Below are 101,767 nucleotides of genomic sequence, written 5' to 3'. Positions count from 1 at the left end.
GTCCTAAATTCTCAAACATCTCATAATAGCCTTAGAAAAGTGCATCCAACCGTTAGTATTCTTATTCCCTGCTACAACGCGGAGCAGTGGATCGCTCAGGCTATTAGTAGTGCCTTAGCCCAAACTTTTCCTAACAAGGAAGTCATTGTCGTAGATGACGGTTCAACGGACGCTAGTCTATCTATCATTAAGGGCTTCGGCGGAACTATCCGTTGGGAGTCAGGTCCAAATAAAGGCGGAAACGCCGCCCGAAACCGGCTACTAGCGCTAAGTACAGGAAGATGGCTACAGTACTTAGATGCAGATGACTACTTACTTCCACAAAAAATAGAAGAACATATAGGTGTGGTAAGAAGAGAGCCCGAGGCCGATGTTATATACAGTCCTAGTGTCATAGAATACCGTGACGGTACTGACTCATCCCACGAGATTCGGAAAATTCCTACACCCAAAGATCCCTTCGTTCTTTTGGCTCTTTGGCATCTCCCTCAAACGGGCAGTCCGCTATGGCGCAAGCGGGCGATTGTTGATGTAGGCTGTTGGAAGGACGACCAGCCCTGCTGTCAAGAGCACGAGCTCTATCTACGATTGTTGAAAGCTAATAAACGGTTTGTCTATTGTTCTCACGCCAGTTCAATTTATAGGCAGTGGAGCGAGGAGACGGTCTGTAAGCGAGATATGCCTGAAGTTTTTCGACAGCGTTTGGCAGTCGAAGATAGCTTAGAAGCGTATCTAAAAAAAACTGATCAACTCACCCCTGTGCGACAGCAGGCAATCAATCAAGCTCGCTTTGAATGCGCTCGTTTGATATGGTTATTCGATCCAGTATGGGCTAAACGCTTAATCAGTCGAATACACTGCTCACAGCGGAAGTTTGTGCCAACAGGTGCATCAGCGCCAGCGCTTTATAGGTTTGCCTATCACCTGGCAGGATTCTCTCGAGCCGAAAATATAGCCTACGTCAAACGAAGTCTCATGGGACGCTGAGTCGACTTACGAAGAAGCACGCTCGTTGAACCATCTAGAGCCTAAACCTACACATGTCGAACAGCTCATACGTGGATCTGAGGTTACTGCCATTGTTTGTTCCTACAACAGAGCTTCAGTAGAAGGTGAGCAAGATGACTAATCCTTTCTTCTCAGTAATTATTCCTGTACACAACAGAGAAATTCTTATCACAAGGACTCTAGATTCTGTTCTTTCTCAAGAGTATAAAGACTACGAAATAATAGTTATTGATGATGGTTCCATCGACCGCACCAGTCAAGTTGTAGAGGGCTATGATAGTAGAATTAAATTGATTCGTCAGCAAAATAAAGGCCCTGGGCAAGCCAGAAATCTTGGTATTAAACAAGCAAGGGGAAAATATGTAGCATTCTTAGATAGTGATGACTTCTGGTTTCCCTGGACTCTATCGGTATATAAGCGAGTGATTGAAAAAACGCAAGCTTCTTTCTTGTCTGGAAGTGTTTGTAATTTCTATCACGAGCAGGAATTAAAGGAAATCCGGCAGACCGACGTGAGATTTCGGTTTTTCTCTGATTACTTGGCGGCTAGCAGATTATCCATATGGATACTGCCTAGCGCTACCGCAATTCAGACGCAATTGTTGAGAAAAAGTGGTGGATTTACTAATAAAAGTATCAATGGTGAAGATTCAGACTTGTGGCTGAAGCTAGGAGTAGTAGAAGGCTTTGTAAGTATCGACATGCCCGTTATTTCTGCCTACCGCCGCCATGCAAATTCCGCTACCGCAAGTCGTGACAAAACCTTTCAAGGTAGCTATCATCTTGTAGCACAGGAGAATAGCGGTCAGTACCCAGGCGAAGCAAGTCGAAAGATAGAACGTTTAGAAATTCTGACTCGGCATGTTCGCCCTGTCAGTCTAGCCTGCCTTCGACAAGGTGATGTGTGTAATGCCCTGCGACTTTATATTTCAACGTTTGTTTGGAATAGTCAACTCATGAGATTTAAGTACTTGCTTGTTTTTCCTATACTCGTAGCTCTATCATGGCTGCGAAAGTCGAGATTAAAGCTATACAAAATTTTGTGTAGTTCTATCCAGCTTTAGTTCTCTTTAGCTTTGAGCATATATTGTTTTTATTAAATGCATAGCTGTCCTATTACCGTCATAATTCCTACATATAATAGGAATCAGCAACTATTATCAGCTTTGAAAAAAATCCTTGGTTGTAGTCCTTATCCTGATGAAGTCATTGTCCACGTTGATGCTAATGACAGCAGTACTCGAAGGACTTTGAGCCATAGTCTGTTTGCTCAGCGAGTTAAGGTAATTCAAAGCAAGGTTCAGGTTGGTCCAGGCGGTGGAAGAACTCGCGCGATCGCGCAAGCGAAGCACGAGATCGTTGCCAGCTTCGATGACGATTCCTATCCAATAGATGCAGACTACTTTGCCCGACTTCTTCAGCTTTTTGAACAATTTCCAGAGGCAGCAGTCATAGGATCTGCCGTCTATCATATTGGAGAGACTATCGAATCGGATAGCCTTACAGCTTGTTGGTCAAATTCATTTATCGGCTGTGGCTGTGCTTACCGCAAGAGTGCCTTTCAACAGACAGATGGATACTTACCGCTACCCTTAGCCTATGGAATGGAAGAAGTTGATCTTGTCCTACAGCTGTCTGAATTGAACTGGAAAGTATTGCATAGCTCTTGGCTGCGAGTGTTTCACAATACCCAATTAGCTCACCACACTAGACCTGATGTTACTGCTGCAAGTATCGCTAACCTTGGCCTACTTGCTTATCTACGGTATCCAGTATCCTTCTGTTGGCTAGGTGTTGCTCAATGTCTAAATCGTATCTTTTGGCTTATCAGGCATGGCCGATTCAATGGAATCGTTCGGGGCATAGGTCTTACACCTTACCTCATTCACCGCTATCGTAAAGCTCGCAAGCCGATCTCCAGTCAACGCCTAACTTCGTATTTACAGATGCACAAATCTCAGCAAGCTGACGTTGATATATGTCCAGAGACTTCGGACTTCCTAACTGCGTCATGACTCGTTGGATAGTCTCGCAATTAGGCGCTAGAGAGCACTATGCTATTCCTCGGGTGCTCAGTCACTCAAGACAGCTCGAATGTTTGATTACCGATGTATGGGTTTCGCCTAGCTCTGTACTTCGCAAACTACCAGATAAAGCAGCGAGACTATTAAAAGATCGCTACCACCCCGACTTATCAACCGCTACTGTCAAATCTTTCACATCCTCGTCAATCCAATTTGAGCTAGTTCACAAGCTGAGAAAGACAACGCCCTGGAAGCGGATGATGGCTCGAAACCGATGGTTTCAACGGCAGGCTATAACCTATCTCAGCTCATTGAAACTTGATGGTAGTCACCCCCCCACGCTGTTTACCTACAGCTACAGCGCTCTAGAGCTGCTACGCTATGCAAAAAAAAGAGGTTGGCCTACCGTTCTAGGCCAGATAGACCCAGGTCTTTTTGAAGAGAAGATTGTCGCAGAAGAGCATAGTAAGTACTCAGAACTAGCGCCTAACCGTCAACCTGTCCCTTCCTCCTACTGGTCCCTATGGCAACAGGAGTGCGAGCTTGCCGATACAATTATCGTCAATTCTACTTGGTCACAGCATCTATTAGAGAAAGCAGGCGTTGACCCGGAGAAAATTCGCATCGTTCCCCTCGTCTATACACCGCCGCTGACAGCTCAAAGCTTCAAACGACAGTATCCTTCAACCTTCTCGAAGGAGCGGCCTCTGCGAGTCTTATTTTTGGGCCGAGCAACCCTACGTAAAGGAATTGCTAGGCTCATAGAAGCTATCAAACGATTACAGGGTAAGCCGATTGAGTTTTGGATTGTTGGCATCCAAGAGATCGTAATTCCTCAGGCCCTATTGAACCACCCTCAAGTAAAGTGGATAGGACAAGTGCCTCGCAGTCAAGTAGAAACCTACTATCGCCAAGCCGATGTATTTCTATTTCCAACGCTCTCTGATGGCTATGGCTTGACTCAGTTAGAAGCTCAAGCCTGGAAATTACCCATTATTGCTTCGCGCTGCTGTGGAGAAGTCGTTCAAGATAACGTTAACGGATTGGCGCTAGCTGAGGTAAGCGGTGATGCGATTGCCGCCGCGCTTGATAGTTGCTTTAAAGATCCTCAAAAACTATTGTCTTTTTCTGAGCACTCCAAGCCAGTAAATAGCTTCTGCATAGAGCATCTAAGAAGAGACCTATTATCTATTTAAGCAATGACCCGCTCTCTTGAAAAATTTATTATCTTTCTCCACATTCAAAAGACGGGTGGCATCACAATACAGCGTATTTTGAGACGAGAACTAGGCCCCTCGCTCTCAACTAGAGTGCTTCGTGCTGTCAGTGCTGAGCGCCAGTCTCTGTCTCTAGAAAAAGCTGCAAGCGCAAAAAGATTTGAGGATGGGTTTTTTGTAGGCCATTGTTGTTTTGGAATACAACGTTATCTGCCGCAGCCTTTTACATACATTACGATGCTCCGTGAGCCCGTATCACGAGTTATCTCTCTCTACTACTATTCTATAGACAATCCAACAGCATACTATCACCGGCATGCAGTTAATAAATCTCTAGAAGAATTTGCCCTAAATACTCAGCTAATGGAATTGGACAACGGGCAGGTCAGGTTCATAGCAGGAGATGAGAAGAGTTTGTTCATTAATCGCACGCCCATAGGCGAATGCAATACGGATCTTTTAGAAACTGCTAAGGAGAATATAGACCAGCACTTTTCATTCGTAGGGTTGACAGAACAATTCGACCAATCAATGCTGCTCTTATATCGAATGATGGGTTGGAGTCAGAGTTCGTATCTTCGGCGAAATAGTGCTAAAGAAGCTAGTAGACCGACCGTTTCTAAAAGAACCCGTCAGTTGATTGCCGAAAAGAATAATTTAGATGTAGAGCTTTACAAGCATGTCCACAACCGATTTCATCAACTTTTATCTAGATACGGCTTAGATGATGAGAAGTTATTAAAAAGATTCCAAATCAAAAATCAAATGTATCGAGCGCTGTGGGGTATTCCCTATGAGAAATATGATGCTTTCAAGGCTCTTTTTAAGAGCTAGCTCTAACGACTTCAAATAAGACTCTTCAAATATACTACTGATTATCAGATTGCTATTAACGCCTTCTTACTCAAAGTCAATCTATTCTGTCACTGCGATAGAACCAAAAGCAGAAAGAGACTATTGCCATCGTTTTCATAGGCTAAAAGTCTTAAAGAGCTGAAAATATGAAAGTCTTATTTCTAGCCTATTACTTTCCTAAACCTAATAATCCGCTGATGGGCACTTGGGCTCTGACTCAAGCACAGGCATTGGTTCGTCAAGGTATCAGTCTTCAGGTAGCTTCTTTCACTTCCTGGGTACCTAGTGCGATCGCAAACACCCCCGGTGCCAAAGCCTATGCAAATTGCCCTTCTTTATATACCTGGCCCGGAGACGTCGTGGCGCACTATCCTCGGTGGCTTTACTATCCAGTCGCACCAGTCAAGCAAAAAGCCTACCGCCATCCTGCTTTTTTCCTACAGCTAGCTTGGCAGTCAGCCAAACGTCAGCTGATGCAGCTAATCGAACAGTATCAACCTGACGTATTTTTCTGTCACCACGGTCTACCTAACGGCTGGCTGTTAACCCAGCTACCCGCAGCATATCAACGTCCTCTAATTGTTCAAGAGCACGACTTTGGCGAAATTGCGGACTGCCGTCAGTATCCTAAACGTCAGCACGCACTACAACAAACCGCAAAATCGGCTTTTGCTTGGCTCTCTGTTTCTAATCGTATGGCTCAAGATATGCGATCGCTGTTTCCCAATGCCAACGTCCTCGTGCATCACAACGGCGTTAATCTACCGCCGCCACACCTGACACACCAGCCCCGTCCTCCAGAACTCATAGGCAAAAAAATAGTCTTAGTCTGTGCTATTTTCGCTCAGCGTAAGGGAATCCCTTTATTAATAGAGTCTTTTCGTAGAATCAGCTCTCAGCATCCCGACGCAACGCTCAGAATTGTTGGCCACGGCCCTGATGAAGAAAAAATTCGCCAGACCATTGAAGCCTTAGAAATTTCTGATCAGGTACAGCTCGTAGGTCGAAAGTCTCATGCCGAAGTCTTACAGGAAATGGCTTGGGCAGACTGCTTTGCCCTAACGGGCTGGGACGAACCCTTTGCAACTGTCTATTTAGAAGCTATGGCAGCAGGCAAACCGATCATCTGTTGTAAAGATGGTGGCATCACAGACATGATGAAACACGAAGTGCAGGGTTTGACCGTACCGCCTAGAGATGTTTCCTCAACCGCGCAGGCTCTAGATCGTATGCTCAACAATGATGAACAACGTCAGCAGTGGGGACAAAACGCACAGGCGCTGATACGTAGTTCACTTACCTGGGATGCAAAAGCAGGTGAATTGATAGCGCTCTTTGAAGATAGCTACCGAAATCAAATAAAAGTTTCCGCTCAATCTCACAAATCAATATTCAAAGCAGCATGACACTATCTCACGACAGCGAAGGTATTATTTATCCACCTCTGCCTATATCCTTGCCTATAGAAGAATTCTTACGTCCACCTTCGCCTTCTCTAGCAGGCACCGTCTGTCTTGTTGCCGGTATACTCATTGCCTATATTTTTTACCCAACTCAGGTAACTTCTGATGGCATCGCACGGGTAGTCGCTATTACTGTCGGGATTGCGTTAGCTGCGAGCTTTTATCTAGATAGCACGTCAGGACTACGCAACCTATTGCGTACCGATGCTCTTTGTCTATTAGCTCTGTACGGATTGACCTTAGCGGAGTTCTTATTACCTCAGCCAGGCTTCAACACTATGGCAACTTATACCCAAGTTGGGAAAGCCATTGAGATTGTCCTGGTCGGTATGTTTTGTCTAGCGCTAGGTCGTCATTTCATCTCGCCACAGCCGATGCGCGCTCGTTGGCTAACCCTAAAAGATATCTCGAGCAAATCTCTTTTTAGAATTTTTGTAGCTTCAGCATTTATCGCTTACTTCTACATGCTGCTTAGCGTTCAATTTAATATCTTTACTATGCTGCAGGCGATGGTTGCCCCTCGCTTTTCACAACCTTGGAGTAGGAACGCCTTAGGGGGTTGGAGTAGCCTACTTACAGAACTCAACCTTCTGAGCTATGTCATTCCGCCTTTGGCAGGGATTATTTGGAATCGACGTCGCTCCTTTTCAAAGTTTCAGCTTTTATTTGTAAGTCTAGTTTTTTGTCTGACAATCTTCCATGCGTTTTCTAGTGGTACTCGCAATATTTTTATTGTTCATATAGCAACCTTTTCTGTGGCATACCTGCTGACGCTACCTAAGAACACTTTATGGAATACAGTATTACCGATCTGCGTTTTAGCTTTTGTTGCGGTCTTCGGCTGTTATCACATGCTAGAGTTCCGTCAGATGGGGCTAAAGCGCTACATCGCTAATGAAGTTTATGCGAGCGGTGCAACGAGAGATACTTTTGCTGTCGACTATAACCTAGCTTCAATTGGTCAGCTAGCAGATGCAATCCCTTCTGAACACGAATTTCTAGGACCAGAAGTTATTAGATGGGCACTGATCAAACCGATTCCTCGTGCTTTCTGGCCAGGAAAGCCTGAAGGAATTAGTGTCAGTATCGAAGAGATTGCAGGGGCTAAGGGTTGGACAGTTGCAGCTACCTATCTAGGTGAGTGCTACATGATGGCAGGTATGGCGGGCGTCGCTGCTGTCTCTTTGTTCCTCGGTGCGCTAGCCGCTTGGTGGAACCGGATGGCAGTGCGATCGCAATCAGACTATGGTCTATTGGTCTATGCTTTGGGATTTTTTGCTGCCGGTATCACTATGAGAAGCCTATTCTGGCTGACGACCACTATCTTGCCAGTGATAGCGCTTGTTGTTCTTAGAAAGATGATGCCTTCTAGATAGAAAGATGTATTTATGCACGTAGCGATTATCTTCAGCCACATTGGTAACTATCACTTGGCCAGGCTCAGCGCTGCTAGTGACATCTGTCAAACTCGTGGCTGGCAGCTTACGGCAGTTCAGTCAATCGAACAAACCAAAGAGCATCCTTGGGGAACTCTACCGGCGGTAGAAGGATTTACGCTAAGAACTTTGATTCCGGCCTCTAGCGCTGTTGGCAGACTCTCGGCGGATGTTCATCCAGAGTCGCCGGAGGCAGTTGCTGCACTAGCGCCTTGCTTAGATGCGATCGGTCCCGATGTCTTAGTGATTCCGGGCTGGGGATTTCCAATTTCGCAGGCCGCTTTACGGTGGGCCCAGCAGCATAGCGTACCGACTGTCTTGATGAGTGAAAGCAAGCAAGACGATGAAACACGAACATGGTGGAAAGAGCAGCTCAAGTCCTGGCTGTATGTTCGTAAGTACTCGTCGGCTTTGGTGGGTGGACCTGCCCATAGAGATTACCTAGTTCAACTAGGGTTTGAACGCGATCGCATATTCTATGGCTACGATGTTGTCGACAATGATTACTTTGTAAAACAAGCTGCGATCGCTAGCCAAAATGCAGCGTCTATTCGACAGCAATATCCCAACATTCCAGAGAAACCTTATTTTTTGGCAGTCACTCGGCTAATCCCCCGTAAAAATATGCTGCGAGTCCTCGAAGCCTTTGCGAGCTACTGCAGCCTGGTGGGAATAGAAAATTCCTGGCATCTAGTGATCTGTGGCAGCGGCATAGAAACAGATGCAATTTATCAGCTAATCGCCCGGAAGGGCCTAAAAGATCTAGTCCATTTGCCCGGCTTTTTGACCTACGAACAGATAGCCTACTGGTACGGGCTAGCAGGCGCTTTTGTCCATCCCGCACTCGTAGAACAGTGGGGCTTAGTAGTCAATGAGGCTTGTGCGGCTGGGCTGCCTATTCTCTGTAGCAACACCGTGGGCGCTTGCTCCAGCTTAGTGAAAGATGGCGAAAATGGATTTACTTTCAATCCGCAGCGGACTTCTGAGATTGTCCAATCTCTGTTGAAGATTCATTCGATGAGTGAGCGCGATCGCGCCAACATGGGCAGAGCTAGTCAGGCTATTGTCGCCTACCACAGCCCCCGTCAGTTTGGTGAGGGACTGCTCAATGCTATCAATGTGGCTTTATAGCGTTTTCCACTTTGCTCCACACACTCTCTAACAGTGAAACCTTCGTCATAAGAGAGAAAAGTGGTCAGCCAGCGGTGCGGATGCATCCTAGTCATATCTGCGAGTCACTAAACTCAGCTAACTATAGGAATACAACAACGATGAAAGTGCTGATAGCGATTCCTTATCTAGCCGCTGTGTATGGCGGACCTTCTAAAGTCGCGCAGGATCTTGCACAAAGCTTAGGCCAAAAAGGAATTAGCGTCGACCTTGTCACGACAAACGCCAACGGCGCTGACAAGCTGACGGTGCCTCTCAATCAGTGGATAGAAAAGAAAGACTACAGAGTTAAATACTTTGATTGCTTTCACCGCTACGACTTCATTATGAGTGTTGCTCTCTGTCAGTGGCTCGCTCGATACGCAGCTGACTACGCTGTTGTTCACACTCACAATATGTTTGCGCCAACGATGGCGATCGCCCGCTGGATTTGCCAGCAGCAGAAAGTCCCCTATCTCACGACCCCTCACGGCATGCTAGAGCCTTGGGCGCTGTCATACAAAGCTTCCAAAAAAAGGCTCTATTATCGATACTTTGAATCGCCGATGCTAAGAACATCTAGCGCTATTCACGTGCTCAATCGGCAAGAAGCCAGTCACGTCAATACTTTAGGTTTCTCACAAACAGAGATTATCCACAACGGCATCTACCGCAGCGAATTTCAAACGCTTCCAAAGCCGGAGGTATTTTACCACCAGTTTCCCGAAACACAGGGCAAGCAGATTGTCCTTTTTTTAGGACGGATCGATCCCAAGAAAGGACTGGATCTACTCGCGCCTGCCTTCGCCAAAGCGCGCCATCAATTCCCTAATGCACACCTGGTTTTAGCAGGACCTGACAGCATAGGATTTCTGCCAACTGCTAGAAGCTTCTTTGAGCAAGTGGGCTGCTCGAACGCGGTTACCTTCACAGGTATGCTAACTGGCGATCTAAAATACTCAGCGCTTGCCGCTGCTAGCGTTTACGTTGCACCTTCTTATTCTGAAGGCTTTAGCATTTCTATTTTAGAAGGCATGGCCGCTGGACTTCCCTGCATTATTACGCACCAGTGCAACTTTCCTGAAGCAGCTACTATGGAAGCCGCTCATATTGTCGACAGCGACGCAGAAGCAATATATTCTGCTCTATCCCAGGTGCTGGGGAATTTATCTGAAGGCAGGGCCATGGGGCAACGTGCCCGGAATCTCGTACTTCAGCACTACACCTGGGGCTGCGCGGCTGAGAAACTAATCGGATTGTACAAAGCTATCGGCAATGTACCCACCCAGTTTGTGAACCTCAACAATGCGGCGTAGTCTAAATCTAGGTGTCACTTTGGATCGATCAGCACATCGATGCGGCAGTGGTCTATTCTATGCAGCAAGTGTTACCTAAAATCGGCTGTCTTTAAACCACACCCAAGCGACTCCCAAGCAGCTACAGAGTAGAAGGTTAGAGCGTTTGCCAGCGTATGGACTCGTCAAGACGCGATCGCCGTCTCTATCCACCGCAGTAAATCCGAGACGACCGTATCGGCATCCAAATCGTTGTGCGGCTCGTGATAGCTGCCTGGATAAAGCTTCAACGTTTTGTCGGGGCTGTTGACCTGCTGAAAGATTTCTTTGCTACCAGAAGGAGAAATGATTGGATCTGCTTCTCCGTGGGTTAGCAGCAGTGGCAGACTGAGCCGGTCGATGTGGTCTTTTACCCAGTCGAGGGTGCTGAGCGTTTCGCTACCCCAGCGGAGCGTGACAGATGAGTGAGTGAGCGGATCGTCAGCCGCCTGGTCGCTGACTGATGGATCGCGCGAGAGGCCACCCTGGCTCAGGTTCATGCTGAGGCTGAGCCGAGGCAGCAGGCCGGAGAGCAGCCGGGCTAGAATCATTCGGCGGCGGCTAGCGGTGCCTGTTGTTGGTTGAAACGGCGGGGCACTGACGATTAGTCCTTTGACATCTAATGCTGCGAACTCAGCAGAGTCGGCGCTGCGTAAGACATAGTCAAGTACAATTAAACCGCCTAGGCTGTGGCCCATCAGGAACAGGGGAGCGGTAGGCTCTTGCTGACGGATCAGCGATAGAAAAGCTTGAGTATTGTCACGGTAGTCTTGCCAACGGTTGATGTGACCGCGCTGACCTTCGGATTTGCCGTGGCCCTGGTTATCAAAACCAAAGACGGCGTATCCGGCATCGGTGAGACCTCTCACGATTCGGCAATAGCGCCCAGAATGCTCGCCTAAGCCATGCACAATTGCTAAGACACCCTTAATATCAGTAGGGGTTTGACTTTCAGGAAGAAGGGAGGCAGTGACACGCTTCTGAGCGTTAGAGGTGCTAAGAACACCTTCAGCAGCGTCTCGGCTAGAGTATTTGCGAACTGATGATGGATACCAGCTTTGATAGAAAAGCTGTAAACCATGTGCGCCCAGAAAGGTGCCTTGAGGATGGAGTTGGGTCGAGGTCATCGTGGCTGAGAAGACATAGGTAAATTTTTATCTGTAAACGTTCTACTCACGAATTTCTACTTACGAATTTTTACTTATAAGACTTCTACAGTGCCCTTTTGACCATCAATGCGAACATGCTGCCCAGTTCTGAGCTTTTGAGTAGCATCATGCACATTCATTACGGCAGGTATGCCATATTCTCTAGCAATAATGGCTCCGTGGGAGAGCTGACCGCCCACTTCTGCAATTAGCCCACCGATACGAGCGAGTAGTGGCGACCAGCCAGCGTCGGTATAAGGCACAACTAAGATAGTTTGGGCGTCAATGCTGGCGATATCGCCTGACAGGGTCTCCACCACATGAACAATGCCTTCAGCTTGCCCGACGCTAGCACCAATGCCTTTGAGCACGCTAGCCGATATTGGCACTTCATCACTACCTGAGACAGTACCTAGCTCAGGGCTTGGAGGCAGCACGCCAGCAGCTTGACCATAGATTAAGTAGGGAACCCGCTGCTCTTTCTGACTTGCCCACTGCATTTTTTCTATGTGAATTTTGAGCCTAAGGTCAGCGGCAGGCGCGGGGTTACTGAGCTGGCTGCGGACGTCTGACCAGGTAAGAAAGAAGATATCGCCTTGAGACTCTAGGTAATCTGTCGACAGCCAGCGGCTTTCGAGTTCGACGAAGCAGCTACGTAGGGTGGCTAGCAGGCGATCGTAGACTTCGGCGACGCGACCTTTTAAGTCTAGACGCGATTGAACCTGCTTGGTTTTCCAGCTAGAGTTGGCCTTAGATTTAGCCTTTACCGACTGAGGGTCTGGCGATCGCGCATCCAAGTTGGCATCTCGCCGATTGGCTTCGGGGTTGAGCAGGTACTGAGTAAGCAGTTCGCGCACCGGCTGAGGAGACTCGCGCCAGGTGGGAACGGCAATATCGGTCGCGACTTCGCTAAGGTAGCCGTAGCGCTCAAGGAAGCGATCGAGCTGATCGAAGACGTAGTGACCTTCTGGATGCTCAGCGAGCGCGGAGAATAAAGAGGCGCTGTTGTTAGGCGTTTGCAGATCTGAAGTGATTGGCGATTTGAGACCTAGTTCGGGGAGATGCGATCGCATCTGCATTGCCATCTGCTCAATCTCTTCTAGCGCTCGCACTTCAGGATTCTTACTGCCATCTAATGTTGCTAGATCAACCTTCAAGATAGCCTGCCTTAGCGCCACACTCAAAGGAGCCAAAATATTGTAGTAGGTGGCCTGCTTTAGCAGCGCTAGAATTTCTTCAATCCGGGCTACTACAGCAGAATCAGGCAGCTCACCCACTGGCTGGTCTTGCCAGCGCGCTAAAGCAGGAGCAAAGGCTTCTCTATCAGCTTTGGTAAACTGCCCAGGCAGACCGTTCTCTTGACCCAGTAGTCTGAGCAGTCCAGGAAGATTTTGTAAGGTCGTCATCAGCGGTGGACGTTGAAACTTAGCCCCACGGGTGAGGAATTCTAGGCTATCGGGCGGTAGGCCCATCCGGGTGAAAATATCGCCGAGTAGCGTCGCGTTGAAATAGGCCCGAGCATAGTGCAAGGTAGCAGTCTGAGAAAAATCAATACCTTTAGCGCGGCGCTTGAGCACAGTGGTGAACAGATCGCCCCAGACACCACAGGTGAGTGGCCGATTGATAGACCAGGTCAGCGGACGAATCGCACCTGGAATCACTTCGGCGGCAATCTTGCGTGTCCAAATCGGTATCAGCGTCGTTACCGGGCGACTTTGCAACACCCATAGCTGCTGGCCATCGAAGGTCCATTCAATATCTTGAGGAATGCCGTGAAAGCTATTTTCTAGATGCCTGGCTAAGTAGGCAACCTCCTGAATCAGGCGGTTAGGCACTTGACCGTAACCTTTTATGGGTAGAGTAGTTTCCTCAGGAAGCTGCCAGTCAGCATCTTCAGGTAGCTCATCGACGTTGACCTGATAGCGCTCAGGCGTAATTTGACCTGAGACTACTCGGCTAGCATCGCCCGGTAAGGCTTCAACAACGACGGTATCGCCAACGTGCGTCACCGGATCACGGCTAAAGGCAACACCAGAATAGGTACCGAAGATATGCGGCTGCACCAGAACATTCATATGGCCTTCTGGTAGGTTGCGATCTTGACGGTAGCGAACAGCAGAAGGAGCATTGTAAGCGTTGAGACAAACGGTGATGGCTCGCTCTAGCGCTTGAGGACTATTGATTTCGGTGACAGACACATATTGACCCGCCGCCGAGGCGTTGAGGCTATCTTCACCCGTGGCAGAAGATCGGGCGACGACAGTGACGCCTTGGGCCTTCGTAGTTTGGCGGCTGCCGACTGTGAGATTGGGCGCTGTGGCGCTAGCAGCGGAATTGGCGGTAGTGAGATTAGGGTTAGGGAAGACGGCTTTGATCAAAGCGGCAGGATCGTCGCCAGCAGGTAAGACATACCCAGGCGGAACAGGATAGCCGAGGGCATGCAGTTGGGAGAGCGTGGCGGCTTTGGGGCCAACCTTGCTGGCTTCTAGGGGTTGGCTGAGAGTTGGGAGGGCGCGATCGCCTTGAAAAAAACGAAACATTCGGCGAGATTCTCCAGCACTATTGGCAGCAATTAGATCTAAATCGTTGGGAATTTTGCTGTAAATCCAGGCGACTAAACCGGACAGGCAGGCCACAATCAGGATTCGCATGCCGTCGGTAGGATGGCGCAACGCTGTCAGCACAGGCATCAGCACTAGCACAAACAGTTTGCCTTGATCACGCATTCGTAGCAGCGTAAAGCCGATGAAACTAATCAAAAAGGTCAGTCCAGCCACCACCGGATCGTAAGCAAAAAATCCCCAGGCAACGTTAGTTGTCCCGGCCCCTTGGCTACCCCAATAGCGGCCCATCACAATAAACATCAGCGAGAGAATCGGCCAAACAGCGTCATCGCCGAAAAAATAGCGGGCTAATAGAATAGAGAAGATTCCCTTAAAAGCTTCGGCTAAGACAGCTAAAACGCCTACTAGGGTGCCGCCGTGATAGAAAGCGGCAGAAACGCTGACGTTGCCTGTGCCGAGCTGGCGGAGACTTTTGCCAGTGAAAACACGCACAATCCAGCCCGTTAGCGGCAGAGCGCCAAGCAAGGGAATGAGCGTAAAGATTAGAAGAGCGCCGAGAACTTGAGCCATTGGGGCAAAGAGAGAGGGCACGAACCACTGGCCTTGTCAGGGCCACAGACGATGGCCTGACAGACAACGGCACAGTAAAGCTGAAGTCAGAGGTTTTGTAATTTTAGGGTAGGGGCCTGTGTTTTTGGCAAAGGCGCTATATCTATTAAGAAATTAATCTACCGACAAAAAAACATCGGGTCAGCAGTATCTGACTGCTGCTGACCCGATGTCTTGGGGATGGATTGAACCTATCGAAGGTAGGCGCTGTTAGAGCCGACAGCTAAGATCAGAAGCCGACAGAAGGAGTTCCTTGGATACCCTGGCTCTGTTCAATTTCTAGCAGGCGAGCAACCCTATCATCGGTAGAGGGATGAGTAGAAAACAGGCTACGCATCATCTGCTGAGGAATGGCGTTGATAATTAGCAGCGGCTCGAAGGCTGGATTGGCATTCATTGGCAAGCGCTCAGCGCTGGCTTCTAGGCGTTTTAGAGCGGTGGCCAGCGCGCGCGGATTTCCAGTGAGCTGAGCAGCGCCAGCGTCGGCAGCATATTCACGGGTGCGAGAAATGCCCATTTGAATGACGGTAGCGGCCATCGGCGCAAGGAAAATTGTGGCTATCAGGGCGATTGGATTAGCGCCGTTGCCTTCGCGATCGCGACTTCCCCCGAAAAACATACTGTACTGAAGCATCTGAGCTAGAAATGCGATCGCCCCACCAATCGTTGCAGCCACCGCCTGAGTCAGCGTATCTCGATTGATAATGTGGGTTAGCTCATGGGCTAGCACGCCTTCTAGCTCTTCTGGAGACAGTGCTTTGACAATGCCTTGGGTGACAGCCACTGCTGCATGCTCTGGGTCGCGACCGGTAGCAAACGCATTCGCGGCCTCACCAGGAACCACGTACACGCCAGGCATTGGAATCTCAGCTTTGGCCGCCAAGCGTTCCACCATACTATAGATTTCAGGCATCTGTGCCCGAGTGACTGGCTGAGCATTGTAAGCTTTTAGCGCGATTTGATCAGAGTAGAACCACGAGCCAAAGTTAGTGACAGCAGCAATACCCAAACCCAGCAAGGCACCCGTGCCACCGTAGAGCGCGTAGCCAATGACGACGAGCAAGCCCGACAATAGACTCAATAGCGCAACCGTTTTAAGCTGACCTTTTTCCATTTGTTTTTCCCAACTTTTCTAACTTTCGTTTCCTCAACCTTGTCCCGGTTTCTAATCTTTCTCTCTCTTGCCGTTACTAGCACCATTGCCAACTGCTGGCCTTTTATAGATGCAAGCCCGTGAATGTTAGCTGCATGGCTTTCGGCATTAGGCTGACTTTTAGACAGTCTGAATATCTGGCATTGTAAGATATGCGCTATAGAGTAAGTCTTCTACCCTAGGGAAGGAAACCGAAATGACTGGCGGGGTAATTCGATGACTGTAGATAGAAAGCAAGCTATTGGACGACTCAACACAGTGCTTCGAGCCAGTTTTCTACAGGGAAGCTGGCAAAGAAGATCGTCTGTTGTATTGCTAGCGCTATTTGGTGTGAGTACGACGTTACCTGTCCTAGCCCAAACAAAGCCAATTACTTCTACAGTCTTATCAGACGCTTATTCAGACACCTATTCTGACAAGGCCCAAGGTTCTAACGATCAAAGCTTCTCCTATTCAGGGTTTGATCTCAGTATCGACCAGTTCATTGCTGCAGAAACTAGCCACTTTAGCCTAGAAGAAAAGCAAGCGCTACATGCTTTGATTCAGCTAGATCTCGAAGAAAGTACTCTTTCAACGCTCTCTAATCTCGCCGATGCTGAACTGAAAACACAGTTAAAAGCTCAATTCAAGAACAATCCTAAATTCAACAAGCTACCCGCTGAGATCGCTTCAGCTAAGTTCTCGCCTGCTGTTTTCGCCGCCGCTCGGCTAGCTGGATACATGCGTAGTATCGGCAAAGCCGTTCTGCTAGGCAACGTAGTCGGTGCTATCCGCGCTGCTGAGTTTGACTTTCCCGCAATGTTCTCTGCCCTTTCCACTGGCGATACTACAGAATTCGCTAGCTTACTGTCCGCCGCCCTACCTAGACAGACGACTTTCGTTTCAGCCGTTAGCACAGGCGCAACGTTTGCTTGCAACACCGCTACGCTCGATCTGACGCCTGGGGTGTGCGATCGCTTCTCTAGCTTCATGCGTAGCACCCTCGTTAGATATCAGCGCTCCGCGAGTTAGGCGACAGCTGATTTTGGAGTTGGGACTCTGAGCGCACATAGCGCCTTCAGAATCTGACCTAACTGTTCTGCCTGCGTAGGATCAAGAAGATGTAGCAGAGGGAACATCTGGTACATAGGGGACTTGTCTCCATACATCAAAACAAACTGGTAGTTAAGGCCGTTAGTCACTAGTCCCCAAACAGAGCCTTGATCAGACAGACTCTGATATGCGTAGGTTAGTAGCTGAGGCAGCCCAGACCGACAGGCGATTTCGCTGTTTTTTGCTTCTGCAACTACGATCCATAGTGGAACGCCCTCTGTTTTGGCAGCGTGATTGATCGCCAAGATGTCGTACCTGCCCTTGATAACCTTGTCATCATCTTCAACTGTAATCTGAGCGATATCTTCTTCTACTTTCAGCTCAACCGGATGGCTATAGAAACCCGCCAACCGGAGCAGTGGAAAGATGGTCAGCGCTTTAATAAGTCCCTCACTAACCTTGCCAGCTTTGAGATAGTGCCGAAAATCTTTTGCAATCTTGACAACATCTTTTCGTTCAGCAGTCGATAATTTATCAAGTGGTAGAACGTCCAGATATCGACCTAGGATTTCAACTTCCTGAAAGCCCAGGTGATTTTCAACTTCGGCCACGCTGAGACTGCTTGCGTTTAGCAAATTCATACTACAGATGTCTTCTATATATACGATATACGCTTACTCGTATCTATTCTAGCGATTGCACTGACGCGCTAAGCTAAAAGCGCCCATATTAAGTCTCTTGCTAGCTGCCCCTTGTAGGCTGCTTTGTCCGCTATGAATCCCAACAGACATGAGCTGCGTAAGCGTATCCGACGTAACTTGGTTTGGTTTGGTCTGCTGGCGTTTGTGTGGCTGATGTGTAGCGGCGGGGCGGCGGCGGAGAGTTTGACGGAGCGTCAGCGGGCTTTTCCAGACTGGACTAGCAAGCCGACTGTGCAGGTATCTGATGGCGATCTGGTCTATCCGAAGTGGATGGCTGGCACCTGGCGGATGAGTTCTACGCTGATTGCGATGGAAGCGCCGCTAGCGCCTGAGATTGTGACGCCAGGATTCGAGGGCAATCGGCAGTTTCTACACAAGGCGATTCCGGCCATCATTCGATTCGTGCCGAAGGCAGTTTCTAAGGGAAGCTTTCTAGGTCGCTCTCTGCCTGCTTTTCTAGATGATGCTGATGAAGAGGATATTGAGATCGTCTCTGATCGCGCTTTTAACGGGTTGAGCTTGGCCCGCGCTTACTTGGGCGATGACTGGGTAAAGGCAGTCAAGGTAGATCCAGACGATCCTAATCGGCAGGTCACTTTTCTAAAGGATGATCAGCAGCTCGTTTCTACCGTGACAGGGCGACAGGTCGAGACGCCAAATTTGGGAACCTTTGCCACCACAGAGATTTTTCAGCAGTTCTTTCGCAATCCTGGGCGGTTCTCTGCTGACAGCACGCCTACGGTGTACTTGAACGAAGTCGAAAACACCACGGTGTACCGCAAGCGCGGCGATGCGAATTTTCCAATTGTGGCCGATCAGATTACGGCGATTTATCTTTCACCGCAAGACCCTGATTACTTCAAGGCAAAAGGCCAGCCAGTAGCACTCTATCGCTATCAGCTTTCTTTTAGCCCAGTTCAGCCGAGTGCGGCTTTTGATGTGGATGATTAATGGCTAGATGACTAGCGGCGACGCGGGTCGTAGCTGGGTGGATAATCTGGTGGGTAGTCGCGTGGGTAATCACGTGGGTAATCGGAGGGATACTCTCTGGGGTAGTCTGGCGGATAGTCGTTTTGGCGACCGTAGTCGGGATAGTTGGGATCACGATAACCGGGGTCAGGATAGCCAGGATCGCGACGCGGATACCCTCGGTCGTAGCCACCCCTGTCAGGAGGCGGGTTATAGGGCTGATTGCCGTAGCGACGATCGTCGTAATAGGGCCGGTTACGTGGATCTTGGTTTGGATAGCGATCGCCTAAGACAGAATTTTCCACATACATCTTTAGCTGCTGGGCCATGCGCCGCAGCCCTTGTCTCTCGTCCTGGCGAATAAAGGGCAAAAAGACTTTGGACAGGATGCCAGAGAAAAGTTCGCGATGAATATAGTGGGTGCGACCCGGTACATTTTCACGCAGCTCAAAAATGTGCTCGCTCCGCAGCCCTGGAATCGTAGAGACCCAGCGCATCATATAGGGGGGGCGCACCATGGTAATCAGCGGCTGAAACTCGGTTTCCTCATCGCCTTCTAGCCGCTGCATCGCCAGGAAAATTTCGCCACCTCTAGCAATTCGTAATCCCGGATCGCAGTCGTACAAAAAGGTATTCCAGTAGCGCCACTGGTCCTTACGCAAGAGGGCTTCCCAAACGACACTTTGGGGCGCATTGATGTCGATTTCGGCGTAGAGGGAAGGCATGGAAGAGAAGTAGGAATTAGGAAGGATTAACGATGAATGGAGTTTCGACGAGTGATTTGGGTTGATTTTATACTTTTCGGTGCCTACTTGCTCGGTAGTGTAGGTAAGAGTCCCCCAGACAAGATACCCTTTTACTCATCATTCATATTCCTACTTCATCCTTTAACTTATGGTCAGTTTGACGCCAAATCCTAGCTATAGTTTGACGCTCCGTATTAAGCTGCCAAATCAAGTAGGGGCGCTGACCAGGGTAATCGAGGCGATCGCACAAGCAGGCGGCAGTCTAGGCAATATTGACATTGTAGAAAAAAGTCGCAAATACACGGTGCGCGATGTGTCAGCAGATGCCTCGGGGACGGCGGCGGCGGCTGAGATTGAGCAGGCGGTGCGATCACTCAGTGATATTGAGGTGCTAGACGCCTATGATCGCACCTTTGCTCTGCACAGAGGTGGCAAGCTAAGGGTTGAAGCCAAAGTTCCGCTGCGTGAGCAAGACGATCTGGCAATGGCCTATACCCCAGGAGTAGGGCGGGTGTGTGTAGAGATTGCCGACAACCCTGAAAGTGTCTACGACTACACCATCAAAGGAAATACGGTGGCGATTGTCAGTGATGGCAGCGCTGTGCTAGGGCTTGGTAACTTGGGCGCTGAAGGCTCAATGCCTGTGATGGAAGGTAAGGCGATGCTGTTCAAAGAATTCTCTGGTTTAGATGCCTTTCCAATTTGCCTAGATACGCAAGATACCGAGGAAATCATTGAAACTGTCAAGCGAATTGCGCCTGTGTTTGGAGCAGTGAATTTAGAAGATATTAGTGCGCCGCGCTGCTTTGAGATCGAGAGACGACTGCAGGCAGACTTAGACATTCCGATTTTTCATGACGATCAGCACGGGACGGCGATTGTGAGTTTGGCGGCGCTGATCAATGCGCTGAAGCTGGTGAAAAAGCAGATCGGTGAGATTCGCTTGGTGATTAATGGCGCGGGGGCAGCGGGGCTGTCGATGGGTCGGCTGTTCAGGCAAGCTGGTCTGAAAGATTTGATTATTTGTGATTCTAAGGGGATTATTGGAGGCGATCGCACCGATCTAACCGAGGCCAAAAAAGAATTCGCAGTTTCGCACTCCGGCGGCCTAGCCGACGCCATGCAGGGCGCAGACGTCTTTATGGGGGTCAGTGCGCCAGGCGTGGTTACTGTCGAGATGGTGAAGTCGATGGCGGCTGATCCGATCGTATTTGCGATGGCCAATCCAATTCCTGAAATTCAGCCAGAGCTAATCAAAGAGATTGTTGCAGTTGTGGCAACCGGACGCAGCGACTATCCGAATCAGATCAACAATGTACTGGCATTTCCGGGGGTAATTCGTGGGGCGGTAGACTGCCGGGCCAAGGAAATTACAACAGAGATGTTTTTGGCGGCGGCGGGTGCGATCGCCTCTCTAGTCCCCGATCAAGAGCTATCGCCGAACAACATCATGCCTTCTGTCTTCGATTCTAGAGTTGCACCCGCTGTTTCATCTGCTGTACAAAAAGTTGCTCAATCTGCTGGAATTGCGAGAAAGAAAACCGACTAGAAGAAAATGACAAAGCTTACCTACTCGCCGCCAATCTATCCCTTTCATATTGATGCGATGGGCCATGTCAACAACATTATCTACATTCAGTGGATGGAGATTGGCCGCGTGCTGCTCTTAGAAGCGATCGCAATGCCAATAGCAGAAACTGTAAAAGCAGGGTTTGGTCCCGCTCTGATAGAAACTCATATTAGCTACAAGCTGCCGCTGTATCTAGGTGACAAAGTTTCGGCCTCCATTTGGCTCTCACAACTACGCGGAGCCTCGGCGATATTAGAGTTTGAATTCTTTAATCAGGCCGGAGAATACGTGGCCCTTGGCTCACAGCGAGGCGTCTTTATTGACCTTGAAAGCAAACGGCCTAAACGGCTGAACAAAGCGCAAAAAGAGAGATTTTCTAAATACCTAATTGCAGATTAATAGCAGAACCTGTAACCGCAGGATGAGTCTTGCGGTTCACGCTTTGTCATAGACTATTCCGTAAGACAGTGATTAACAAAGGATAAACTCCCATGCTAAACGAACAGGCCAAAAAGACCATGCTGCGTAAGATTCCGCATGGGCTATATGTCTGCGGCACTAAAGACGGCAACGACGTGAACGGATTTACCGCCAGCTGGGTAATGCAGTCTTCATTCACACCGCCGATGGTCATTACCTGCATTAAGGCAGATTCTACCTCTCACGCGATGGTAAAAGCTAGCGGCGTCTTTTCTTTGAGTATCTTGGAAGCGGGACAAAAGGAAATCGCTCAAAACTTCTTCAAGCCTTTGCGCCGCACAGGCAACAAGTTCGAAGACATTGAGTTCTACGAAGGCGAGGAGACAGGCTGCCCGATCATTAAAGACTCGTTAGGCTATGTGGAATGCAAAGTAGTCGGCTCAGTAGAAGAGGGCGACCATACCGTGTTCGTAGGAGAAGTGATTGGCGCAGGTGAGCACCGTGAGGGCAAACCGCTGCTGCTAGAAGATACTGGCTGGAACTACGGCGGATAAAGTGAGAGCCAAGGCTTTATATACCTAAACTCTCTATACCTAACGACGTAGAATCTAGCACTATGGAGAATGGGCAGATCTCTATCATCGGGCAGTGAGTTAATACTTACAAGGTGACATAGTGGTAACACAGTAGACGAGGCGTGGCGGATGGTTCCTGACTTTACGATAGGTGTCGAAGAAGAGTATCAGATTGTCGATCCGAAAACGCGATCGCTCACTGCCCGATCAAAGTCTTTGATCAAGACAAATAAGGCTGCTGATGTAGAACAAGAGATCGTCCATGAGCTGTTTCGGTGTGAAGTAGAGATAGCCACCGACATCTGCCATACCTTAGATGATGTTCGTCAGGCGCTGGTACAGGCCAGAACAGCAGTGATTGAAGCGGCGAAAGAAAATGGGGCTGCGATCGCTGCTGCTGGCACGCATCCCTTTTCGCCTTGGGAAGATCAAGAAGTCACGCCTAAAGATCGCTACTACGCCCTGCAAGCAGATCTTCGACAAATCATTAGAGAGCTAATTATTTTGGGCTGCCATGTCCACGTTGGCGTAGAAGATAGAGAAATGGCTGTCCAGATCAGCAATCGATCTCGTAACTGGCTGCCCTTGCTACTGGCACTGACTGCCAACTCTCCCTTTTCTGAAGGCAAAGATACCGGCTATGACAGCTATCGGATGGCACTATGGTGTCGTCTACCGACCGCCGGGCCACCGCCATTATTTCAAGACTACGCCAACTATCAAAGCTTTATTCAGCAGCTAATAGACACCGGTATCACTGACGACCCGACCAAAGTCTACTGGGATATTCGCCTATCTGAGCGCTTCCCTACGGTTGAATTTCGCATGTCTGATGTCTGCGCCAGCATCGAAGAGGCCGTTATGCTAGCAGGGATAATTCGGGCGTTGGCCTATACCTGCTATCAGGACGCTATCAATGACCAGCCCGCCATACCCGTTCGAGCAGAAATGCTAAAAGCTGCTATGTGGCAAGCCGCTCGGTATGGACTCAACAGTGAGCTAATTGACTTTGCCACGATGAAACCTGTTCCGGCAAAGACGCTGGTGCAATCTTTTATGAGCTATATTCAGCCAGGGCTAGCTCATTTTGGAGATGAGGCAGTCGTTCAAAAAGAAGTAGACAAAATCTTGAGCGAAGGCAACAGCGCCCAGCGACAGCGAGCGATATACGAGAAGACAGATAGCTTAGAATCCGTTGTTGATGATATTGTCAGACGCAGCGCCCTGCAGACAAACGCGAAGCTGCAGCTCGAAGAGGTTTAATCAGTAAGGTGGCAGTACACCAGTAAGTTCAAAAAGGTGCTGCGCCCGCCTTAGCCTGCTATATCCTTTATCCTTCTAAGCTCCTTTCAAGGTTTGTCCTATCAAAATCATCCCATCAATATTACGTTGTCTATGACGTGAATAATGCCGTTAGTGGCCTCTATATCCGCAGCGACAACAGTGGCATTTTTGACTTCAAAAGCGGAGTTAACTCGAACAGGAATAGGAGAGCTTTCAAGCGATGGTAGACTCTCTTCTTTGGCAATATCCGACTGTGCCCAGCGTCCAGCAACTACATGGTACTTCAAGATTCTAGCTAGCTGGGGTGGATTGTCTACCAGCGTTTGTACAGTACCAGGCGGCAGTTTAGCAAACGCATCATCTGTCGGTGCAAAGACTGTGAGCGGCCCTTCTCCCGATAGCGCTTCGACTAGTCCGGCTGCTTGAACCGCTGCGACAAGGGTCGAGAAGCCTTCTGTGCTAACGGCGATTTCAACAATGTTGGGCATGGAAGAAAAGGATGAACGATGAACGATGAATGAGGGTGCTGGCTAGTTGATCGAGAATTGAAGTGTTTAGCGGTAGCTCTGTTGTTGAATATCGTCTAGTCTGGCTTCGGGGCGTTTAAATCTGTCTATTTGTTGCTCGAAGAAGGCGCGGTTGGCTTTTAGGTGTTCTGGGTTGGGATCATCTAAGGGGTAGAGCAATGCACATCTAAGCGCCTGAATTACAGCAGAAGTAACGTTGTACATCGATCTTTGAAAGGTGATGCCAAGCTGAATTAGCATGTCGTCTTCGCCGCGACTGTGCTGCTGATATTCTTCAACCAAATAGTCTGGCAAGAAATGCAGCATATCTTGCATGAGCAAAGTCGGCGGGATGCCAGCGCTACCTACTGGAAAAACGTCCGCGTACAAAATGCCGTAGTGAAAGTCTTTTTGATCGTCTGGAACTTGTCCGGCCTGGGCGTTGTAGGACTTGGTGCCTCTAAAAGGGGCCGTACGATAGAAGACCGCCTCTACATAGGGCAGGGCCGCTTCGTAGAGCCAGGTAAACCCTTGGGATTTGGGAATGATTTCATAGCATTCATCACCGATATAGACATGGTGGTAGATAGGTCGCCCGGCGATCGCAAAGATTCCATTTACCAGAAAGTCCATTGCCTCCGGTACGGTCGTCATCTTACCTTCGTCATATAGATCGCTCATCTCAAAGAAGACAGGTGCCATTACTTCCCAAAACAGGCCAAGATTAGCATAGTAAGACAGTCGCCTCACCTGCTCTAAAAACATTTCAGGGAACAGCTTGTAGAGCCCAAGCATCAGCGGATTACCTTTAAAGTAGGCGCGAATGGCCCTGTCGCTATTAGCGATATATTCGTCAGTATATAGATAGGCATTGAACGTCGGGTTGATATCTTCGTGCCAAAGCATCGCATCCATACAGGCTTCGGCAAACTCCATATTGACCCGGTCGTGCCAGAGATGATGCAAGAGCTTAGGCAGCTTGCGACCGCTCTCGCCTTTTGCCATAAATTCACGGAGCTCTGGATGGGCATCGCCTGGACCTCGCCAAATCCTTAGCGATGCCTGATCGCCAGCATAGGCGTTTTGTCGATCCAAATATTCCTTAGAGATAAAATACTTGAAAGCAGGGAGCGGGTTGAGGAAAACTTTCTCTGCGATATACAACAGATCTCGCCAGTAAAAGTCCATCGGCACCGCATAGGCTTTATAGATACCAATAATCTGCTTAAGATTGTCGGGTGTATCCGGCAGCATAGAGCCACCGGCTTCTAGTCGGTGAATGACTTCTGCAAATTGATGAGTAGAAGCTGGCAGCGTGGGAGCGGTAGCGATGGTGGTTGTCATGATGTAGGCAGAAAAAAGGAGAGAATATGAAAGGTCCTAAGATGAAATGAATTTACAAATGCGCTCCGTCGTTAACGCTGTCTCGGCTAGTCTCTAGCTGCAATGAGGCGGCAGTCTGAGTAATGGGTACAGCGGCAATTAGCCTAGCAGAGGTAGATTCGCTCCAAAGTACTAGCCAAGATGGCTGCAGGCCCAGGGTAAGTACAATAGCCGCTAGCACGAAAGCGGGAACCCGTTCACCGTTAGTGACTTTGTCGTAGTAGGCGGTTTCATTGTCTAGGCGACCAAAGCAAGTGCGATTAATCAAGATAACGAAGTAGACAGCGGTCAGACCAGTGCCGACGACGCAAAACAGCGTAGCAATCGGATAAACGCTATAGCTGCCTTGAAAGACTAGAAATTCAGTGATAAATCCAACGAGTCCAGGAATCCCGGCGCTAGCCATGCCGCTTAGGACTAGCAGAGCGCTGATCAGCGGCAGTCCTCTAAGCGGGTTTAGCAGACCGTTGAGTTGATCGAGCTGACGAGTCCCGACTTTGGTCTCTACCACCCCGACGAGGTGAAACAGCAGGGCCAAGATCAAACCGTGAGAAACCATCTGGGAGATTGCACCGACGACGCTGAGCTCAGTAAACGCCGCGCCGCCGAGCATGACATAGCCCATGTGACCGATCGAGCTGTAGGCAACCATACGCTTGATATCTTTTTGGGCGATCGCAGTCACCGCTCCATACAAAACGCTCGCTGCTGCCCACACCGCCAAGAAAGGCCCTAATGCAGACCAAGCCTCAGGAAAAAGCCCTAGGCCGAAGCGAAAAATGCCGTAGGTCCCTAGCTTTGCTAGAACGCCACCTAGCATGATCGCCACCGGAGGAGAGGCGGAAACGTAGGTATCAGGCAGCCACGTATGAAAAGGAATCAGCGGAATTTTGATGCCGAATCCAACGAGTAAAATGCCGAGTAGAACAATCTGTGTCGGTAGCGGAATTTCGCTTTGCAGCGCCTGCTCGTAGGAGAAATCCAGGGTGCCGCCTAACCAAACAGTGCCAACGAATCCAGCAAAGATGAAAGCCCCGGCTAGCGCTGTGTAGAGCAAGAACTTGGTTGCCGCATATTCTCTCTTTTCCCCGCCCCAGACTGAGATCAAGAAGTATAAAGGCACCAGCTCTATCTCGAACAGGAAGAAGAACAGCAGTAGATTTTGAGCCAGGAAAGCGCCAGCAACACCACCGCTGACAAACAGCATGAGTGAATAGAAGAAACGAGGTCTTTCTATCGTTGTGCTGCTGCTGCAAATAGCAATCCAAGTCAGCAAACTGTTTAGAGCAACCATCATCAACGACAGCCCATCTAAAGCCAGGTCGTAATCGAGACCTAATAGCGGCAGCCAAGCGATGAACTCTCGCATCTGAAAGCTAGCAGTGCCCAAGTCAAACCGGGTAAACAGAACGACTGTCCATAAAAGAGACGCGCCAGAGACGGCCAAAGCAGCATTCCGGGCATTCGTCGCGCTCAGCTTGATAGGGAGAAAGGCGAGCAGCAGAGCGCCTAAGATCGGTAGCCAGATAAGGAGGCTTAGCATTGGTTTCTCTAGATTTTTCTCTAAATTTAGACAGGATGATCAAAAAGCGTAGACTGAAAAGCGTAGAACTAGGAATGCTACAAGGCAAGATAGCCCCAGCTCAGATAGAGGCAGATGACCACGACAAAAGAGGCAATGGTGAGGGCGTAGAGCTGAAGCTTACCGGTATTGATATACTTCAAGGCCTCGCCGCTAAGAAGCGAGCTGAGTCCGACAAAGTTGACTAGACCATCAACCACATAGCGATCGAGCCAGTCTGTTAGCAAAGAGAGTTTATCTACCAAGGCGATCGCAGTGACCTGATAAACTTTCGGCGTATAAAAGTCGTAGGCCAGCAGTCGATTGGCCATAGCCGGTATCAGCTTGGTTGGATTTTCGATGCGCTCTAGCACGTAGAAAGCACTACTAGCAGCGATGCCTACCGCGCTAGAAAGAAACAATGTCCAGCCGAGCGTCCAGCTCAAGCTAGAGTCCACTGGATATAAGGAGAAATTTCTGACCATCAAAGGCACATGCAAGACAATGCCAGCCATCACAGCCGTCGGTAGAACAACCAGCCAGAGTGTTTCTGGAGCGCGAGCTGTAAACGCAGTGCGATCGCCCATAAACATCAGCCCAAACATCCGCACTAGCGCAAAACTAGCCGCCCCATTCGCCAGCAGCACAATCCCAATCAGTCCCCACTGTCCGCTTTGCAGCAGCCCTTCTAACATCGCCATCAATGGCCAGAATCCACCAAAAGGCGGCAGTCCGATCAGGCCAGCAATAGCGACAAGGAAGCAGAGCCCCGTTATTGGCCTGCGGCTCCACAAGCCCCCCATCTGAGTCAGGTCTTGAACAACCACGTTCAGCATGATAGAGCCGGTACTCATAATGAGCAGCGTAGAGGCGATCGCATGCGTCAGCACAAGTAGCAAAGCTGCCTGAGTCTGACCGGTACCCACCGCGATGAAAATTAGGCCCATATAGGTGCTAGTCAAATAAGAAAGCACTCGCTTAGCATCGATTTGAGCAGCGGCGATTAGCGCGCCGCCCACTGCCGAGATCGAGCCAATCGTGAGTGCCAATCCACTAGCCACTGGCGAAAGCGCAATCACCGGCTGAAGCTTTACCAGCACCCAAGCGCCGGTAGCGACTACAACCGAATTTCGCAGAATCGTAGTCGGCAGCGGCCCTTCCATGGCCTCATCTAGCCAAAGATGTAATGGGAACTGAGCGCATTTACTGATCGGCCCGGCCACCAGCGCGACGCCGATTAGCGATAGTGTCAGCGGTGACACGCTCTGCGTGCCCGAGAGCACCGCTTGGGACCAGTCGGCTAGTTCAGAGAAATTCCAAGTGCCCGTCAGTGGATAGAGCGCCAGTACGCCCATTAGCAAGATCAAATCCCCCACCCGCTTGGTCAAGAAGGCATCCCTAGCGCCAGTAACGACCAGAGACTGATTAAACCAGAACCCTACGATCAAGTAGGTGCCTAGCGTCAAAATTTCCAACAGAATATAGCTAAAGAACAGCGAATCGCACAGCACCAGTGCTGTCAACCCCGCTTCAAACAGAGCCAGTAAAGAATATATTCGCCCCCAGCCCCAGTCCATTTCCAGATAGCCCACGGTGTATATCTGAACCAGGAGATTTAAGACCGTGATCACAACACTGGCCCCTAGCGTCAGCGACGATAGCTCTAACGGCAGCGTTAGGTTCAAATCGGCCACCTGAAGCCAGGATAAGCTTAGAAACTGAGTAGGCTGCTGCCACACCGCCATAAAAGCGATACTGCTATGAACCAGCGCTATGACAGTAGTCAGCAGGTTTAAGTAGCCAGCGGGCCGGGGGCCACTGCGCCGAATAAAAGCGGGCGACCAAAAGATGGAAAGCAGCGCTCCGAACAATGGATAGCAGGGAATTAGCCAGCTAGTTTGAGCGAAAAAGTCAGCATTGAACATGGGTGTCAGCGATTAAAGCCACGTCTAATCCATATGGGTGCAATTACAAGAGTTTGCAAACACCTATAGACTGCAAGCTATGAACGAACGAAAAGTTTGCGGATTAACTCAATACATAGAATATATCATTAGCTATATCTATTCTGACAACAAAATCCATTTAATATTTCTAATGGTTGTTTAGGGTTGCTTATGAATGTAATCACGCTAGTCCCCTCAGCTATATCCTCCAACTGAAGGGACTTACACGTTATTGTAAGCTGCTAGGATCGCTCGCTAATCAAGTTGTTAAAAGTTAACAGCGAGTCGGTGGGGAGGCTGTCCCTGCATTGATCCGAGAGAAGCCGCTGAGGTTGAGAACGGAGTTGTCGTAGCGATCGCCTGTCGCCTGCTCACCTAGCTCCAAAGTCAGAGCTGGATCTAAATAGTTTCGGCCTAGCACATTCGTGCCTAGATCGTTGGTGAACGCCTGTCCGGTAACTAGATTGCCATTTACGCTGCCAGTGACACAGGCATTGAAGCCGCCGTCAAAATCGTTAAGATTGCCGATGATAGTGTTGCCAGATTTTTTGAAGGTGAATAATCTACCGCCGCTGCTAGCCAACTCTGCGTTGCTGATGTCATTGGGGACGTTGGTAGCTGAGGTGAGGCGGTAGTTACCGTCTGGTAGGCTTGCGATCGCGCTAAACGGCAGCTTGTCACTGGCGGACTGGCGGCCAGATGTACGGCTAGTAGCAACATTCGGGGCAGCCTGAGCGCCGCTATTGTTGATAGTGATATTGACCGCATGATTAGAAAGCGGCTGATTGATTGTAGTGATAGAAGAGTTTCTAATTGTCTGACAGGTCACTGCCTGACGAATGCCGCTACTAGTCTGCAATCGTCCGTCGTTAAAAGGTTGAGCGTTAAGCCTGTTAGGAACTAATGGATCGTTAGTCAGCGTTTGGGCGATTTGAATACTGTCGACCTGCTGAGTATTAAGCCTGTTAGGAACCAATGGATTGTTGGTTAGCGTTCGGGAGACTTGGACATTGCTGAACTGCCGAGCGTCGAGCCGATTAGGAATAAAGGGATTGTGAGTCAGCGTGCTGCTTGAGGAGAAGCGCCGTCTAAATGAGGAACGAGATGAGAATCGTCGAGATCTGTCAATATCGTTACCGCAAACAACGTCTGAGCCCAACCCTTGTAAGGACTGAAGCGATCGATCAAACTCGCGGTTAAACTCACGGTCGGTGCGAAAAGGGCCACTGCTAAAGGTGCCGAGATCTTGGCTGTAGCTAGGCAGTGCAGCGAAGATTAGGGCTGTAAAAGCCGGGATAGAAACAGCGGCAATCTTGCCGGGCTGCAATAGTGAATTCATCATGGGGGCTTGAGGCTGTGCCTAGTAGATTTTACGTATCTATTTACACCCCTATCGTTAATTGTACTGAGTTTTTCTCGAAGCGAAGGTTCAAAGATATAAACCGCTATATTCCTCGACAAAGCTGCTCAGGAAGTATTGCGATCGCGCTTTGGAGATTATGGACTAGAAGCTGCTAAGCTCTATCATTCGCTCAAAATCATTTACTTAAGATCTCTGCAATTGGTATCAACCGCACCAACCGAAAGCAGAGATTCGATTCGTCCGTGGCCGGAATGAACACAAAAGCAACCCTTATGGAACACAGCTATGGCACGCAGATTTGGTGAGCTAGCCTTTACCCCTGAGGTGCAGGCAGCGCAGGCAGCGCGGGGCTCTCGGCAGATATATGAAAAATACATTGCCCAAGGTGAGGCGGGCGATGTCGTCACTCCAGAGATTGCGAACTTTATCGCTCAGCTAGAGGGTTTCTACTTTGGAACGGTGAGTTCTAGTGGCTATCCATACATCCAGTTTCGAGGGGGCCCTCCAGGCTTCCTACAGGTGCTAGATGCTAAAACCTTAGGGTTCGCCGACTTTGGTGGCAACGTTCAATACATCACGGTAGGTAACCTTTCTACCCAAAAGCCAGCTCAGCAGAAAGCCTTTATGTTTTTGATGGACTATCGCCATCGCCGCCGCATCAAAGTCTGGGGGAGAGCTAGGTATGTCGAAGCAGAGGTTGCTCTGATTGAAAGATTGAAAATGCCGGACTATCCAGCCAAAGTTGAGCGGGCGATCCTGTTTGAAATTGATGCCTTCAGCGAAAACTGCCCTCAGCACATTCCCGTGCGATATTCTGAGGCAGAAGTGAAAGAAAAGATCGAGGCTAGCACCGCACCACTACGGGCTCGGATTGCAGAGCTAGAATCGCAACAGTAGGGACTTAGCAGGCTGTGTTCCTACCAGGAACGTTGCTTGCCACATCTACTCAGAAAGCTGCTGTCTTAGCATGGACAGTGCCGCCCAGCGATCATCTATCTTCGCAGGTGGGTTATTGGTAATCTCAATGCCTTTACATTCGGCTGTACAGATCTGCTTTTGAGGGATGGCAAGACACATCTGTTCGTACAACCATTCGTCCGGCTTGAAATAACCTTGCGGCGGTAGCGATTCCACTAAATCCTCAAGCTCTACTTCCTCTTGACTGGACTCTACTGGCGCGGGCTCTTCTAGCCACAGGATTTCTGAGGTATCAATCTGTATACGAGTGTTATAGCTTTGCAAGCAGCGATCGCACTCTAGCGTCATGATCGCATTGGCCGTAGCGCTTACTTCCAAAAAAGTGCCTCTGTGCCGTACGCTCAGCTCACCTTTGACAGGCGTTAGCGTTTCTAAATCAAGCAGATGCTCCGCTACATCAATTGAAATCGTCTTGTCCGGTGCATTTAGGATCTGCGGAATATGGATAGCTCTCATCGGTCCTAGTGATAGTTCCTAGTGATAGTCGTCGTAATTACCGAGGTGACCGCATGTTCCTGTGATGACTACGCCTCCTCGTCACTGTGATCACTATCCGCGTCTACTAGCTTCACGACCAAATGACGATCGGGCTCACGCCCACGGCTAAAGGTTTCTAACCCCGCCTGTTCGCCTAGCAACCCGTGTAGCTGTCGGCGCTCGGCGGCGGATAATCCTTTAAGTTCGTACTCGGACTGCCCTTGATTGAGCACCTGATCAGCCGCTTCGTCCGCCAAAGACTTCAGCTCAGCCTGCCGCTTTTTGCGATAGCCGTTGACTTCGATGGTGTACGAGCGCTGTTCTGCCTTGCCGACATCCATATTCAAAATGGTGTTAGCTAGGTACTGGGTCGAGTCAAGGTTGCGTCCGCGATCACCAATTAGGCTTTCAATTTCTGCTTCAGAGAGCGATTCGGTATCGATTGTCAGCCAATAGCTATCGTCCCCTAGCTCGGCAGTGTTCTGATGTCCGCTCACGCTGGTCTTTAGTCCCTGTAGCTCCAGCAGTTTCTCTAACCAGCTAATGCTTTTTTCCATGTTCTTTGTCCGTCCATCCGTCTAATTAGGAGAGCCTGCGACCAGTCTTGCTGGGCAAGTTGCTTAGCAGATTTTACAGCCTTAGTGCCAGAGTAAGCAGCCTTTGGCGTCGGTAGGGCAAAAACACGACGCGCTACACCTAGACTCATGTCTAACAAGCCTATCTTTCTAAGGGCTTAGCTCAGGGAAAGCACGCTTTTGAGTATGCATGCAAAAACGACGCAGCGCTCGGTTCGATGAGGCATTGCTTTAGCACCATTGTCTATCAATACATCAGAAGATAAAGCCTCAAGGAAAAGCGCTATAAACCAAACCAGCAAAAGCGTCTAAGAGGATTTTTTCTTAGCGACCTTCTTCTTCGCGCCAGTTTTAGTGGGACTAGTCTTAGCGTTCGTCTTACTTGCCTTAGCTCCCTTCTTGCTGTTCGCTTCGGCCTTAGCTGCTCGCTTAGCTGCTCCTGGCTCAAAGGCTAGCTGCTTACGATCGTCACCGCTGCTGCTAGCGGCTTTCTTTTCTTGGGCCTCTACTAGCTTCTGCAGATTTTCCGGCAGTGGCTCACGCGATAGGATAAACGACTGCGCGGTTTGAAAAACGTTGGCGATTACCATATACATCAGTACGCCGGCTGGCAGTGGGAAGAAGAGAAACATCCCGGAGAAGATGATTGGTGTGAACTTTGCGATCGCCTGCTGCTGATCGTTTTGTCCATCTGGCGCTGCCGCATTGCCTGAATTAGTCACCTGCTGAGATACGTACAAACTCAGACCAAAGAAGACGATCATTCCGAGAATATCCCAGTGAATCTCGCCGTTGTCGCCTTGAACGCCAATCCGTCCTAACTTCTCAATAAAGAGAAAGCCCTTATCGGCAGCGAGGCCAGGAACTTTGACCTGGATTGTGACCTCACCGGGTGCCAATGCTTTGACGGTACCGTCTGGCTGAACCGCAACTAAATCGTCACCTTTGGTTATTTCCCACTGCGGCGTAATATCTACGCCTTCCTCTTTGTACTCTTCTCTGAGTTCATCAAGAGACTTATTATCGACGGAGCGTAGTTCAATTTTTGTGGTGTCACCAACCGCTAGCTTTTCACCGGTCGGCACTACTGTACTGACCTTGAAGTGCTCACCGTCGGCAACAAAAATATTGCTGGGTTTATTCACCAAGGGCGCTTGCTCAACCTGCTCGATCGTTTCTTGGGGAACTAGCTTTAGGTTTACTGGCAGCGCTGTATCCGCAAACGGCGATCCCCGCAGAGTGGCAAACAACGCGAACAAGATCGGCATTTGCAACACGACTGGAAAACAGCCCGCCAGCGGATTGCCAAACTCAGAATAGATCTCTTTGATTTCTTCTTGCTGCTTAACGGGATCGTCTTTGTAGCGCTCTTTGACCTCTGCCATCCGCTTTTGCATGAGTGGGTTGGCAATCTTCATCTTCCGCATATTGCGAATAGAGCCCGCGTTGAGCGGATAGAGCGCAAACCGGATGACTAGGGTGAGGGCAACAATAGCCAATCCGTAGCTGGGCACAATTCCATAGAAAAAATCTAGGATTGGCAGCATTACATTATTTGAAAGAAAGCCGATACCGAAGTCCATGCGTGCGCTCTGTTGTTTGTGCTGTGGTGTTTGTACTCTGTTGATTTAAGACTTAAGACTATTGTGTCTAATTTATCTGAATGCTGGGGAGTTTGGGGACGAGATAGCCCGCGAATACAAAATTGATTGGAAAAGGAACCCCCCGAAAACGACGATTTCTTTCGGTTAACCGTACTGACTAGAGTTTGTCCTTCTGCTACGCAGTACCGACTGCACCGCTGGCGACTTTGGCCTTAGGCGAAATTTTATCCGTGACGAATTCATAGAGTTCTCTGAATTTGGGTACGGCTCGCATCTCAATGCGGCTACCGTCTTTAAGCGTAACCACCATGTCGCCCCATGCGCCGAGTCCTCTGGGCACTGTGACAACTTTCGCAATCTCCGAATAGATGATGTCGGTGCGATCACGCCCCATCCAGCCACCTGTAATCGAAATTCGTCGATCGGTGATGCGATAGCGTAGCCACAGCGCTCTAACGATGGCACCTACTGTCAACGGAATACAGATAACGGTAAAGGCCAATCCGATATTAAAGATTAGCTCGCCAATATGAGGACCGCCTTCGTAATACACGTCTTCTTTAATGGCCATAAGATACCTCTTTAATTCTAAACAGGAGCTTAACGGCGGGTTTCGCCGGGTTTCGCCCTTGTAACAATTTCTAACTTTTTTAGCAGATATTCTAATTCTCTCAAAAAGTCGTCAAAACTGCACTCTACTGCAGAGGGACGAACCACGATTGCCACCTGCCAAGCGGGATCGATCTCAGGCAGATACTGACGAATAATGGCGAAGAGCTGCCTTTTGATACGGTTACGAACCACTGCTCGCTTGCTAACCTTTCGACTAATAGAGACGCCAAATTGCGGCCCTAAGCCCTCTTTCGAGCTTGAGTCTAATCTCGAACCCCGGCACAACAAGAGCGTAGACGGTGATCCATCTACGCCCTTTATTGCTTTGCTCTTGATTGATTTTCCCTTTACTGCTTTTTTAGAGGGTTTTGCTTCTAGCACTTTTACCTTCAGCGCTCGCATGGCTAGGTTCGCCGTTGCAGTTCGCCGCCCTTTGCGATGCACTCGGCTAAAGTCACGAGGCAGTTTCAATCGATTTTGCTTGGGAAGGGACACGACACCCTAGACGGCTAGCTGCGCCCGGCCTTTCGACCGACGCGCTTTGATCACAGCTCTGCCATTTTTGGTCCGCATTCTGGCGCGAAAACCAGAGACTCGTTTGCGTTTGCGCGAAGTTCCGCCAAGGGTACGCTTTGTCATCGATTGTTTTCTCCTGCTACAGTCTCGCTAGGTCAGTTTTACTAATAACTAATACCAATGCTTTGCTAATACCAATGCTGCCGATGCCAATAAGACTAGAGATTGGATCCGGCATTATCATTAGAGTGACTAGCATTAAAGTCAAGAGGTATCAAGCTAGCCTGCCAGAAGCCACTAAAACGCGGCTGCCAACAGGCACAGACCCTCTATATTACCGTCTGCCTCTATCTTCTGCAACTAGAAGCTCCCATGTGCCTAGGTAGCGAGGCAGCACATCTCCGCGAGCTTCTGCCTGTAGGTTAAATCGGTGCATGCCGAAGCGGTCAGGATTACGCACCTTGGCATCAATTACAAAGCTGGTATCAGCCGGGATGTCTTCGTTCAAGAAGATCTCTAGACGGCTGGCTTCAGGAATCCAAACGACTTCGTCAACAGGAATCTCGCGATCGCCCGATCCTCTGCCTCGGCGCACCCGAATTTCATCGGTATTGAAAGAGCCGTTTCGCTCGGTAAACGCTTCAGGATAGGTAATGCTGAGCTTGGAAACAGCGCTATCAATACGGGTTCCAGGCACTCGCAAGTAGTAGCGCGCTCTGGTACTGCGCGGGCTATTATTTCGTAAGGTGTAGGGCAGGCGATATTCTGAATCGACGCCGCCCCATAGCGTGATGCCGGGGTTGGTTTGGGCCACGCTAGGCTGAACAGGTAGCATTGATAGAGTTGTTGCGATCGCCACGCCAGATAGCGCTAGTCCCGATAGCAACCGAGCTGTAGACATTGAAGCCAAAGAACGTTTGAAAGAACGCTTAGCAGACATTCGCAATAATTCCTCACACAAATAGATGGAGCGTGTATCACTCCATACTACGTCTAACACTGTATTGGACGTGCCCGTATCCTTCGGTGGACGGTTTATTAACTGAATCTTTGCCCAAGACCGCTCAGGCTCTGCGTTACAAGCGCTATTGCAAGAGCGCTTCAGCCTTCTAAAGAACAGATAAAGTGGCTGCTCGAATGTATAGACTCACAAAGCGCTTCAAAAACTTATACGAACAGACATCAATCTTTGTGAGCGATTCTAGCCATGCCGATTTCTCTTCTGCCAAAATTTAGTTTGCCAAAATTTAGAAGGAGATGCCATGACCCTGGCAATTGAAAGAGGCGTAGCCGAGGCAAGTTCCACTGAGCCAAAACCGTCTAAAAAGATTGGCGTTCCCAAAGAAATAGCGGCTGGTGAGCGGCGAGTAGCGGCTACACCTGCCACCGTAAAGAAATTGCAAAAGCTTGGGTTCGATGTGCTGGTTGAGCATTCAGCGGGCGAAGACGCGAACTTTGATGATGCGTCGTATCAGGCCGTTGGCTGCGAGATTGTGCCAACGGCCACCGACCTTTGGGAAAAGTCTGACATCGTTTTGAAAGTGCAGCCCCCGCAGGATCATCCCAATGGCCAGCACGAAGCAGACCTGCTAGGCGCTGGTAAGTCTTTGATTAGCTTTATCTGGCCGGCACAGAATCAGGCGCTAGTCGAGCGGCTATCGAATCAGCAAGCAACCGTGCTAGCGATGGATGCGATTCCTCGGATCAGCCGAGCGCAGAAGATGGACGCGCTGAGCTCAATGGCAAATATTGCCGGCTATCGGGCGGTGATCGAGGCGGCGAACCAGTTTGGGCGGTTCTTTACCGGACAAATTACGGCTGCGGGCAAGGTGCCACCCGCCAAAGTGCTGGTGATTGGCGCAGGGGTCGCAGGTCTTGCTGCCATTGGCGCAGCGAAGAGCCTGGGCGCGATCGTACGCGCTTTTGATACAAGGCCCGTGGTCAAAGAGCAGGTAGAAAGTCTAGGCGCTGAATTTCTAGAGCTAACGTTTGAAGAAGATGGCACGGGTCAAGGGGGCTATGCCAAAACGATGAGCCCTGAATTTATTGCGGCTGAGATGGAACTGTTTGCTCAGCAGGCAAAAGATGTAGACATCATCATCACGACCGCACTGATTCCGGGCAAAAAAGCACCTTTGCTGATTACGCAAGAAACAGCAGAGCTGATGAAGCCAGGATCTGTGATTGTGGACATGGCCGCCGAGCAAGGTGGCAACTGCGCTGTGACCAAGCCGGGTGAAGTGTATGCCCACCATGGCGTAACGGTTGTAGGCATTACTGATTTTCCCAGTCGGATGGCGAGTCAGGCCAGTCAGCTCTATGGTACGAACCTTTGCCACCTGCTGAGCGACATGGGTGGCTCTGATGATTACAAGGTTGATTTTGAAGATGAGGCGGTACGTGGGGCGTTAATTACCCACGCGGGTGAGGTGACCTGGCCTGCGCCTAGACCTGAGCAGCCGCCTCAGCCTGCTGCGGCAAAGGCAGCGCCGACTGAAGCGATCGCCCCGACAGCAGACCTATCCAAGGACGCAAAAAATTCTGCTAGCCCAGCGCTTCAGAGTTTGGTGAAGTGGGTAGGCATCGCCGCTGCAGCGTCTTTGTTCTTGACGATTGGACTAACGGCTCCCGCCTCTTTTCTTTCGCACTTTACAGTGTTCATTTTGGCGTGCTTTGTAGGCTGGCAGGTGATTTGGAATGTTAGCCCGTCTCTACACACGCCGTTGATGAGTGTGACTAATGCGATTAGCGGCATCATCATCATCGGTGGCCTGCTGCAGCTAGAAGGGCTGAGTGCGACGAGTGTGTTGGGTGCGATCGCTATCCTAGTTGGCACCATCAATATCTCAGGCGGCTTTCTAGTCACTCAGCGGATGCTCAAGATGTTCCGCAAGTAATTCTGGCTAGAAATTTGGGCCAGCAACTTTGGCTAACAAATCCGCAGACAATTCTGTTCTTTCGAGCAAAGCAAAAGAACTCAAAGGAAATAATCATGACGAATAATTTGGTAACGCTGGCCTATATCACGGCTATCGTTCTGTTCATTTTGAGCTTAGGAGGGCTTTCTAACCAGGAAACGGCTAAGCGCGGTAATCTATACGGCATTGTCGGCATGGTGCTGGCAATCAGCGCGACTGCCTTTAGCGCTGGGCTAACCAACTACGTTGCCCTAGTTGGCGTGCTGGTTCCGGGTGTGGTGATCGGTGCGCTCATGGCGTCTCGGGTAGAAATGACGGCTATGCCTGAACTGGTCGCCATGCTGCACAGCTTTGTCGGACTCGCGGCAGTGCTAGTTGGCGTTGGCAATTACCTACAGCCGGAGGCAGCTTTGGTTGGTGCAGAAGAGACCATTCACCTGCTTGAAATCTACATAGGTGTGTTTATCGGCGCGGTCACCTTTACCGGCTCGGTCGTTGCCTTTGGCAAGCTAAAAGCGATTATTAGCAGCAAGCCACTGACTCTACCGGGCCGCCATCTGTTGAATATCGGCTTGCTAGTCGGTACGGTGGCGCTTGGTGTTGTCTTTATGGGCGCAGCAGGTACAGCCGGACTGCCGGCTCTGCTAGGAATGTGTGGGCTCGCTGGGCTGCTAGGTATCCACCTAGTGGCGGCGATTGGCGGTGCGGATATGCCAGTCGTGATCTCGATGCTAAACAGCTATTCTGGCTGGGCAGCAGCGGCAGCAGGCTTTATGCTCTCAAACGATCTGCTGATCGTCACCGGGGCTCTAGTCGGTAGCAGCGGCGCGATTCTTAGCATCATTATGTGCCGAGCGATGAATCGTTCTTTCTTGAGCGTGATTCTAGGCGGCTTTGGCAACGCGCCAGCGGCAAAAGGTGGCAGCAGCGCTCCCGGCGGCGAAGCCACATCGACCACAGCTGCAGAAACCGTTGAGCTATTGACGCAGGCAAACAGCGTGATCATTACGCCGGGATACGGTATGGCAGTGGCTCAGGCTCAGCACGCGGTGGCGGATATTACGAAGATTCTGCGCGATCGCGGCACCCAAGTCAGATTTGGCATTCACCCAGTCGCTGGTCGCCTGCCAGGGCATATGAACGTGCTATTGGCAGAAGCCAACGTGCCCTACGACATTGTCTTAGAAATGGACGAAATCAACGAAGACTTTTCTGAAACAGATGTTGTTCTAGTGATCGGTGCTAACGATACGGTGAACCCAAGCGCTCTAGAAGATCCGACTAGCCCCATCGCAGGCATGCCCGTGCTAGAGGTGTGGCAGGCGCAGAATGTAGTGGTAATGAAGCGCAGCCTATCGGTTGGCTATGCAGGTGTGGATAATCCCCTGTTCTACAAAGAGAATACGCAGATGTTGTTTGGCGATGCCAAAGCGAATGTCTCCGCCATTCTAGCTGAGATGCAAAAGTCGAAAGTCCCGGCGATGGCTTCGGCTTGAGGTCACGCCCAGATTCTCCAACATCACTGAATCTTCAACACAACTGAACAAATCGGGATACTGAGCATGGAAATTGTTCGGTATCCTTTTTCTTATTGCAGTTTCCCATTGCGGTTTCCTATTAGAGCTAGGCGTACGCTCTCCGTCCATCTGATACGTCCATCTAATACGTCTGTCTTTAAAATTAAGACCGGATTATCATCTTGATACTTTTTAAAAGGCCAGAGTCTAGAAAGCCAGAGCGTTTCGGCAGAATAGAGCGTGGGTGGAGCCTCTACTTAAAACTGCTTGTGATTGGCGCTCTAATCCTAGCTGTCATTTTTCGGCTGGGGGATCTGTCAACCAAGCCCTACTGGGAAGACGAAGTTTATACTTCGGTTAGAGTTTCTGGCTATCATTTGGAAACTGTTCGACAACAGATTGATAGCCAAATTATTTCGATCGAAGCGCTCTCTCAATACCAAGACGTTGCTAAAGCAGACCGCTCTTGGGGTGATAGCCTTGCCGCTTTGTTAAATAGGCCAGAGCATGCGCCGCTTTACTTTGTACTCGCTAGAGCTTGGGCGCAGGTATTTGGCGGTTCGGTAGGGGCAATGCGAGCGTTTCCAGCGGTCACTAGTCTGTTTACTCTGCCGCTCTTTTACTGGCTTGCTCGGCTATTGTTCAATTCTGCGACGACAGCAAAGATCACGCTGTGTTTAGCGTGCGTTTCTCCCATATTGATTCGGTACGCTCAAGAAGCGCGACCCTACAGCCTTTGGATGGTCGGCATTTTAGCGTCTAGCGTGGCTCTACTTAGCGCTCTGCACAGCAACAGGCGCAGCGCCTGGGCGATCTATAGTTTGACAGTTGCGCTGACGTTTTGGACTCATCTGCTATCAGGCCCATTGTTCATCGCACATAGTCTCTACGTTCTAATTTTGCGTAGGTACGAAAAGATAGATCTCAAAGCGGTCAGTATTCACCGTACGAACGTAGAAGGGGATAGTCCCTCTGCTTCAACAGACCCAAGTTTTCAAAGACCCTCGGTAGATCGTTTACGTCTACTGAATTTCCGCAAGTTTCTATCATTTGGGCTGCTCGCGATCCTGCCCTGGCTAGGCCAGATGTTCTCCCAATTTGAGTCGGTTCAGGCTGTTACTGAGTGGCAGAGTAAGCCCCTGTCGCTAGGTGATCTGATGGGCGGCTGGTTAAACAATGTAAGTCGTCTTTCTTTTTTTTGGATGCCACCGGGTCAGTGGTTGATGTTCGTGGCTTTCTGGCTGCTTCTGTTCGCCTGGTGCCTTTTTTGTCTACTATCAAGCGCTCATCTACGACAGTGGCTATTACCCGTTCTGCTCTGTGTCATCCCTGGCGGTCTGTTAGTAGGTCTTGACCTTGTATTTGGTGGTATTAGATCGCTCGTTCCCCATTACTCTATGCCAACCTACCTAGGCGCGATCTTCGTTTTGAGCTTCGGTCTTAGCTTTGGTGTGTCCCGACTACAGCGCCCACCCATCGCAAAAGGACGCCGTTATTTCCAGGCTGGGCTGTTTCACATCGTCTTAGTTCTGATGATATTCGCTTCCTGGAACAACCTACGCTCTCCCGTCTGGTGGAAAGACAGCCAACTGTATTCTTTGAGCGTCGCTCAAGCTGTAACTCAGACGGCGACGCCGATCACCTTTGTTTCCGATTATCGTGTGGGCAATTTTATGTCGGTTGGACTGATGCTGAGGCCAACCGATCGCTTTTTGTGGTTTCGCGAAAAGGAACTTATAGACAAAGGAGTCGATGTAGACAGGATCTTAGGTAGTGCTGATAATATCTTTCTTTTTAGACCATCTGAGTATCTACTTGACCGAGTCGAAGATGGCGCAGAGCAGCGACAGCTAGCTGTTGAAGAAATGGAGATACAAGATATCTACAAGATAAGTAGACCAATGTCACAGTAAGGCGTTACTCTATCGGTTTTAGCCGACAAGAATGTCCTAAGCAACTCTTCGAAAGCTATAGGCAGTTTGTTTATATCTACCGATTAAACAGTACCTTTAGACTGAGGATATTAGCCAGGACTGCCACTTTGATACTTAATAGAAAACCGAATCGCTGGTGGGGTAGCTATCTACGGCTGCTTGTGGCTGGCGCTCTAGTTCTTGCCGTTACTTTTCGACTAGGTAATCTATCGACAAAGCCTTACTGGGAAGACGAAGTCTTTACTTCAATGCGCGTTTCTGGCTACACACTAGCCCTTGTTCGAGAACAGTTCGACCGTAGGATAGTTTCGGCTGAATCGCTTTTTCAGTATCAAGACGTTGTTCAATCGGGCCAGTCTTGGGGTGATAGCCTCAGCGCTTTATCGAGCAGACCAGAACATGCGCCGCTCTACTTCGTACTCGCTAGAGCCTGGGCCCAGGTCTTCGGCAGTTCGCCTGGGGCCATGCGAGCTTTTCCGGCGATAACGAGTTTGTTGACGCTGCCTCTTTTTTATGGGCTCGCACGCCTGCTGTTCAACGCGCCGGCTACAGCCAGTATTACGCTTTGCCTAGCGTGCGTTTCACCTATCTTGATCCGACAGGCGCAAGAAGCGCGGCCATACAGCCTTTGGATAGTGGGTATCTTGGCCTCTAGCACGATGCTGCTTAGGGCACTACGTAGTAATCGACGCAGTGCCTGGATGATTTATAGCTTGACGGTCGCCCTAACGTTTTGGACTCATCTGCTCTCAGGCATAGTGTTTGCCATCCATGGTCTTTACGTTCTGATCCTGCAGAGATATGCAGCTACTAGCCTCACAGAGGATAGCGCGTCGGTTGTAGGAAGGTTGGGCTACCAGACGCCGCTGGCCCCCTCGCGGATAGCGAATTTCGGGAGATTTTTACTGTTAGGAACTTTGCCGATACTCCCTTGGTTAGGTTGGATGTTCTACCGAATATCTTCAGTGAAGGCTGTGACCAGTTGGCAGAACACAGATAAACCATTGGATGACATGCTGTTTGGATGGACTAGAAATGTTAGCTACCTTGTGCTGGATTGGATACCGCGCGATCGCTGGCTAATATTTGCCATTTTGTGGCTGCTTTTGTTCACCTGGGCTGTCTTTCGTTTGCTATCGGCAAGTCAGCTACGGCAGTGGCTTTTACCGATTCTATTTTGTCTCGTTCCAAGCGTTTTATTGATCGTCCCTGATCTTCTGTTTGGTGGGATTAGATCGCTGATTCCACGGTATTCTATTCCGATATATCTGGGCTTGATTCTGATTTTGGGCTTCGCTTTTAGCTACTGTCGTCCTCAATCGCGGCGTTCTGCAACGGCCAGCCGGTACAGTTACTTTCAAAAAGGGCTATTTCATATCGTCTTAGTCTTAATGATTGCCGCTTCTTGGCATAACCTGCACGCTTCTGTTTGGTGGAGAGATAGCCGCCTGTTTCTTGTTCAAGTGCCCCAAGCTGTGACCCAATCAGCAGCGCCTGCCGTCCTCGTTTCAGACTATCGCCTGAGCAATGTTATGTCGATCGGGCGGTTGCTTAGGCCAACCGATAGTCTTTTTTGGTTGCCCAGAGGGAAGGGCGATATGGATGAAACTGATATAGACAAAATTATCAACAGTTCGGATCACGTTTTTCTCTATCAGCCTTCTGATAATCTGCTCAGTCAACTGGAAGCTAGCTTGGCAGAACGACAGATAGCTATTGAAAAAACAGAGACAGAAAACCTCTACCAACTTATCGATAAAACAGAGGCTGAGGAATTAAACAGACAGGCTGTTTTGAGCGGTCATCCTACTCGAAAATAAAAGCTTAGTTCTACGACTTGTGTCAAAAGGCCGCAGCTCTAGAGCAGCGCATTGACCTTATGTTTTTCGATTTCGCTCATCTAGAAATCTGAGCTGTTGCTGTAGCATGGCCATAGACGGCGTCTCTATGCCGATACTGCGAGCAACACGAACAGGATTGCCTAGAATAGCTGCGATTTCTAGCGGACGTTTTTCGTCGTAGTCTATTTTCATACTGGTGCGATAGGGAGCCATCGTTTCTGTATGAGTTAGCATCCTATCGATAATATCGCCAGGAAGAGTACGCTGGATGCCAGGAGAGATCATCTCTCCCCAGGCGTCTGCTGCAGTGACGACTTCTTGCATGAGGGTAGTAATCAGCGATCGCACACCCGTATCTGCCATCATTGCCGCAGTCGTGGCATTTAGGACCACTGACAGGCCATTGTAGGGCACGTTCCAAACCAGCTTTTGCCACCGCGCCATCGGCAGATCGTCTGTGGTCTCTATCTGCACGTTTGCCTTAGCGAAGTCGGCAGCAATCTTTTCTAATAGAGGCGTCGGCGCGTCCCTTTGGTTCTGCTGATTATGTACCCCTAAAAGAATTTTGCCATAGTCCAGATGTCGAAAATGACCTGGCGCTATCTGATTAGAGCAGATAAAACACAGCCCTCCAAAGAGAGCGGGCACCGGTATGCGATGCCGGTCAAGCTGCTGGGTAATTGCCGCTTCAACGCCAAATCCATTTTGCAAAGAAAGAATCACGCCGCCTTCGTTTAATGCCGGTAATAGCGTATGCAAGTTTTCATTTTGGGTTGTTTTCAAAGCCACGATGGCGACATCAACCGCAGGCATGTCCGCTGAGCTGTGATATGCATTGACATCAGGCAGTTCAAAATCGCCGTCGATTGACTCTACTCGCAGGCCGTGCGCTTTGACAGATGCATAGCTGCTACGCAATAGAAAGTGAACATCGCAGCCTGCCTGCTGGAGACGAGCGCCATAGTAGCCACCGATAGCACCAGTGCCAATAATTGCGTAGCGAAGAGACATAGAAGGGATTCAACTATCTGTCTGGTCGAAAGATTGAATCTGCATAAGAGCCCACCGAGCGCGAGCTTGTACAGCTAAGATATCGTCTTTTTGGTGGCGCTCTTGCAACCCTGTGACGACCGGGTCGGTTAGCTCGAAGGCTCCTGCTTGAATGAGTGCGATCGCCACACCTTGCAATCCTACAACAGCGCCGTATCGAACCACCCATTCAACATCTTCTACCACCTTTAGCAGCGTTTGTAGGGTTCTAGCCTGTTCTTCTTTCCTTTTCTCCTCCGGTAGCTTTTCCCACTGAATAGCACCCAAGCCTCTCGCCGCTGCTCGCCGCACGCTCAGCGAAAAATCTTCTACCGCCGTTTCTAGGATCAAATCTAGCCCGCGCGGATCGCCAATACCTGCCAACACTCTTAGCGCCCAGGCCCGCGCGCCGTAGTTATAGCCATCGATTTGGGTCAGCAAAGCTGAGGCCGCAGGCGTTCCAATTTTGATTAAGCCATCGACTGCTGCTACTGCTGCCCCCGGATTGTTGTATCCCAGTACTTGAATCAGCGTATCGATCGCACCCTCATCGGCTAGCGCCGCTAGTGCCTCCACTGAATCGAGCAATCCCTGGGCAGAATCAGCCGCCTCTACGGCCTGCAGCCTCTCTCGAAGTAACAAATTAGAATCCGACATAAGCAAGAGAACCGAAGACTAGCGAGATAAACATAATAGCTAGCACTGCAACAAGGCTGATACGATAGCGATTCGCACTTAGCTGAAGCCATATCTTAGAAGCTGTAGCCCAGTCTTATATAGCGTCAAGTGCATAGCATCCACTAATGCATTAACGACTCGCCATGTAGCGCCACGACTATAGTGCTGAGACAGCTGAGATCGATAGGAATCGAAAAGTAAAAATTACAGCAGCGAATCCATCAGCTCCATGACGTTGCAGGCTTTAGGGGAAACTAGCGTAGTAGACGTAGAGATTTCTTTTTCTAGCAGTCCTTTCAGCGCAATGAGTTTAATACTGTTTTCCGCTAGGGTTTCAGCAATAGCCGTTGCTGCTGGTAAATATCCAATCTCACCGAGGTCTAACAGTGCCGAACGTCGCAGCTGTAAATCGTCACACTGCAGCGTTTCAACTAGCTTTTCGGCATAGCGGCCTTCGCCTGTGAGTTGATACATGGCGCTAGCAGCCGCATTCTTAACTTGGACGATTTCATGAGCTAAGAAAGGTTCGATGGTAGGCACAATGTCAGCATCGCCTAGTTCTCCTAATGCTTCAAGAATAGCGTTATAGGGCTGAACTAAGTGCGGCTTTCCGGGCATTTCTACAGCCGCTTCTACGCCCCCTGCTAAAAGGGAAAGCAGCTTCTCTATGCTCTCAGTTGCACCTAGTGACTCTAGTGACTGAGCAGCCGCTTCGCGCACGTAATAATCTGAGCAGTCTAGGGCCGCTATTAACGCAGGAATTACTGAGGCGTCACCCACTTTGCCTAATGCTCTAGCAGCGTTGCGCCGCAATGGAAAGCCACCGTCAGGGGCACGGTCTTCACTATCTTCTAAGGCCGATAGCAGCAGAGAAATGACTTCGGGCGTACCTGTGCCAAATCGACCTAACCACCAGGCGGCATAGTAGCGATCGCTAGTGTCTGCTGTTTGCTTTAGGTTTGCGATCGCCTGCTTTAATGTGATTTGCGGCGCACGCTCGTTAGCTTCCAACTTTATCAACCCGGTTACTGCGTCTTTTTATTTTTCATACCAGCTATCCGCACAAATACCTGTACATAGCAAACCCAGAGAAACAAACAACCACTAGACGCTTCCAGTAATCGCATATCTCTCTGGGTAAAAAATTGAAGTCTAACCGCCTGTAGATACTAGAGCTAGTAGATCAGAGGCTAGAAGCATCAATTTGGCTAATTAGCTAAGTGCGTTGATCGCGTAGTTGATGTAGTTATTTGCTTCAGTAGCAGGAATACCAGACAAACCATGGTTTGATTGGATATGCTTGAGCGCTTCTACATACCAGCTAGGCGATAGGTCAAAAGTCTTGTTGATTTCAGCAAGACCAGAAACCAGGTAGTCGTCCATCGGACCTGTACCACCGACAATCAGGCAGTAGGTGATCATCCGTAGGTAGTAGCCGATATCGCGAACACACTTGTCCTTACCACGCTGGTCAGCAGCGTACTGAGGCCCCTGCATCTGAGTCGTGTAAGGAAATTTGTTGTAAACAGCTTGAGCAGCACCTTGAGCCAGGCTGTCAGACTTTTGAGTCAATGCGCGAGCAGCTTCGAGGCTAGCCTTTGCCTGACCAAAGCGACCAAATGCAACCTGCATTTCAGTCGAGCTGAGGAAACGACCTTGAGAATCAGCAGCCGAGACTGCTTCAGTCAAAGGAGTTTTCATCTTTAAAGATCTCCTAATTGAGTTTTAGACGGTTTAATTGTTTAGCTTAGTTGCTCAGCCTACAAGACTACGCAACAGCGGAAGCTGCACGGTCAAAGTAACCACCGAGTTCAGCAAGTAGGTTGCTGCAATCGCCATTAGTTACGTTGCTGTTGTCGCCTGCGATCGCAAGTGCAGCAGCTTTCATCTTCTCAACGCCAGTTGCAACAGAACCACCGGGTGTGCCTAGCGCAACATAAGTCTCACGCAGACCGTTGAGGCAACGATCGTCTAGTACGCTGGCATCGCCAGAGAACATTGCGTAAGTGACATAGCGCAGAATGATTTCCATATCGCGCAGGCAAGCAGCCATCCGACGAGAGGTATAAGCATTACCACCGGGCTGGATTAGCTGAGGCTGCTCAGCGAACAGAGAGCGAGCGGCATTCGCAACAATGGAAGATGCGTTGTTAGTGATACCGTTAACGACATCCATTCTCTTGTTGCCATCGGCAACCATTTTATCTAGCGCATCTAGCTGGGACGCACTGATGAACTCACCGCGTGTGTCAGCTTGTGAAACGACCTTAGCAAAGGCATCAAACATAGATCCTAATTCTCCTTATATCTGGCTATGAAACGGGGTTTCTAGCCGGGTTCTTGTTTTTGAAAAGCCCGTGACGTCACTATCTTCCTTTAGATAGTTTCGTTCGGGTTGAGCCATGACCTCAGGTAATATCTTAGAACCTTTGAGAGAGGATTTACACCCTTTCAAAGCGATCTAGAAGAGATATAGACCGTTAGTAATTTGCTGTTCCCGTAATATAAAGATTAGGACGGATACGGCGCGAATCTAAGAAAATTCAAGAAAGTTCATAAAAGGCTGATTCATCTGAATAGCAGGCGTAGCAAGTGTTTTCACTGCATCAACTAGGGGCATCCAAAGGGCCAAAGCAGCCGTTTGTCTCTAACTATTCGGTTTTTGTTACAAAAATGCACTTAAGCGAAACCGGGCTTGACCGCTGCTAGCCTTAGGCTGTCATCTCAGGCGGTTATTCGAGCGTCTTTTTCTAAATCGAACAAGAACCCGTGGATATACGCTTCTGTCCATTCTGGGCCATAGAACCGGGTTAGCATGCCTCTAGCCGGATCTTTTTCTGCCCGATAGCGAGCGTAGCGAAGCTGAGCGGCCCTGATCGCGCTTAGCTGCTCTAAATCGCTTACCGGTTCAGCCGCCTGGACAAACGCTATGTACGCCTTGAGATAGTCAGAAAAAGCATCGAATACATAGGTTTCTACTGCCTCAGTTTCAGCGGGCCGGGTCCATAGAAAAGCGGGCGAAAAGAATGCCTGCGCTTCTTCTGGGAAGTCGCCTCCCCACGGCAGGTCGGCCTGATAGCGATGAAACATTTCCATCAGTGGCCCAGAGTACTTTGCCTGATACTCTTCAGTTTGGAACAGTGGCTGCATGTCAATAGCAATCAGATGGCCACCGGGCAAGGTGACAAGATCCGCGCCAAAGAAAGGCAAATCGTAGTTTAGCTCTGGAAAGATGACGAAGTTGAGCACCTGAAGTGCCGCGCCGCCTTGGACGTGGGCAGCACGAATCTGTCTGAGCTTGGGTGCTTTAGCGCCGTAGCTAGTAGTTGTAACGGTGGTTTCGCGTTTGCCCTTGCCAGTGACAGCGCTTTTAGAGTCAAACCCGGCAGGAATAGGGTAAGGGCTCAAATCGAGGCTGCCTTCTAGCAAGGCGATCGCCTTCGCCAAAAAAGGCTCATAAATAGTAGTCATTTGGCACTCACAGGCGCAGCGCTAGCAGCGGCGGCTCCGGCAGTCGTAACACCTGCTACAGGCACGGCATCTTCAAACAAGAATTCATAGAGGAATCGCTCAGACCACTCATGGCCAAAGTAGCTGCCAAACAGCCCCGAAGCGGGATCTCTCTCGGCGCTGTATTGGTCGTAGTCTTTTTGAGCCTTAGCAACGCGGGCCATAGCCGCACTGTTGGTATTGGGCGCAGCGGCATCTAGCATCTGCCAGTAGAGCTGAAGGTAGTCTTTGAAGGCTTCTAGCACTCTAGTCTTGACCGTTTCAGGATCAGTTTTGGCAAAGAGTAAATATTTAGAGAAGTACTGATTAGCATCGTAGAACTTCATCTCAAGGTTCTGCGCTAAATCTGGATATTTATCGTGGAGTACTTGCAAAGGCTCAATGTACTTTCGCTGATAGGCATCGTCTTGAAACAGCGGCTGGAAGTCCATCACAATCAAGTTCTTAACGGAACCAAAAGAGAGAAAATCAATGCCTAAAAGTGGTAAGTCGTACTGATGAGCAGGATAGATAACGCTGTTAAAGATCTGAGCGCTGGCTCCCGCATCAATATAGGTATAGCGAACCTTACGCAGTTGGTCGCACTGATAGCACCAGCTTTGAATCGTAGCTGGGTTGCGTCCCCTTTCGCTGATATTGCATTCTAGACCGGCTGGAATAGCTCGTTTGATCAGATTGAATCTCTGTGAAAGAGAATTCTCTAGATGCTCTTGAAAAGGGCGATACATTATTATCTAACCGTGTTTTATATAAGGACGCTATGCCCTCTCACAATACGAGATTGCAGCCAGCGGTTCCCTGATTATGAAAAACAAAGATACATTCCTTAATGGGAGAAAATTTGTCCTTTAGTACAGCGCTTCCACTCCACTATTTGCTCCGCAGTTTGAACTGCAATTTGAACTGCAGCGACAGAACCAAACCAGCCAGCGCTGGCTTACAAAACTAGAGTCCAGACTGCCTTGGGCATCATCCTCTCAAGTGCTTTGCCGCGAGAGCGCTCACGTCCTCGGGGGTGACAAATCGCTTTTCTGAGCAGTAGGTCATGAGATTGACGCCATCCATCATCCGGGCAGTGCTGACCCTGACGCGAAAGTCATCTGTTAGAAACCAGCAGCGCTCTTGGCCCTGATTAGTTTCATAGTCGGTATCGATGGTGAGGATGCCGTCTTGGCCGAACCAGTAGCGACTGACGACGGGAATAGTTTCTACATAGCCGCGATCGCGCACCAATTTTCCAGATTGCCCGCTTTCATCATCAGGCACATCTACCAGCACCGCCGCCGAGGAAACCGGCGCACTATCCGATAGATTTGCCTGCCAGGCAAAGCTCGCCCCGCCAGCCGCCAGATTCGGATCAATATTTTGAGACTTACAGATATCGATTACGCGCTGATCGCGGGCAGCCACCACATCTACAATCAAATTCGACTCACCCGACTCGTCAGCCACCACATCAAAATGATGCACCGTACGCTGCGTAAACCAAACGCCCTCACTCTTGTGAAAGAACGCCATCATCGACATCGGGGGATTCAAAAGCATAGCTTTAAGGCAAAGTTATCGATAGGTTGTCTAACTCTCGGCACCGTTAGGTTGACATGTTGAGACGCACTTCACTGGCGATCGCACCTGAGCTTTGTAGTTGCTCGTACCAGTGCTGAGCTGTCTCTGCCATCTTTTGGCGCTTGGTGGGATTGTTCCATAGTTCTGACCAGTTCAACTTCCAGCGACTCAAAAGGCGCTGTAGCGATAGTAGTTCTTGAACCAAAGCCATATCTATCTCTAGGCTAAGCCCTGGCACCGTCCACTCGATGAAGAACTGACTTTCTCTGATCAAGTGCTGAGCTACCGATTCTTCTGTACCGCCTTCTGCTAAGGTTTGCAATCGAACCAAATTCATGGCTAGGCTATCTATTTGCACAACGGGACTAACGGCTTCGTAGCGAGCTTTTAATTTCTCCCAGTTTATTGCCATTGAACATCACCTAGTAAGAAACGTACAGCCTGGTTAACTTGTGCTCGAAGCTCAGAAGATTGAATCTCCATCGAACGATTGTTAGCCGGTGGACGAATGTTGATAATTGACTCGTAACCGACAGTCTGATTGAAAGGATACCAATCTGCTCCCCAAACGTTAGCCTGCTGGCTGCCGTCTGCTAGGAGAAACTGCTCACAATCGGCATGAAGTTCACCGCCACCTGCTAAGATACCGCGCTCAATATCTACTGCCAGTTTAATGTAGATCTCCAAAACCTCTAACATTTGGCGCATCTGCTCAGGTGTTGCCTGCTTCCGAATGATGAGAATCATATTGCGCTGTACCTATCGGCCAACGAGATACTGGAAATCGTACCTATCACCCTTTGTCCTTTCACAGCACCTAGCCCAAGCTAGATAATCAAAAAGTTATCAGACATACTGCTAATTTGCTCTTGTGTAGTTCAGTAACGAAAACTTGTTCTGCTCCCTACATACGTACCGTAGGTGTCGTAGTCGCCTGCTTCGTAAGCGGCTTTTACAGCTCCGATTTCTGCTTTAGTAGCCTCATCTTCCTCGTAGCTATCTTCTTCTGCTTCAAATATTTGCTGCTCTGAAATGTCTAGCAGCTTTTGTTTATTCGCTAGCGTAAGAGTACTGATAGCTTTAACTAAGGAATTTATTGCTCGGACGAATCGACCGCTACAGTCATGGCTAGAAGGCTTGGCGAGTGTTCTCTGCTTTGATGATAGGATCGTTTCTCTTTGATGTCTCTATGACGCGCCTGGTTCAATGGATTCGTTACACATATCACCTAGAGCTAATCTAGCTAATGCAAATCTGGCTGATGCGGACCTATCAGGTAAAGATCTGTACAAGGCGAATTTGTCAGGCGCGAACCTGACAGGCGCGAATCTACAAGGAACTGGGTTAGTTGGCGCGAATCTATCAGATGCGAATCTAATAGGCGTAAACCTGCAATTGGCTGATCTTAGAGGCGCGATGCTGCGAGGGGCCAATCTAACGCATGCCGATCTAACCGGAGCGTACCTATTTCGCAGCGACTTACAGGGCGCGGTGTTGACAGGTGTGGTGTTAACAGACGCAGCGCTGAAGCTAGCGCTGTATGACCAAAAAACTCAGTGGCCCGAAGGATTTCGATACAAGCGCTGTGGGGCGGTTGGACCGGGCGCAGCGCTCAACGGGGCGTACTTGAATACGGCGAATCTCAAGGACGCTGATCTTAGCGGCGCGATGTTGTTAGGCGCTTATCTTAGTGGTGCGAACCTAGCGGGCGCGAACTTATCAGGCGCGGGGTTAGCAGGAGCGAACTTACAAAAAGCTTTCTTGACGGGTGCAAACTTATCAGGCGCGAGCCTAGCAGGCGCGGAGCTACAGCGCGCTGACTTGCGGGCGACGAACCTGACCGATGTCGATATGACCAGTGTAGGAAGCATTGCCGGGGCTGACTTTAGCGGCGCTGTAGGGCTAACAGAAACAGGATGCTCAAAGCTGCTCAGTCACAGCCAAACGGAACTGAATGAATGGAATGCTTACACTCGAAAGACAACTTTGCAGAGCCTAGAAGAGCAGGGGAAATAGGAAGTTAGGACTCTAATTTCCCTTTGCTCGGCTGCCTTTGTCTTTCTTACATTCGCTTCTCTAGATACTGGCCAATCATAATCTCTTCACCTGCGCGAGAAATGATCGTCTGCCGGGTCCGGTAGTTTTCACCGACTAGCTTCAGCTCTTCTTCAAAGGATGAACCACCGTATTCGGTGCGTAAGACCATAGTGTGATCGCCTTTGAATCGATAGTCGGCGGTCACAGGCTTGGGCGTTGCAAAGCCGCGATCGCGATACATCACATCACCCCGGATGCCAAACACAGTCTCACCCACAGAGGGCTTCTTGCTCGGGCTGATGTAGGTGCTCTCCCAAGTGACCTTTGCGCCGCAAATCATCGGAACGCTAAGTTCGTGGCGGTTGCCTAGCTCGATGAGTTCTAGATGGTCACTTTCTAAAAAGGCAATGCTAATGTCGCTGACGACTTCCTGAGTTTGGTCGCTAGCCAGGGTGTAGTAGCGACGACGAGACTGCCAGTTACCGACGGAGTGTTTGAAAAATGCGATCGCTTGCGCCTCTATTGTCGATGCCGTTAGCTGCGTAGACATTACCATCAAGATCTTTCCTCAATTTTGTGCCTGCATATACAGGCTTGATAGCGAATGAATTTTTACATTTATTCACATTGATTTAGGATAGGCGATCTTGAACAAAAGGATCAATTCATCTAAAGGAATGCTTCTCTACCGCCCCGACTGAGCGAAGCCGAAGCCAAGACGCGATGCTAGCTCGGCAGCAGCGCCTCTAACGCAGCGGCAACAACTTTATGATGCTCGTCTTGACGTAGCTGAATGAGCGCGTCCTTTGCGGCGGGTTGATCGAAGGGTTTAAGTGCGTAGGCAAGCGCTAGACGCGATCGCCAACTTTTGTTTTGCAGCGTTGGCAGGATTGCCTCTAGCGCCGACTGCGACTGAGCGGTATCTGCTAGCAGCGCCAGCGTTGAAATGCCTGCCTGTGAAATCGTTTCATCTCTGTCTTCTAGAGCCAGCATCGCGATCTCAAATAGCTGCTCAGGGCATTCCATCTCCGGCATGATCGCTAGAATGCTGCGACGAACTAGCCAGTTATCGCTCGCTTTGAATAGCGCAACTAAGCGGTCGGTCGAGCGCTTACCATACAGACCTAGAGAGTTAGCAATTTCAGCCTTAACGTTGTAATCAGGCTCATTTGATAGCATCTCTATCAAGGCGGCGTAGGCCGATTCGCTGCGTTTACGCCCTAACCCCATAGCCACAAAAGATCGAACCAGAAAAGCATCATCCTGTCGCTGCTCAACTAGCAAAGGAACAGCGGCAGCGGCATCATAATCCTTCAGCGCCACTAGCGCTCGCAGCCGCATCTGGGGGTCTTCGTGAGTAAGTAGAGTCTTAATTTCAGAAATTTCCATTGAAACGTATAGGTGAAATGCACAGGGCAATCTGATTAACGCTAATTTGATTTACGCTATTAAAAGGCTAAAAATAGGCTAGTGGAGCTGGAATATCAGCGTGCCGTTCGCTCTATCGATTGCCCTCATCTGTCATCCCTCATCTGTCATCATAGACTGATAGATAGACAAGGATGGTAGAGTGAGCGATCGCCGATACCGCAGATATCTATTACCGCATCTAGTCCCACAGATGTACATATCGCGGCGGCTAGATCGGTTTCTGGCCACGGGTCTAGACCTTTACAAAATGCATTTAAATCAGTAGAAGAGGTTATTTGCTGTGTCACAAAGCACTTCGACAAACGAACAAATCAACGAGTCAAAAAGTCCATCGGCGACAGCCCCTTCACAGCAGGAGGTGGCCGAGGTAATTGCGGAATTAGAACAATACAAAGCCCGCTTGACTGAAGACTTCACGACTACGGCAAAGAAGGCTAAGCTGCCAAAATCAATGACGATGTCGCAGCTAAAGAATCATCCAGAGATTTTAAAAATTGAGGCTTCGCTGGCCCAACTGCGGGGAGAGAAAGCTCCCTCTAATGGCTAGTTCGATCTACTTTAATAGTCAGTTATTTCTCTTTTTAGAACTTTTGCAGCTTCAGTCATGGACTCTGTCCGAAAGTCGTCAAACGACTCAACCGCTCCTACTCCTCCTAATAAGCCTAATAAACAGGCCGAAATAGTTTCTATGGAGACTCAGGCCCAGACGGACAGGCTCATTGCCTATGTCGATGAGCAAATTGAGCTTTTGGCCTTTGACGAACCAGACCCGCAACTGCTGCGGCAGATGATTCAAGGACTAAGCGATCCAAGAAGGTCAGTGCGGCTGCGTTTAATCAATGCCTTCAGCGAGATTGGAGAACCGGCGACGCCTTTTTTACTAGAGGGGCTAGCAACTCACCAAGATCCAATGGTGCGACGAGCTTGCTGCAATGCTATGACGAATCTTGGCGACGAGCAGGCGGTTTCAGGGCTAGCCGCAGCTCTCGTACAGGATCTAGAGATGAGTGTAAAAAGTGCAGCGGCAGGCGCGCTAGCGAAGATCGGCGCGCCTGCGTTTGAGGCGGTGCGCGGCATTTTAACCTCTGCCGAAGCAGATGAAAGCTGTAAAGGACATGCAGCTTGGGCAATCGCAACTATGAGCGCAGAGGTTCAAGATCGGCTCTATGACAGTCTTAGCGATCCGTCGCCCAACGTCAGGATTGCGGTGGTCGGCGCGATCGCCCAGCTAGCCCAAGCTCAACTAGCTCAAACCCAGCCTCATTCTCCAGACCAGGACAATCTCCTAGTTCTAATCGACGCTCTAGAAGACACCTGCGCTGATGTTCGTATCGAGGCGATCGCCCACCTCGCTCGGCTCAACTATCAGCCCGCCTACCAGCCCTTACTAGGCAGGCTGCAAGATCCAGATGCAGACGTTCGTAAGGCCGCTATCTTGGCGGTTGGCAAGCTAGATACTGAGAAGGCGAGCGTAAGCGATACTATTAAAAAGATTGCACCGCTACAGCAAGATTCGTCTTTGGCTGTACAGCAAGTAGCGAGCATAGTAATCGAACAGCTTCAAAGATAGCGGCCTCAAGAAAACGGCTTTACACTGCCAGATTAAAGGCATTCAGATCAAAGGCATTCTAGACTAGATAAAACTAAGTCAACGGTACAATTTAAGAACTATGAACGGACTCAGCGATCGCGCTAAAACGCTTATTCCGAAGGCAAGAATTATGAGCTTTGCCGGATGGACTGATGTGGATAAAAAAGCGATCGCAATTCTTCAAACGGCAGACGATGAGAATCGCTATCTTACCGACGAAGAGCTAAGCGAGATCAAGTCTTTAACGAACCAATCCGACCTAGCGCTGACGGCAGTCGGGCTGAGCGCGACAGAAGCCGCCAGTGCATTGCGATCGCAAGCTGCCGATATTGTCGATGAAGCTAGAGCTGTCGTTCTCGCCACCTTTCCCGACATTCTAGAACCGGGCGGTGGCCTCTTTCCACCACAGCGGGCAGAAGCCTGCTGGCGAGACTTTTGGCAGTTCTTACGCTGCATCACCTACGGGATTGCGGGCCAACAGCACCACTACACCAGCACTACTGGCCTAGCCGCGATGGAACAGCTATACGAAGAGCTGCAGGTGCCACTGCCAGCGATGGTTGCGGGTTTGATTGGCGTCAAACGAGCGAGTCTGCGACGGTTTCCCATCGAGAGCTATGCGGCTCTTTCGCCCTACTTCGATCATCTAATTGCTAGACTTTCGACCTTTGTCAAAGTAAAAACAGAGGCATGAGTTCACAAAACAGTTCAGACTCAAAAAGTCCAGACTCTAGAAGCCCAGAACCTACCCCAGAAGAGGCTATGATTCGTGCCTGTATTGCGGGCGATCGCGCCAAAGTCGCTACCCTACTCTCTACCGGCACTGACCCGAACGCCCGCTGGCAAAACAGCACTGGACTAATGTGGTCGGCGATGGAGAATCATGCCGACATTGTCGATCTGCTCTTGAAAGTAGGCGCTGATGTCAACGTTCGTAACGATGCTGGCTACACCGCCTTGATGTATGCCGCCGAGTCGGATCGCAGAGATATCATCCTAACGCTGCTAGAAAAGGGGGCTGACATTACAGGCCACAACAACTACGGCGAAACGGTGCTGATGATGCTGGCGCGTCACGGTCAAACGGATGTTGTAGAGCAGCTAATCAAGCGCGGCGCTGATGTTGCTGCAACCAACAGAATTGGTGATACGGCTCTGTACCTAGCGGCTGACAACGGTCATGCCTATACAGTTGCTAGCCTGATTCGAGCAGGCGCTCAGGTAAATACGTCAAACATCGGCGGCTGGACGCCATTGATGATGGCCTCGGCGCGAGGCGATCTAGATACTATTTCGCTGCTGCTAGAGCACGGCGCAGATGTGACGCCTGTAAACCGCTGGGGACAGAGCGCCTTGAGTGAAGCGAAGAAGTCTTTTCGGCCTAGAGCAGCGATCGCACTGCTCACTGAAGCGGGCGCTACTGAATAGCTACTAAATTAGCGCTTGTAACAAAAGACAACGGAATGTGAGCTATTTCCAATACAGTCATCTTTTCCAAAGCAACAGAAGTTTGAACGGCTATCTTTCTTTAGAAACAAGCCATACAACCTTTCTGTCCCAGCGCCACATAGTCAGTTCACTGCTTTTGACGTTCACAAAACTTGACAAAAACAGACCCCCTTTACCCACAAAATGAGAATACGCAATCAACCGTTATAAGGAGATAGCATCCATGTCTTTCGGCGCTTTCGGACCCGCATCGCGCTTGGGCGTCAGTCTGTTTGAGGAAACCCCTGCTGTAGAACGGGTTCCCGGTCTGTCATCCGAGGAATTAGAAGAAATTATCAGCGTCGTCTACCGTCAGGTGTTAGGCAACGCTTACGTGATGGAAAGCGAGCGACTCTCCGTTCCCGAGTCTCAGTTCAAGCTCGGTGAATTCAGCGTGCGTGAGTTTGTTCGAGCAGTTGCCAAATCGGATCTGTATCGCTCTCGTTTCTTTGAGAGCTGCCCTCGCTACCGCTACACAGAGCTAAACTTCCGTCATCTGCTGGGCCGTGCTCCGAATGACTATAACGAAATGAAGGCTCACAGCAATATTCTAGATTCAGAAGGGTTTGAAGCTGATATTGATTCTTATATTGACAGCGACGAGTACCAGAATACTTTTGGTGAAAACATAGTGCCCTACATCCGAGGCTATCAGAGCACGGCTGCGGATACGATGGTTGGATTTACCCACCTGTTTGAGCTGGTTCGCGGTGCCTCTAGCAGTTCGCTCAAGGGCAGCATTTCTGGCAAAGAGCCTCGCTTGAACAAGCTGGTAATCAACGCGATTCCGACTGCGGTTAAAGCGCCTTCGGGTGGTTCTGACGGCTGGGCCTTTAGCGAGCCACCGACGGCTGCGGCTACTCGCTCTGGGGCAACTGTGGGCGATCGCGGCAAAGTCTATCGGATCGAAGTCACCTCTATCCGCGCCAATACCGTACGCAAGGCATCTTCTCGCTTCCGCAGAGCCAATCAGGTATACATCGTGCCTTACGAGAAGCTCTCACAAGAATATCAGCGCATTCATAAAGCTGGCGGTGTGATTGCCAGCATTACTGAAGTTAGCTAGATAGTGACATTAGGGCGGGTGAGCAAAGAGACTTTTCTTTAGAGATTTTTCTCCTTGGCCGCTCGCCTTTTTTGGCCTGCTTTAAACCCAAACCCGCTTTTCTAGCAAAAGTGGTCAGCTAGCGGTGCGGATACCTCTGACGTTAACTGCACTCTTTAAACACTGCTTAAACGCTGTTGTTGACTGCTTTCATTCCCCCTTTTATCAAATACCTATAGGAGAATCCCAATGGCAGATGCCTACACTTACGAGCTGTGGCCCACTAGCACCAAAGAAGAGATCGAAACGATCATTCGTGCTGTTTATAAACAGGTTCTAGGCAACCCCCATGTAATGGAGAGCGAACGCCTAACCACCACTGAATCGCAGCTATTCGACAAATCCCTGTCCGTGCGCGAATTCGTCCGCGCCGTGGCCAAATCGGATTTCTACAAGTCTCGCTACTTTGAAAACTGCGGTCCCTATCGCTCTACTGAGCTAAATTTTCAACACATATTAGGACGAGCACCGCAATCTCAAGTAGAAGCCTCTGAGCACATTCGTCGCTGCGCTGAAGAAGGCTTTGATGCAGATATTGATTCCTACGTTGATAGCGACGAGTATCAGCAGGCTTTCGGCGAGAACGTTGTTCCTTTTCAGCGTGACAAGAGTGAAGTAGGTCGCAAACAAGTCGTCTACAACCGCAACTTTGCTGTCAATCGCGGTCCTGCCCAAGTCAGCAGCGCCGTCACCAACTCTCAATTGGTGTACGCCGTAGCCACTAATAGCGCTAACAAAATCACTACTGCTGAAGCGACGCCTGGTTCTGTGACAGAAAAACGCTTCAAAATCAAAACAACGGCTGCCAAATTTGACAGACCTCGTCGCGTCAGCTTCGACGAGTACATCGTCTCTGCGACCAAAATGACCCCGCAAATCCAGCGTATTCAGCGCACTGGGGCCAAGATTGTCAGCATCACCGAAATCAAGTAGTGCTCAGCAGAGTGCCAATTTCGAGGCGGCTGTAAAATAGGCTTCAAAACCTAGAAGTGCGTCCGAAAAAGAGCTAAAGGCAAAGCAACAATAGCTGAAGAAGATTGCTCTTTCTCTCTAAGCGTAATTTTCTCAATCGCTGTTGATCGCCGAGCTTTCAGCTCTTTTTCTGTAGCAAAATCACAAGTGTTAAATTGCTTGTAGAACTTAAACATTTCCTCATTTACTGATCCGACATCCGGTTAGCTGATAACAAGAGCCGTACGGGATACGGCTTTCCATTTCATGCCGCTACCGGAGAAATCACCATGTCGATTTGGGTAACAAGTCCAGAGCCCGTTGAGCTGCGTCCCAATGCCTCAGTAGATGACTTGGAAGCTGTCATCCAGGCTGTGTACAAACAGGTACTTGGCAATCACCACATCATGGAAAGCCAGCGCTTAGAAAGTGGCGAATCGCTTTTACGTAACGGAGACATTACCGTTCGCGGCTTTGTCCGAGCCGTTGCCAAGTCTGATCTGTATCGCAGCCTATTTTTTGAAGCCTCTTCCGCTTACACCTTTATCGAAAAGAACTTTCAAAATTTGCTAGGTCGTGCCCCCGAAGACCAAAGCGAGATTTCTGCTCATACCGCTATCTATTCAACTAGGGCATATGAAGGCGAAATTGATTCCTATCTTGATAGTGACGAATACTGTCAAAACTTTGGCGAAAACACCGTCCCTTATCTACGCGGCCAAAACACTGAGTCCGGTATGAAAAACGTCCGCTACAACCGGACGCTAGTTTTAGCGGGTGGCAACGCTTCTAACAAATCTGGCAGCAAATCCAAACTGACTGGCGATCTAGCTAGGAACCTCTCAACCAAAATCAAATCGCCAAAAGGCGTTGGCTTGGGTAGGACGGGCCGAAATGGTCGCTTCCGCATCGCGGTTTCAGGTGCAAACACTGGCGGTGACCGCACTCCTCGCAGCAATGCGTCTTTCGAGATTGGCTATAACCAGCTACAGAATAAAATTCGCACTATTCAAAGATCTGGCGGAAAAATTCTGAGCATCGAACCCGCGTAGCGTTTTAAATGACCTATTACCGTTCAGGCAATAGGTGTATGTCAGCAGAAGCGAGCATCAGCCTTTAATCTGTTTAGTAGGGTCAAAGACGTATCAACGCTGCGCCTTCGGCCCTTTTGTGTGAACTCGATTATCTGATACGGCTGAACTAATGGACATAGACACCTTTGTAGCGCGCTCTTTGGGGCAGTGGAAATCGCAGCGTAGCGCTCATCACCTCGCCTTTGCCCATTTTGAAGAGATTCGCTCAATGATTAAAATAGAAGGATTAGAAAAGAGCGATCCAGCCGTGGTTGCCCTGTGTGAGAGCCAAGGCGTTAATCCTGGAAAAATTGCTGCTCCCTTCAAAATGAGCTGGGAAGGGGAAACAGATTGGAATGAAGACGATGTTTTGAAGGGGCAGACAATCCTAGTACCTGTGCCTAGCTTAGAAGGTACTAATAGCGGTCAGCTCTTACGCGACCAAGGCTACGCCGAAACAATTCCTGCGGCGGGTGAATATGTCATTCATCCCGACCAGACATTTGTTTTGACAACTCGATACGATCGCGCTGCTGCCGAAGAAAAAATCTGGTTTGCTAGTGACAATCTGCGCTTTCGCGTATCGCTGATTAAAACTAGCGATGGCAAAGGGGTGACGACGGCCTCGCTCTCTTCAGAAGTTCGGCTTTCTCCCAAAAAGAAAGAAGAGTAGTGAACCGAATGCGACGAATCATACAAGGAAGACCGCGATGACTTCTAAATATTTTTTTCTACAATTTTACTAGGACTGATAAAAAGCTCTCTAACCTAGCTTCAGCCTTGCTAGCCATCTCCATGTCAGCATTTATTTCAGCCATCGACTATGACTGCGCCTATCGCCCCTTCCGCTTCAGTGAGTCCAGATCTAATCACGCTGTCCACTTGGATGGCTGGAGACTTCAGCAATTTTAAGCAGGCCGACGCTGCGCTGACTGACTTTGCCCATATCCGCATATTTTTCAGGCCGCTGCCTTACGAATTCTTTGAGGGGCTAGGCTTGCCAGGTGGAATTGGCTTTTATTCCGAACAGGTCTACGATTATGACCTTTGGAGTCCTTATCGTCAGGGGCTGCACAGAGTCATCGACAAAGATGGTCAAATTTATATTGAAAACTATGGCTTTAAAGACGGTGTTCCCTATGCAGGGTCGGGTCACAATGCAGACATCTTGAAGACCATTCCGGCTGAGGGGGCAATTCGGCGGCAGGGATGTTCGATGGTCTTTCAGCGAGAGGGTGATTTGTTTATCGGTGGCGTAGAGCCAGGACACAACTGTCGAATTCCGCGCCAGGGAAAATGGACTTATTTGGTGAGCCGTGTAGAACTGAGCGATCGCACCTGGGTCAGCCTCGATCAGGGCATGGATATAGAGACGGATGAACATGTCTGGGGCTCTACAGAAGGCGCGCTGAGATTCGAGAAAAGAGAAAGCTTTGCTCACGAACTGCCGCTAGGACGTTTGTGATGCTGCCACCGCCCGCTTCCAAAAAGATGAAGGCTTGGATTCGCAGCCGCCATCTGATTTGTTCTGGCAATTTTTTTATTTTTGAAACGGTCGAGGCTTCAACTGTCGATAAGTTTGAAGCCTGCGTAGAAGCACTAGGTGGAACTTTGATCTCGGTAGAGCCGTTGAAGAAGATTTGGATCGGGTCACACCGCCGGGTCGTGCTGTATCAGGCCAAAGCTAGTCTGCACACGCCGCACCACGATCTCAACCAGTACTGGATTAAATACGGTAGCTTTCGTACCCGTTTTGACGAAAGGCAATAGGGTAATCAGATAGCGCCGTAAGATAGTTAAAAGTACCTGACAGTCTCAATCCTACTCAAATATCATGACGCACCCTACCGACGTGGCAACCCTAACTCAGTGGATGGCCGCAGAGTTTAGTAATCAAGCACAGGCATTTGAAAACCCGCCCTTCTTTGCTCACATCAAAGTCTGTATGCGTCCGCTGCCTAAAGGCTTTCAGTCGGGGGTCAGTCTCTATCTAGAACAGGCTTACAGCTTTCAATTAGACAAACCTTATCGGGTGCGAGTGCTGCACTTTATCCAGCGCGAAAATGATGTCCTGCTAGAAAACTATAAAGTCAAAGACGAAGAAAAATTTTATGGCGCAGCTCGCGATTTAGAGAAACTAGCGACTTTGAGCGCAGATGATTTAGAACCGATGAATGGTTGCGATATCTTCGTCGAATGGACGGGCGAAAGCTTTCGAGGCAAAGTTGAACCCGGCAAGAAATGTAGCGTTGTCCGCAAAGGCGCAACGACCTATCTCGACAACGAGTTTATCGTTACCGAAAGCCACATGACTAGCTACGATAGAGGGCGAGATCCAGAAACCGACGAGCTGGTTTGGGGCTCGGTTGCTGGGCCGTTTGAGTTTGATAAGGTAGCTCGCTTTGCCCATGAAGTTCAGGTGTAAAAGAGCTACCAGCCGAAAGCAGAATACTGCGAGCCCACCGCAAACGCTTCACGAGCAGCCGCGTCGTCTTTCTCTTTCTCAGGAACTGTTTCTACTCGCGACTCAGCGCAAAAAGAAGCTGTACTCAGTCCTCCAAATCTTTTGACTACGCTGGTACGCATCCGCAAGTCTGAGTTAGGAAACCAAAAGCGCTCAATAGAGCTCATGGTTTCGTATTCAGTCGTCAATACCAGTCCGTTCTCGCTGTCCATTTCAAAGCGACCAATCACGGGCACAATCTCAGCATAGCCACGTTCTCTAAGTAAATTGCCTGTCTGCGGGTTATCGGCATCAGGTACCAGCGCAAAAACGGTAGAGCCTTTGTGATCCTCGCCCTCTTTATCCCAGGCCATCTCACCATTCCACTGGACATAAGCGCCACCGACTGCGCTGCTAGGATCAACGTCATGAAGTTTGCAAATCTCAACGACCTTTTCGTTATCAGCAGGTAACGCTTCTACAGAGATATTAGAGCCACCTAGCTCGGCGCGGCGAAATGGCAGGTGGTGAGTCGTGCGCTGAGACTGCCACTGTCCGGCACTCTGCTGAAAAAACTCCATCACGTTCATAGAGGCTGTCTACCTTCATGTTTCTAAAAAGCTATTTATCAATATAACGCTGCTAGATATCACGCCGCTAGGTGCAATTGCGATCGCCACTTTGCTCTGCCTTACAGGCTGGCTTCTGCCTTATGGATAGCTGACAAACCGATAGAACTAGACTTATGGATGAACATGCTACTTAAGCCAAATCGTTAACATAACTACATGATTTGTAATTGAGGCGATTCATAAATATCCGAAAATCCGCTGATAGATTCCTTAGTCAATAGGGTTATAAGCCTATTTTCATACACAGCTTACATGTGGCCAGTGGTTGAAAATTGAACCAATAACTTTAAATAATTAATTTAAGTAACTCTTGCTACCGAATCTGTTTACAATTTGACGATAGTGTGCAGCAAGGTTAGAATTTCACTAATCAACTTTGGTTAGAGCCCCCAACCATCTGATTAAGCCCAGGGCACCTTCTAATCTGTCGATCTGTTCGTTGAGTTTTATCTTTATGACCAAACTCAATGGCCGTTCAAGCATCTATCTACATCGGTCAGATCTGTTTAACCTTCTGAGGAGAAGTAATCATTATGAGTACATCAGGTGACACAATGCCGGGCAGCCTTAGCATGGAACAGCAGTTCAAGCTAAAAGTTGTCAAGGATCAGGTAAAAGGCCTGAGCCTAGAGCAAGCGCAGGAATATGTCGTAGAAGTTATGCGGCAGATGATGGTGAAGGACAATCTAGTCAAGCACTTATTAAAGAATGCCTGAAGCCAACTGCCAATTTCCCGTTTCATCGTGTGAAATGACTAGATATCTAAGCCGAACTGCTCATTACAGCGGGTTCGGCTTTTTTATTTCTGCGTCTTTTTTCGTTTTTAGACGCTATATTTTTTGCTTTTAGACACTATAGAGATATCAGACACTCGCTACACGACAGCGCTGATGGACTGTCTATATGTCAGAATGTTAAGCGTGTGGATTACTTCTTCTTTGCAATCGGCTAGGGTGCCGACAAATATAGCGTTAGGCAACTTCGACGGCGTGCATCTGGGCCATCGACAGGTAATGGCTGCGATTTTGGATGATCGCGCTTCTCAGAATGCGACTTCAGCTCTCCCTTTAAGTACAAGCTCGAATGCTTCTCTAAGCACCATTTCTGACCTAAGGCGACCGCTAAGCTCCCAATCAGTGGCCGCTCTACATCAGAGCATCGCCGATGAAAATAGCAGTTGGACTCGGCCCACTGGCAGCACGGTTCCAGCTAATAGCACTGACTCTCGGCTGTTAGAGGCTCAACCTCTAGCAACAGTAGTTACCTTTGCGCCTCATCCTCAAGAGTATTTCTCAGGCACCTCAAGACCGTTGCTGACGCCTATTGCCGAAAAAACCTGGCAGCTTGCTCAGCTAGGAATTGAGCAGCTAGTAACGCTGCCTTTTGATCAGGCACTTGCTGAGCTAAGCCCACAAGACTTTGTAGAGCAGATCTTGATCAAAGGATTGAATGCCCAGCAGATTAGTGTCGGCAATGATTTTCGCTTTGGCAAAGGGCGCAGCGGCAGTGCGGATGGATTGAGGGCGATCGCAGCCAAACACAATATCCCAGTGACGCAGGTCTCACTGAAGCACGAACAGGGTGATCGCATCAGCAGCTCCCGTATTCGATCGGCCTTGCAAACAGGTCACCCCGATATTGCCGCTCAGCTGCTTGGACGACCCTACACCCTCACTGGCAAAGTCGTAAAAGGAAAGCAGCTAGGACGTACCATCGGCTTTCCGACGGCTAATCTCAAGGTGCCTAGCAATAAATATTTGCCCCGTACGGGCGTCTACAGTGTGCGCGTCTATGGTGTTCCTAATGCTAATGATGCTAGCGCTACTGCTGGCATTGCCGACTGTGGCACTCAGGTGATCAACGGCGTGATGAATATTGGCAATCGGCCTACCGTAGATGGACAGTCGCTGAGCATTGAAGTTCATCTGCTTGACTGGGCGGGAGACTTGTATGACCAATTGCTGACCGTGAGCTTAGAAGGGTTCGTTCGAGCAGAAGAGAAATTTGAGTCGATAGAGCAGCTAAAGCGACAGATTGCGGCGGATTGCGGGGTGGCGATCGCGGCGCTAAAGTCGGCCTAACTAGAAGTAGACTTACTGTCTTCGAATGCGGCTATATCCATCTGTAAGCGATCTTTATCAGCCGTTTATCTATTCTTAACCTAGCGTTCTTAACATGCTTGGCTGAACTCCTCAACCGTCTAAGCACGGATAACGCTATGACTCTAAAGCGTCGGCAACTTTTGCTATTTCTCGGGGCAGCCGCAGGCACCACCGCTCTCAAACCAGTCAGTCACCGAGCCAGCAGAGCGGCCACCTCAGCTACTCTAAAGAGCACTACAGCGGGAGTCCAGTCCGGGAATGCGACGATCGCCGCAACATCTGCGACACCGTTCCAGCCACTCAAAAGCCCTATGCCCTACGACGCTATTAATATCAGCGCCGATCGGCAGCCAGTTGAATACGCTCAGTATGAACTTCAAGACGACATCATTCTCCCTGACGGCTACACCTACGATGTAATTGCCGCCTGGGGTGACCCCATCGGCGACTCACGGTTTGGCTATAACAACGACTACCTATCTTTTGTCTCGACTGGCCCAGACGAGGGCTATCTCACTATCAACTTTGAGTACATCAGCAGCGATACCTGGGCCGAGACTTACGCTGCCGTCATTGGAGAGTCGCTACCGTTTGCAGAAGTCAAGCAGGCGCTAGGTAGTTTGGAGGATGAAGAAATCGACGCCTTTGCCCTGCCAGCGGGGAATCCACTCAAAGATGGAATATTGCAAATCTCAAAGGAAGCCTTGTTGGATCAAGGTCTGGGCGTTATTTTTGTGCAGCGTAGCCCAGATGGAAAATGGTCGAAGGTCAGCCATGAGAGCGAGCGGCGAATCTCTGGAATTTCGGGTCTAGAAGATGGTAGATACTTGAAATCTACCGGCCCTGCGATCGCTATCTTCAACAAAACAGACGTTCAAGGCTATACAGACGGTTTAGGCGATCAGATTATCGGCACTTTCGGCAACTGTTCAGGCGGCACCACCCCCTGGGGAACTGTACTTAGCGCCGAAGAAAATATCCAGTCACAGGTTCCTGAACCCGTGTATAGCGACGGATCTTCATTTGAGCCTAGTCAAAAGGCGTTTGCTACTGACTTTGATGGACAGGGCAATGTACTAGGGCTTTCATGTAATAAATACGGCTGGATTGTCGAAGTCGATCCGAGCGATCCGAGCGATTTTGGCACTAAGCACACCTGGATAGGTCGCTATCGGCATGAGGCGGTGGGCGTTCGCGCCGAAGCTGGGAAGAAGCTGGCGTTCTATTCGGGGTGCGATCGCCGAGGCGGCCATCTCTATAAGTTTGTCAGCGCCAGCACGGTTCAAGATCCTACTGATAAGGCCAATTCTCAACTGCTGAGTGATGGCATGCTCTACGCCGCTATCTTCAACCCTGACGGGACTGGTCGCTGGCTACCGCTTGCGCCTGAAACGCCTGTCAATCCGGTGCTCCCTAGCGACGTAGTCGGTGGCATGGTGACTCTGCCGATTCGCCCAGAAGGCGGCTTTGGCAAAGTTGAAGAAGATGCGATCGCCCAGCAGCTAAAAGCAGACTTTTCAACTCTAGGCGATCTCTATGAAGGGGCGACCCCAGAAGAAAAGCAAGGCGCTATCTTAATTGACGCTCACTTCGCCGCTAACGCTGCCGGAGCCACCGCTACTGCTCGCCCTGAAGATACTGACATCGCTCCAGATGGCACACTTTTCATTGCCTTCACCTCTGGCTCGGCGGGTGGAGACGGTGGCCCAGATAAAGCTATCTTCGTTGGGCCCGATGGCGAACCTGACTACGAAGCTGGCTGGATCATGAAACTGATCGAGGCCGACAACGATCCCGCTGCTCTGACTTTCAGCTGGGAGATGATAGCCATCGGCGGCGAACCTACAGATGGCGGCATCGGCTTTGCCAACCCAGATAACCTAGAATTCGACAGCCAGGGCAATCTCTGGGTGGTCACCGATATGTCCACCAGCAAACACAACAATCCGGTGCCTGCTGGCCGTAAAGACGAATCGGGTGAACCCATCGTTGGCCCAGGCTTGCTAGGAATCTATGGCAACAACTCCCTCTGGAAAATTCCGCTTGCTAACAGCACAGCCGGAGAAAATGCCAGAGAAGAGGCTGGAGAAGCGAAAATGTTTGCCTATGGCCCGATGGAATGTGAGCTGACAGGGCCCTTCTTCACTGAAGATAGCAGCACGCTATTTATCGCTGCTCAGCATCCTGGAGAGCGTCACGGCATTCGCCAGAACATGGCCACAGAAATGCGCGACTTTGAAATGAAAACCACTGACGGCAGAACTTTCATACAGCAGCGAGCCGTGCCCGTCGGCTCCAACTGGCCAGCTGGCACCGAAAACGCGCCTCCCAAACCTGCCGTCGTTGCAATTCGTAGCGTAGAACCGGGAGCTAGCATTGTTTAATGTCTATCTCTAATCGTTTTTTACTTTGCTGTGATGTCCCTTTCCCAAACCCTTTGGCAGGCTAATCAAGACTTAGTCGCAGCCTCTTTGAACAATCCGTTCGTGCAAGGGATTGGCGATGGCTCTCTACTCAAAGAAAAATTTGCCTACTACGTGGGTCAAGATGCATTTTTTCTAGAAGCCTTCGCTAGGGCATACAGCATTGCCGCCGCCAAAGCGCCAGACTGGGAAAGCTTTCAAACTTTTCACGCTCTGGCCAATGGCGTTCTGCAAGAGCTAAATTTGCACCACAGCTATGCCCAGTCTTGGAATGTCGATATCAAATCTGTAGAACCCGGTAGCGCTACCCGGCAGTACACAGATTTTTTACTGTCAACCGCCTGGGCGCAGCCTATCGGCATCACGGCTGTAGCGATGTGCCCCTGTATGCGGCTATATGCCTATATAGGCCAGCAGCTAGCCAGCCAGCAAAAAGGTGACAACCCAGCCCACGATTACCAGGACTGGATCACCACCTACAGCAGTGACGAATTTGAACCATTAGCCAAACAGCTAGAATCCCTAGTCGATCTACACTCTCCAGATTCTTCTCTCACTCGCTCGACCTATCGATACGCGATGGTCTGCGAACGAGACTTCTTTCAAGCTGCCTGGCAACAGTAGAGTGGGTTTCTAGATCCTACTTCTCGACGTACATTTCAGGCTCAATGGCAAAGTTGTTCAAGCGGCCAGAATCGTCGACAACATAGCCATCAGTCGTCTTGAGATCGGACTCAGATTCACTAGCTTCCGCACTGGCAATATCCTGCTTATTACCTTCTACATCACCACCTGGCATGGTCTTAGTGCCTTCTGGCTGCACCGCTTCGCCTACTGGCTGTGCAACCTGCACAGCTTGCTGGTTACCCGCTGCACCTTTGCCGGGTTCAGCACTGGTCTTGATATTTTCGTTTTCATTAACCGCCATCATCAAAGCTTCCTTTACTCAATTTATGACATCATCAAGTGTAGAGGCAGGCAGCGTGCTGCCAAGTCTGTCATCAGTTAAGTATTCGTGCATCTGTTACCTCTCCATAGAACGAAATTGGAAAGAACGAAGTTGGAATCGAAGCAGAGCGATCGCAATCTATGAATCTAACTATTACCAAAGAGTCTGTTCAGCTTTCGCCCGGTGCAGATGTTGTGCTGCGCCAACAGAGCTGGGCAGACTACGAGGCGCTGCTAGCGAGTAGGAAAAATCAGTCTGCGCTCAAAATCTACTTCAACGCATCCAACCAAGAAATTCGACTGATGGCCCCTTCGCCTAAGCATGGCAATCGTTCCGACGCACTTTCAGACCTAGTCAAAAGCCTACTGTATCAGCAGGGAACAGACTTCCAGAGCTTCGATCCGATCACGCTCAAGAAATTCGACGAGGCGGGCGTAGAGCCGGATGCCTGCTTCTACATAGCGAATCGGCAGGCCATTCTACGAAAAGAGAAGATTGATCTAGCGGTTGATCCACCGCCGGACCTGGCGTTAGAAGTAGATCTCACCTCACTCACAAATCCGCAAGATTATGAAAGTATCGCCGCCCCTGAGCTGTGGATATACAAAGGCAATACCCTCAATATCTATTTACTAGAAGAGGGTCAGTATGTGGCCAATGAGCGCAGCCCGCTGTTCCCCAAATTTGATCTAAAAGCGCAGATACCAAAATATATAGAATTGGCTTGGGCAGAAGGGGTTAGCGTCGCAGTTCGAGGGTTTGAGAAGGCGATCGCACCCTTCCCCTCTACCCAGACAAGCAAAGACCAGGAATCCAACTGATGACGTGGTTCGTCAAAATAGAAAAAGGAATCGTCGATAAACCCAGGTTTGATCAGTTTGTCGGCGCGCACGTTGCCTACGTCAAACAGTTAATCGATGACGGGCACCAGGCGAAAAGCGGCTACTGGGCAGAGCGCGGTGGCGGTATGCTGATCTTTACAGCCGAGTCGATGACCCAGGCAAAAGCCATCGTCGAGGCAGATCCGCTAATTGCTAACGACTGTGTAGAATACGAACTTCACGAGTGGTGTCTTGTGGCACAACCCACTCCAAACTGACCTAGAGCTATGGCCAAATCAGACAGCAAAGCTAGCAAAGGCGGCGGCGTAAAAATCATCGCCGACAATCGGCAGGCCCGCTACCAATACGAAATTCTAGACACCTACGAAGCAGGCATCGTCTTGACAGGTACAGAAGTCAAGTCCATCCGCGAAGGCAAAGTCAACCTGCGCGATGGATTTGCCAATGTCAAACGCGGCGAAGTCTGGCTGCACAACGTGCATGTTTCTCCTCACAGCATGACGAATCTGGCCTACAACCACGAGCCGCGTCGTATTCGTAAGCTGCTCTTGCACAAGCAAGAAATTCGTAAGCTGATCGGTCAGGTAGAGCAAAAAGGTCTGACGCTAGTGCCGCTAAAGATGTATCTAAAAGGCGGCAAAGTCAAAGTCAGCTTCGCCCTCGGCAGAGGTAAAAAGCTCCATGATAAACGTGATAGCTTGAGGAAAAAGCAGGACAAGCGCGATATGGCCAGAGCAATGAAAGCGGCTAATCAATAAGTGCTGATTGCGGCCAATCATGACCTGTGCCTTCGCTGTCTTACGGTTGCTGTCTATGTGTAATGAGTCTTTAATCAATGCTTTCAAAAAGTGCTTATGTACTTATCGAAGCTCTTCAACAGCATCTGAAACTAATTAAAATCCTCTTGTTGCAATTCGTTGCGGCTTCGCTTCAATCATCCCTTCAGGTAATGGGTTTGTTATCCATCTGAAATAGAATATGAAGTGCTCCCGTGAGACTATCACTGCATGAATCGACCCAGGTCTTGGATTAGATCGTACTTTTCTAAGCACTTAGACAAACTGAGTAGAAAGAGGCTGCTATTAGCTTTCTTCGTTACGTTGATGGCTTTTTCTACTTTTGCATCTTCATTTCTTATCTGGAAGATTCCAGAGGCAGAAGGTCAGCGTGTTCAGAGTGAGCTGCCTACGGCAGACAAGATGTCAGCTAAAGAGCAGGCAGAGTTCGTTGATAGCCAGCGAAACACGCTAGTTAGTGGCGTAGGTACAGTTGCTACTATCGCTGGGGGTATCGTACTCATTCTAAATTTTGTGCTTGCCCGTCAGAGGCTAAACATAGATGTAGAGAAGATTACTGATGATAGAAAGCTATCCGAGGCACGACTAACCGCAGAACGCTTCTCCAAAGCAATAGAACAACTAGGTGACAGTAATATACATATCCGAATAGGAGGAATATACTCTCTAGAACAGCTTGTCGAGAGCTCTATCAGCTATCAGTGGACGGTAATAGAAGTTCTTTCAGCCTTTATAAGAGAAACTGTCTCTCGTGAAAATGAGGATTATGAAGCGCTCAAAATGATTTACGCCAGTGAGCAAGAAATAGAGGAGTTTGAATATGTCAACAGTGATTCAAACTACGATCCTTTATCTATTCCTATAAAAACGGCGGCTGATATACAAGCTGCTCTTGCAGTAATTGGTCATCTTGGTCGCCGAAGTATCCAGGATATCGAAAGACTAGAGATAAAGAGAGTTAACCTGTCGCTCACGGACATTCCTTCAGTCAATCTAACATTTGCCCATTTGAATAATGCTGATCTAATCATGAGTTCGCTCACGGATTCTGCGCTGGACCATGCTCGTTTACATAGAGCTAATTTGAGTAGAAGTTATCTCTGTAGAGCAACAATGAGATATACAGTTTTGAAGGAAGCTAACCTAAGGGGCTGTCGGATGCAGGAAGTTGATCTAACAAATGCAAATCTAGTAGAAGCTGATCTTAGAAAAACAACACTACATCATGCAGACCTGTCATACGCAAACCTTAAAGACACACTGCTCACCGATGCTGACCTGACATCAGCACGTCTGGTTTGTACCAATTTAGAAGATGCCAATTTAGATTGTGCAGACCTGAGCAAAACCTTACTAAGACGAGCTAATTTGACTAGAGTCCTGATGAACGAAGCTAACTTGACTCGCTCTAATATGTACGCTGCTAATCTTAGGAATGCTCAGATAGTGGGCTCTGACCTATCCTATGCTGATCTCAATAAGGTAGATCTTAGGAGCATTAGTCTAACTGACGTAAACTTGAGTAGTGCAGATCTAAGCGGCGCTACCGTTACTGAGGAGTCTTTGAGAGAAGCATTCCTATGTAATACTCGTTTACCAGAAGGTATGTTGATAAACCCGGATCGAGACTGTGGAAAAGATTGGAAGAACAAGGGTTCATAATTAGTTGATAATGCTGTCAAACCATTTTGGCTCGTTTGATATTCTCAAAATTCAGACCTTTTGGGCCACGAGAAAAACATGTCTCTCTCCGTGTCTCGGAATAGTGTTCTTAGAACTTCTAAAAGCTTTTGAAAAGACAATTCATGAGAGTTCTTTAGCAAGCGTCAGGACACGCTGATAGAGCTGACGACTGATGCGAAAGCCAGCTTGATTACTCAGCGCATCCATAACAGGTTGGACTTTGGAAATCAGGCTTCTTTTCTTAGCGATGAGCAGAATACCTAAGATACCGATGATTGATAACCCTAGCCGTGCAGCTTCCTGCCGTCCTAGTCTTTCATCAATGAGTAGGTCATCAGCTTGTAGCTCAAGCGCCAGTGCGATCGCATTTGCTTCTCCTGCATCAAGCCCACGATCTTGTTGCAGTTGATTAGCCAGTTGAGACTGAGACAGCGATCGCGTTTGAACCCAGTCCATTTTGAGGATAGCTGGAATAACTGGGTTGCTAGCTGCCGCAAGTTCGCTAGCAACTACATCAGGAATGATGACGGTTTGGTAGATAGCTTCTAGCAGCCAGAGATGCTCGACCACCGCCAAATTAGAGAGGGCGGAAGTATCGCTGACAACGATCACAGCCAGCCCCGGTCACGCAGGCGCTGAACATCCTGCTCAAAATCTTCCACATCGTAGTGAACACAGATACCGCGCTCTGCCAGCAGCTTCTGAAAGTCCATCAGTTCGACTCCGGCAATCTTGCTAGCACGGCTTAGAGAAACTCGCTCTTGCTGAAACAGGGCAAAGGCGATTTCCCTCAGCCAGTCGCTTTGGCTAAAGTTCTCGGTCTGACTCAAACTGTCTGGAAGGTTCAGGGTAATCTGCATTGAATTGCCCACTCGTATCTACTTTTCAGCGTAAACCCTCGAATGCAAGGATTTCCATGACAGATTTCTGGGTCAATAGTTATTCTTTCTGTGAGTTGACTATTCATCAAAAATTCAGCCTTCTTGAGTTGCTCTATCAATGGCACTGACTACGCCTTCGTAAATTTCCTCAGCGGTTTTGGGACTATTGCCAATGCAGGTGAGCCCTAGCTTGCCATGCTCACTCAGACAGCCCATCAGATGAAAGACAACGCCCTCTCCGTCAATTGAGCTGAAGTGTAGCTGTTCACCCATAATGATATCCATTAGGTCGTTGGGCAAAAGACCTTTGTAGGCGTCTTTTTGCAAGTTGTCTGAGGCGCGGTAGTATTTGGCCTGACCGTTTTTGGTGTAGAACTTACCATCGGATGAATCGTAGGTGCCATTGGTCAGCAGCTTTAGCGCCATGAATGGGTGAGTCGTTCCGCCCTTACGTAAGTTAATTTCAATCGCCTGAATGTCCCACGGCTGCTCCTGATTCTCGGGCTGATGGACCGCGATGAAGTCAACACTGTAGCGTTCGAGTGCGCCTTTTGCAGCTAAGTTTTCACCGACTTTTCGCCCCATCTCCTGCAGCACCATCCGGTAAGCATCGTCAGCAGGAAACGTGCAGCCCAGGAAGATTTGGCCGTCGGGGCCACCGAGAACTTGATCGTGGGTAGAAAGAATTTCAACTTCGCCTTTTGGGGTAACCCGGCCCTGCACACTAGGAGAGTATTTTTCTTCGCCTTCTATAAAGGCTTCGGCGATCGCACCCAACTCCTCTATTTTCTGGGCAAAAGATATCCAGCTCTCACTATCGCACTGAAATCCCAAGCTTGGCCAGGCCGCCTCAATCGCTGCTGCTCGCTCTTTGTGGGTTGCCTGTCCAGGTGCGACAGAGGCTAAATCCGCCAGGTCAAATAGCGCATTTCCCTCTCCAGAAAACCCCTCGTTCAGCTTGATCACAATTCGCTTTAGCTCAGGGTGGCGCTCCCACAGCTTGGCGGTATCCTTTGCTAGCGTGGTCACACTGTGGGTTAGCTCACTCCCATCGGGTAGTGGAATGCCGCACTCTGTAAAAATCTGACGACTACCACCTTTCGTTCCCCAGTAGAGCAGATCTGGATCGACGGCTAGCAAAGGCAGATCTAGCTTTAAAGACAGTTCCCGCTCATATTCGGTGGAGTTGTAGCAGGTCATGTAAGCCTGCTCGCTATGCAGCTTGTCTTTGATGCGGCGAATCAGGCGGGGGCGGTCCAGAATTTTTTGGGTGAGGGGTCGTAAGGACGAATCGTAGGTCGAAAACAGGTCTAGGCGATCGCGCGCGTGTGAACTAGGAATGCCTGGCAGCAGCTCCAAATAGTAATCGACGATGCTGGGATGCAGCGGCTGAGAAGTCACATAGATCAGCCGGGTCTCAGGATTACGCAGCCGAATTAAGGCAAACAGCAGCCGCTCTTCGTAGTGATGAACCCCTTTTACTTTTTTGAGTTCGGCCTGATCAAGGCTAAGAGAAGGCACCACTAAAATCTGCCGAGGTTGTCGATCGAATGCATCAATCGACTGCCAGCGATCCGTTAGCTGTGACTGTAGGCGGTGGAAGCGCTCACGCTTATCGGGGTTTCCATCTGGCATCCGATCCTCCTCAGATAATTCCACCAAAGCTTCAACAGCACTCATCGCCAACTCCTTAGCCCATCTGATGCTCACCTTCAAAGCTTAATATGCTCCCGTCAGCCCTTGCGCCCCTAGAAAATAAATAGATAAAAAAATCGACGTACTCAGTTGCTGAGCACGTCGATCTATTTACTTAGGAGATTTGAACTGCTTTTGAAACTTAGAATAAAGAAGTCAACTAGGAATCGCTCTGTAGATCTTGCTGCGGTTGTAAGTAAGCGATCATCTGCTCTACGCCGCGCTGAATGCGCCGAGTCACCGTCATTGGGCTCACGCCAATCCGCTCAGCAACTTCCTTACGAGAGAGTCCCTTGAAGAATACAAACTCAATAGCAGAGCGAGTTTTTTCTTCTAGCTGACTCATCGCCCGCTGAATCTGCTGCCGATCCTCTTCCAAAATTTGCAACAGCTGGTAGTGAACGTCTGGCAGCGTATCCCCTAGGGTGATGCTTGAATCAATCTGATGACAGACCGTCGCATCTAGACTCAAGGGCATACGGTTTTTGTTCGCTAGCTTAACCTGACGCCATTCTTGAACAGAGACTGTCAACGCTTCGGCCATCTCAATATCTGAAGGCTGACGCCCATAGCGACGGATCAGCTCTGCCTGCCGCTTTTGACCTTCTTTTTGCAAGTCCTGCCAGCGACGGGGAATCTTGACTGTAGTGCCGCGATCGCGCAAGAAATGAAGCATCTCACCGCGAATATAAGGAACTGCAAACGAGCTGAACGCGCAGCCCTGACCCGGATCGAACCTTTCAATAGAACGAATCAAACCAATATAGCCAATTTGCTCAAGATCTTCATAGGGTTCGGCGCATTGGTGACTAACCCGGTGAGCAATTTTACGAACCAGGCCAGCGTTAAGTCTAACTAGCTGATTACGAAGCTTAACCGAACGATCTACCTTGTACTGCATGAGTAATTCCATGCCACGAGATCGAAGTTGTGCAGATTTGGAAGAAGCCATATTAAATGCAGTAAAAACTGCGTTGAAGCGTGCTGCGTGAATTAAATTCATTCTCGGGAAGCGCCTCACTTCAAACCATCGTTGAAACACGGTAGTCGAGTAGATCGTCGACAGGGACCATAAGCGAATCCACGCATACCTGCATGAATTTATATCTATGGCGAACATTGTGTTCCAGAACTGGCGAGTGTTTCAGACTTCTAGAAATTGGTCTTCGAATGGCCTACGAATAATCACGCTAATGTTTCGCTTTGTAAACGAGCGCAGTAAATTTCCCCTAACGTCCTTGAAAACGCACACCCTAATGCCCTGAGTTTTTACGGAAGTAGTCTATTCTTTGAATCAGCATCTATCGGCATAATTAGTCAGCTCGTGCCTGGATAAAACAGCCGATCGATTCTGTTAGGAAGAGATCCGTAATCGCCAGATCTTGAGTAATTCAGTACACTTTTGTATATAGAAAACTTAGATCTTCAAGATCTTGCTAAAAACTTACAAAAGACCTCTATGAGCAATACCAGTAACTTTCGTCAGGCCATTCGCGAGGCCCAAAGTCAATCGATAGTCGGACCCAACGTCATTGCTAACGCTTTACCCTACGTGGGTGGCGGCCTGATCTTGACAGCAGCCGGAACCTTCGGTGGCCTCAATGTCTTGCGGACAAACCCTGAGCTGTTCATGCCGACTTTCTTTGTGGCAATTGTGGCGGAGCTTGTCCTGTTTTTTGTTGCTCGCAGCGTCGCGATGAAAGGCAACAACGGCATTGCCCTCCCGCTACTGGCCACCTATAGTCTGCTCTCTGGCTATACCCTTAGCGGATTAGTCTCGATCGCGTTGCGAAGTAGCGGGGTAGGGATTCAAGGCGTCGGCTTTGCCGCCCTAGCCTGCGGACTGACCTTCATTGCGGCTCGGCCAATAGGGTCTAATCTGTCTGAAGAAGACGGGATGGCCCTGACTAAGACAGTCCAGCTCGGCATCATGGCGCTGTTAGTTGTGATTGTCGGTCAGTTTGTCTTTAGCTTCTTTGGTGTCTATGCGCCTAATTTTCTAGAGATCGCTATCTCAGCTATTGGCGTCTTGCTATTTGTCGGCGCAGCGGTTGTCGACTTCTTTGTACTACCGCGCACCTACAATGACGACCAAGCGATTCCCGCAGCCTTGTCGATGTACCTGACGTACATTAACCTGTTTGTCTTTATTCTCAGACTGTTGATTGCAATCAACGGTAGAGACTAAACTATCGAAGCTGTCTTCTCGTTCTTGTCTGTCATACGTTCTAACAACAGAGCATTTTCAAAAATGCTTAGGGCTGCGTTGTCAGGCAAGAATGAGGATTCGAGTCCATGGCTTTTCTATATTGATGTTTGCATGTTCGATACTGTCACCCTCAAGCGGGAGTTAGAAACGCTCTTTGAGCGCCTGGGCAAAGCTCAGGAATACCTTTGACATTCCGGCTCTGAACGCAAAGATTAAAGACTTAGAACAACTCTCCGCCCAGCCGGACTTTTGGGACGAGCAAGAAACTGCCCAGAAGTCTCTTCAAGAACTAAATGACTATAAAGCCAATCTTGATCAGCTAGAAGGTTGGTCTACTAGCCTAGAAGATTCTGAAGCCATACTAGAACTGCTAGAGCTTGATCAAGATGAATCGCTCCTTTTAGAAGCCGAGTCGACTGTCAACAGACTCAGCAAGGAGCTAGACCAGTGGGAGCTACAGCAGCTACTTTCTGGGACTTACGATAAAGAAGGTGCTGTCTTGACAATTAATGCGGGCGCAGGCGGAACCGATGCTCAAGACTGGGCTGAAATGCTGCTGCGGATGTATACCCGCTGGAGTGAACAAAATGGCTATCAGTTCAAGCTGATTGAAAAGTCGGACGGCGATGAGGCTGGGCTGAAATCGGCCACTATGGAGATCTATGGCCGCTATGCCTACGGCTATCTCAAAGGGGAAAAGGGCACTCATCGGCTGGTGAGAATTTCGCCTTTCAATGCGAATGGAAAACGTCAGACGAGCTTTGCGGGCATAGAGGTGATGCCGATCCTAAATCAGAAGGTAGAGCTAGACATTCCAGATAAGGATCTGGAGATCAAGACATCGCGTTCAGGCGGTGCCGGCGGCCAGAACGTCAACAAGGTAGAAACAGCAGTACGAATTACGCATTTGCCCACAGGTATTTCGGTGCGCTGTACTCAGGAGCGATCGCAGCTCCAAAACAAGGAAAAAGCCATGGCGCTGCTGACCTCAAAGCTGCTCGTCATTGCTCAAGAACAGCGAACTCAGGCGATCGCAGACATCCGTGGCGACATGGTAGAAGCCGCTTGGGGCAATCAAATTCGTAACTATGTCTTTCACCCGTACCAAATGGTCAAAGACCTTCGTACCAGCGTAGAAACCACCGCTGTCGATGACGTCATGAATGGCGATCTCGAAGCGTTCATCCAGGCATACCTGCGCCAGGAAAATCAGCTCATACTAGAAGCGACCATTTAATCAGACTGCTTTTGCTAGTCGGTCGCAAATGCCTAATCACAATATCTAGTCGCAGTACAATAGCTGACAACGGATGGTACGAGAAAGCCTTTAGAATCTAGTTATCTTTTCCCCAAAGCAATAATATGAGCACCGATATGAGTACTGAAAAGCCAGCTATTGCAGCGCCTGCCAACCAGCAGCCAGTCTTAGATAATTCCTCACTTAATGAACCCGCTCCTAGCTTTATCAAGCTAGCGATGCGTAATATGGTCAAAAAGGGGGGAACATCGCTCTACCATTTTTTTCTCTCCTTCGTTGGACTGCTAGGGCTTTTGATTGGCCTTGCCTATCTAACTCGCTAAATTCCGATAGAAGGTTAGTCATTATGGTTTGTCAGAGGTCGTTAAAAGTTGAACCCAGTAACGCAATCGATCCAGGTTGAAGCTTTTGTAGACGGCAGCGCCTTATCTGAAGTGAGCGAAAAAACTGGAATCGCGATCGCTCAATACACTAGCTGGTTTCAAACCTGGCTAGCGGATCTCAACCCACAGATCTCGCCGCTTGATGCCTACGAAGTCAGCTTACGCCTGACTTTCGACGATGAAATTCAACAGCTCAACGCCGACTTCCGCCAGCAGCCCAACCCGACTGATGTACTTTCTTTTGCAGCATTAGAGACAGAAATGCCACAGTCAGAGCATATCTATTGTCATCAGCCAGTCTATTTAGGCGATATCATCATCTCGATTGAAACCGCAGCTCGTCAGGCATCTGAAAGTCAGCACTCCTTGGAAAGAGAACTCGCCTGGCTCTGCGCCCACGGACTACTTCACCTGTTAGGCTGGGATCATCCAGATGAAGACAGTTTGATAAAAATGCTCGACAGACAGGCGCTGCTGCTGAAACTGGTATTCTAGCTCCCTAGAGGTTCCAACTATAGTGTCTCGAAGTAACAAACGTCTTGAAGTAACAGTGTCCTGAAGTAACCTGAGACGTCGCGATAGGAATAACCAAAAATCACTCGATTGCTAAAGGTAAAGTGCTTTCGGTGTAAAGTGGCTGACATCAAAACCAGTCAAGTTATGCTGAACTAAGATTTGGGCAACGTTGATTGTCAAATCACTGTTGTTTCCCTTAGCTATAAAGACGCCAGTCGGACCCATTTGCATATGTTCTCAAGTGATAGTCAGGTCTCTCAAGACGGCAAGGCTTCTTCTCCGAAATATCGTAATCATCCAAAAGACGCTGCGCCTTCTCACAATGGTTTGCGAAATCACAACCTGCCGACTCATGACCTGCCAACTCACATAGAGAATCCCATTTCAGCAGAGACCCCGTCTCCTCAATCAGAACAAATAGGCGCTGAAAGTATGGATTCTGCAAGTCTAGAGACTAGAAAATCAGGTATCGACAAGGCTAAAATCACCAAACCCGATACAGCTAAAGCTGAAACCACCAAAATTGAAACCGATGAGCGATCGCAGTCTTGGCAGATTGCCCCAGACCTTTTTACCAGCTTCCGATACGCCTGGGCAGGCATCAGCTACGCCTTCCAAACTCAGCGAAACTTCAGAGTTCATACAGGTGTCGGCGTCTTAGCGATTATCCTTTGCTGGACACTCGAAGTCAGTAATATAGAAGTGGCTGTGGTTTGCCTAACGATTGGCGCAGTCTTGGTCATGGAAATTCTCAACACCGCCTTAGAATCTCTAGTCGATTTGACAGTTGGGCAGACCTATCACGAGCTCGCTAAAATTGCCAAAGATTGCGCCGCTGGAGCGGTTTTGATGGCGGCAATGGTTGCTCTCGCGATCGCTATTCTCATATTCGCACCCCCGCTTTGGGCGATCCTGAGTCATTCTATACAGTCGGTTTAGACACGTTTAGACTGACCCTACTGATCTAGATAGGCTTTTTTACTAACCCTACTCAAAGAGACTTTATATAACCGCATTGACGATCTAGCTGCATTGGCGGACCCATCAACCTGACCCACTACCCCTTGTGATCCTGGCCCTATGATCCTGGTTATCGATAACTACGACAGCTTCACCTACAACCTGGTTCAGTACTTAGGTGAGCTAGGTCAAACCCTAGATGTTGCCAGCCAGATAGAAGTTTTCCGCAACGATCAAATCACAATAGAAGAGATCGTTGCCAAGCGGCCAGACGGCATCGTCATCTCACCGGGGCCAGGGACACCAGACGACGCTGGCATTTCTTTGCAAATTATTGAACAGCTTGGTCCTACACTGCCGATTCTAGGTGTCTGCCTCGGGCATCAGAGCATTGGACAGGTTTACGGTGGCAACGTCATCGGCGCAACAGAGCTGATGCACGGCAAGACCTCACCTGTTCGCCACAATAATACTGGTGTCTTTGCTGGATTAGCCGACCCGCTGACGGCAACCCGCTACCATAGCCTAGTGATCGATCCAGCCACCTGCCCTACAGTCCTCGAAGTCACCGCTTGGGTAGAGGACGGTACCATCATGGGCGTTCGCCACCGCGACTATCCTCACGTCCAAGGTGTACAGTTCCACCCGGAAAGCGTTTTGACAAAGTCTGGCAAAGATCTACTCAAAAATTTTCTCAAAGACCTGAGCTAGCGCTTCTCTTTTTGCGTCCGCCCCTACAAACTGTCCTAATTCTTCCGTGTATCTAGGCACAACATACGGCAGGATAAAAGAACAGTGTGGAAGGTTGACAAAAAATAATGATGAATCGACGCAATCTTTTGAAGTATGTAGGCGCGGGCTGCCTAAGCACCGTTGGACTAGGTCTTGCTTCAAAGTATCAGTTTGCTCAGGCTCAGACTGGGCCGTTGACAATCAAAGCGCTAGGTCACACTGCTTTTTTGTTCACAGGCAGCAGCAAGCGAATATTAGTTAATCCATTCAAACCTATCGGTTGTACCGCCGGATATGCTGAGCCCAAAGTAGCCGCTGACGTGGTGCTCACTAGCAGTCGAATGTTTGACGAAGGTTTCGTGAACAATAGCTACGACAACACACAGCTACTCGAAGAACCCGGAGACTACACGGTTGGTGTTTTAGAAGTGCAGGGCGTGAGTATGCCTCACGACCGACTGGGCGGACGGCGGTTTGGCACTAATGTCGCCTGGGCATGGAATCAGTCTGGTATTAACGTCGTACATCTGGGCGGTGCGGCTGCGCCGATCGCGATCGAAGATAGGATTCTGTTGGGTCGCCCGGACATATTGCTATTGCCTGTCGGCGGTGGCCCCAAAGCTTACGGGCCAGAAGAAGCGGTTGAGGCGGTGCGATCGCTTAATCCCAAAATCATTATTCCGACTCACTACCGCACCCAGGCTGCCGATGCCGACGCCTGCGATATCGTTGGCGTAGAAGACTTTATCGCCCTGATGCCAGACGTACCTGTCACCCGAGGAGACGACACCTTTTCGATTAGTGCTGGTGCGTTACCCAGTAGCGGCATGCGGATCGAAGTTTTAAGTTATCCTTTTTAAAGTTTGCTTAACACTTTAAAAAACGCTTCGGAATAAAAGCGTCACGAACTCATGCAGAGCGAGTATCATCAGCGTCGGCAAGCTGTGCTTGAGGCCATTGGCCAAGGCACAGCTATCTTTTGTAGTGCCCCTACCGCTGTCATGCACAACGATGTGGACTACCTATTTCGACAAGACAGCGACTTTTTCTATCTCACAGGCTTCAACGAGCCCGATGCGGTGGCCGTACTTGCCCCCTCGCATGAAGAACACAAATTTGTCCTTTTCGTCAGACCCAAGGATAAAGAGGCAGAAACCTGGAGTGGCTATCGCACTGGCGTAGAGGCGGCTAAAGAAAAATACGGTGCCGATGAGGCTTACCCGATCACAGAACTGGGGAAAAAGCTCATAGAGTATGTCCAGCCAGCGCCTAGACTTTACTATCACTTTGGCAATGACCAAGCTTTTAATCAGCGCATCATTAGTCTGTGGCAGCAACTGCTCAGAAAGATGACCAAAAAAGGTAAGGGCCCAGCCGCTATCGAAGACTCGAAGCTGTTGATGCAGCAGTTTCGTCGGGTAAAGAGACCCGCTGAGGTCGAGAAAATTCGACGCGCGATCGCAATTAGCGCCGAGGCCCATCAGGTTGCCAAAGCCATGGTGCGTCCTGGCGTATACGAATATGAAGTCCAAGCCGCTCTCGAAAATGTCTTTCGTCGCAGAGGCGCACTGGGCCCGGCCTATCCATCGATCGTGGCTGGGGGAGAAAATGCCTGTATCTTGCACTACGTCGAAAATAACAGAGTGCTCAAAAACGGCGATCTGATCCTGATTGACGCTGGCTGCGCCTATGAGTACTACAACGCCGATATCACCCGGACTTTTCCAGTAGGCGATCGCATCTCAAAAGAACAAAAGATTCTCTATGACCTTGTCCTAAAAGCTCAGCTAGCGGCCATCGAAAAGGTCCAGCCGGATCTACCATTCAACGCCTTCCATGACGCTGCTACCAAAGTAATCACAGCGGGCCTAGTCGAACTAGGTTTGCTAGAAGGCGACGTAGATGAGCTGATCGAGGCCAAAAAACACAAGGCTTTTTTCATGCACGGAACCGGACATTTTCTAGGCTTAGACGTACACGATGCGGGCATCTTGCGTAATCCCGATAAGACTTGGAAGCCATTCGTGCCTGGAAACATCGTCACCGTAGAACCTGGCATCTATATTCCGCCTGATTACGAGCCTGATAACGAGCCGGATGAAGAAGGAAAAGAGGAAAAATATCCGCAGCCGCAGATTGAGGATCGCTGGAAAGGCATTGGCATTCGGATAGAAGACGATGTTTTAGTCACTGAGACTGGCCACGAAATCTTGACAGCAGCTGTTCCAAAAGCGCTAGAGGAAAAGGTACTAGCTAGCCAGATTGCCTAGTTTGAACTCACCAACTGCTCTACCGAAGCGCGTGCCTTCATACGATAAGTCTCTAAATAAAGTTTAAAGATCGCCATAACTTTGCCGGATCAGCGTATGAGTCTGTCGAACTAAAGAGTAGGATACGAGAGTAATTTTTTCAGATCGCCCCCTTCTTCGTTGTGGTTCAAAGGAATCACTGATTAGAACAGATTTATTTGTTATGTGAACAAGAAAATCGGGCAGTCTAATACCTGAAACACCGAGAGATTACTGAACTTTATCTAGACCGCTAGCAGCCATTAGACTGTCAACAGACCTTCAGATGCTTGGGTCTTCAGGTATACAGAGTTTTGGATTTACAAATTGCTGACAAACCTTCACAGTATCTATAGCTTTAGTAGTCACTTTTGTGATTTTTTCCAGGGGCATATCGCTGATGACCATACAGATAATCTGACATCGACGGTTGCTAGTAGGTATAGCAATGCCGTCAGCGAATTTATTTGGTATCGAGGATCTAGACTGTGAGATTGAGTTCTCTACTACCTGCACTGTCTCTAGTAGGGGCATTAGTGCTTGCCCTACCGTCAGAAGCAGCGAGTCTTCAGCTCTGGCGATTCAATTCCCAAGAGAATCGGCTGACATTTACGACCGACGACAGTATTCAACCGACTGCTCAGCTTTTGTCCGGTCCAACTAGACTCATCATCGATATGCCAGGCACTACGCTCGACGAAGCACGGGGCTTGGCAGTGGATCATCCTGCTATAAAAGAAGTGCGGGCCGTCGAGCTAGACGCCGAAACCGCTCGGTTAATCGTAGAATACAAACCGGGATATACCCTCGATCCTAGTCAGATACAGGTGCGCGGCGAAAGCTCACGCCAGTGGACAGTACAGTTGCCAGAGGCGACCAACTTGGCAGGGGCCAGTTCAGAAGGCAGTGCGAAGCCCGCAGCGCCCACAGATAGCAACATAGTCAGCAACCGTCCCGTTCAAGATGCACAAACCCGCGTTCAGGGCATTGTTGCCACGGTAGATGGCTTTTTCATCCGCACTGCTGGCGAAACGGCTGCGATAGAAGTCAGTCGGTTTTCAGATGATGGCCAAAACTATATCGCTATAGATCTAGACAGAACTGCTGTATCGATCGGCTTAACATCAGCTCGTCTACCGGTTGACCGCTACAGTATCGATAGCTGGCAGGTCGATCAAGTATCGGCGCAGCCAGCAAGAGCTAGAATCACCCTAAGGCTCGGAGAAGATAGCCCCGATTGGGATATTGCGGCGCACGAAGGAGGAATTACAGTACTCCCTAAGGATATCGCTATCACCGCTGTACCAGACAGTGGCAACCAGGCAGGCACGACCGAAGCCTACGCCTCTAGACTGGCAACGGCAAACAGGCAATTAGATCAGGCAGATCCTAGCGCGCTACCAACCATTCCAAACGGACGGTTTACCGTTGTGCTAGACCCTGGGCATGGCGGTCGTGATCCAGGCGCTGTCGGCATTGGTGGCCTCCAGGAAAAACAAGTAGTCAATGACGTTACCCCACAGGTGGCCGCCATTCTACGGGCGCAAGGGGTAAATGTCGTACTGACAAGAGAGAGTGATTACGAACTAGACCTAGCCCCTCGGGTACAGATCGCCGAGCGGGCAAATGCGTCTATTTTTGTCAGTATTCATGCCAACGCCATCAGCATGAGCCGCCCGGATGTAAACGGGTTAGAAACTTTCTATTCTTCAGCAGCGGGCCAGCGACTAGCTAATACGGTTCATGCCAGCGTGCTAGCGGAGATGGGAATGCGCGATCGCCGAGTTCGTAGCGCCCGGTTCTATGTGATCCGTCGTACTTCTATGCCTGCTATCCTGATCGAGACAGGATTTGTCACAGGCGTAGAAGATGCGCCGAACCTAGCGGATCCAGCTTGGCGAGAGCGTATGTCTGTTGCGATCGCTAGGGGCATTCTGCTGCACTTACAGCAAGGTCTTTAAGACAGTATTTAAGACAGTAAGGGACAGCAAGAATTCTGTCTCTAAGCCTACTTCTTTTCAGGATGCTGCACTTCATCGCATGGGATGCCTAGCTTGCCAAGAAAGCGAATCATTTGATGTAGTCGGCCCTGATTACGCTGGTTGAAATGCAAGGCTAGACGGGGCAAGGATACTGTCTCGTCGTCCTGCTCAACGGGAAACGCCGAAACTTCTCGAATGGTTCCTTTGGTCAAAATATCTGGGTACTCATCGTTTAGCCGATCGATACCACCCGCGCACAGTGGAGCCTTGAGCCGAATAACTAGCTGATTATCTACGTACCGGCTAGAGTGATACATCCGGTAGAAGTCTTCGATTGACGCTATGGCATCGTCAATACTGTCAGTCAGATGATAAAGGCTAGTGTCATCAGGGCTAATCAACTCCTGATCGAGTAGTCTGTTTCGCAGATAGTAGTCCCAGCTCTTCCAATAATCACCGCCGGGTCGATCAATTAGCACTAGCGGCAGCGGCGCTGCTTTGCCTGTTTGAATCAGAGTAAGTGATTCAAATGCTTCGTCTTGAGTCCCAAAGCCGCCTGGGAAGAGTGCGATCGCATCGCTTTCTTTCAAAAAAAACAGCTTGCGCGTGAAGAAGTATCTGAAATCTATGAGCTTGTCATCGCCAGTCATCGTTGAGTTTGCGCCCTGCTCGAAAGGCAGTTGGATATTCAGCCCGAAAGAGCGATCACGCCCTGCCCCTTCATTCCCTGCTTGCATAATGCCACCACCAGCGCCAGTCATCACCATGAAGCCCTCTTGGCTGATACGGCGCGCAAATTCGACTGCCATCTGATACTCAGGGCGATCGCTTGGGGTTCTAGCAGAACCAAAGACCGTCACCTTCCGCGTATGCCGATAAGGATAAAAAGACTGAAACCCTATCTCCATATCCAACAAAGAGCGACTCAAAATTTTCCAATCCAACCGCTCAGCCTCCTGCTGAGTCATCCGCACTAACGTTTCAAATATTTCCTCTATCAACGCTCCGTTTTCTAGCTCTGGTAGGCGACTTAGAGCATCTAGAACATCTGAGCGAAGACTTGGTCTAGGCTGAGAGTGATGCTTTGACAAAGAATTACTTGACTGCGAAAAGGGATTAGTCATTGGTTAACCGGATAGAAGATACAGCGACGTTCGGATGCGAGCGAACATCGCAAGTCACCTGGGCCTACTGCTATAGCTAGTAGTACGGAGCAAAGTGGCGAACGCTATATATGAGCGACTCACCCATGTGACTGCTACTTTAGTAAAGTGACAAACACCATAGTAGAAGAGACCCAGTGACCAGTGCCTTGAGATTAGAGTTTTGAGATCAGCGCCTAGAAATCAGGGTCTTGAATAGATACCTTTAGCAAAAGACAGCGCTTCATCAAATCTGATCAAAAAGAGGCTCTAGCGAACGCTAGAACCCCAACGGTACGAAGCCCGGTTAATCGAAAGTGCTTGTATCAAACGATCGAAGACAGGCATCTCTAAAACCAGTTCATTAGCAGCCAAGATTCTAAAATCCAAGTCTGGTGAACTTCCTAGCGAACTCTGCCTAGTGAGCTATAGATACTTTTCTAACGTATTGGCCAAAGTTGTTTTAGGTACCGCACCGACGACCATATCCACGCGCTGTCCGCCCTTAAAAATCATCAGCGTCGGAATGCTGCGAATACCGTATTGGCTAGCAACACTAGGATTTTCATCTGTGTTGACCTTTACAACTTTAACTTGACCATCATACTGCTCAGAAATTTCATCAACGACGGGCGCTACCATTCGGCAAGGGCCACACCAAGGTGCCCAAAAGTCTACCAATACTGGTGTCTCGTTTTCTAAAACTTCTTGCTTAAATGTCGAATCTGTGACCTGTGCGGCTGACATTCTTAAAATCCTTAGTCACTCATGTACTCTGAATCTTACCATAGCCAAAAGACGTCACCTTTTTTCCACCCACTACAGATTTCTTTCGGATTGCCTAAAAAATCTCCTCCCTATTACATATATATCCAACGTATAGAAACTATGTTCGGCATATAAGAACACTCTCACGACCTATCTTTTTACTGCCTAACTGCAAATAGATCGCTGTAACGAAGGGCGATTAATTCAGATATCAGATAATAGATATCTAGAGAAGAAAAGGAACCGCCTAGATCGTGATGACCTAGGCGGGGTGTGGTGTGAGGAGTGAACGGAAACTTGCGTCTCCGCTTCTCTTTAATTGTAAGAGACTCTTAGATATTTGCCATAGAGGTTCTGAGATATCAGAGACAAGTCTTAAAGTTTGCCTGATTTCCTGGGGTTTTAGCCTATTTTTATCCGCGATCGCCCCTACTTTGTCAGAGCGTATCCATTTCAATCAAACAGGTAGCTACCGAGTAATTACTTACCCATACCTAACTGCTGCGCTTTTTGATAGACTTTGCCCTCAGTCAACAAAGAAGGTGCAATCACAACCTCTACCTGTCTCATCTCACTGAGATCTTTTGCGCCCAAAGTGCCCATGCTAGTTTGCAGTGCCCCTAAGAAGTTGTGCGTCCCATCATCTAGCTGAGCAGGACCGCGCAAAATCTGCTGCAAAGAACCCGTTGTCCCCACCTCGATGCGAGTACCCCGAGGTAGGACCGGACTCGGTGTTGCCATACCCCAGTGGAATCCACGTCCTGGCGCTTCTTGGGCCCGCGCAAACGGAGAGCCGATCATCACACCATCTGCGCCAGAGGCAATGCACTTGCAGATATCACCGCCTGTCACCAAACCACCATCTGCGATGATGGGCACATAGCGACCTGACTCTTTTTGATAGTCGTCCCTAGCGGCGGCACAGTCGGCTACAGCCGTCGCCTGTGGCACCCCTACACCTAGTACGCCTCTAGAGGTGCAGGCCGCACCCGGCCCAATTCCTACCAGCACACCTGCCGCACCTGCCTTCATTAGCTTCAAAGTGACTTCATACGTTACGCAGTTGCCCAACAGCACTGGGATCGGCATTTCCTCACAAAATTTGGCTAGATCAAGCGGTGTTAAAGCTTCAGGTGATAAGTGATCGGTGGAGACTACCGTTGCTTGTACAAATACGAGATCTGCGCCTGCTTCAGCGACGGTCTTGCCAAACTTGAGCGCGCCCGCTGGCGTTAGGCTGACAGCCGCTAGACCGTCTTGGTCCTTGATCTCTTGAATTCGCTTTGCGATTAAATCAGCTCGTACTGGCTGAGCGTAAAGTTCTTGCATCAGCGGTACGAACTCTGTCTTGCCGACAGAGGCAATCCTATCGAGAATGGGATTAGGATCGTCATAGCGAGTCTGAATTCCTTCTAGATTGAGGACCCCTAACGCGCCTAGTCTAGAGAGCTCAACCGCCATTTTGACATCGACTACCCCATCCATTGCACTAGCAATAATGGGTATCTCTCTGGTGATGCCGCCGATTTGCCAGCTAGTATCGGCAAGCTGTGGATCTAGGGTTTTTGCCCCAGGTACCAAGGCAATTTCATCGATTCCGTATGCGCGACGCGCTGTTTTACCACGACCAATTTGAATATTCACGTCCGTACTTATCCCTAGGAAGCATCTAGCTAGCCTATCAAAGAAAGAAATGGATTGAACAAGAGTGTTGGGTAGTCTTGGCTACTCTCTAATGGCAGCTATAGAGAGTAGCAAAGCCAGCAGGATAAACCAGTAGAATGCTTGCATATCCATTCGCTGTAGCCAAACCTTGTGAATATTTCGTCCCTTAAGTTTTTTCAGAATCTAAGAGCGACCAATCGCCAGTTCGCTGTCATTGGCCTAGGCCGCTTTGGCAGAGCGGTTTGCCTGACGCTACACGGTATGGGCTACGAAGTGATGGGTATAGATTCAAACGAAAGTCGAGTCGCACAGGTATTGACTGACCAAATTGCTGCACATGCGGTTCAGCTCGACTCGACTCAGCCATCGGCGCTAGTAGAAGCAGGCATTCCTGATTTCGACACGGTTATCGTTGCGATTGGCAACTACGTCCAAGAGAGCATTATCACTACGCTCAATGTGAAAGAGGCCGGTGTCGCTAACGTGGTGGCCAAAGCGTCTTCAGAAATTCATGGCAAGCTGTTAGTCAGAGTTGGCGCGGATCATGTGGTTTTTCCAGAGCATGAAATGGGCTGCGAGCTAGCTCGGTCGTTAACACGTCCTGGCATTCTAGACCGCTTCGAGCTGGATCCTGACCACAGTATTGTAGAAGTTGTGGTGCCGCAAAGTTTTGATGGCAAAACCATTATGGAGGTAGATCTGCGTAATCACTACGGTCTGACGCTGATGGCTATCAGTAGAGAAGACGCAAAAGAGGAAAACCACAATAAATTTACAATTAACCCTAGTCCGGTAACGCGACTAAAAGGTGGAAGCCTGATGGTGGTGATCGGTGACAACTCAGGCATCGATAAGCTGCCGATGTAAAGGTGAGAGTCAAGGCTCTATTAGGACTCACGCTAGGGCTGACGTACTAGGGTCAGCACACCAGGATCGACCTATAGCGAGTACCCAAGGCATTAGGTACTCGCCAGTCATTTGGCCTGTTGTACTGCAAGGTTTCTAACCTGTGATCATGTGCTTCAGCCAAGTGAGAAACGCTATAGAGACAAACGCATGAAAATTATCGGGTTGATGAGCGGCACATCGGTTGATGGAATCGACGCGGCTTTGACTGAGGTGACAGGAGAAGGCTATACGGTCGAGGCTGAGTTAATCAAAGGAATTACGTATCCTTATCCAGATCAGGTGCGATCGCAGATCCTATCGATCTGTGCTAATCAGCCTGTTACCTTGATGGAGCTAGCCGCGCTAGATGATGCGATCGCCCACCACTTTACTCAAGCAATTCGAGCACTAGAGGTCGATTTAGCTACCGTTGATCTCATTGGCTCTCATGGTCAGACCTTGTACCATCGTCCACCGAGCGCCGGACGGCTCGGCTATACCCAGCAGCTTGGACGCGGCGATCTCATTGCCTCTATCACTGGCCGTACAACGATTAGCAACTTCCGCGTAGCCGATATTGCCCTCGGTGGTCAAGGCGCACCGCTAGTGCCCATTATCGATGCCTGCTTGCTGGCTCACCCAGTCCACGATCTCGCCATTCAAAACGTAGGTGGAATTGGAAACGTGACCTATCTACCCGCATGGGACTCAGCCGCATCGGCGCTAGAAGCAGAGCCAAAGTCAAAAGCAGATCTCCAACCGTTGGCAGCAGGCGGTATCAGAGGCTGGGATACTGGGCCTGGAAATGCGCTGCTCGACTGGGCGGTTACGACACTTTCCGATGGAGAAATGTCTTACGACGAAAACGGAGCGTGGGCCGCCCAAGGCAAACCCGATCAACTGCTGATAGAACAGTGGCTGCAAGATCCTTTCTTTGAGGCAGCGCCACCTAAATCTACTGGGCGTGAACTATTTGGCGCAGCCTACGCAGAGCAGTGCTGGCAGGATGCAAAAGCTAAGGGATTAGACCCTACAGACTTTTTAGCTACGCTGACCGACTTTACAGCGGCGACGATCGAGCTTAGCTACCGACAGTTCTTGCCTGATTTGCCTACAGAAGTTCTAGTCGGCGGCGGGGGTAGCCGCAACCAATTCTTAATGGATTGTCTACAGCGCCGTTTGCCAGAATGCAACGTGCATCCAACTGATAGGCGGCGAGTCAATGCGGATTACAAAGAGGCGATCGCATTTGCCATTCTGGCCTACTGGCGCTGGCACAGCGTTCCTGGCAACCTACCAGACGTAACCGGTGCTAGCCGACCCTGTCTGCTCGGCGAAATTTGGATACCTTGATCTCGCTATCTGCCTGGGCATCTTAGACTACTGGCGCTTGTCAGTGATTTTGTTACCCAACCTAAGGAACTGCGCTGTGTCCCACAGCTTTCTGCTTGAACCTGGCCGCTGGAAATTACAGGGTACCTGGCTGACTAGAGACACCCTCCCGGTCTCCATCAAAGGCAAAATTTTGGTGGCCTGGAAACAGGCGGATTGCTTTATGGTAGCAACCAAAATCTCCTTTCTAGAGCCCGATATCCTAGAAGAGCCACCCGCCGATATTGTGATCCAGTCTCGCGGACGCATGACCGCCCAAAACCGGCAATACACCTTCGTTCTACAGCACAGTGAGCTCGGCCAGACAGAAGGCGAAGGCTGGATAGCGCCAGAATCTATTGTGCAACGCTACTGGGGCGTCAGCGATAAGCGGCGTCGCACGGGGTTTGAAACGCTGCGACAAATCAGCCCAGACAAATATCATTTCTCGGGTGGAGTGATGTCGGGGCACTACCTCAGCAGCACCATGGAGGCAGAAATCATTCGTCAATCGTCATGACTGATTCCAACACTGGACGTACCGTCTGCGATCGCTACGAACTGATAGAAACTATTGGCCGAGGCTCAATGGGTAGAGTCTACCTAGCGGGCGATTCTCTGCTGGGCGGCGTGCCTGTGGCCGTCAAGTTTTTGTCACAGACACTGCTGAACGAGAACATGCGAGAGAGATTCTTGCGAGAGGCAATGACCTGCGCGCAGCTTGGTCAAAAAAGTATTCACGTGGTTCGAGTGACCGACTATGGCGTCAACGAAGATGAAGTTCCCTTCTATGTGATGGAGTATCTGAAGGGTGATAACGTCGGTCAGATGGTGCAGAGAAAACCTTTACCGGTCCCTCGATTTTTAGGTCTAATCCGCCAAGTTCTATTGGGGCTAAAAACAGCCCATAGCGGTATCTTAGTTGATGGCAAAGTCGTGCCTATCATCCACCGCGATATTAAACCTAGCAACATACTAGTTACTGTCGATCCATCCGTAGGAGAGCTAGTCAAGATTCTAGATTTTGGCATTGCCAAACTCCTGCAAGAAGGCGGCGAGCAAACTAGCACCTTCATGGGCACGTTGGCCTACGCCTCTCCAGAACAGATGGAAGGTCGCGAGCTAGACAATCGCTCAGACATTTACAGTCTAGGCGTGATGATGTATCAGATGCTATCTAGCAAGCTGCCTGTCAAACCAGCTAACAATACGTTTGGGAGCTGGTACAAGGCCCACAGATTAGTAGAACCAAAGTCTCTAGTCCAAGCGTACAAAGTCCCTAAAGAACTCAATGACGTAGTGATGGCCTGTCTCTCAAAACAGCGGGAAGATAGACCATCCACAGTGAGCGACATCATAGAAGCGGTTTCCCCATTGGAGAAACGCTTCGGCTCTAGCTTTCAAATCTCTCAAAGAATTAGCACCACACTCTCCAAGCTTCCAGTCGCTCATAGCGTTGGTCCACCCATCCCCGTAGGAGAGACCGTGGCCAAGTCAAGTGTTGAAGAAGCGGCTCTACTTCGAGAGGAGCCGCCATCAGCACCTGCCAAAGACGTAGTAAACAATGTATCTGCGAGCAGTTTGCCTGCGGACAACTCGAATAACCTGCCTAATCAATCGGTAGAAGCTAAACCTGTAGGCGATTTAGAAGCCGATGCTCAGAGCCCGCCAGAGTCTGCGGAACTTTCTCCTACAGAAAGATTCTACCTAGACCAAAAGTGGCCCGCTAGTATGCCAACTGCTCAGATCGTTTTTCCTCGCCTCGTGAGTCAGTCGGGTGAGACCGCAGCCACTTTGTGGGCAATGATGCCACAGGCCGAAATCGAAAAACGTATCCGCAATACTCGCTACAACAATTTTATGTGTACTATGACGCCCCACCCTATGGTGCTATGGCTAACTGCGTTCTACAACAGAAATGAGGGTCCTCGCTGGATGCCCTGCTATCTAGATCTCAAAAAAGCTGCTTCTCAGGCGATTTTGTGGCAGCTTACCCAAGCACAACAGTATCAAATTCTTTTCTTCACTCAGGAATCACCACACCTTTGCTCTCGGATCAAAACGCTCAATATTGCGACTAGTCAGCTTAAGCTGCTGCAAAACTGGGCAGTCAGTGCCCGTCACGCAGCCACCGTTGGCACTCCAGTAGAAAGTAAAGCACTCTTGAAACGCGAGCTAGAAAATAACTTAAAGCCTAAAATCACGATGAACTTTGAGGCTATGCATTCAGAAAAACAGCCCGCTATGGATACCTCTCTAGGATTTCTCAAGTAAAGCTATCTACTTTAGGATTCCCTACGCAGAGCCATCTACAGGTTAGGAAGCACTGTAAGCTAAGGGGCGCTACGAGTAAGCAATCTGTGGGTTAGTTAGCTGTAGGTTGGTCAATGAAAGGTTGGTCAATAAAAGGTTGGACTATTGCCTAACTCTCTCACTGCCACTCTCTAGCCAGCATCCTCTATTTGTCACTGTGAGGAAAATGGACGATAGGGTGCCAGGAAGCCCGTAACATAGCATTGGTAAAACTAGGAACGGTAAGCTTTAGCAGCCCTTTGTTTTTCCCAGGACGAACGGCGATCGCACTGATATCATGCATCTCACCTGACTTCAATATCTCTTCGAGCGGATCGCCGACGCGCACTTCAGTTTCGATCTGACTACCTAGTCCCTCTAACTGAGCAGCAACTTTCTTTAGCTTAGTCTGTGCGTTTTTAGCCAGATCACCGCTAGGGATGCGTCCACCACCGTCTATCACCCAGCTAAGTAAACACGTTGCTAGCGCGCAGTCTGGATCGGCTTGAATTCTGGTTTTGATCTCTTTGACTAGACTATCTGCATTTTCACTACCATCATAGGGGAGCAAAAAATAGTCGAACATATTCTGACACCGCTGCGCTAGCTCACTCTCGCGGTAGGTAGATATCAGCTGAGGGCGCAAAATCAGTAAAGGAGTTTTAGCCTTTTCCGCTAACGCCATTGTGGTGCTGCCAAACAAACGCTCATTCAATACTGAGCGCGTTGGCATCCCAGAAAAAATGATATCGGGCTGATGCTCTTTGACTGCCCGTACAATATTGTCAGACGCTCGCCCAGAAGCGACTTCGATCTCTACCGTAGTACCCTCCGGCACATTAGACTTGGCTATCGCCAAACGTTCGCGAGCCTTACTGACTCGCTCTTCATCCACACAGGGAATTTCTCTAGAGGTCATCAGCGGCACATTGTGAAAAAACACCAGATGGGTCATGCCACCTTTTGCTAAATCTGGCACAAAGTTGGCAAAGCGCTGAAGACTATCTGAGAAGTCAGTACAAATGAGCACACGCTTAAACATAGAGTCGTACCGATAAACTGTCTTGAACAAAATACTTGGGAGAGTCCTTAAACACTACCACTCCCCTCAAAGATAAACCTTACCTCTTTTGAACCGAATCCTTCGATAGCGGCAGATCTTCAGTTGGTTATACAGCGATTTGCTAAGGCATCGAGCAAATCGCTAGTCGCTTAGCTTTGTATAGCTTTCCGCACTTTACTTACTACACCGCAAAAGGCTACAGACCTTGCCATACAGCGCAAAGTGCATACCGGCACATAGGCGCTGTCTTCTCTTTGAGTATGCATCCGCGCATTGCTATATTTAGTCTCATTTCGTACGAGCTAACTGCGAGAGTACTGAAAGGATGATAGTGAAAGCTAGAGGCAGACTGCTACAGCTTTGCGCTCTCGGATATGGCGATGACTATGGCTGTGATATTATCACGCCCACCCTGTGTCTTCGCGGTTTCAATTAGACTAGCAACAGCAGTTTCGCAGGTAAGCATAGACGCCAAGCAGCCAGCAATTACCTCGTCAGAGAGCTCTTCACTTAGACCATCACTACACAACAAGAGGCGATCGCCCTTTTCTAACTCTAGCGGTTGAATCTCTACACCTGCTAGATCCTCACGGCCCACGCACTGAGAGAGGACGTGCCGCCAGGGATGAGTGGATATCTCTTCTGAGGTTAGCCCACCTGACAGCATTGCCTGTGCTACCCAAGTGTGATCTTTTGTGACCTGGATCAGGCTGTGTTCCCTTAGCAGATACAGCCTTGAATCACCCACGTGAGCACACCAAAAGCGCCGATCGCGCAGCATTACTATCACAACGGTTGTGCCCATATCGGCGCGTTCTGGATGCCGACACTGATCGGCCAAGACGGCTGAATTAGCAGCGGCAATGGCCTGCCGCAACAGTGCTGGCGATGATAGAGTGCTGCTTCTATGAGTAGTTAAGTAGTCTCTAATCGTTTTGGTTGAAAGGCGGCTAGCTTCCTGGCCCCCAGCATGTCCACCCATGCCATCAGCGACGATAAATAGATCGCCTTGCGACGAAATGTAGTAGCTGTCTTGGTTGGTCGCTCTTTGTAAGCCAATATCTGTCAGACCAGCAAAGGCTAACCCTTCTGAGGAATAGTTCATGGAGAAAGAACTTTCTGAGTCCGAACCCTTTCAGACTGAATCTAAGGCATTCTGTCCGCTTTCGCAATTCGCATCAACAGACGGATTAGTGCAATGCCCGAAAAAGCTGCGATCGCTCCCATAATCACCGCTGCCCAAATGAACTCGAATATGAGTAGCAGTGTTGCTGAGAGCGTAAACGTACCGACTAGCAAAGTGTAGCTATTCGCTAGAGATAGGTTGCTATTACGGCGAAGAATGCGATCGCTCTCTATAGAACGTACCCGCACTCGAATATCACCTCGATCGAGGCGATCGAGCGTATCTTCTATTCGTCTAGGCAGACTGAGTGCGGAGCTACCCACCTGCGCCGCCTGCCGACTAATTTCACCCAAAAGACCGTTGGGCTCACCAGGCATACCATTTGTCATAAGTTCTGTCGCGTAGGGTTTAGCGGCCTCCATAAAGTTGAATTCTGGATCAAGCCCTTTACCTACCCCCTCTAGGGTCGAAAAAGCTCGCATCACAAACGTGAACGTCGCCGGGAATCGAAACGGCTGGTCATAGGCAACCGCATATAGATCGTCACTAATCGCCGTCACCGATTGCTCCTCGAACGGCTTATCCATCATGTTGTCTAGGATGTACTGGATCGAACGGCGTACCGGTCCCATGTCGTCAATTTGGGCCAGCGCACCGAGCTCTACTAGCGACTTCATCACTAGCCCTGCATCGCGCTGAGCGATACCGACGAACGTATCCATCAGCCGAGTCCGAGTGACTGCCTGAATCTGGCCCATCATGCCAAAGTCATAAAAGATAAGCGACCCATCTGTATCGACCGCGATATTGCCAGGATGGGGATCTGCGTGGAAGAAGCCATCCGTCAGTAGCTGACGTAGATAAGCCTCAGCGCCCAGCCTAGCTAAGCGCTTGCGGTCTAGTCCTGCTGACTCAAGCGCTTCGTAGTGGCTGATTTTAATCCCTGGCATATACTCTAGCGTCAGCACTTTAGGCGAAGTATATCGCCAGTACACACGCGGCACCTTCACCCAGTCAACCCCTCGGAAATTCCGTCGAAACTTGTCGCCGTTGCGTCCTTCATGCAGAAAATCAATCTCTAACCACAGTAAGCGGCAGCATTCTGCATAAATGCCCAACCAATCGCGACCGCGTCCCCACTCTTTGTGATTTTGAAAGTATTGAGCGATCCCCTTCAGAATAGAAAGATCAATTGCAAAAAGTCGCGACAGCCCAGGGCGCTGAATCTTAACAACGACTTCTTCTCCAGAATGCAGCCGAGCACAATGCACCTGACCCAGACTAGCTGCAGCAATAGGAACCGGTTCGAAGCTTTTGTACAGCTCAGCTAGCGGACGACCAAAATCGCTTTCTATCGTGCTTTTAACCTTTTCGTAGCCAAAGGCAGGCACGCGGTCTTGCAGCTTTGAGAGCTCTTCGACGTATTCGATCGGGAAAAGATCGGCCCTAGTTGAGAATAGCTGACCGATTTTAATAAAGGTAGGCCCTAGGCTCAAGCAGGTTTCTCGAATCCAAACTGCCATATCTTGACGGCGTTTGGTCTGTTTTTCAGGCGTGATTTCCCCCCCATAGGTCCATGCCTTTCCGTAAAGCCACCGCTTTGCCAGCAACTTTAGAACAAATGACCAGATGTCTATGAATCTTTGTGGCCGTGAGTATGTGCCCTTGTTCCAACGATAGTCACCGTCTTTATAAGTATTGCTTGTATAAGCAACAGCCGTTCTGGCCACTGACTCGTGAACGGCGGAAATTCTAGCGGCTTCTCGCTCAGACACCCCTTTCATAGGAACTGAACGAGTTTCAACCGGATCTGACGCGGCCACAGCCCGCTGCGAAGCGATGACTTCTGCGACCGGAATCTTCTCACCAGAGTGACTGCCGTTACGAACGAAGTGATGTTCGCGATGGTCAGTATGCTCGCCTCGGCTAGTGGGATCAACTGGGTCAATCGATCCGTCTATGCTCGATCTGTCTGCGGTAGGTCTGTCTGCGGTAGGTCTGTCTGTGTTAGATCTGTCGATTTTGCTGTTGCTTGGCTCGGCGGCGTCTGGCTGCACGACTTCTCTGCCTCTAGAACCATTTGCATTGGGGTATGCATGTATCTCAGCGGCAGGCTGATCGATCTGCCGCGACTCGGTCGCTGGGCGGGGCTCACTGTCTCTGGGAACGGCAGTCACTCAGTTTTCCTGGGCTAAAAAGAAGTTTAAGGGAAGAATGTTTTTTAAAACTGAGCTAAGACCAAAATGGCCATACTCTGCGGTGTTAGAAGCTGCGGTATTAGAAGGACTTGCAGACCTAATCTAACAAATACGCCTGAAAAAGTCAGTGCAAGGAATTCAATTCTGGCGATACTGCTGAATGGCTGCTCTTGCTTGAGCAATCTCAGCTCTCAAGTTGTCAATAGTCACCTGTAGATCTTCGACGTCGCTACCGGGCGCAGACGCCGCCCCTGTAGAAATGCCGTCAGCTTGGGTTACGCCAGCTGCAGCCTGCGCTTGCTCCGCTCTAGCCATCACCTCTTCAGTAAACTGACGGAAGTATTCGCGCTGCTCAGCATCGAATTTCCCTAGTTTGCCAAGACCGTCGCTGACTAGATGTTCAGCTCTTTCACTCACAGCCGCTGCCAGCGCGCGTCCTACAAAAAAAGCTTGCAGCATTGATTCACTCAGTAAATGGGTTGTCGTTTCTACCTTTGCAATTATAAACACCCTTGAGTGCTTCTCGCAGACCTAGACAGGCAAAATCATTCTTTCAGAGGATAGTAGCAGCGCGATCTCACCGACTAATGCTCATTTCTTCCTACGTCTCATCCCAATTTGTCTGGACTCATTCATCAAGGAAGCATCCTATCGAGAGAAGCTAACTATTGAGAGAAAGGTCTGGTATCTGCATCAAAATAAGGTTCAAAGACTGGATCTTCTAGTTCTGGAATAGTGATATCTACGCCATCAGAGTCAAAGTTGGCTGATTCACGCAGCAGCGGTCCGCTGCGAAGCTTTTCTAAAGGATCTTGGGTGAATTGAGTGGGCCTTTGTGATCGGCTAGCAAACTCGTCAAAGCTGCTGGGATAAACAGTGTTAATCTGATCGATTTTAGATTCCTCGCTATCAAGGTCAGGTGAAAAATCCGAGCTATTACTATCTGGGGCCAACGAGTCACTTTCCCAGTCTGATGAAGTAGGAAACGTCTGGATCGGGCTGAGGAAGCGCGCATTAGGCGAGGTGGTCAGTGAAAATCGAATGATCGCACCGCTGATCAACCCAACCAGTCCGGCCATTCCTGCGGTAATGGTCAGGGCCTGGAAAATTGATAAGGGAGGAATTTCTGAGCGATCTCTTTTGAGTGCGTTTTGGGGCGATCGCAATTTTTGTTGGTGCTTAGAAGGCGATATAGACATAAAAATGCCTTGCGTTAAGGGTGCTATTAGGAAACCTTGTATGGCTGATATTCACGGACTAGAATCACGGGCGCAGCCAAAGGACTGCCAAGCCTGAGAATATTAGCTAAAAAACATCAGCTAGCGCCAGGATATTGAGCCAGGACGTACTGTTCTGCAGATTTGGGGGTGGTCAGCTTACCGTCTAGCTGCTGTTGATGGATATCTGCCAAGATCTCTTTAAACTGCGGACCGGGTGAATAGCCAAGCCGCTTTAGAGTACCACCGTTAATCAAAGGCGGAATGAGCACTAGCTGAGTTAGGTATAGCCAAATTGAAGTGCCTAGTGTGTGCGGATGGCGACTAGCTATTAGGAAAAGCTCGGCGCGTGAATGCGATCGCAACGATTTGTACACCTGGCTACGAGACACCTGGCTACGGGATTTTTGGCTATGAGCCACCTGACTGCGAGACCAAGCAGATTGAGTCGTCTGCGCTCCTAACTGTGATCGCAGGTGCGACTCCCAAGCGTGAATATTGTGCAGGCGATGCTGACTTTGCGCGCTGAGGTTGAGAGCGTCGGCAACGCGATCGCATCGATCTGGTTCTAGCTGAGCAAGTATGAGCTCTAGCAACATTAGCCATCTGGGCTGGTCTACTTCAAACTTACGCACCCAGCGATCCAGTCGGCCTAGCTGCCGCAGTAGTTCAGGCGTGATAGCTAAGCTATCGTCTAGGCAAGCTAGCGCCCCTAGATTGTCTAGACAGACTAAAGATTGCTGCCAGCCTGGTTCTTCTAGCAGGTACTCCAATTCCGCTCGCAGCCGAGACTGTAAAGCGGGGACTTTTTCATGGGTGGAGCGCGATTTCGTATACACTCCACTCTCTAAAGCAGTTCGCACTAATTGCTCTGTTTGAGTCTCAAGGCTAAAGCCCAATCGCACCGCAAACCGCACAGCCCTAAAGATTCGAGTAGGATCGTCAACGAAGCTATCGGTATGTAGCACTCGTACTAAGCGCTGCTGTAAGTCTGTTTGACCCGCGAAGATATCGAGCAGTTGGCCTGGCTGAGAACCAGTGAGCTTTAGTGCGATCGCATTAATCGTAAAATCGCGTCGGTAAAGATCGGCGCGAATATCACTAGGTTTCACCTCAGGATTTGCGGCTGGGTAAGGATAGAACTCTGTCCTGGCCGTAGCAATATCGATTTGCCAAGACTGCCACGTCAGCCTTGCCGTTTGAAACTGACCGTAGATCTGCGCTTCTATCTCTGCGTATTTCGCTCGAATGGCCTCTGCTAAAACTACACCTGCCCCTACAGGAGACTCTGCATTTCCCTGCTCCTGGCTTTCTACCACCAAATCGATATCAGTCAAAGGTCGAGAATTTTCTGATCCGTCTAATAGCAGGTCTCGAACAGCTCCTCCGACAAGATATAGAGACCAGCCTCTGTGCTCAGATTCCTTCATAAGCAGCAGCAGCACTGGCCAAACTTCTGCCATGCGCTTCACAAGCTGCTGATACAGCATGTCTGAATAAACACTCATCTCGCCATACCAACCGCCCAATCTTTTCGAGCCATGCTCAAACTCATAAGGACATTCCTCATAAGAACATTCTAAGTCGTCTGCCTTCGACGTCTCGATCTAGCAATTCTTTTCATTTTTCCGACAGGAACTTTTGCAAGAGTCCTAATTTTTGATAGCTTAGCTATATAGGATCACCAGCGATAAGTTCTGTTGAGCCTGCTTAAATAATGTTTTGAGAGTACGAAGATCATGTCTGTTATTTTCCAGCTAGCTCTGTTTGTTTTGGTGCTTTGGTCTTTTGTCATGATCGTTGGCGTCCCAGTGGCATATGCTTCACCTAGCAACTGGGATCAGTCTAAGCGTCTAATCTTCCTAGGCTCTATTGTCTGGGGCGTTCTGGTAGTTTTAGTCGGTGGGCTGAACTATCTAGTGGTTTGATCGCGCATCACCTGATCGCTCGTCGTTTGAGAGCTCGACTAGCTTTCTCTGTTCCTATGTATTAGTTTCCAATATTACTTGAGACCCCTATGGCCGTTTTCGAAGGTAATTTCACTCAGTCAAGCCACATGAAATTTGCCTTCGTAATTGGCAGATTCAATGATTTAGTCACTACGAAACTGCTAGCGGGCGCTCAGGACTGCCTAAAGCGTCATGGTGTCAGCGTTGACCCGCAGGGTAGTCAGGTAGATTATATCTGGGCTCCTGGATGCTTTGAGATTCCACCATTGGCGAGGCAGCTAGCGCTTAGCGGTAACTATGATGCCATTATCTGTCTAGGCGCTGTCATTCGTGGCAGCACGCCGCACTTTGACTATGTTGCAGCCGAGGTCGCCAAAGGCATTGCTGCGACTAGTTTTCAGACAGGAGTGCCTGTTGTCTTTGGTGTGTTGACGACAGATACCATGCAGCAGGCGTTGGAGAGAGCCGGGATTAAAAGTAACTTGGGCTGGAGCTATGCCATGAGTGCCCTAGAGATGGCTAGTCTGATGGTGCAGGTCAAAAGTGGGCGTCCGGCTATGAACGGTATGCTCGCAGGGGGACAGTCAGCGGCGCTACCCACTGCGGCAGAGGCTAGCTGATCTAGACCAGTCTGCTTAAACCACCTCATTCAAACGCTAGACAAAAGACCTCTTAGCTATCTAGAAAATGCTTTTAGGGTTGACAAATGTGTTTTATCTTGAGAAATTAGTAAAAGTCTAAAAAAGGCAAATGCGGGTGTAGCTCAGTGGTAGAGCGCAACCTTGCCAAGGTTGATGTCGAGAGTTCGAATCTCTTCACCCGCTTATTAAAAGTTAATAGTACAAGTTAGAATTTAGTTTCTGAGATATCGCCCTTGAGATAGCTCTAGCCTACGATACCTGTTCTAGATGGTTTTGTTACTAGTCGGCTTTGTTACCTACAGTCTGGGCGATCGTAGGTACACTTTATCTAACCCTATTTCTATCTGGCCTATTTCTATCTGGCCTATTTCTATCTGGTAAGACTGCTAGTGCATTCCAAAGAGACACAGCTACTAGATCCCAGCCAAGTCTATCCCTGTCCGTCTTGTCGGCAGGGGGCACTGGTGCCAATTACGCTGACTGAAGCCTGGGGATGCGATCGCTGCAAGCAAATATTCGAGCTTCGAGCTGAGCCTAATACGGTTGAAAAGCTAACTACGCCTTATCCTCGTCAGCAGATCTGGCAGTGGACAGGCAAACACTGGGTATTAAAAAGCAGCCCAATAAAAGCCATTGTGACTGCTCTGATGGTGTGGGCTCGGCTGCTGTTGTTGCCTGCACTGTTTTGGGTTGGCTGGTCGCTATTGTCTTGGACAGGACTGCCGATTTTGATTAAGGGTGCTTTAATCTTGCTGGCTTTGGTAGTAATGTTTTGGTTGGTGTTGCGACGCTAGCTTAATGACCCAGTCTCCTTTTGATTTGAGTGCTGCTCTAGCGGCTATTCGGCTTTCCACCGAGCAGCTAGGCTCCGACGAGCAGTGCTCTCGGGCACTCGTCGCTATGGGCAACGCTATGGGCAAAGGATTAGACGACATTCTAGAGGCGAATACTCTAGATTTAGAAATCAGCAGAGATATGGCTGTGCCGGAACTAGTTGCTGAGTGGCTAAAGCTGACGCCGGAAAGGGTGAAGACTGCAGCTAGCGTTTGTCATCGCTTAGCCGCGATGGGGGCACCACCGACTACTTCTGCAAATGTCAACAATAGTAGCTATAGTCAGATTCGCCCATTAGGTATTGTCGGCTTTATCTACGAGGCATTTCCTGACCTGGCTGCGATCGCAGCGGGTTTGTGTATTCGTACGGGAAATGCCCTAGTCTTACGAG

At 49.5% G+C, this 101,767-nt stretch carries 103 protein-coding genes, 1 tRNA gene and 1 pseudogene; 58 read left to right on the top strand and 47 right to left on the bottom strand.

Going from position 1 to position 101,767, the window contains the following annotated elements; translation table 11 throughout:
• The 9 genes from IQ256_RS04575 to IQ256_RS04535 form a co-directional block, all read left to right on the top strand.
• On the top strand, positions 1 to 987 hold a 987-nt coding region (locus IQ256_RS04575; RefSeq protein WP_228024567.1), incomplete at its 5' end, for a glycosyltransferase.
• Positions 988 to 1,121: 134 nt separating this feature from the next.
• Entirely contained in the window at positions 1,122 to 2,072 is a 951-nt protein-coding gene (locus IQ256_RS04570; protein ID WP_193854369.1) for a glycosyltransferase family 2 protein, read from the top strand.
• Between the two features lie 36 nt (positions 2,073 to 2,108).
• Entirely contained in the window at positions 2,109 to 3,023 is a 915-nt protein-coding gene (locus IQ256_RS04565) for a glycosyltransferase family 2 protein (RefSeq protein ID WP_193854368.1), read from the top strand.
• Positions 3,020 to 4,228, top strand: a complete 1,209-nt coding sequence (locus IQ256_RS04560) for a glycosyltransferase (RefSeq protein WP_193854367.1) — start codon at positions 3,020 to 3,022, stop codon at positions 4,226 to 4,228. Before IQ256_RS04565 ends, IQ256_RS04560 begins: the two co-directional genes overlap by 4 nt.
• Positions 4,229 to 4,231: 3 nt before the next feature.
• Positions 4,232 to 5,083 carry a sulfotransferase family 2 domain-containing protein gene (locus IQ256_RS04555; RefSeq protein WP_193854366.1) on the top strand — a complete coding sequence of 284 codons (852 nt, stop codon included), beginning with the start codon at positions 4,232 to 4,234 and terminating at the stop codon, positions 5,081 to 5,083.
• Positions 5,084 to 5,250: 167 nt separating this feature from the next.
• The gene (locus tag IQ256_RS04550) at positions 5,251 to 6,510 is read left to right on the top strand and encodes a glycosyltransferase (RefSeq protein WP_193854365.1); all 1,260 of its coding nucleotides are present in this window, start codon (positions 5,251 to 5,253) and stop codon (positions 6,508 to 6,510) included.
• A complete protein-coding gene (locus tag IQ256_RS04545) occupies positions 6,507 to 7,943 on the top strand; it encodes an oligosaccharide repeat unit polymerase (RefSeq protein WP_193854364.1) in 1,437 nt (478 codons plus the stop codon). The genes IQ256_RS04550 and IQ256_RS04545 overlap by 4 nt, the downstream gene beginning before the upstream one ends.
• 12 nt (positions 7,944 to 7,955) lie before the next feature.
• On the top strand, positions 7,956 to 9,134 hold the full coding sequence (locus IQ256_RS04540; RefSeq protein WP_193854363.1) for a glycosyltransferase family 4 protein: 1,179 nt from the start codon (positions 7,956 to 7,958) through the stop codon (positions 9,132 to 9,134).
• A 140-nt stretch (positions 9,135 to 9,274) separates the two neighbouring features.
• On the top strand, positions 9,275 to 10,468 hold the full coding sequence (locus IQ256_RS04535) for a glycosyltransferase (protein WP_193854362.1): 1,194 nt from the start codon (positions 9,275 to 9,277) through the stop codon (positions 10,466 to 10,468).
• 164 nt (positions 10,469 to 10,632) lie between these two features.
• Here the strand turns inward: IQ256_RS04535 and IQ256_RS04530 are convergent, their stop codons facing one another.
• From IQ256_RS04530 to IQ256_RS04520, 3 genes are all read right to left on the bottom strand, one after another.
• The gene (locus IQ256_RS04530; RefSeq protein ID WP_228024566.1) at positions 10,633 to 11,613 is read right to left on the bottom strand and encodes an alpha/beta hydrolase; all 981 of its coding nucleotides are present in this window, start codon (positions 11,611 to 11,613) and stop codon (positions 10,633 to 10,635) included.
• A 74-nt stretch (positions 11,614 to 11,687) separates the two neighbouring features.
• Positions 11,688 to 14,768 carry a glycerol-3-phosphate acyltransferase gene (locus tag IQ256_RS04525; protein WP_193854361.1) on the bottom strand — a complete coding sequence of 1,027 codons (3,081 nt, stop codon included), beginning with the start codon at positions 14,766 to 14,768 and terminating at the stop codon, positions 11,688 to 11,690.
• A gap of 268 nt (positions 14,769 to 15,036) precedes the next feature.
• The gene (locus IQ256_RS04520) at positions 15,037 to 15,921 is read right to left on the bottom strand and encodes a M48 family metalloprotease (RefSeq protein ID WP_193854360.1); all 885 of its coding nucleotides are present in this window, start codon (positions 15,919 to 15,921) and stop codon (positions 15,037 to 15,039) included.
• A gap of 255 nt (positions 15,922 to 16,176) precedes the next feature.
• On the opposite strand from IQ256_RS04520, the gene IQ256_RS04515 reads away from it, so the two are divergent.
• The gene (locus IQ256_RS04515; RefSeq protein ID WP_193854359.1) at positions 16,177 to 16,971 is read left to right on the top strand and encodes a hypothetical protein; all 795 of its coding nucleotides are present in this window, start codon (positions 16,177 to 16,179) and stop codon (positions 16,969 to 16,971) included.
• Here IQ256_RS04515 and IQ256_RS04510 read toward each other — a convergent pair.
• On the bottom strand, positions 16,968 to 17,633 hold the full coding sequence (locus IQ256_RS04510; protein ID WP_193854358.1) for a restriction endonuclease subunit R: 666 nt from the start codon (positions 17,631 to 17,633) through the stop codon (positions 16,968 to 16,970). The two genes, IQ256_RS04515 and IQ256_RS04510, sit on opposite strands and share 4 nt — an antisense overlap.
• Before the next feature lie 132 nt (positions 17,634 to 17,765).
• On the opposite strand from IQ256_RS04510, the gene IQ256_RS04505 reads away from it, so the two are divergent.
• Complete coding sequence (locus IQ256_RS04505) at positions 17,766 to 18,644, top strand: DUF6816 family protein (RefSeq protein WP_193854357.1); 879 nt, start codon at positions 17,766 to 17,768, stop codon at positions 18,642 to 18,644.
• 11 nt (positions 18,645 to 18,655) lie between these two features.
• Here the strand turns inward: IQ256_RS04505 and IQ256_RS04500 are convergent, their stop codons facing one another.
• Entirely contained in the window at positions 18,656 to 19,387 is a 732-nt protein-coding gene (locus IQ256_RS04500) for an SRPBCC domain-containing protein (protein ID WP_193854356.1), read from the bottom strand.
• Between the two features lie 169 nt (positions 19,388 to 19,556).
• Here IQ256_RS04500 and IQ256_RS04495 point away from each other — a divergent pair, with 169 nt between their 5' ends.
• The 4 genes from IQ256_RS04495 to IQ256_RS04480 all read left to right on the top strand — a co-directional run bounded on the left by IQ256_RS04495 (position 19,557) and on the right by IQ256_RS04480 (position 23,236).
• Positions 19,557 to 20,957, top strand: coding sequence for an NAD-dependent malic enzyme (locus tag IQ256_RS04495; protein WP_228024565.1), 1,401 nt, complete (start codon positions 19,557 to 19,559; stop codon positions 20,955 to 20,957).
• A 6-nt stretch (positions 20,958 to 20,963) separates the two neighbouring features.
• The gene (locus IQ256_RS04490; RefSeq protein ID WP_193854355.1) at positions 20,964 to 21,377 is read left to right on the top strand and encodes a thioesterase family protein; all 414 of its coding nucleotides are present in this window, start codon (positions 20,964 to 20,966) and stop codon (positions 21,375 to 21,377) included.
• A gap of 92 nt (positions 21,378 to 21,469) precedes the next feature.
• Positions 21,470 to 21,952 (top strand): flavin reductase family protein, encoded by a 483-nt coding sequence (locus tag IQ256_RS04485; RefSeq protein WP_193854354.1) that lies wholly within the window; start codon positions 21,470 to 21,472, stop codon positions 21,950 to 21,952.
• Positions 21,953 to 22,102: 150 nt separating this feature from the next.
• Positions 22,103 to 23,236, top strand: a complete 1,134-nt coding sequence (locus IQ256_RS04480) for a carboxylate-amine ligase (RefSeq protein WP_193854353.1) — start codon at positions 22,103 to 22,105, stop codon at positions 23,234 to 23,236.
• A gap of 107 nt (positions 23,237 to 23,343) precedes the next feature.
• Here IQ256_RS04480 and IQ256_RS04475 read toward each other — a convergent pair whose 3' ends face one another.
• The 5 genes from IQ256_RS04475 to IQ256_RS04455 form a co-directional block, all read right to left on the bottom strand.
• Positions 23,344 to 23,745, bottom strand: a complete 402-nt coding sequence (locus tag IQ256_RS04475; RefSeq protein ID WP_193854352.1) for a fasciclin domain-containing protein — start codon at positions 23,743 to 23,745, stop codon at positions 23,344 to 23,346.
• 66 nt (positions 23,746 to 23,811) lie between these two features.
• Positions 23,812 to 25,107, bottom strand: coding sequence for a CO2 hydration protein (locus tag IQ256_RS04470; protein WP_193854351.1), 1,296 nt, complete (start codon positions 25,105 to 25,107; stop codon positions 23,812 to 23,814).
• 52 nt (positions 25,108 to 25,159) lie between these two features.
• Positions 25,160 to 26,689 carry an NADH-quinone oxidoreductase subunit M gene (locus IQ256_RS04465; protein WP_193854350.1) on the bottom strand — a complete coding sequence of 510 codons (1,530 nt, stop codon included), beginning with the start codon at positions 26,687 to 26,689 and terminating at the stop codon, positions 25,160 to 25,162.
• Positions 26,690 to 26,766: 77 nt separating this feature from the next.
• Positions 26,767 to 28,632, bottom strand: a complete 1,866-nt coding sequence (locus tag IQ256_RS04460; RefSeq protein WP_193854349.1) for an NAD(P)H-quinone oxidoreductase subunit F — start codon at positions 28,630 to 28,632, stop codon at positions 26,767 to 26,769.
• Between the two features lie 295 nt (positions 28,633 to 28,927).
• Positions 28,928 to 29,995 carry a hypothetical protein gene (locus IQ256_RS04455; protein WP_193854348.1) on the bottom strand — a complete coding sequence of 356 codons (1,068 nt, stop codon included), beginning with the start codon at positions 29,993 to 29,995 and terminating at the stop codon, positions 28,928 to 28,930.
• A gap of 306 nt (positions 29,996 to 30,301) precedes the next feature.
• Here IQ256_RS04455 and IQ256_RS04450 point away from each other — a divergent pair, with 306 nt between their 5' ends.
• Complete coding sequence (locus IQ256_RS04450) at positions 30,302 to 30,913, top strand: pyridoxamine 5'-phosphate oxidase family protein (protein WP_193854347.1); 612 nt, start codon at positions 30,302 to 30,304, stop codon at positions 30,911 to 30,913.
• 45 nt (positions 30,914 to 30,958) lie between these two features.
• On the opposite strand, the gene IQ256_RS04445 is transcribed toward IQ256_RS04450, so the two are convergent.
• The 8 genes from IQ256_RS04445 to IQ256_RS04410 form a co-directional block, all read right to left on the bottom strand.
• Positions 30,959 to 31,450: a DUF177 domain-containing protein gene (locus tag IQ256_RS04445; RefSeq protein ID WP_193854346.1), complete on the bottom strand. Its 492-nt coding sequence runs from the start codon at positions 31,448 to 31,450 to the stop codon at positions 30,959 to 30,961.
• 68 nt (positions 31,451 to 31,518) lie between these two features.
• Positions 31,519 to 32,028 (bottom strand): R3H domain-containing nucleic acid-binding protein, encoded by a 510-nt coding sequence (locus tag IQ256_RS04440; RefSeq protein ID WP_193854345.1) that lies wholly within the window; start codon positions 32,026 to 32,028, stop codon positions 31,519 to 31,521.
• The gene (locus IQ256_RS04435; protein WP_193854344.1) at positions 32,004 to 32,177 is read right to left on the bottom strand and encodes a hypothetical protein; all 174 of its coding nucleotides are present in this window, start codon (positions 32,175 to 32,177) and stop codon (positions 32,004 to 32,006) included. The genes IQ256_RS04440 and IQ256_RS04435 overlap by 25 nt, the downstream gene beginning before the upstream one ends.
• Positions 32,178 to 32,354: 177 nt before the next feature.
• Positions 32,355 to 33,629: a membrane protein insertase YidC gene (gene yidC, locus IQ256_RS04430; RefSeq protein ID WP_193854343.1), complete on the bottom strand. Its 1,275-nt coding sequence runs from the start codon at positions 33,627 to 33,629 to the stop codon at positions 32,355 to 32,357.
• A gap of 196 nt (positions 33,630 to 33,825) precedes the next feature.
• Positions 33,826 to 34,221 carry a PH domain-containing protein gene (locus tag IQ256_RS04425; protein ID WP_193854342.1) on the bottom strand — a complete coding sequence of 132 codons (396 nt, stop codon included), beginning with the start codon at positions 34,219 to 34,221 and terminating at the stop codon, positions 33,826 to 33,828.
• A 29-nt stretch (positions 34,222 to 34,250) separates the two neighbouring features.
• On the bottom strand, positions 34,251 to 34,757 hold the full coding sequence (gene rnpA / locus IQ256_RS04420; RefSeq protein WP_193854341.1) for a ribonuclease P protein component: 507 nt from the start codon (positions 34,755 to 34,757) through the stop codon (positions 34,251 to 34,253).
• 6 nt (positions 34,758 to 34,763) lie between these two features.
• A complete protein-coding gene (gene rpmH, locus IQ256_RS04415; RefSeq protein WP_193854340.1) occupies positions 34,764 to 34,901 on the bottom strand; it encodes a 50S ribosomal protein L34 in 138 nt (45 codons plus the stop codon).
• A 211-nt stretch (positions 34,902 to 35,112) separates the two neighbouring features.
• Positions 35,113 to 35,679 (bottom strand): DUF2808 domain-containing protein, encoded by a 567-nt coding sequence (locus IQ256_RS04410; protein WP_228024563.1) that lies wholly within the window; start codon positions 35,677 to 35,679, stop codon positions 35,113 to 35,115.
• Positions 35,680 to 36,040: 361 nt separating this feature from the next.
• Between IQ256_RS04410 and pntA the strand changes: the two genes are divergently transcribed.
• From pntA to IQ256_RS04390, 4 genes are all read left to right on the top strand, one after another.
• Complete coding sequence (gene pntA / locus IQ256_RS04405; protein ID WP_193854338.1) at positions 36,041 to 37,675, top strand: Re/Si-specific NAD(P)(+) transhydrogenase subunit alpha; 1,635 nt, start codon at positions 36,041 to 36,043, stop codon at positions 37,673 to 37,675.
• A 95-nt stretch (positions 37,676 to 37,770) separates the two neighbouring features.
• Positions 37,771 to 39,192: a Re/Si-specific NAD(P)(+) transhydrogenase subunit beta gene (pntB, locus tag IQ256_RS04400; protein ID WP_193854337.1), complete on the top strand. Its 1,422-nt coding sequence runs from the start codon at positions 37,771 to 37,773 to the stop codon at positions 39,190 to 39,192.
• Between the two features lie 290 nt (positions 39,193 to 39,482).
• The gene (locus tag IQ256_RS04395) at positions 39,483 to 41,126 is read left to right on the top strand and encodes a glycosyltransferase family 39 protein (protein WP_193854336.1); all 1,644 of its coding nucleotides are present in this window, start codon (positions 39,483 to 39,485) and stop codon (positions 41,124 to 41,126) included.
• 128 nt (positions 41,127 to 41,254) lie between these two features.
• Entirely contained in the window at positions 41,255 to 42,967 is a 1,713-nt protein-coding gene (locus IQ256_RS04390; protein WP_193854335.1) for a glycosyltransferase family 39 protein, read from the top strand.
• 57 nt (positions 42,968 to 43,024) lie between these two features.
• Here the strand turns inward: IQ256_RS04390 and IQ256_RS04385 are convergent, their stop codons facing one another.
• The 10 genes from IQ256_RS04385 to IQ256_RS04340 form a co-directional block, all read right to left on the bottom strand.
• The gene (locus IQ256_RS04385) at positions 43,025 to 43,999 is read right to left on the bottom strand and encodes a putative 2-dehydropantoate 2-reductase (RefSeq protein WP_193854334.1); all 975 of its coding nucleotides are present in this window, start codon (positions 43,997 to 43,999) and stop codon (positions 43,025 to 43,027) included.
• A 9-nt stretch (positions 44,000 to 44,008) separates the two neighbouring features.
• A complete protein-coding gene (locus IQ256_RS04380; protein WP_193854333.1) occupies positions 44,009 to 44,674 on the bottom strand; it encodes a HEAT repeat domain-containing protein in 666 nt (221 codons plus the stop codon).
• Between the two features lie 225 nt (positions 44,675 to 44,899).
• Positions 44,900 to 45,706 carry a HEAT repeat domain-containing protein gene (locus tag IQ256_RS04375; RefSeq protein WP_228024562.1) on the bottom strand — a complete coding sequence of 269 codons (807 nt, stop codon included), beginning with the start codon at positions 45,704 to 45,706 and terminating at the stop codon, positions 44,900 to 44,902.
• 201 nt (positions 45,707 to 45,907) lie between these two features.
• Positions 45,908 to 46,396 carry a phycocyanin subunit alpha gene (gene cpcA, locus IQ256_RS04370; protein ID WP_193854331.1) on the bottom strand — a complete coding sequence of 163 codons (489 nt, stop codon included), beginning with the start codon at positions 46,394 to 46,396 and terminating at the stop codon, positions 45,908 to 45,910.
• 67 nt (positions 46,397 to 46,463) lie between these two features.
• Positions 46,464 to 46,982: a phycocyanin subunit beta gene (locus IQ256_RS04365; protein WP_193854330.1), complete on the bottom strand. Its 519-nt coding sequence runs from the start codon at positions 46,980 to 46,982 to the stop codon at positions 46,464 to 46,466.
• A gap of 437 nt (positions 46,983 to 47,419) precedes the next feature.
• Positions 47,420 to 48,166 carry a phycoerythrobilin:ferredoxin oxidoreductase gene (locus tag IQ256_RS04360; RefSeq protein ID WP_193854329.1) on the bottom strand — a complete coding sequence of 249 codons (747 nt, stop codon included), beginning with the start codon at positions 48,164 to 48,166 and terminating at the stop codon, positions 47,420 to 47,422.
• Complete coding sequence (locus IQ256_RS04355; RefSeq protein ID WP_193854328.1) at positions 48,163 to 48,933, bottom strand: 15,16-dihydrobiliverdin:ferredoxin oxidoreductase; 771 nt, start codon at positions 48,931 to 48,933, stop codon at positions 48,163 to 48,165. The genes IQ256_RS04360 and IQ256_RS04355 overlap by 4 nt, the downstream gene beginning before the upstream one ends.
• A 241-nt stretch (positions 48,934 to 49,174) precedes the next feature.
• Positions 49,175 to 49,750: a phycobiliprotein lyase gene (locus IQ256_RS04350; RefSeq protein WP_193854327.1), complete on the bottom strand. Its 576-nt coding sequence runs from the start codon at positions 49,748 to 49,750 to the stop codon at positions 49,175 to 49,177.
• A 46-nt stretch (positions 49,751 to 49,796) separates the two neighbouring features.
• Positions 49,797 to 50,183: a hypothetical protein gene (locus IQ256_RS04345; RefSeq protein ID WP_193854326.1), complete on the bottom strand. Its 387-nt coding sequence runs from the start codon at positions 50,181 to 50,183 to the stop codon at positions 49,797 to 49,799.
• Positions 50,174 to 50,518: a DUF5674 family protein gene (locus tag IQ256_RS04340; RefSeq protein ID WP_193854325.1), complete on the bottom strand. Its 345-nt coding sequence runs from the start codon at positions 50,516 to 50,518 to the stop codon at positions 50,174 to 50,176. The genes IQ256_RS04345 and IQ256_RS04340 overlap by 10 nt, the downstream gene beginning before the upstream one ends.
• Before the next feature lie 459 nt (positions 50,519 to 50,977).
• Here IQ256_RS04340 and IQ256_RS04335 point away from each other — a divergent pair, with 459 nt between their 5' ends.
• Positions 50,978 to 51,787 carry a pentapeptide repeat-containing protein gene (locus IQ256_RS04335; protein ID WP_193854324.1) on the top strand — a complete coding sequence of 270 codons (810 nt, stop codon included), beginning with the start codon at positions 50,978 to 50,980 and terminating at the stop codon, positions 51,785 to 51,787.
• Positions 51,788 to 51,833: 46 nt separating this feature from the next.
• On the opposite strand, the gene IQ256_RS04330 is transcribed toward IQ256_RS04335, so the two are convergent.
• The 3 genes from IQ256_RS04330 to IQ256_RS04320 all read right to left on the bottom strand — a co-directional run bounded on the left by IQ256_RS04330 (position 51,834) and on the right by IQ256_RS04320 (position 53,526).
• Entirely contained in the window at positions 51,834 to 52,364 is a 531-nt protein-coding gene (locus IQ256_RS04330; protein WP_193854323.1) for a phycobiliprotein lyase, read from the bottom strand.
• Positions 52,365 to 52,534: 170 nt separating this feature from the next.
• On the bottom strand, positions 52,535 to 53,197 hold the full coding sequence (locus IQ256_RS04325; RefSeq protein ID WP_193854322.1) for a HEAT repeat domain-containing protein: 663 nt from the start codon (positions 53,195 to 53,197) through the stop codon (positions 52,535 to 52,537).
• 149 nt (positions 53,198 to 53,346) lie between these two features.
• A complete protein-coding gene (locus IQ256_RS04320; protein ID WP_193854321.1) occupies positions 53,347 to 53,526 on the bottom strand; it encodes a hypothetical protein in 180 nt (59 codons plus the stop codon).
• Here IQ256_RS04320 and IQ256_RS04315 point away from each other — a divergent pair.
• The 11 genes from IQ256_RS04315 to IQ256_RS04265 all read left to right on the top strand — a co-directional run bounded on the left by IQ256_RS04315 (position 53,520) and on the right by IQ256_RS04265 (position 61,872).
• Positions 53,520 to 53,786 (top strand): hypothetical protein, encoded by a 267-nt coding sequence (locus IQ256_RS04315; protein WP_193854320.1) that lies wholly within the window; start codon positions 53,520 to 53,522, stop codon positions 53,784 to 53,786. The genes IQ256_RS04320 and IQ256_RS04315 overlap by 7 nt on opposite strands.
• A 57-nt stretch (positions 53,787 to 53,843) precedes the next feature.
• Positions 53,844 to 54,809: a HEAT repeat domain-containing protein gene (locus IQ256_RS04310; RefSeq protein ID WP_193854319.1), complete on the top strand. Its 966-nt coding sequence runs from the start codon at positions 53,844 to 53,846 to the stop codon at positions 54,807 to 54,809.
• Positions 54,810 to 54,909: 100 nt separating this feature from the next.
• A complete protein-coding gene (locus IQ256_RS04305) occupies positions 54,910 to 55,524 on the top strand; it encodes a phycobilisome protein (RefSeq protein WP_193854318.1) in 615 nt (204 codons plus the stop codon).
• Entirely contained in the window at positions 55,521 to 56,258 is a 738-nt protein-coding gene (locus IQ256_RS04300) for an ankyrin repeat domain-containing protein (RefSeq protein WP_193854317.1), read from the top strand. The genes IQ256_RS04305 and IQ256_RS04300 overlap by 4 nt, the downstream gene beginning before the upstream one ends.
• 244 nt (positions 56,259 to 56,502) lie before the next feature.
• Positions 56,503 to 57,384 carry a phycobilisome linker polypeptide gene (locus IQ256_RS04295; RefSeq protein ID WP_193854316.1) on the top strand — a complete coding sequence of 294 codons (882 nt, stop codon included), beginning with the start codon at positions 56,503 to 56,505 and terminating at the stop codon, positions 57,382 to 57,384.
• A gap of 228 nt (positions 57,385 to 57,612) precedes the next feature.
• Positions 57,613 to 58,356 carry a phycobilisome rod-core linker polypeptide gene (locus tag IQ256_RS04290; RefSeq protein ID WP_193854315.1) on the top strand — a complete coding sequence of 248 codons (744 nt, stop codon included), beginning with the start codon at positions 57,613 to 57,615 and terminating at the stop codon, positions 58,354 to 58,356.
• A gap of 308 nt (positions 58,357 to 58,664) precedes the next feature.
• A complete protein-coding gene (locus tag IQ256_RS04285) occupies positions 58,665 to 59,426 on the top strand; it encodes a phycobilisome rod-core linker polypeptide (RefSeq protein ID WP_193854314.1) in 762 nt (253 codons plus the stop codon).
• A 151-nt stretch (positions 59,427 to 59,577) separates the two neighbouring features.
• Positions 59,578 to 60,120, top strand: a complete 543-nt coding sequence (locus IQ256_RS04280; RefSeq protein ID WP_193854313.1) for a phycobiliprotein lyase — start codon at positions 59,578 to 59,580, stop codon at positions 60,118 to 60,120.
• Between the two features lie 150 nt (positions 60,121 to 60,270).
• On the top strand, positions 60,271 to 60,912 hold the full coding sequence (locus tag IQ256_RS04275; protein WP_193854312.1) for a chromophore lyase CpcT/CpeT: 642 nt from the start codon (positions 60,271 to 60,273) through the stop codon (positions 60,910 to 60,912).
• Complete coding sequence (locus tag IQ256_RS04270) at positions 60,912 to 61,217, top strand: CpeR family transcriptional regulator (RefSeq protein ID WP_193854311.1); 306 nt, start codon at positions 60,912 to 60,914, stop codon at positions 61,215 to 61,217. Before IQ256_RS04275 ends, IQ256_RS04270 begins: the two co-directional genes overlap by 1 nt.
• Before the next feature lie 64 nt (positions 61,218 to 61,281).
• Positions 61,282 to 61,872 (top strand): chromophore lyase CpcT/CpeT, encoded by a 591-nt coding sequence (locus tag IQ256_RS04265; protein WP_193854310.1) that lies wholly within the window; start codon positions 61,282 to 61,284, stop codon positions 61,870 to 61,872.
• A 5-nt stretch (positions 61,873 to 61,877) separates the two neighbouring features.
• Here the strand turns inward: IQ256_RS04265 and IQ256_RS04260 are convergent, their stop codons facing one another.
• Positions 61,878 to 62,480: a phycobiliprotein lyase gene (locus IQ256_RS04260; protein WP_193854309.1), complete on the bottom strand. Its 603-nt coding sequence runs from the start codon at positions 62,478 to 62,480 to the stop codon at positions 61,878 to 61,880.
• Between the two features lie 575 nt (positions 62,481 to 63,055).
• Between IQ256_RS04260 and IQ256_RS04255 the strand changes: the two genes are divergently transcribed.
• The 4 genes from IQ256_RS04255 to IQ256_RS04240 all read left to right on the top strand — a co-directional run bounded on the left by IQ256_RS04255 (position 63,056) and on the right by IQ256_RS04240 (position 67,671).
• Positions 63,056 to 63,238, top strand: a complete 183-nt coding sequence (locus IQ256_RS04255; RefSeq protein WP_193854308.1) for an NblA/ycf18 family protein — start codon at positions 63,056 to 63,058, stop codon at positions 63,236 to 63,238.
• A gap of 123 nt (positions 63,239 to 63,361) precedes the next feature.
• Positions 63,362 to 64,603 (top strand): bifunctional riboflavin kinase/FAD synthetase, encoded by a 1,242-nt coding sequence (locus IQ256_RS04250; protein WP_228024561.1) that lies wholly within the window; start codon positions 63,362 to 63,364, stop codon positions 64,601 to 64,603.
• A 137-nt stretch (positions 64,604 to 64,740) separates the two neighbouring features.
• Positions 64,741 to 67,008 (top strand): PhoX family phosphatase, encoded by a 2,268-nt coding sequence (locus IQ256_RS04245; protein ID WP_193854307.1) that lies wholly within the window; start codon positions 64,741 to 64,743, stop codon positions 67,006 to 67,008.
• Between the two features lie 33 nt (positions 67,009 to 67,041).
• Positions 67,042 to 67,671 (top strand): TenA family protein, encoded by a 630-nt coding sequence (locus tag IQ256_RS04240; protein WP_193854306.1) that lies wholly within the window; start codon positions 67,042 to 67,044, stop codon positions 67,669 to 67,671.
• Between the two features lie 16 nt (positions 67,672 to 67,687).
• Here the strand turns inward: IQ256_RS04240 and IQ256_RS04235 are convergent, their stop codons facing one another.
• Positions 67,688 to 67,978, bottom strand: a complete 291-nt coding sequence (locus IQ256_RS04235; protein ID WP_228024560.1) for a hypothetical protein — start codon at positions 67,976 to 67,978, stop codon at positions 67,688 to 67,690.
• Between the two features lie 158 nt (positions 67,979 to 68,136).
• Between IQ256_RS04235 and IQ256_RS04230 the strand changes: the two genes are divergently transcribed.
• From IQ256_RS04230 to IQ256_RS04215, 4 genes are all read left to right on the top strand, one after another.
• Complete coding sequence (locus IQ256_RS04230) at positions 68,137 to 68,817, top strand: Uma2 family endonuclease (protein ID WP_193854304.1); 681 nt, start codon at positions 68,137 to 68,139, stop codon at positions 68,815 to 68,817.
• On the top strand, positions 68,817 to 69,095 hold the full coding sequence (locus IQ256_RS04225; RefSeq protein ID WP_193854303.1) for a YciI family protein: 279 nt from the start codon (positions 68,817 to 68,819) through the stop codon (positions 69,093 to 69,095). Before IQ256_RS04230 ends, IQ256_RS04225 begins: the two co-directional genes overlap by 1 nt.
• Positions 69,096 to 69,104: 9 nt before the next feature.
• Positions 69,105 to 69,596, top strand: coding sequence for an SsrA-binding protein SmpB (gene smpB / locus IQ256_RS04220; protein ID WP_193854302.1), 492 nt, complete (start codon positions 69,105 to 69,107; stop codon positions 69,594 to 69,596).
• Positions 69,597 to 69,941: 345 nt separating this feature from the next.
• A complete protein-coding gene (locus IQ256_RS04215) occupies positions 69,942 to 71,297 on the top strand; it encodes a pentapeptide repeat-containing protein (protein ID WP_193854301.1) in 1,356 nt (451 codons plus the stop codon).
• Positions 71,298 to 71,438: 141 nt separating this feature from the next.
• Here IQ256_RS04215 and IQ256_RS04210 read toward each other — a convergent pair whose 3' ends face one another.
• From IQ256_RS04210 to IQ256_RS04190, 5 genes are all read right to left on the bottom strand, one after another.
• Complete coding sequence (locus IQ256_RS04210) at positions 71,439 to 71,930, bottom strand: DUF3368 domain-containing protein (protein ID WP_193854300.1); 492 nt, start codon at positions 71,928 to 71,930, stop codon at positions 71,439 to 71,441.
• On the bottom strand, positions 71,927 to 72,178 hold the full coding sequence (locus IQ256_RS04205; protein ID WP_193854299.1) for a UPF0175 family protein: 252 nt from the start codon (positions 72,176 to 72,178) through the stop codon (positions 71,927 to 71,929). The genes IQ256_RS04210 and IQ256_RS04205 overlap by 4 nt, the downstream gene beginning before the upstream one ends.
• The gene (locus tag IQ256_RS30285; protein ID WP_193854298.1) at positions 72,163 to 72,285 is read right to left on the bottom strand and encodes a DUF433 domain-containing protein; all 123 of its coding nucleotides are present in this window, start codon (positions 72,283 to 72,285) and stop codon (positions 72,163 to 72,165) included. Before IQ256_RS30285 ends, IQ256_RS04205 begins: the two co-directional genes overlap by 16 nt.
• 7 nt (positions 72,286 to 72,292) lie before the next feature.
• Positions 72,293 to 73,879 (bottom strand): peptide ligase PGM1-related protein, encoded by a 1,587-nt coding sequence (locus IQ256_RS04195; RefSeq protein WP_228024559.1) that lies wholly within the window; start codon positions 73,877 to 73,879, stop codon positions 72,293 to 72,295.
• Positions 73,880 to 74,054: 175 nt separating this feature from the next.
• Positions 74,055 to 74,846, bottom strand: coding sequence for an RNA polymerase sigma factor SigF (locus IQ256_RS04190; RefSeq protein ID WP_193854297.1), 792 nt, complete (start codon positions 74,844 to 74,846; stop codon positions 74,055 to 74,057).
• A gap of 507 nt (positions 74,847 to 75,353) precedes the next feature.
• Between IQ256_RS04190 and IQ256_RS04185 the strand changes: the two genes are divergently transcribed.
• The 9 genes from IQ256_RS04185 (at position 75,354) to IQ256_RS04145 (ending at position 84,201) form a co-directional block, all read left to right on the top strand.
• Positions 75,354 to 76,082 (top strand): Bax inhibitor-1 family protein, encoded by a 729-nt coding sequence (locus tag IQ256_RS04185; protein WP_193854296.1) that lies wholly within the window; start codon positions 75,354 to 75,356, stop codon positions 76,080 to 76,082.
• Between the two features lie 132 nt (positions 76,083 to 76,214).
• Positions 76,215 to 77,340 (top strand): peptide chain release factor 2 gene (gene prfB, locus IQ256_RS04180; protein ID WP_193854295.1). Its coding sequence is split into 2 segments (ribosomal slippage): positions 76,215 to 76,289 and positions 76,291 to 77,340, totalling 1,125 coding nucleotides; the frame shifts between segments, so codons are not numbered across the junction.
• 137 nt (positions 77,341 to 77,477) lie between these two features.
• The gene (locus IQ256_RS04175; protein WP_193854294.1) at positions 77,478 to 77,684 is read left to right on the top strand and encodes a DUF3285 domain-containing protein; all 207 of its coding nucleotides are present in this window, start codon (positions 77,478 to 77,480) and stop codon (positions 77,682 to 77,684) included.
• Between the two features lie 48 nt (positions 77,685 to 77,732).
• Entirely contained in the window at positions 77,733 to 78,239 is a 507-nt protein-coding gene (ybeY, locus tag IQ256_RS04170) for an rRNA maturation RNase YbeY (RefSeq protein WP_193854293.1), read from the top strand.
• Positions 78,240 to 78,491: 252 nt separating this feature from the next.
• Positions 78,492 to 79,199, top strand: coding sequence for a diacylglycerol kinase family protein (locus IQ256_RS04165; protein ID WP_228024558.1), 708 nt, complete (start codon positions 78,492 to 78,494; stop codon positions 79,197 to 79,199).
• Between the two features lie 141 nt (positions 79,200 to 79,340).
• Complete coding sequence (locus IQ256_RS04160) at positions 79,341 to 79,931, top strand: aminodeoxychorismate/anthranilate synthase component II (RefSeq protein WP_193854292.1); 591 nt, start codon at positions 79,341 to 79,343, stop codon at positions 79,929 to 79,931.
• A 107-nt stretch (positions 79,932 to 80,038) separates the two neighbouring features.
• Positions 80,039 to 80,812: an MBL fold metallo-hydrolase gene (locus tag IQ256_RS04155; RefSeq protein ID WP_228024557.1), complete on the top strand. Its 774-nt coding sequence runs from the start codon at positions 80,039 to 80,041 to the stop codon at positions 80,810 to 80,812.
• Between the two features lie 51 nt (positions 80,813 to 80,863).
• On the top strand, positions 80,864 to 82,222 hold the full coding sequence (locus tag IQ256_RS04150) for an aminopeptidase P N-terminal domain-containing protein (protein WP_193854291.1): 1,359 nt from the start codon (positions 80,864 to 80,866) through the stop codon (positions 82,220 to 82,222).
• A 506-nt stretch (positions 82,223 to 82,728) separates the two neighbouring features.
• The gene (locus tag IQ256_RS04145) at positions 82,729 to 84,201 is read left to right on the top strand and encodes an N-acetylmuramoyl-L-alanine amidase (protein WP_370623345.1); all 1,473 of its coding nucleotides are present in this window, start codon (positions 82,729 to 82,731) and stop codon (positions 84,199 to 84,201) included.
• Between the two features lie 47 nt (positions 84,202 to 84,248).
• Here the strand turns inward: IQ256_RS04145 and IQ256_RS04140 are convergent, their stop codons facing one another.
• The 3 genes from IQ256_RS04140 to IQ256_RS04130 all read right to left on the bottom strand — a co-directional run bounded on the left by IQ256_RS04140 (position 84,249) and on the right by IQ256_RS04130 (position 87,776).
• The gene (locus tag IQ256_RS04140) at positions 84,249 to 85,346 is read right to left on the bottom strand and encodes an LOG family protein (RefSeq protein WP_228024556.1); all 1,098 of its coding nucleotides are present in this window, start codon (positions 85,344 to 85,346) and stop codon (positions 84,249 to 84,251) included.
• Between the two features lie 444 nt (positions 85,347 to 85,790).
• Positions 85,791 to 86,111, bottom strand: coding sequence for a thioredoxin (gene trxA / locus IQ256_RS04135; protein ID WP_006454864.1), 321 nt, complete (start codon positions 86,109 to 86,111; stop codon positions 85,791 to 85,793).
• A 501-nt stretch (positions 86,112 to 86,612) separates the two neighbouring features.
• Positions 86,613 to 87,776 (bottom strand): GuaB3 family IMP dehydrogenase-related protein, encoded by a 1,164-nt coding sequence (locus tag IQ256_RS04130; protein WP_193854290.1) that lies wholly within the window; start codon positions 87,774 to 87,776, stop codon positions 86,613 to 86,615.
• Between the two features lie 171 nt (positions 87,777 to 87,947).
• Here IQ256_RS04130 and IQ256_RS04125 point away from each other — a divergent pair, with 171 nt between their 5' ends.
• The 4 genes from IQ256_RS04125 to IQ256_RS04110 all read left to right on the top strand — a co-directional run bounded on the left by IQ256_RS04125 (position 87,948) and on the right by IQ256_RS04110 (position 92,330).
• Positions 87,948 to 88,664: a TrkA family potassium uptake protein gene (locus tag IQ256_RS04125; protein WP_193854289.1), complete on the top strand. Its 717-nt coding sequence runs from the start codon at positions 87,948 to 87,950 to the stop codon at positions 88,662 to 88,664.
• 189 nt (positions 88,665 to 88,853) lie between these two features.
• Positions 88,854 to 90,038, top strand: coding sequence for an anhydro-N-acetylmuramic acid kinase (locus IQ256_RS04120; RefSeq protein ID WP_193854288.1), 1,185 nt, complete (start codon positions 88,854 to 88,856; stop codon positions 90,036 to 90,038).
• A gap of 76 nt (positions 90,039 to 90,114) precedes the next feature.
• Positions 90,115 to 90,576 carry a hypothetical protein gene (locus tag IQ256_RS04115; RefSeq protein WP_193854287.1) on the top strand — a complete coding sequence of 154 codons (462 nt, stop codon included), beginning with the start codon at positions 90,115 to 90,117 and terminating at the stop codon, positions 90,574 to 90,576.
• A complete protein-coding gene (locus IQ256_RS04110) occupies positions 90,573 to 92,330 on the top strand; it encodes a serine/threonine-protein kinase (RefSeq protein ID WP_193854286.1) in 1,758 nt (585 codons plus the stop codon). Before IQ256_RS04115 ends, IQ256_RS04110 begins: the two co-directional genes overlap by 4 nt.
• 184 nt (positions 92,331 to 92,514) lie before the next feature.
• Here IQ256_RS04110 and IQ256_RS04105 read toward each other — a convergent pair whose 3' ends face one another.
• From IQ256_RS04105 to IQ256_RS04080, 6 genes are all read right to left on the bottom strand, one after another.
• Positions 92,515 to 93,390: a universal stress protein gene (locus IQ256_RS04105; RefSeq protein WP_193854285.1), complete on the bottom strand. Its 876-nt coding sequence runs from the start codon at positions 93,388 to 93,390 to the stop codon at positions 92,515 to 92,517.
• Between the two features lie 373 nt (positions 93,391 to 93,763).
• Positions 93,764 to 94,516 (bottom strand): Stp1/IreP family PP2C-type Ser/Thr phosphatase, encoded by a 753-nt coding sequence (locus tag IQ256_RS04100; protein WP_193854284.1) that lies wholly within the window; start codon positions 94,514 to 94,516, stop codon positions 93,764 to 93,766.
• A 41-nt stretch (positions 94,517 to 94,557) separates the two neighbouring features.
• Positions 94,558 to 96,714 (bottom strand): ABC1 kinase family protein, encoded by a 2,157-nt coding sequence (locus tag IQ256_RS04095; RefSeq protein ID WP_370623344.1) that lies wholly within the window; start codon positions 96,712 to 96,714, stop codon positions 94,558 to 94,560.
• 159 nt (positions 96,715 to 96,873) lie between these two features.
• Positions 96,874 to 97,194 (bottom strand): DUF6825 family protein, encoded by a 321-nt coding sequence (locus IQ256_RS04090; RefSeq protein ID WP_193854283.1) that lies wholly within the window; start codon positions 97,192 to 97,194, stop codon positions 96,874 to 96,876.
• 206 nt (positions 97,195 to 97,400) lie between these two features.
• Positions 97,401 to 97,934 (bottom strand): hypothetical protein, encoded by a 534-nt coding sequence (locus IQ256_RS04085; RefSeq protein WP_193854282.1) that lies wholly within the window; start codon positions 97,932 to 97,934, stop codon positions 97,401 to 97,403.
• A 116-nt stretch (positions 97,935 to 98,050) separates the two neighbouring features.
• A complete protein-coding gene (locus IQ256_RS04080) occupies positions 98,051 to 99,460 on the bottom strand; it encodes a CCA tRNA nucleotidyltransferase (protein ID WP_193854281.1) in 1,410 nt (469 codons plus the stop codon).
• Positions 99,461 to 99,691: 231 nt separating this feature from the next.
• Here IQ256_RS04080 and psbZ point away from each other — a divergent pair, with 231 nt between their 5' ends.
• From psbZ to IQ256_RS04055, 5 genes and pseudogenes are all read left to right on the top strand, one after another.
• Positions 99,692 to 99,880 (top strand): photosystem II reaction center protein PsbZ, encoded by a 189-nt coding sequence (gene psbZ / locus IQ256_RS04075; protein WP_006456669.1) that lies wholly within the window; start codon positions 99,692 to 99,694, stop codon positions 99,878 to 99,880.
• A gap of 89 nt (positions 99,881 to 99,969) precedes the next feature.
• A complete protein-coding gene (ribH, locus tag IQ256_RS04070; RefSeq protein ID WP_193854280.1) occupies positions 99,970 to 100,521 on the top strand; it encodes a 6,7-dimethyl-8-ribityllumazine synthase in 552 nt (183 codons plus the stop codon).
• A 132-nt stretch (positions 100,522 to 100,653) separates the two neighbouring features.
• Positions 100,654 to 100,725: transfer RNA gene (locus tag IQ256_RS04065), tRNA-Gly, on the top strand.
• Between the two features lie 206 nt (positions 100,726 to 100,931).
• A complete protein-coding gene (locus IQ256_RS04060; protein WP_193854279.1) occupies positions 100,932 to 101,336 on the top strand; it encodes a hypothetical protein in 405 nt (134 codons plus the stop codon).
• Between the two features lie 4 nt (positions 101,337 to 101,340).
• Positions 101,341 to 101,767: pseudogene (locus IQ256_RS04055) on the top strand (gamma-glutamyl-phosphate reductase); the annotation flags it as partial.

The sequence above is a fragment of the cf. Phormidesmis sp. LEGE 11477 genome (assembly GCF_015207105.1).
Lineage (GTDB): Bacteria > Cyanobacteriota > Cyanobacteriia > Phormidesmidales > Phormidesmidaceae > Phormidesmis.
This window is presented reverse-complemented; position numbering and strand designations above follow the sequence as displayed.

What these genes read in the sequence shown, in the direction of transcription:
- IQ256_RS04195 (WP_228024559.1), bottom strand. Translation starts at nt 73,879, where the DNA reads ATGAGTGCTGTTGAAGCTTTGGTGGAATTATCTGAGGAGGATCGGATG.
- IQ256_RS04385 (WP_193854334.1), bottom strand. Translation starts at nt 43,999, where the DNA reads ATGTCTCTTCGCTACGCAATTATTGGCACTGGTGCTATCGGTGGCTAC.
- IQ256_RS04450 (WP_193854347.1), top strand. Translation starts at nt 30,302, where the DNA reads ATGGCACGCAGATTTGGTGAGCTAGCCTTTACCCCTGAGGTGCAGGCA.
- IQ256_RS04480 (WP_193854353.1), top strand. Translation starts at nt 22,103, where the DNA reads ATGGTTCCTGACTTTACGATAGGTGTCGAAGAAGAGTATCAGATTGTC.
- IQ256_RS04380 (WP_193854333.1), bottom strand. Translation starts at nt 44,674, where the DNA reads ATGTCGGATTCTAATTTGTTACTTCGAGAGAGGCTGCAGGCCGTAGAG.
- IQ256_RS04245 (WP_193854307.1), top strand. Translation starts at nt 64,741, where the DNA reads ATGACTCTAAAGCGTCGGCAACTTTTGCTATTTCTCGGGGCAGCCGCA.
- IQ256_RS04530 (WP_228024566.1), bottom strand. Translation starts at nt 11,613, where the DNA reads ATGACCTCGACCCAACTCCATCCTCAAGGCACCTTTCTGGGCGCACAT.
- IQ256_RS04340 (WP_193854325.1), bottom strand. Translation starts at nt 50,518, where the DNA reads ATGATTCTCATCATTCGGAAGCAGGCAACACCTGAGCAGATGCGCCAA.
- IQ256_RS04185 (WP_193854296.1), top strand. Translation starts at nt 75,354, where the DNA reads ATGAGCAATACCAGTAACTTTCGTCAGGCCATTCGCGAGGCCCAAAGT.
- IQ256_RS04295 (WP_193854316.1), top strand. Translation starts at nt 56,503, where the DNA reads ATGTCTTTCGGCGCTTTCGGACCCGCATCGCGCTTGGGCGTCAGTCTG.
- IQ256_RS04275 (WP_193854312.1), top strand. Translation starts at nt 60,271, where the DNA reads ATGACTGCGCCTATCGCCCCTTCCGCTTCAGTGAGTCCAGATCTAATC.
- IQ256_RS04280 (WP_193854313.1), top strand. Translation starts at nt 59,578, where the DNA reads ATGGACATAGACACCTTTGTAGCGCGCTCTTTGGGGCAGTGGAAATCG.
- IQ256_RS04225 (WP_193854303.1), top strand. Translation starts at nt 68,817, where the DNA reads ATGACGTGGTTCGTCAAAATAGAAAAAGGAATCGTCGATAAACCCAGG.
- IQ256_RS04155 (WP_228024557.1), top strand. Translation starts at nt 80,039, where the DNA reads ATGATGAATCGACGCAATCTTTTGAAGTATGTAGGCGCGGGCTGCCTA.
- IQ256_RS04350 (WP_193854327.1), bottom strand. Translation starts at nt 49,750, where the DNA reads ATGCTTTTGAATCCCCCGATGTCGATGATGGCGTTCTTTCACAAGAGT.
- IQ256_RS04235 (WP_228024560.1), bottom strand. Translation starts at nt 67,978, where the DNA reads ATGATGGCGGTTAATGAAAACGAAAATATCAAGACCAGTGCTGAACCC.
- IQ256_RS04440 (WP_193854345.1), bottom strand. Translation starts at nt 32,028, where the DNA reads ATGGAAAAAAGCATTAGCTGGTTAGAGAAACTGCTGGAGCTACAGGGA.
- pntB (WP_193854337.1), top strand. Translation starts at nt 37,771, where the DNA reads ATGACGAATAATTTGGTAACGCTGGCCTATATCACGGCTATCGTTCTG.
- IQ256_RS04410 (WP_228024563.1), bottom strand. Translation starts at nt 35,679, where the DNA reads ATGTCTACAGCTCGGTTGCTATCGGGACTAGCGCTATCTGGCGTGGCG.
- IQ256_RS04525 (WP_193854361.1), bottom strand. Translation starts at nt 14,768, where the DNA reads ATGGCTCAAGTTCTCGGCGCTCTTCTAATCTTTACGCTCATTCCCTTG.
- IQ256_RS04270 (WP_193854311.1), top strand. Translation starts at nt 60,912, where the DNA reads ATGCTGCCACCGCCCGCTTCCAAAAAGATGAAGGCTTGGATTCGCAGC.
- IQ256_RS04455 (WP_193854348.1), bottom strand. Translation starts at nt 29,995, where the DNA reads ATGATGAATTCACTATTGCAGCCCGGCAAGATTGCCGCTGTTTCTATC.
- IQ256_RS04120 (WP_193854288.1), top strand. Translation starts at nt 88,854, where the DNA reads ATGAAAATTATCGGGTTGATGAGCGGCACATCGGTTGATGGAATCGAC.
- IQ256_RS04150 (WP_193854291.1), top strand. Translation starts at nt 80,864, where the DNA reads ATGCAGAGCGAGTATCATCAGCGTCGGCAAGCTGTGCTTGAGGCCATT.
- IQ256_RS04205 (WP_193854299.1), bottom strand. Translation starts at nt 72,178, where the DNA reads ATGCAGATTACCCTGAACCTTCCAGACAGTTTGAGTCAGACCGAGAAC.
- IQ256_RS04470 (WP_193854351.1), bottom strand. Translation starts at nt 25,107, where the DNA reads ATGACAACCACCATCGCTACCGCTCCCACGCTGCCAGCTTCTACTCAT.
- IQ256_RS04325 (WP_193854322.1), bottom strand. Translation starts at nt 53,197, where the DNA reads ATGGAAATTTCTGAAATTAAGACTCTACTTACTCACGAAGACCCCCAG.
- IQ256_RS04190 (WP_193854297.1), bottom strand. Translation starts at nt 74,846, where the DNA reads ATGGCTTCTTCCAAATCTGCACAACTTCGATCTCGTGGCATGGAATTA.
- IQ256_RS04500 (WP_193854356.1), bottom strand. Translation starts at nt 19,387, where the DNA reads ATGCCTTCCCTCTACGCCGAAATCGACATCAATGCGCCCCAAAGTGTC.
- IQ256_RS04445 (WP_193854346.1), bottom strand. Translation starts at nt 31,450, where the DNA reads ATGAGAGCTATCCATATTCCGCAGATCCTAAATGCACCGGACAAGACG.
- IQ256_RS04285 (WP_193854314.1), top strand. Translation starts at nt 58,665, where the DNA reads ATGTCGATTTGGGTAACAAGTCCAGAGCCCGTTGAGCTGCGTCCCAAT.
- IQ256_RS04240 (WP_193854306.1), top strand. Translation starts at nt 67,042, where the DNA reads ATGTCCCTTTCCCAAACCCTTTGGCAGGCTAATCAAGACTTAGTCGCA.
- IQ256_RS30285 (WP_193854298.1), bottom strand. Translation starts at nt 72,285, where the DNA reads ATGAATAGTCAACTCACAGAAAGAATAACTATTGACCCAGAAATCTGT.
- IQ256_RS04165 (WP_228024558.1), top strand. Translation starts at nt 78,492, where the DNA reads ATGTTCTCAAGTGATAGTCAGGTCTCTCAAGACGGCAAGGCTTCTTCT.
- IQ256_RS04330 (WP_193854323.1), bottom strand. Translation starts at nt 52,364, where the DNA reads ATGGTAATGTCTACGCAGCTAACGGCATCGACAATAGAGGCGCAAGCG.
- IQ256_RS04540 (WP_193854363.1), top strand. Translation starts at nt 7,956, where the DNA reads ATGCACGTAGCGATTATCTTCAGCCACATTGGTAACTATCACTTGGCC.
- IQ256_RS04080 (WP_193854281.1), bottom strand. Translation starts at nt 99,460, where the DNA reads ATGAGTGTTTATTCAGACATGCTGTATCAGCAGCTTGTGAAGCGCATG.
- IQ256_RS04505 (WP_193854357.1), top strand. Translation starts at nt 17,766, where the DNA reads ATGAATCCCAACAGACATGAGCTGCGTAAGCGTATCCGACGTAACTTG.
- IQ256_RS04570 (WP_193854369.1), top strand. Translation starts at nt 1,122, where the DNA reads ATGACTAATCCTTTCTTCTCAGTAATTATTCCTGTACACAACAGAGAA.
- smpB (WP_193854302.1), top strand. Translation starts at nt 69,105, where the DNA reads ATGGCCAAATCAGACAGCAAAGCTAGCAAAGGCGGCGGCGTAAAAATC.
- IQ256_RS04360 (WP_193854329.1), bottom strand. Translation starts at nt 48,166, where the DNA reads ATGACTACTATTTATGAGCCTTTTTTGGCGAAGGCGATCGCCTTGCTA.
- IQ256_RS04515 (WP_193854359.1), top strand. Translation starts at nt 16,177, where the DNA reads ATGACTGTAGATAGAAAGCAAGCTATTGGACGACTCAACACAGTGCTT.
- rpmH (WP_193854340.1), bottom strand. Translation starts at nt 34,901, where the DNA reads ATGACAAAGCGTACCCTTGGCGGAACTTCGCGCAAACGCAAACGAGTC.
- IQ256_RS04365 (WP_193854330.1), bottom strand. Translation starts at nt 46,982, where the DNA reads ATGTTTGATGCCTTTGCTAAGGTCGTTTCACAAGCTGACACACGCGGT.
- IQ256_RS04335 (WP_193854324.1), top strand. Translation starts at nt 50,978, where the DNA reads ATGGATTCGTTACACATATCACCTAGAGCTAATCTAGCTAATGCAAAT.
- IQ256_RS04485 (WP_193854354.1), top strand. Translation starts at nt 21,470, where the DNA reads ATGCTAAACGAACAGGCCAAAAAGACCATGCTGCGTAAGATTCCGCAT.
- IQ256_RS04355 (WP_193854328.1), bottom strand. Translation starts at nt 48,933, where the DNA reads ATGTATCGCCCTTTTCAAGAGCATCTAGAGAATTCTCTTTCACAGAGA.
- trxA (WP_006454864.1), bottom strand. Translation starts at nt 86,111, where the DNA reads ATGTCAGCCGCACAGGTCACAGATTCGACATTTAAGCAAGAAGTTTTA.
- IQ256_RS04435 (WP_193854344.1), bottom strand. Translation starts at nt 32,177, where the DNA reads ATGAGTCTAGGTGTAGCGCGTCGTGTTTTTGCCCTACCGACGCCAAAG.
- IQ256_RS04425 (WP_193854342.1), bottom strand. Translation starts at nt 34,221, where the DNA reads ATGGCCATTAAAGAAGACGTGTATTACGAAGGCGGTCCTCATATTGGC.
- IQ256_RS04215 (WP_193854301.1), top strand. Translation starts at nt 69,942, where the DNA reads ATGGCTTTTTCTACTTTTGCATCTTCATTTCTTATCTGGAAGATTCCA.
- IQ256_RS04230 (WP_193854304.1), top strand. Translation starts at nt 68,137, where the DNA reads ATGAATCTAACTATTACCAAAGAGTCTGTTCAGCTTTCGCCCGGTGCA.
- yidC (WP_193854343.1), bottom strand. Translation starts at nt 33,629, where the DNA reads ATGGACTTCGGTATCGGCTTTCTTTCAAATAATGTAATGCTGCCAATC.
- IQ256_RS04265 (WP_193854310.1), top strand. Translation starts at nt 61,282, where the DNA reads ATGACGCACCCTACCGACGTGGCAACCCTAACTCAGTGGATGGCCGCA.
- IQ256_RS04100 (WP_193854284.1), bottom strand. Translation starts at nt 94,516, where the DNA reads ATGAACTATTCCTCAGAAGGGTTAGCCTTTGCTGGTCTGACAGATATT.
- IQ256_RS04520 (WP_193854360.1), bottom strand. Translation starts at nt 15,921, where the DNA reads ATGGAAAAAGGTCAGCTTAAAACGGTTGCGCTATTGAGTCTATTGTCG.
- ribH (WP_193854280.1), top strand. Translation starts at nt 99,970, where the DNA reads ATGGCCGTTTTCGAAGGTAATTTCACTCAGTCAAGCCACATGAAATTT.
- IQ256_RS04300 (WP_193854317.1), top strand. Translation starts at nt 55,521, where the DNA reads ATGAGTTCACAAAACAGTTCAGACTCAAAAAGTCCAGACTCTAGAAGC.
- IQ256_RS04565 (WP_193854368.1), top strand. Translation starts at nt 2,109, where the DNA reads ATGCATAGCTGTCCTATTACCGTCATAATTCCTACATATAATAGGAAT.
- IQ256_RS04510 (WP_193854358.1), bottom strand. Translation starts at nt 17,633, where the DNA reads ATGAATTTGCTAAACGCAAGCAGTCTCAGCGTGGCCGAAGTTGAAAAT.
- IQ256_RS04255 (WP_193854308.1), top strand. Translation starts at nt 63,056, where the DNA reads ATGAGTACATCAGGTGACACAATGCCGGGCAGCCTTAGCATGGAACAG.
- IQ256_RS04140 (WP_228024556.1), bottom strand. Translation starts at nt 85,346, where the DNA reads ATGACTAATCCCTTTTCGCAGTCAAGTAATTCTTTGTCAAAGCATCAC.
- IQ256_RS04105 (WP_193854285.1), bottom strand. Translation starts at nt 93,390, where the DNA reads ATGTTTAAGCGTGTGCTCATTTGTACTGACTTCTCAGATAGTCTTCAG.
- IQ256_RS04555 (WP_193854366.1), top strand. Translation starts at nt 4,232, where the DNA reads ATGACCCGCTCTCTTGAAAAATTTATTATCTTTCTCCACATTCAAAAG.
- IQ256_RS04550 (WP_193854365.1), top strand. Translation starts at nt 5,251, where the DNA reads ATGAAAGTCTTATTTCTAGCCTATTACTTTCCTAAACCTAATAATCCG.
- IQ256_RS04545 (WP_193854364.1), top strand. Translation starts at nt 6,507, where the DNA reads ATGACACTATCTCACGACAGCGAAGGTATTATTTATCCACCTCTGCCT.
- IQ256_RS04160 (WP_193854292.1), top strand. Translation starts at nt 79,341, where the DNA reads ATGATCCTGGTTATCGATAACTACGACAGCTTCACCTACAACCTGGTT.
- IQ256_RS04310 (WP_193854319.1), top strand. Translation starts at nt 53,844, where the DNA reads ATGGACTCTGTCCGAAAGTCGTCAAACGACTCAACCGCTCCTACTCCT.
- IQ256_RS04110 (WP_193854286.1), top strand. Translation starts at nt 90,573, where the DNA reads ATGACTGATTCCAACACTGGACGTACCGTCTGCGATCGCTACGAACTG.
- IQ256_RS04175 (WP_193854294.1), top strand. Translation starts at nt 77,478, where the DNA reads ATGAGTACTGAAAAGCCAGCTATTGCAGCGCCTGCCAACCAGCAGCCA.
- IQ256_RS04465 (WP_193854350.1), bottom strand. Translation starts at nt 26,689, where the DNA reads ATGCTAAGCCTCCTTATCTGGCTACCGATCTTAGGCGCTCTGCTGCTC.
- IQ256_RS04490 (WP_193854355.1), top strand. Translation starts at nt 20,964, where the DNA reads ATGACAAAGCTTACCTACTCGCCGCCAATCTATCCCTTTCATATTGAT.
- IQ256_RS04260 (WP_193854309.1), bottom strand. Translation starts at nt 62,480, where the DNA reads ATGAACGTGATGGAGTTTTTTCAGCAGAGTGCCGGACAGTGGCAGTCT.
- IQ256_RS04535 (WP_193854362.1), top strand. Translation starts at nt 9,275, where the DNA reads ATGAAAGTGCTGATAGCGATTCCTTATCTAGCCGCTGTGTATGGCGGA.
- IQ256_RS04495 (WP_228024565.1), top strand. Translation starts at nt 19,557, where the DNA reads ATGGTCAGTTTGACGCCAAATCCTAGCTATAGTTTGACGCTCCGTATT.
- IQ256_RS04090 (WP_193854283.1), bottom strand. Translation starts at nt 97,194, where the DNA reads ATGCTGCAAGCTTTTTTTGTAGGACGCGCGCTGGCAGCGGCTGTGAGT.
- psbZ (WP_006456669.1), top strand. Translation starts at nt 99,692, where the DNA reads ATGTCTGTTATTTTCCAGCTAGCTCTGTTTGTTTTGGTGCTTTGGTCT.
- IQ256_RS04460 (WP_193854349.1), bottom strand. Translation starts at nt 28,632, where the DNA reads ATGTTCAATGCTGACTTTTTCGCTCAAACTAGCTGGCTAATTCCCTGC.
- IQ256_RS04560 (WP_193854367.1), top strand. Translation starts at nt 3,020, where the DNA reads ATGACTCGTTGGATAGTCTCGCAATTAGGCGCTAGAGAGCACTATGCT.
- IQ256_RS04305 (WP_193854318.1), top strand. Translation starts at nt 54,910, where the DNA reads ATGAACGGACTCAGCGATCGCGCTAAAACGCTTATTCCGAAGGCAAGA.
- cpcA (WP_193854331.1), bottom strand. Translation starts at nt 46,396, where the DNA reads ATGAAAACTCCTTTGACTGAAGCAGTCTCGGCTGCTGATTCTCAAGGT.
- IQ256_RS04475 (WP_193854352.1), bottom strand. Translation starts at nt 23,745, where the DNA reads ATGCCCAACATTGTTGAAATCGCCGTTAGCACAGAAGGCTTCTCGACC.
- IQ256_RS04345 (WP_193854326.1), bottom strand. Translation starts at nt 50,183, where the DNA reads ATGGCAATAAACTGGGAGAAATTAAAAGCTCGCTACGAAGCCGTTAGT.
- IQ256_RS04085 (WP_193854282.1), bottom strand. Translation starts at nt 97,934, where the DNA reads ATGTCTATATCGCCTTCTAAGCACCAACAAAAATTGCGATCGCCCCAA.
- pntA (WP_193854338.1), top strand. Translation starts at nt 36,041, where the DNA reads ATGACCCTGGCAATTGAAAGAGGCGTAGCCGAGGCAAGTTCCACTGAG.
- IQ256_RS04290 (WP_193854315.1), top strand. Translation starts at nt 57,613, where the DNA reads ATGGCAGATGCCTACACTTACGAGCTGTGGCCCACTAGCACCAAAGAA.